The sequence below is a fragment of the Geobacillus sp. CCR genome (genome assembly GCF_052906625.1).
Map to the genome: position 1 here is coordinate 1 of NZ_JBREBQ010000011.1, position 97,068 is coordinate 97,068.

Below are 97,068 nucleotides of genomic sequence, written 5' to 3' on the forward strand. Positions count from 1 at the left end.
TTGATTTAGGATTAAACAATTTTGCCACTTGTGTCACATCAGACGGCAGATCATTCATCATTGATGGGCGGAGATTAAAAAGTATAAATCAATGGTTTAACAAAGAAAATGCCAGACTTCAAAGCATAAAAGATAAGCAAAAAATCAAAGGCACCACTCGTAAACAGGCTTTGCTTGCTATGAATCGCAATAATAAAGTGAATGATTATATCAACAAGACTTGCCGTTACATCATTAACTACTGTATTGAAAATCAAATTGGCAAACTTGTCATTGGCTATGCGGAAACATGGCAACGCAATATTAATCTAGGAAAAAAGACAAATCAAAACTTTGTCAATATTCCTCTCGGTAACATAAAAGAAAAACTAGAATATCTTTGTGAATTTTACGGCATTGAATTCTTGAAACAGGAAGAATCATATACGTCTCAAGCCAGCTTTTTTGACGGCGATGAGATTCCTGAATATAATGCCGACAATCCAAAAGAATATAAGTTCAGCGGCAAACGTATTAAGCGCGGCTTGTATCGAACAAAGTCTGGCAAACTAATTAATGCTGATGTCAATGGCGCATTAAACATCTTAAAGAAAAGTAAAGCTGTAGACCTGAGTGTCTTATGCTCTAGCGGCGAAGTGGACACGCCTCAAAGAATAAGGATTGCTTGAAGCAGTCAAACTTCTTTGGAAGCCCCCACTTCAAATTTTCGCTAGAAAATTAAGTGGGGGTAGTTCACCGAGAATAACGCCGGCTGGAATTTATGCGATGAGTCATGAAAATCAATGGGGCGGGAACTTATGGATGTCAAAAGAAGAGTTCGGCAAAAAGCGGCATTTCTTCTCAATCGCTGATTCTCGAAGATCGGGAAGGTCAAGCTGCATAAACCTTCTCCATTTGCGGAGCGTCGTTGTCTAGCTATATTTCCTCTGAAATCGAAAATGTAAAGAAAAGTGAAAAATGCTTGAATAGCGATGAGACAAGATGCTAAAATGAAAATATAGTTCCACTGATAGAAATTAAATTCCGTTTGTCGGAACAATGAAGAAAGGAGGGACAATGAACGAGTTGACGGAAGAAAAGAAACATGAGACGAGCTTGCGCACGGTGCAACGGGCCATTGACATCTTATATTGTTTCACCCTGGAGGAACAAGCGTTATCGCTCACCGAAATTGCGAAAAAAATTTCGCTGGCCAAATCAACGACAACGCGCCTGCTCGCTACGCTGGAGCAAAACCGCTTGGTCGTCAAAGATCCGGAGACGTTAAAGTACCGTCTTGGACAAGGATTGTACTATTTAGGATATATTGCCGGCAAATCGATTAAAGTGCGGGAAATCGCGCGGCCTGTGATGGAGCGGCTGCGCGACGAGACGCGGGAGACGGTGAACTTATACGTGCTGGAACAAGATGCCCGCGTTTGCGTCGAACAGTGCGAGGGGCTTCAGGCGCTGCGCCATATGGTGAGAATCGGCGAGCGGCTGCCGCTTTGGGCGGGCGCGGGGGGAAAAGTATTGTTGGCCTATCAATCGCCCGAAGTTCAAGAGCGGATTTTTGCGCAAGTGCCGACAAAGGAACGCTTGGCTCGTCTAGCGGCGGAGCTTGAGGCGATTCGCGAGCGCGGTGTGGCATCCAGCGTCGATGAACGGGAAGTCGGCTCTGCGGCCGTTGCGGCGCCCATTTTCGACATCCGCGGGGAAGTGGGCGCCTGCTTGTCCGTCTCTGGGCCGGCGCATCGATTTACACGGGAAGTGATGGAACAATTCAAGAGGCTCGTAAAAGAAGGAGCACAAGCCATTTCCGAAAAACTAGGTTATCGACCATAAGGGGGAGAGCATATGGCGATTGCAAAGCGTGCTGTCCGTGTGCGCAATGTCTTGATCGGGGGAGACGAACCGTGCATTTGCGCCCCGGTCGTCGGAGCGGATGCGGGGCAAGTGTTAGAGGAAACAAGGCAAATCAGCGCGAAAAAGCCGCATCTGATTGAATGGCGTGCGGACTTTTTCCAGGCGATTCGGGACGAACAGGAAGTGGCGGCAACGGCGAGAGAGATGCGGGCGATCGCCGGAGACATCCCGATTTTGTTTACGGTTCGTTCCGAACTGGAGGGCGGCCGACCGATTTCCTTGACAGAAGAGGAAAAGCTGCGGTTGTTTGAAACAGTGTGCCAAAGCGGGGCGATCGATTTGCTTGATTACGAGCTTGCCCATGAGCCCTATGTCCCCGCTGTCCGTCAGCTGACCCGCTGCTATGGAGTGCGTCTCGTTTTGTCCTATCATAATTTTGATTGTACGCCATCTAAGGAAGAACTTGTCGCCAAAATGCGCCAAGCTGAGCAACATGGTGCCGATATCGCCAAAGTGGCGGTCATGCCAACATCACGACAAGACGTTCTTGCCTTGTTGCAAGCGACCGAGGAGGCGCGGCAGGGGTTGGAGATCCCACTCATTACGATGTCGATGGGAGGATTGGGCGCCATCACTCGTTTGGTCGGGGGATTGTTCGGTTCGGCCGTCACGTTTGCCGTTGGCCAACAAAGCTCAGCTCCGGGGCAAATTCCCATTGAAGAAGTCAGAGATGTATTGTCGGTCATCATGAAATACAGCCAATAATTGGACTTTGGGGGAGGAGAGCATCATGGGTCGTTTGCCGTTGGAGGGTGTCAAAGTGCTCGATGTTTCAACGATGATCGCGGCGCCGTTCGGTGCGGTATTGCTCGGCGATTTTGGCGCCGATGTCATTAAAGTGGAGTTGCCGGGGAAAGGGGACACCTTGCGCCATGTCGGGCCGTTTAAGCATTAAAGACATTTTTGAGCATCCGCACTATCAAGCACGGGAAAACATCATTGAAGTCGCCCATCCGCGCCTTGGCAAAATTAAAGTGCCCGGCATCGTGCCGAAATTTGAAAAAACGCCGGGTGCGGTGCGCCGTATTGCGCCCGATTTAGGGGAGCATACGGAAGAGATTTTGCAGACAATGCTTGGCCTGTCCGAGGAGGACATTCAGAAGTTAAGAGAAAAAGAGATTATTTAACGTTCCGAAAGAAGTCTCCCACTTCGAAACAAAGTGAAAGTGGGAGATGAATTTCGGGGGGGACGATAGCCAACCAATATGATAAATAGATGGTTAGAACGGACACCTTCGGAACGCGGGGAAGCATAAAGGGTTTTTGTGTGGCTTGCCGTTCAGCGAACATGCACAAGTCGCTTGAAGCCCCCGCCTCTCAGCAAAGCGTAGGTGGCGGGTAGTTCATGCGGCGGGCAGTTGACTCTCGGCTTCTCGTTTGGAGATCGCCGGGCTTTTTTTGCGTTGTTTGGATAACGAACGATGAGGCGCCTTTTTCCTGCCCAGCCGGCGCTGTGCGTTGACACTGTTTGCAGCAACCGTTTATACTTTTAGTAGGTTAAAGCAACGGTAAAGCAGGTGATTCGAACCGTGTCGGATAAAAAGCGCTCCCGTGTGACGCTCGAACAAGTGGCCAAGCATGCCGGCGTGTCGCGGGCGACAGCCTCGCTTGTTGTTCGTGGGAGTTCGAATATTTCGAAAGAAACACGGGAAAAAGTGCTTCGATCGATGAAAGAATTAGGCTACGTGTATGACCGTGTAGCCGCCAATTTGCGCTCGCAGCGCTCTTCCACCGTCGGGTTGATTATTACGGAACTTGACAACCCGTTTTTTTCCGAACTGCTTGTCGGCGTCCACGAGGCGCTTGATCAGGAAGGATATACCGTCATTTTAGGCACGACGTTTGACCGGCCGGAAAAACAAGATGCATTACTATCGACGATGCTTGAGCATCGGGTTGGCGGCGTCATCATGAGCCCGGTTCCGGGGTGTTCGACCGAGATGGTTGAGCGGCTGCGGCAATGGGATATTCCAGTCGTGTTGTTTGCTCGTGATGAACTTCCGGCTGGACAGTTTGATTATATCGGAATCGATAATGTGGCCGGCGGGCGGATGGCGACTGAGCATTTGCTCGATCAGGGTCATCGCCGCATTGCCTTTATTGGCGGTTCTCCGCAGTCGTCCGTATGGAAGGCGCGCCAAAGGGGATACGGCGAGGCGTTGCGTGCCGCAGGCATCGAGGTGGATGACGCGCTGCTTGTGCCGTCGGCGACAACAAGGCAGGGCGGGCGGATGGCGGCGAAACGAGTTTTGCAACAACCGAACCCGCCGACAGCGCTCTTTTGTTATAACGATGTTGTCGCCTTCGTGGCGATGCTCGGCTTAAAAGAGGAAGGAATCGTTCCGGGACGCGATATCGCGGTCGTGGGATTTGACAACATTCAAGAGTCAGCGTTGTTTCAACCACCGTTAACGACGGTGGCCGCGTTCCCAGAAAAGATCGGTGCGTGCGCGGCGCGGCGGTTGCATGAACGCATGAAAGGGGATGACAGCGAGCCGAAACGGACGATTTTGCATCCAGAGCTCGTCATCCGGCAGTCATCTAGAAAGAGCGATTGAAAAGGGAGTGAGGGAACGTGGAGAGGCAAACCACCATCCCGCTCCGCGAGCGGAACATCATATTGATCGGCTTTATGGGGGCGGGAAAAACAACGATCGGGCAGCTGGTGGCGAAAAAGCTGTACCGCGATTTTATCGATGTCGACGCGGAAATCGAGCGGCGGCAAGGGATGTCGATTCCGGAGCTTTTCGCGCAAAAAGGAGAAGCGTATTTTCGAAAGGTGGAACGGGAACTCATCGTCGATTTATGCACAAATACAAGGTTGAAAATCCTTTCGCTTGGCGGCGGCGCGTATTTGCAGGAGGAGGTGCGGCGCGCATGCCTCGCTCATGGCATCGTCTTTTTCCTTGACTTGTCATGGGATTATTGGAAAGAGGAACGGCTGCCGCTCATTGTCGACAGCCGCCCGGTGCTGAAAAACAAAACGTTGGAAGAGGTGGAGCAGCTGTTTTTCCAGCGGCAGTCGGCTTACGCCCTCCATCATTCCCGCGTGGTGTTGAATGAGCTTGAAGCCGAACAGGCGGCCGAGCAAATTGTCGAGTCGATCAAATGGACGTGGGATGTATATGAACCAAATCGATAGATGGTCATGGCGAAAAGGCAGGCTCTTGTTGGGAGCTTGCCTTTTCGTGTTGGATGGCCGCGGCGAGAGCCGGTGGCGGAGCGGTAATCTGACGGTAATGATGCAGGCCGACTTCGTGCCCCGGTTGGATGGCCGCATCGAAAGCCGGTGATGGAGTGAGGGAATGCAACACCGTCATCGCGGTTTTTCCAATAGCGAGTTTTGCGGGCGCGGTCAAAGCGGTTCGGCGCTGGGGAGCCGGATCCGCTTGTCCTCACCTTGCGTTCAGTCTCACATCCTTGATCGGCAAGGGTGTGGATGTGAGTGATGGACGGACTCATGTTTTCGGAAGCCATCAGAGAGGCCTGTTTCGTGTCCGGGGATCGGACGTTGGGTCGCGTTCAGGGAGCGGAGGGAAGACGAACGACCCTGCGTTTCTTTTCTTTTTTGGGCAGAAATGCCTGTTTGTTCTTGCCGGACAAGCGCTCCTTTTGTTATAAGGAAGATACCGGGTGTGAGGGAGAGTGGGAAGATGGAGAAAAAGGTGTTACGCTGGCTTTATGTGTATATTGTCTTGGCGGTGCTGCTTCTGTCGGCGCCGTATTGGCTTTGGTGGTTGAAGCCGGAAACGGAGCTTGAGCTGCTCATTGTCGATGACACGGTGCCGGATCGGTCGTACCGCGAGCACCAAGGGCTTGTTTGGCTGCTCCGGGCGCAAAAGTACGTGCACCGGAATGGTGAGGCGTATGATGCGGCGCGCGATTATGTCGGATTTGTGCCAAAGGGCGGCGGGGCATACGAAGTGCGCCCGTTTCCGAACACGATGGATCGCTATGATGCCGTGTATGTCGCCGACACGTACGGCGTCTATGAAGAAGAATTTGTTCGCCAGCGGACGGACGGGGCGCGGTCGGCGAAAGTGCACGGCGGGCTGGACGGCGAGACGGTGAAGGCGCTTTGGCGGTTCGCCCGGGAAGGGGGAAACACGTTGATCGCCGAATTCAACTCGATGGCCCACCCGACAGCGCAGGAGGTGCGCGCGTCGTTTGAATCGCTGTTCGGCTTGCATTGGACGGGGTGGATCGGGCGCTATTTCCCCGATTTATCCAGCCGGGAAGTGCCGGCGTGGGTCAGGGAGAACTACGAACAACAATATGGAACGCCGTTTGCGTTCCGCGGTCCGGGAATTGTGCTTGTGGATGAACGCGATCGGTTGATGGTTTTGGACCGGCGCGATCTTGGCGGCGATGGCGTCGTGTTTTCGTATACGAAAGCGGGGAAAGCGCGGTGGGGCCAACACGAGCGCGTTCCTTATTCGTACTGGTTTGACATCGTCCAGCCGCTTGATCCGGACGATGTGTTGGCGACCTATACGTTGTCGCTTTCCAAACGCGGGAACGAGAAGCTGCGCGCCATCGGGGTTCCGGTTTCGTTTCCGGCCGTTGTCCGCTATGAGACGCGCACGTACCAGTCGTACTACTTTTGCGGCGATTACGCCGATCAAGGCAGTGTGCCATCGATTTACCAAACGGTTGGATTCGATCGATGGCGCAAGTGGACGGCGAGCAGCCGCCCGGATGATGAGACGGCGTTTTATTGGAAAGTGTACGTGCCGATGATGAAAGCCATTTTGCAAGAAATCAAAACGTATCAGGAGGAGAAGAAGCGGCCTGTCGCTACAGAAACGGCGGAGCAGGACGGCATCCGCTTGGCGGGGACGGTCGGGCGCGACGATCTGCAAGTATACCGCCGCGGGCGGTGGGAGCCATTGCTCATCAAAGGCGTCAACCTCGGCATCAGCAAACCCGGCGCGTTTCCGGGCGAGGCGAACATCACGAAGGAAGAATACTTCCGCTGGCTTCAGTATATCGGGGCGATGGGGGCGAACGCCGTCCGCGTCTATACGATCCATCCGCCGGCGTTTTACGAAGCGCTCTATGAATACAATCAAACCGCCAAGCAGCCGCTCTATTTGTTTCACGGCGTTTGGATCGATGAAGCGATGATGCTTCGGATCAAAGATGTTTGGTCCCCCGCGGTGGACGGGGCGTTTCGTGCCGAGATTCGCCGCACGATCGACATCATCCACGGCAACGCCAACATTCCAAAGCGGCCGGGCCACGCCGGGGGAGTGTACCGATATGACCTTTCCCCTTATGTCCTCGGGTGGATTTTCGGCGTCGAATGGGATCCGGACGTTGTTGCCGCCACGAACAAAGCCCATCGCGGATCAGGGGATTACCGCGGGACATATGTGTATACGAAGGGAGCAAGCCCGTTTGAAGCGTGGCTCGCGCGTGCGGTCGACGAAGCGGTCGGCTATGAGACGGAAACGTATGGGTGGCAGCGGCCCGTGAGTTTCACCAACTGGGTGACGACCGATTTCCTTCGTCATCCGGCCGAGCCGTTTGTCAAAGAAGATCTTGTTTCCGTCAATCCGAATGTCATGTACGCCACCGACAAGCTGCGCGCCGGATGGTTCGCTTCGTATCATATTTATCCGTATTATCCGGATTTTTTGAACAGAGAAGAAACATATATCCGCTATATTGACTCGCGCGGCGAGCATAACAGCTATGCCGGCTACTTGCATGAGATGAAGGCCGCTCACCGGATGCCGATTCTCGTCGCCGAGTTCGGTGTTCCTTCGTCGCGCGGCATGGCGCACCGAAACGTGCACGGCAAACACCAAGGGTTTCTGTCGGAACATGAACAAGGGATGATCGACCGGAAGTTGTTTGAAGATATCGTTCATGAGCGAATGGCCGGCGGGCTGTTGTTTTCGTGGCAAGATGAGTGGTTTAAACGAACGTGGAATACGATGGAGTATGACAATCCAGACCGCCGTCCATTTTGGCTGAACGCACAAACGAACGAACAACATTTCGGTCTTCTTCGCTTCGACCCGGGGCCAAGCGCAGCGGCGACGATCCAAGTCGATGGGCGGAAAGATGATTGGGCGTTCAATGGAATCGATCCCGTATGGTCGGACGGGGAGCGGGCGCTGTATGTCACGAGCGATGAAGGGGATTTGTACGTGCGGCTTGACGGTGCGCGCATCACCGATGAAACAACGACGTACATTGCGTTTGATACGATTCCAGGCCAAGGGCAATCGCGCCTCCCGGGCCTTTCCGGCATGCGTACGTCGGGGATTGACTTTGCTTTAGTCATCCATGGAAAACAGCGCGCCCGGCTGCTTGTCGACAGCTACTATGACACGTTTTCTTATCATTACGGCTATCAGCTGCACATGATGCCGGCGGCGCCGTACGCCCATCGCAAAGATAACGGAGTATACCACCCGATCCGGTTGACGCTGAATAAAAAGCTCGAAGAAGCAGATGGCAAGGCCGTGCCGTTTGACTCGTATGAAACCGGGGTGCTTCGCTTCGGCACCGCCAACCCGGCCGATGCGGCCTATGACTCGCTTGCCGATCTCAGCGTGAGCCGCCGCGGTGATATGTATGAAATTCGCCTGCCGTGGGCGCTGTTGAATGTCACCGATCCAAGCCGGCGCGAGGTGATGGGCGATATCTGGTCAAAAGAAGGTCTAAAAAGCCGAGAGATCATCCCCGGCATCCGCCTCGGCGTGTACGTCGCCAACGGGGAGCGCTCATTTTCGTTCCCGGCGATGGAAGGGAATGTGCTGCCGGTTCAGCGGTTTTACACGTACACGTGGCCGACATGGGAGACGCCGCGCTACCACGAGCGGCTGAAGCCGTCGTATGAAGCGATGAAAGCGGCGTTTTCCGGCGCGGACATCGCCAAGCAGCAAGGAAACGAATAAGAAGAACGCCCCGCAACATTGGCTGCTGTTCGACACAACGATGATCGGTCAAGGCGGTCGTCTGTCCAAAAAAGAATTCGGCAAACAGGAGACAAAAGTTCAACCGGCCCTCAAGCAAAAACATGCTGGCGGCCGGTTGGCTTGTTTCTTTTTCGTTTTTAGGAGATTTCGTTTTGTCCAGCCCGGGAACGGAGTTTTCGTTCATGTTGGAGGGTTTTGCGGGCGAGGAAGTCAACCGTTTCCTGCGTTTCCGACCATTCAAGGCGCCAATAGTTCATTTTCGTTTCCAAGCGCTCAAATCGAGCATCCGTGCGTTTTTCCAGATCTAAAAGCTTTTGGTGCAACCGGTCTTCCGTCTCGCGGATTTTGGCATACAGCCGATTTTCTGTATCCTGAATCTCGGCGCGCAATCGATTTTCTGTATCTTGGATTTCGGCACGCAATCGGTTTTCTGTATCTTGGATTTCGACGCGCAATCGATCTTCCATTTCCTTCATTTGTTGACGGAGTTGACCGGAATGCAGGTCAAGCGCCTTTAGAATTTGCTGCACGATCGTTTCTCCTTCCATGAGTTTCACCTCCTTTACTCTGATCATAGCACATGGCCGGCATCGGGAAAATGAAAATCTAGTCCGCTCGTTTCATTTTTTCACCAAACTTTCACCAACACTATGTAACGTAACCATAGAAGATGGGTGATGATAAGAAGCATGTTGTATCACCACCTTGTTTTTCAAATTGAAAAAAACTTGTGTGGTTTTGTTTCAACTGCCGCTTGCCGGGCAGGCGAGCTGGCTGTTGCCGTTTGCAGCCGTCGTAGCGATCGGCTTGGGAATGGACGTATGGCGACGCCGGCAGATGACCGCGTTTCATCAATTTTTGCTTTTTTGGTTCGCCTGGCTTGGTCCGATGCTCGTATTTTTTAGCATTGCCGGATTTTATCACCGCTATTATTTAAGTATGCTGGCGCCGGCTATAGCGGTATTAGTGGGAGCGGGCGGCGCGATGTTGGCCTTGTTGGCGTGCAGCGGACGGCGGACGATGTGGTTGTTCCCGGCCGCCTTGGTGGCGACGTATGCGTTTGAAGTATGGACAGCCTGTCAATACCGTGCTTCGTTCTCCCCGGTATGGCCGCTTGCTGTCGGATTTTACGGCCTTGGAATGGTTTGCCTTTGGTTCGCGATGGAAGGCCGCGAGCATGGGAGGCGGATCGTCTATCGAGCTGCGCTGATTGGCGTGCTGGCATTGCCGGCCTATTGGTCGCTGACGCCAGTGCTATATGGGACAAACAGCACCATTCCATACGCTGGACCAGATTTACAACGAGACAGAGGCGCGCCCATGCCGACAGCCGGGATGCCGGATGGACAAGAGGAGCGTTTGCTGAGAGGAGAGACGGGACAACCCGGCGATGGGGCAAGGCGGTGGCAAACTTCTCACTTGTTGACAGCGTTAGTGTCCTATTTGGAGCAGCATGTGGGTGAAGCCAAATATTTAGCGGCCACCATCCGTGCGACCGAAGCGGCGGAGTTGATGCTTCACACCGATCGAGCGGTGATGGCGATGGGCGGATTCGGAGGAACGGATCCCGTACTGACGCCGAAGAAGCTAGAGGAAATGGCTCGCAACGGTGAGGTGAAGTATTTTCTCCTTTCCGGTGAAGGGCGAGGAAATCATGAGCTTGTTCAATGGATTCAAACACATTGCAAAGAAGTTCCATTTTCAGAATGGAATGGCGGACAAAAGGCCCTCGACGGTGGAGCGGAGCGCAGAGAAATGACGCTCTACGTATACAACGGATAGAAGGTGCGAGAAAAACGGACGACATCCATCGCTGTTTTTCAAAACTAGGATATTCGTAGAAAAGCGTTTTTTATGGGATTCTCCATTAAAATAAATGAAGCTGATTCGAGCTGATCATTGGCGGTTGATCAGCTTCGTAGCCGAAGAAATCCATAGAAGCAAGGAGGGAAATCGATGGCGACCTATTCTGTCATTATTCCTGTCTATAATGAAGCGCTCGTGATCCGTGAGACGTACCGACGGCTGAAAACGGTGCTGGAGCAAACGGGTGAGCCGTATGAATTGTTGTTTGTTAATGACGGCAGCACCGATGGGACGCTCGATATCTTGAGGGAACTGGCCGTGAAAGATGAAACGGTGAAGTACATTGACTTCTCCCGCAATTTCGGCCATCAAATCGCGATTACAGCAGGAATGGATTACACCTCTGGCCAGGCTGTCATCATCATTGACGCCGACTTGCAAGATCCTCCTGAACTGATTTTGGACATGATTGCGCGTTGGAAAGAAGGGTATGATGTTGTCTATGCTCGGCGCGTCAAGCGGAAGGGGGAGACGTTGTTCAAGCGATGGACAGCGTATGTGTTCTATCGCTTGCTGCGGGCGGCGACCGAGATCGACATTCCCGCTGATGCCGGCGATTTTCGTCTCATTGACCGTAAAGTGTGTAATCAGTTACGCTATATGCGAGAGCGAAATCGTTTTGTCCGGGGGCTTGTCAGCTGGGTCGGTTTTCGGCACATAGCGGTGGAATACGAGCGAGAGCCGCGGCTGGCTGGGGAGACAAAGTATCCACTTAAGAAGATGATTCGTTTTTCGGTAGACGGCATTACGTCTTTTTCGCATAAGCCGCTCAAATTGGCGAGCTGGCTTGGGTTTGCTTTGTCGGCGGCAAGTGTGGTCGGCATGATGGCGGTATTGTACTTGAAATGGTTCACCCATTCGACCGTGGCCGGATGGGCATCGCTTTTGATAGTCATGCTGTTTTGCAACGGAGCGACGATGACGATGCTTGGAATTACCGGTGAATACATCGGCCGCATTTACGATGAAGTGAAAGAGCGGCCTCTATATATTATCAATGAAACATGGGGAGTCGGAATGAGACATGAACGAAAGCCTTCCTACCTTCCGTAAAGAAAAACAAGCCATATGGCGGTTTGCCGTCGTCGGGGTGGGCAATACGATGGTCGACTTCGCTGTCTTTTTTCTGCTCACCGCCGCGGGCGTTCCCACGGCCATCGCTCAGGTCGTGTCTTATGGCGCCGGGGTGGCGAACAGCTACGTTTGGAATCGGCGCTGGACGTTTCAAATGAAGCAAAGGGCGAATATTGGGGAATTGCTTCGGTTTCTTGCGGTCAACGGGCTGTCGCTTGGGGTGTCGCTTGTTGTCTTGTTGGCGGCCGAACGGCTTGGACCGCTTTGGCTCGCGAAAGGTGCGGCCACGATCATGGGCATGGCGGTGAATTTCATCGGCAGCCGCTGTTGGGTGTTTGCGGCACCGCGAAGCGAACGTTGACAGAAACAAATCTATAGGCGACGTCTTGCCCTCTACCTGGGGATGAAAACCATGGATTGCCGGCCAGGGATTTTCACAGAAAGGGCTCACGAGCAACGGTTTGCCCTCCACCCGGAGACGAACATCATCGCTTCCCGCATGGGATTTTCACGGAAAGGTCCATGAGCCGCGGTCCGCTCTCCACTCAGGGTGAAAATCATGGCTCGTCGGTGCGACATTTTCACAGAAACCCCGGGCGGCAATGCGTCAAGATGGCGACTTGATTTCCTTGCGTGCCGCTCGTGACGAACAAGGCGTCTTCTTTTCCAAGCATTTTGGCCGCCAACGCTTCTAAACGATTGAGGGTCGGATCTTCGCCGTATACGTCGTCGCCGACTTCGGCTTCCGACATCGCCCGGCGCATCTCTGGCGTCAGTTTGGTCACGGTATCGCTGCGAAAATCAATGAACGGCATCGTGGCCCCCCTTCTTTCCTAATCGTTGTATGCGTCAAAAGGACGGGAGCGCAGGGGCGGGGGTCCCGCTTCCCGCCCTTGGTTACACGGTTCGAATTTGCCCCGTCCCGTACACGAGCGATTTTGTCGTCGTGATGGCGACAAGCCCCATCGGCCCGCGGGCGTGCAGCTTTTGCGTGCTGATGCCGATTTCCGCTCCGTAGCCGAACTGTTCGCCGTCCGTGAAGCGGGTGGAGGCGTTATGGTACAAGACCGCCGCATCAACCGCCTGGAAAAAGCGGCGGACGTTCACCTCGTTTTCCGTGATGATCGCTTCCGAGTGCTTCGTCCCGTAGCGGCGGATGTGGCCAATCGCCTCGTCGACATCGGCGACCAGTTTGACCGCTAAAATCGGCGCCAAATATTCCGTATACCAGTCATCTTCTGTTGCCTCGCTGATAAACGGATAGGCGGAGGCAAGACGTTGGTCGCCGCGCAATTCGACGCCGCGGGCGTGAAGCGTCTCAAGCAAGTCGGCGGCATATGGCCAACGCTCATGGATGAGCACCGTTTCGACGGCATTGCAGACGGATGGGCGCTGCAGTTTGGCGTTTAGGACGATCTCGATGGCCATTTGCCGCTCGGCTGATTCGTCGATGAAAATATGACAGTTGCCGACGCTGGTCTCAAGCACCGGCACGGTGGCGTTTTCGACGACCGAGCGGATGAGCCCGGCTCCGCCGCGCGGGATGAGCACATCCAAGTAGTTGTTGAGACGGAACATACGCTGCGCCGTTTCCCGGCTCGTGTCTTCGAGCAGTTCAATCGCCGTTTCCGGAACGGTCGTCGTGCGGAGCGCCTCTTTCATGACGCGAACGAGCGCTTTGTTCGAATGAAGCGCTGATGTGCTGCCGCGAAGCAAAACCGCGTTGCCCGTTTTCAAGCAAAGGCTCGCCGCATCGACCGTCACGTTCGGGCGCGCTTCGTACACCATGCCAATGACCCCAAGCGGCACGCGCACCGTTTGGATGCGGAGCCCGTTCGGCCGCGTCCACTCTGCGATGATTTCTCCGACCGGGTCAGGCAGCGAGGCGACTTGGCGGACGCCGTCGATGATTTGGTCCAGGCGTTCATTGGTGAGTTGGAGCCGGTCAAGCAAAGCCGGCGACAGCCCTTGTTCGCGGCCTTGGGCCATATCTTTCTCGTTTTCTTGCAAAATGAAGGCGCGTTCGCGGTCAAGGGTTTGGGCGATCTGTTCCAACGCCTCATTTTTTTCCTCCGCTGACAGCATGGCGAGCGTTTGTGAGGCGGTTTTCAACCGTTCGGCTTTTTCGAGCAGTTCGCTCATTTCGATACACTCTCCTTTCGCAACGTGACCCAATTGTCGCGGTGGATGACTTCCGGGCGGTGAAGGTAAGAGTATTGCCGGGCCTCTTCGCTCGGCCGCCCTTTCACTTTTTTCAAATCGGCGGCGGCGTAATACACTTGGCCGCGTCCGATCGTGATCCCTTTTTCATTGACGACATCCACGACATCCATCGCATGGAAGTCGCCGGAAACCGCTGTTACGCCAGCAGGGAGCAAACTTTTCCCACGCATAAGCAACGCTTCTTCAGCCCCGCTGTCGACCGTGATCATGCCGGCGACAGGAGCATGATAGGCAATCCATTGTTTGCGCATTTGCATTTGTTTCGGAAACGGAACGCCGATGTACGTGCCGTCTCCTTTTCCAGCTAAAATATCAGCCAGTTTTTCTCGGCCGCTTCCCGTGCCGATGAACACGCTGACGCCAAACGAAAGTGCTTTTCGAGCCGCGAGAAGCTTCGAGCGCATCCCGCCGGTGCCGACGGCTGAACCGATGCCGCCGGCGGCTTCGATCATCTCATCGGTGATTTCCGGCAAAAAGGCGTATTTTTTCGCCTGCGGATTCGTTTTCGGATTGGCGTCATACAACCCGTTAATGTCCGTAAGCAAAATGAGCGCATCAGCGTGCAAAAAGCCGGCGACAAGCGCCGAAAGCATGTCATTGTCGCCAAATGTCAATTCTTCAATGGAAACGGAGTCGTTTTCATTAATGATCGGCACGGCGCCGTTCTCAAGCAGTGTGGTGATTGTGGCAAACAAGTTGCGGAACCGCTCGCGGCTGTAAAAGTCGCTGCGCGTCAACAACAGCTGAGCGGCCGTAAAGCCGAATTGGGCGAACGCCGAGCTGTACGCCTGCATGAGCAAACTTTGCCCGACGGCTGCGGCTGCCTGTTTCCCAGCGATTGTCGTCGGGCGCGCCGGGTAGCCTAAAGGTCCGAAACCAGCGGCGACAGCGCCGGACGTGATGAGAATGACGTCATGGCCGAGCTGTTTGAGATAAGCGATCGCCTCAACGTGATCGAACAGTTTGTCATGGCAAAGGCCGCCTTTCGGATCGGTGAGCGAGCTGCTGCCGATTTTGACCACCACGCGCTGCCGTTTCATCGCGTTCCTCCCTCCTTTGCGTGTTGAATGGCATGAGTTGGATCGCCTAGCCGCTCTGCGAAGCGGCCGGCCAATAAAAAACGCTTTTCCTCCTTTTTTGCAAAAGGACGGAAAAGCGTTCCGCGGTACCACCTTTTTTGGCGCACAAAGCGCCCACCTCTGGCCTGTAACGCAGGCGTGCGGCTTATGTTTGCATAAGCGGCCGTCTAGGGCAGGTTCAACCGGCTTCCCGCGAGGAACCTTCCAGCCTGTGGGTTCCACTCTCTGGCGCGTTCCCTCGGTTTACTAATCCCGTGCCGTTCTCGTTGTTTCATTGTCAAGGATAGACTTGCGATTTATAATTTGTAAGAAATTATGACGCCAAATGCTCCGGTTGTCAAGAGGAGCGGCTGATTTTTCTGACTCATTTTCGCAGAGTAGATCATGAAAACGCATTCAGAATAAAGATAATTGTCTTTTTATTAGAAAAAGTGGTACAATACTAGCAACCTAGCAATCTGCACGATGGAGGGACCAGAATATGAAAAAGCGGCGCAGCGACATGATCAAAAAAGGATTTGACCGCGCCCCGCACCGGAGTTTGCTGCGGGCGGCCGGGGTGAAAGATGAGGATTTTGACAAACCGTTCATCGCGGTTGTCAATTCGTACATCGACATTATTCCGGGGCACGTTCACTTGCAAGAGTTTGGGAGAATCGTGAAAGAAGCGATTCGCGAGGCAGGCGGCGTGCCGTTTGAAATGAACACGATCGGCGTTGATGACGGCATCGCCATGGGGCATATCGGGATGCGCTATTCGCTTCCGAGCCGGGAAATCATCGCTGATTCGATCGAAACGGTCATCTCGGCGCATTGGTTTGACGGCATGGTATGCATTCCGAACTGCGACAAAATTACGCCAGGGATGATGATGGCGGCGATGCGGCTCAACATCCCGACGATTTTTGTCAGCGGCGGGCCGATGAAAGCTGGTGTGACGAAAGACGGGCGGAAAATTTCGCTCTCGTCCGTGTTTGAAGGGGTCGGGGCGTATTTAGGCGGAACGCTCGATGAGAAAGGGCTCGAAGAACTCGAACGCTACGGCTGTCCGACGTGCGGATCGTGTTCGGGCATGTTTACGGCCAACTCCATGAACTGTCTCGCTGAAGCGCTCGGGCTCGCTTTGCCGGGCAACGGCACCATTTTGGCGGTTGACCCAGCGCGCAAAGAGCTTGTCCGCCAATCGGCAAAGCAGCTGATGTATTTGATCGAACATGACATCAAACCGCGCGACATCGTAACGGAAAAAGCGATCGACAACGCGTTCGCGCTCGATATGGCGCTTGGCGGCTCGACGAATACGGTACTGCATACGCTTGCGATCGCCAACGAAGCCGGCATTGACTATTCGCTCGAGCGGATTAACGAAGTGGCGTCACGCGTGCCGCATTTAGCGAAGCTCGCTCCGGCATCGGATGTCCATTATATTGAAGACTTGCACGAAGCCGGCGGCGTCTCGGCGGTGTTGAACGAGCTGGCGAAAAAAGAAGGCACGCTTCATTTAGATACGCTGACTGTCACCGGCAAAACACTCGGTGAAAACATCGCCGGCTGCCAAGTGAAAAACTACGATGTCATCCGCCCGATTGACAACCCGTATTCGGAAACGGGCGGGCTCGCCATTTTGTTCGGCAACTTAGCGCCGGACGGCGCCGTCATCAAAACCGGCGCGGTCCAAGGCGGCATCACGCGCCATGAAGGTCCGGCGATCGTGTTTGATTCGCAGGAAGAGGCGCTTGAAGGCATCGCCAGCGGCAAAATCAAGCCGGGTCATGTCGTCGTCATCCGCTACGAAGGACCAAAAGGCGGCCCAGGGATGCCGGAAATGCTTGCGCCAACGTCGCAAATCGTCGGCATGGGGCTCGGTACGAAGGTAGCGCTTGTCACCGACGGCCGCTTCTCCGGCGCCTCGCGCGGCTTGTCCGTCGGCCACGTTTCACCGGAAGCGGCGGAAGGCGGACCGATCGCTTTCATCCAAGACGGCGATATCATCGAGATCGATACGGTGAAACGAACGATCAACGTCAAGCTGTCCGATGAAGAGCTCGAACGCCGGAAAGCGAACTGGAAAGGCTTTGAACCAAAAGTGAAAACCGGGTATCTCGCCCGCTACTCGAAACACGTCACATCGGCGAGCACGGGGGGGATTATGAAGATTTAGCGGATTTCTGTAAGAGCGTTGTCCCCTTCCAAGCGCGCGAGGGACGCCATTAGACGATCAGGATCAAAAGAGGCGGTTTTTCCGCCTCTTTCATTTATTTTGGAAAGGAGCGTCCATCGCCTCCTTTTTTTACAGCTTTGTTGGTCTGAAAATATGTTGACATTTTCAAATATTTAGCCTATTTTAAAATTAGATATCATGATAAAACTATATAACGTTTGTATAACGTTATATAGTTTTGTATTTTCCATTTTTATGAAAGCGCTTTAAAAGAGGGGGCGGAAACGATGATTTTGCATGACATTGAGACGGCCGCACGCAGCGAACTGGAGGCGATCCAGCTTGTGAGACTGCGGGCGACGGCGGAGCGTGTGTATGAGCGGGTGCCGTTTTACCGGCAACGGTTTGATGAAAAGGGAGTGAAGCCGGAGGATATTCGCACGCTTGAGGATGTACGCAAACTCCCGTTTACGACAAAGCGGGATTTGCGGGACCATTATCCGTTTGGTTTGCTCGCGGTCGATCTTTCCCAATGCGTCCGTGTACACGCATCAAGCGGCACAAGCGGCAAACCGACGGTGGTCGCTTACACGAAACAGGACATTGACCATTGGGCCGACATTGTGGCGCGGGCGATTGTCATCGCTGGCGGGAAACCGGGGGATGTGATTCACAACGCCTATGGATACGGGCTGTTTACCGGCGGGCTCGGGCTGCATTATGGCAGCGAGCGGCTTGGGGCGGTGACGGTGCCGGTATCCGGAGGCAACACCGACCGGCAAGTGATGATCATTGAAGACTTTCAGCCGACCGTCATTTGCGCCACACCGTCCTATGTATTGAACATTGCCGAGCGGATGAAAGAACTGGGCAAAGATCCGCGGCAAACATCGCTGAAATACGGCATCTTCGGTGCGGAACCGTGGTCCGAGGAAATGCGGCGCACGCTTGAAGAGACGTTTGATATGAAGGCATGTGATATTTACGGACTGAGTGAAGTGATCGGCCCGGGGGTGGCGATGGAGTGCCATGAAGCGCAAAACGGCCTCCATATCGCCGAGGACCATTTCCTTGTCGAAGTGATCGACCCGAAAACGCTCGAGCCGGTGGCGGAAGGGGAAGAAGGAGAGCTTGTTTTTACGAGCTTGACGAAAGAGGCGTTCCCGGTCATCCGCTACCGGACAGGCGATATCGCTTCCGTGACGAGAGAGCGTTGTGCTTGCGGGCGGACGACGGCGCGCATGTCGCGGGTCAAGGGGCGGGTTGATGATATGATCATCATCCGCGGCGTCAATGTGTTCCCGTCGGAAATTGAGCACCATCTGCTTCGCGTCTCGGAACTGGCTCCGCACTATCAGCTGCATCGTCTCCGCCACGGCCATTTGGAAGCGCTCGAGCTGCATGCGGAAGTGACCGATCGTTTTTACAGCGAGGTCGGCGGAGATTTGCAAAGCGAGCAGGCCGCTCTGCTTGCCCGGCGCATTCAGTCATTGTTGAAAACGCACTGTCTCATTTCGATTGACGTCCGTCTCCATTCGCCGAAAACGCTCCCGCGCTCGGAAGGGAAAGCGGTTCGCATCGTTGACCGCCGCCATCTTGAAGAGCCGCAATCCATCTGATAGAGAAAAAAACGATTGCAAAATATATGACATTAAAATATAATAACGTTAAACAAACGTTATATATTTTAAACGAGAGGTGGATGGGGGATGGCGGCTATGATGACGTTCACCCGCCTGTCAGATGAGGAGAAATACGAACGATTTATGCAGCGCATCGAGGCGGGGGAAAAAATCGAAGCCGATGACTGGATGCCGGATGAGTATCGGGTGACGCTGATCAAGCTCATTGCGATGCATGCGGTGAGTGAAATTATGGGAGCGCTTCCGGAAAAAGAATGGGTGCCGAAAGCGCCGTCGCTGCGCCGCAAGCTTGGCATCATGGCGAAAGTGCAGGATGAGATGGGGCACGGCCAGCTGCTGCTTCGGGTGGCGGAAGATTTGATGGCCCCGCTCGGCAAAACGCGGGAAGATATTATCGAAGATTTATTGAACGAACGGTTGAAGTTTCATAACGTGTTTCATATGCCAGCGCCAACATGGGCGGACGCCGGGTTGATCGGCTGGCTCGTCGACGGAGCGGCGATTATGACGCAGACGAACATGCTGGATGCCTCATACGGACCGTACGCGCGGGCGCTGAAGCGCATTTGCGCCGAGGAAGTGTTTCACGCCCAGCACGGCGAGTCCATCATTTTGGCGCTTGCCGAAGGGACGAAGGAGCAGAAAGAGATGCTGCAAGAGGCGCTCAACCGTTGGTGGGAGGCGTTGCTCATGTTTTTTGGCCCGCCGACGGCCGATACGACGGGAACTTCGAAGCAAGACATCACGATCAAATACCGCATCCGCACGAAAACGAATGAACAACTGCGCCAAGACTTCTTTACGAAATATGTGCCGCGCATTTGGGCGCTCGGACTGAAGATTCCTGATGAGACAATGCATTTTGACAAAGAGAAGGGTCAATGGATTTACCGGCAGCCGGATTGGGAGCGGTTTAAAGAAATCATCCGCAACAACGGGCCGAAGTCGCAGGAGCGGCTTGAGCTTCGGCGGACGGCGTATAAGCAGAACGCGTGGGTGCGGGAGGCGCTCAGCGCCGTACGGACGGCCGGATGAGGAGGGATGGCCATGGCGGGGAAAGAACAAGGATTTTATCAAGTGTTTGAAGTGTTCAGCCGCAAAGCGCCGGATGCGCCGATGCAGCATCAATTCAGTCTGCTTGCCCCCAATGAGGAGATCGCGCTCGTGATGGCGCAGGAAAACTTTATGCGCCGCGAGCCGGTCGCGGACCTTTGGGTCGTGAAGCGGGACTATATCCGGCGAATGAGTGAGGAGGAAAAAGCAGCGCTCAAGCGGCTTGACAACAAAGATTACCGGTTGACGCGAGGATATGGGGATTTAAAGAAACGATGGCGCAAATATGAGCAAAACGTGCTTGATGAGAAGGAAATTTTGTCATGGAAAGGCGAGATTCGGCGATGAGCGAAAAACCGATTCACTTCCATCCAGACGGTCAAGAGGCGCTTGTCGAGCTATTGTTTCAGCTCGCGGATGATGATTTTTTGCTTGCCTACCGCGGCTCGGAATGGCTTGGGTTGGCGCCGCATATCGAGGAGGATATTGCGTTTTCTTCCATCAGCCAAGATACGATGGGGCATGCGGCCATGTATTATCAGCTGCTTGAAGATCTTGGCTGTGGATCAGCCGACGAACTGGCGCACGCACGTCCGGCTTCGGCCCGGCGCAATGCGGTTTTGCTCGAACGGGCGAACGGCCCGGGGCATTATTTGCGTGAGCCTCGCTATGATTGGGCGTTTACCGTTGTTCGCCAATATTTTTATACGCAGGCGAAGCGCGTCCGTCTCGAGTCGCTCACCAAAAGCAGCTATGCCCCGCTCGCGGAAGTGGCAGCGAAAATTCAAGTGGAGCTGCACTACCATTTGCTTCATTGGCATACGTGGTTTGTCCAGCTGACGAATGCCCCTTTGGAAGCGCGGACGCGAATGACCAAAGCCATTCAGGATGTGGCCGCTGATTTTGCCGGCGTATTGACGCTCGGGGCGAAAGGAACGGAAATGGTGCGGTGGGGGCTGATTGATGAGGAAAAGGTGCTGACGGAAAACACGATTGCCGCGCTGGCGCCGGCGTTTGCCGAAGTGGGGCTTGATTGGCCGATGCCGTTTGGCATGAAACATGGCAACGGCCGCAACGGCGAACATACGCCGGATTTGGACGAAGCGCTGGCGACGTTGTCAGAAGTATACCGCGCCGTCCCGCATGCGATATGGTAATGTCCGCGCCGCTGTTGGCCAACGTGCGGCGTTGGGCATGACGCCTCTTTGTGACGGCGAAGTGTTTGTTGAAGGAGCAAAACGGCGCAGCATTGGCGGCACTAGGCAGCCCAAGCGGGAAAACGGCAGCGGGTTGGAAAATGTGAGGGAGAACCATGACAAATGAAGAGGTTTGGAAAGCGTTAGAAACGGTGAAAGACCCAGAAATTCATTCGATTAGCATTGTCGATCTTGGGATGGTGGAACAGGTTGACGTTCGGGATGGAGCGGTCTCGGTCTGTCTGCTGCCGACGTTTCTCGGGTGTCCGGCGCTTGATATCATCCGCACGCGGGTTGAGGAAGCGGTGAAGCAAGCAGGGGCCTCGGCGGTGACGGTTGAGTTTCTCCGCCATCCGGCGTGGACGTCCGACCGGATCAGCGAAGCCGGACGGGAGCGGCTGAAGCAGTTTGGCATCGCTCCGCCGCCGCGGCAAATGCCGTCAGGGGCATGGCAAGTGGCGTGTCCATATTGCGGGGCGGAGCGGACCGTCATGGAAAATTTGTTTGGCCCGACCGCCTGCCGCAGCATTTTCTACTGCAAACAATGCAAAAATCCGTTTGAGGCGATGAAGCCCGTATTAATTTCAGGATAAGAAAAGGGAAAGGGGACGTTCGTGATGTTTAAAATGATCGCCTTGTACAAACAGCCGAAAGATAAGGAGCAGTTTGACGCCCATTATTATGGGACGCATGTGCCGTTGACGGAAAAAATTCCTGGCCTCCGAAAAATCAAGGTGACGAAAATTACGGGGACGCCGATGGGGACGGAAAGCGAGTATTATTTGTTGTGTGAAATGTATTACGATAGTCAAGAGGCGTTTCAAGAGGCGATGAAAACGAAAGAAGCGAAGGCATCGGCAAAAGATGTCATGTCATTTGCCGGCGACCTCGTCACCTTTATGGTCGGTGAGGAAGTGGAACATGAGTGAGTTTGTTTCCATTGCGGCGCGTCAAGAGGGAGCGGTCGGCATCATCGAGCTCGCCCGTCCTGATGTATTGAATGCGCTGAGCCGTCAAATGGTGGCGGAAATCGTTGCGGCAGTGGAAGCGTTTGATCGGAATGAGAAGGTGCGTGTCATTGTGTTGACCGGGCGTGGACGGGCGTTTGCGGCTGGGGCGGATATTCAAGAGATGGCAAAAGATGACCCCATTCGTCTTGAGTGGCTGAACCAGTTTGCCGATTGGGATCGCCTGTCCATCGTGAAAACGCCGATGATCGCCGCTGTGAACGGGTTGGCGCTAGGGGGAGGTTTTGAGCTGGCGCTTTCGTGCGACTTGATTGTCGCGTCGTCGGCGGCCGAATTTGGCTTTCCAGAAGTGAACCTTGGCGTCATGCCAGGTGCGGGAGGCACGCAGCGGCTGACAAAGCTCATCGGTCCGAAGCGGGCGCTCGAGTGGCTTTGGACTGGGGCGAGTATGTCGGCGAAAGAAGCCGAGCAGCTGGGGATTGTCAACCGCGTCGTCAGCCCGGAGCTTTTAATGGAAGAAACGATGAGGCTGGCCGGGCGTCTCGCTGAACAGCCGCCTTTGGCTCTCCGGCTGATCAAAGAGGCGGTGCAGAAAGCGGTCGACTATCCGCTGTATGAAGGCATGCAATTTGAGCGGAAAAACTTTTACCTATTGTTCGCCTCGGAAGACCAAAAAGAAGGAATGGCGGCATTCCTCGAAAAACGAAAGCCGCGCTTCCAAGGAAAATAAGGGGGGCGTTCGATGTACGAAACGATCCGTTATGAAGTGAAGGGACAAGTCGCCTGGCTGACGCTCAACCGCCCTGATCAGCTCAATGCGTTTACGGAGCAGATGAATGCGGAAGTGACAAAGGCGCTAAAACAAGCAGGGGCGGATCCAAACGTCCGCTGCGTGGTGATCACAGGCGCCGGCCGGGCGTTTTGTGCGGGGGAAGATTTGAGCGGCGTGACGGAAGAAATGGACCATGGCGACGTGTTGCGCTCCCGATACGCGCCGATGATGAAAGCGCTTCATCATCTTGAAAAACCGGTTGTCGCAGCGGTGAACGGGGCGGCGGCCGGCGCGGGCATGAGCTTGGCGCTGGCGTGTGATTTCCGGCTTCTCTCGGAAAAGGCGAGTTTCGCTCCCGCGTTTATTCACGTCGGTCTTGTGCCGGACGCGGGCCATCTCTACTATTTGCCGCGTCTTGTCGGGAGGGCGAAGGCGCTTGAGCTTGCGGTGCTCGGGGAAAAAGTGACCGCCGAGGAAGCAGCTGCGCTCGGACTGGCGACAAAGGTGATTCCTCTCTCTGATTGGGAGGAGGAAGTAAAGCAGTTTGCCGAGCGGCTCTCTGCCATGCCAACGAAGGCGATTGGACTCATCAAACGGCTGCTTCGCGAAAGCGAGGAAACGACGTTTGACCGCTACCTCGAACGGGAAGCGGAATGCCAGCGCATTGCGGGATTGACATCCGACCACCGCGAAGGCGTCAAGGCGTTCTTTGAAAAACGAAAACCACTATTCCAAGGAAACTAAGCAAGGGGGAAAAAACGATGGCGACTGTCAAACAAAAGAAAATGGAACCGATGCCGACCAAACGTGATTTCTATCATTTGATTGTGAACGGGGAGCGGGTCGAAAGCGCCTCGGGCGAAACATTTGTGGTGACCAATCCGGCCACTGGCGAACCGGTCGCCCGCGTCGCCAAAGGGACGCGCGAGGATGCCGAACGGGCGGTGCAGGCGGCAAGGCAAGCGTTTGACCGTGGGAAATGGCGTCATTTTCCGGTGCAAAAACGGGCGCGCATCTTGTACCAAATTGCGGCCATCATGCGCGAACGTTTTAATGAATTGGTGGAATTGGAAATTTTGAATACCGGCAAAGCGTTGTCGGCTGCTCAAGGGCAAGTGATGCAGGCGATTGAAGACTTTGAATTTTTCGCCGGGGCGATCATTGGGCACCGCGGGGCGGTCAACCCGATGCCGGGCGCGTTTCACAACTATACAGAAAAAGAGCCTGTCGGTGTGTGCGCCCAAATCATTCCTTGGAACTATCCGCTCATGATGGCGGCTTGGAAAATCGCGCCTGCCATTGCCGCTGGATGCTCGGTCGTCGTTAAACCGGCGTCGCTGACGCCGCTCACCTGCCTTGTGCTGGCGGAAATTTGCCATGAGGCCGGCGTGCCGGAAGGGGTCGTCAATGTGGTGACGGGCGCCGGAGCGGAAGTTGGGGACTATTTGGTCGAACATCCGCTCGTCGACAAAGTGGCGTTTACCGGATCGACGCCGGTGGGGAAGGAAATTATGGAGAAGGCGTCGAAAACATTAAAACGGGTGACGCTCGAGCTGGGGGGCAAATCGCCAAGCCTTGTGTTTGCGGACGCTGATTTAGAAGCCGCTGTCGCCGGCTCATTGTTCGGCATTTTCTACAACAGCGGCCAATCGTGCGAGGCGCGTTCCCGCTTGTATGTGCATGAAAGCATCTATGACGCGTTTATGGAAGCGTTCGTGGCCAAAACGAAGCAGCTGAAACTCGGCGACCCGTTTGATGCCGGCACGCATGTTGGGGCGATCATCAGCCGCGGGCAGCTGGAAGTGATTGACGAATACGTGCAATCGGCTGTCGCCGACGGAGCGACGGTCGCCGCCGGGGGAAAAGAGGCGGTTGTCGCTGGGTTTGAAAACGGTTACTGGTATGAGCCGACGATTTTGACGAACGTGAACCATCAAATGAAAGCGGTTCGTGAAGAAATTTTCGGACCGGTTGTCGTCGTGATGAAATTCCGCGATGAAGCCGAAGCCATTGAATTGGCGAACGACAGCGACTATGGACTGGCCGCCGCGATTTGGACGAAAGATCATGGCCGCGCCGTTCGCGTAGCGAAACAGCTGCGCTCCGGCATTGTCATGGTCAACAGCCCATTCTCCGCTTTCCCAGGCACGCCGTTTGGCGGCTACAAACAGTCCGGATTTGGGCGTGAGCTGTCTGTCGAGGCGCTTGATTTGTACACAGAAACGAAAAGCGTGCTGTCGTATTACGGTCCGCGTCCGCTTAATCCGTTTGGCGTCTAAGATTTTCTCCGTTTTGCGTTTGCTACTATACGAGAGCGGGTCGCGTCCTTGGAAGCAACGTTCAGTTTGCCGCCCTTGAAGGCAAGAGCCGGTTAGGGCAAGCGTGGAGAGACACGCCCGCTCGTTTGCCGAGCACCCCGTCGCTCGTGATGGGGTGCCCATTCATTTGACGGCGTCCGCTGCTTGGCGAAAGGCACGCCGGCTTGATGCATCAGCCGTCATATGCGAAAGCAGGAGAGGGGGAAGACGATGATCGAACGCCTTGTTGTCGTCGGCAGCGGCGTGATGGGGAGAGGCATTGCTTATGTCGGCGCTGTCGGCGGGTTCCAGACGACCTTAGTGGACATTAAGCAAGAACAATTGGAGAGCGCCCAGAAGGAGATTGCTTCGATTTTTGAACAAGCGGTCGCTCGAGGGAAATTGACCGACAGCGAGCGGCAAGAAGCCGAGGCGCGCCTGTCGTATTCACTTGATTTGGCGGCCGCTGTGCGCGATGCCGATTTGGTGATCGAGGCGGTGCCGGAAAAGCTTGAATTGAAAAAGCAAGTGTTCGAGACGATTGACGCCCATGCACCGGCGTCGTGCTATTTTGCGACGAATACATCCACCATGAGTCCGACCGAAATCGGTTCGTTCACGAAGCGGCCGGAGCGGGTGATCGCCATGCATTTTTTCAATCCGGTTCATAAAATGAAGCTTGTGGAAATCATCCGTGGCCTTGAGACGAGCGACGAAACGGCGCAAGTGGCCAAAGAAGCGGCCGAGCGAATGGGAAAAGAGACAGTGGTTGTCAATGAATTTCCTGGATTTGTCACGAGCCGGATCAGCGCCCTTGTCGGCAATGAAGCGTTTTACATGCTGCAAGAAGGGGTCGGGACGCCCGAAGAGATCGACAAGGCGATCAAGCTCGGCCTCAATTTCCCGATGGGGCCGTTTGAGCTCGCTGATTTAGTTGGGCTTGATACGAGATTGAACAACTTAAAATATTTGCACGAAAAACTCGGAGAAAAATACCGCCCGGCGCCGCTTTTGGAGCAATACGTCAAAGCGGGGCGGCTTGGCCGCAAAACCGGCCGCGGCGTCTATGACTATACGAATCGGGAAAACAGCTGATTCGCTGGAAAAGGAAGGGAGAGAACATGGGCAGAGAAGTCGTGATTGTGGATGCGGTGCGCACACCGATTGGCCGCTACAAGGGCGCGCTAAAAGAAGTCAGGCCGGATGATTTGGCGGCTGTTGTCATTCGAGCGCTCATCGAGCGAAATCCGAATGTGCCGGTCGAGCAAATTGATGACGTTGTCTTTGGAAACGCCAACCAAGCCGGCGAGGACAACCGAAACGTCGCCCGCATGGCGGCGCTGTTGGCCGGGCTGCCGATTGAGGTCGCAGGGGTGACGGTCAATCGGCTGTGCGGTTCAGGGCTTGATGCGGTCAATTATGCGGCGCGGGCGATTTTGGCCAATGAGGCCGATATCATGATCGCCGGCGGCGTGGAAAGCATGACGCGCGCCCCGTTTGTCATGGCCAAACCGTCAAGCGATTTTCCGCGCGGCAACATCGAGATGTATGACACAACGATCGGTTGGCGCTTTATCAATCCGAAAATGCACGAAATGTATGGCACCGACAGCATGCCGCAAACGGCGGAAAATGTGGCGAAGCGATTCGGCATTACGCGCGAGGCGCAAGATGAGTTTGCTTACGAAAGCCAAATGAAAGCGAAACAAGCGATCGAAACGAATCGGTTTGCCGATGAACTCGTGCCGGTCGTTTATCACGATCGAAAAGGCAACCGCGTTGTCGTCGATAAAGACGAGCATCCGCGTCCGGATACGACGCTTGAGAAACTGGCGAAGCTGCCCCCATTGTTTGAAAACGGCACGGTGACGGCCGGCAACTCTTCCGGCGTCAACGACGGGGCGGCGGCGCTGCTAGTCATGAGCGCAGAGAAGGCGAAGGAACTCGGCCTCAAGCCGCTGGCGGTTTATGTCACTTCGGCTGTCGCCGGCGTCGAACCGGCGGTGATGGGGATAGGCCCGATTTTTGCGACACGCAAAGCGTTGCGCCGCGCAGGGTTGTCGCTTGACGACATCGGACTTGTCGAGCTGAACGAGGCGTTTGCCTCGCAAGCGCTGGAATGCATCCGGCAGCTTGAGCTCGATCGGGCGAAAGTGAACGTCAACGGGGGAGCGATTGCCCTTGGCCATCCGCTTGGCGCGAGCGGCGCCCGCATTTTGACGACATTGATTTACGAAATGCGAAAACGCGGCGTCACCTATGGCTTGGCAACGATGTGCATCGGCGTCGGCCAAGGAATCGCGACGATTGTGAAAAACGCGGACGAACGGTGAGAGCGCCTTGTCTTCGTTCGGCGGAAAGGATGGTTATGTTCAGACGACGGCCCGTCATACAGCCGGTCTGGTTGAATGACGTCTGCCTAAGTTGATGAAGCTGCCGAAGCTGCGGCCGCATGTTTGCATGCCGTTGAGAGCCGCCTGCTTTTTTAGCGGTGCGGCTCTTTTTTATTCCTTTTGTTTTTTCGTCCGTCTTGCCAGCGTGATAAAAGTTTGTTACGATTATATTTCGAAAACAAGATAAAGGGAGCCCATTCACAATGAACACACGCTCAATGATCTTTACGATTTACGGCGACTACATCCGCCATTACGGCGGTGAAATTTGGATCGGGAGCCTAATCCGCCTCCTCCGCGAGTTCGGCCATAACGACCAGGCGGTGCGGGCGGCGGTGTCGCGCATGAGCAAACAAGGCTGGATTCGTTCGGAAAAACGCGGCAATAAAAGCTACTATTCGCTCACGGAGCGCGGCGTCAAGCGGATGGAAGAAGCGGCTCGGCGCATTTACAAAACGCGTCCCGAGCATTGGGACGGGAAATGGCGCATTCTCATCTATACGATTCCTGAGGATAAGCGGCATTTGCGCGATGAACTGCGAAAGGAGCTTGTTTGGAGCGGGTTCGGCACGATTTCCAACAGCTGCTGGATTTCACCGAATAATTTGGAGCAACAAGTATACGACTTGATCGACAAGTATGACATCCGCCCGTATGTCGACTTCTTTCTTGCCGAATACGATGGACCGCATACGAATAAGCAGCTTGTGGAAAAGTGCTGGAATTTAGAAGAGATCAACCAAAAATACGAGCAGTTTATTGCGGTCTACAGTCAAAAATATGTGATTGACAAACATAAAATCGAGCGTGGCGAGATGTCGGACGCGGAATGTTTTGTCGAGCGGACGAAGCTCGTCCATGAATACCGAAAATTTTTGTTCATCGACCCCGGCTTGCCGGAAGAGCTGTTGCCGAATGAGTGGATGGGAAGCCATGCCGCCGCCTTGTTCAACGACTATTACCAACAGCTCGCAGCACCGGCCAGCCGTTTCTTTGAAGCGGTGTTTCAGGAAGGGGCAGAGCTTGACAAAAAAGAAGAGGAAGAGATATCGGTGGAATGAACCGGGATGCACGGCGCAACGACAGCTGTGCATCCCGTTTGACGTTCATGGAACGTTTGGTATGGGACTGTGGCAGAGGAAAGTTGCCGCCGAATGAACATCGTCGGTTTGACCGTGCACCTATCGTTGCCCGTTTTTCATTGTGGGCGTCGTATTGAATGATCACGAAATGACAAAATGCCCGGTTATATTGGGAAGGAAACACTAAATTTATGTTACACTCAAATCATTCTCATCTTCTAAAAAATGTGGTATTATGTATAATATATAACGTATTTTTTACGGAGTGTGAATATAATGAATGATGTTTGTCGTTTGCTCGACCTTCGTTATCCGATCATTCAAGGGGGGATGGGCAACATCAGCAACGCCGAGCTGGCGAGCGCCGTATCGGAAGCAGGGGGGCTTGGAACGATCGGAGCCGGAACGATGACGCCCGATGAGGTGGAGGCGCTGATTATCGAAACGAAGCGGCGCACCAACCGTCCGTTTGCTGTGAACATCCCATTGCAGGTGACGCCGCACGCCGCGGAGATCGCCGAACTTGTCATCCGCCATCAAGTGCCGGTTGTTTCGCTTTCAGCTGGCAATCCGGCGCCGTGGATTCCACGTTTTGCGGAACATGGCATCAAGGTGATCGTCGTCGTCGCCTCGGTCAGCCAAGCGAAAAAAGCGGAAGCGGCTGGAGCGCATCTCGTCGTCGCTGAGGGGTATGAGGCGGCGGGAATCAACTCGCCGCTAGAGTTGACAACGATGACGCTCATTCCGCAAGTCGTCATCGCCGTCCGCATTCCTGTCATCGCTGCCGGCGGCATCGGCGATGGACGCGGCTTGCTTGCCGCGTTGGCTCTCGGCGCCCAAGGGGTGCAGCTCGGCACAAGGCTTGTGGCAACGAAGGAAGCTCCGTTTCATGAAGCGTATAAACGACGGCTTGTCGAGGCAAAGGAAAATGAAACGGTCATTGTCGGCCGTTCGGTCGGGCGCATCCGCCGCGTCATGCGCACGCCGTATGTCGAGAAGCTGCTGGAGTATGAACAGCAAGGCATGCCGATCGAGCAGTTTCAAGAATATACATCGGAGGATCGTCATCGCCGCGGCGCCCTCCTCGGCGATTTCCATGAAGGATTTATCAACGCGGGGCAAATCGCTGGCCTCATCGATGACGTGCCAACGGTGGCCGAGCTGTTTGAACAAATGATGACGGAAGCCAAAACGCAGTGGCAATCATTATCCACACTATTTCGCTGATCGAACGAAGACGCCTGTCAAACGGCGTCTTTTTTTGGCGATGAAAAATTGGTTGGCAGAGGGTTGACACTGACAACGAACATCGTTACTATAAAAATAGTATAACGTTATTTTAACGTAATAATATTTTTTGTTATATTAACTTGAAAACGCTTTCAAGCGGTGAAGCAAAGGAGAGGGGAAGCGATGAATGTCATGCTATCGCCAAACATGTCACAAAGATTGGATTTGTTTTTCCAAATGCGTGAACATGAACAGGTGGTGTTTTGTCTCGATGAAGCGACCGGCCTAAGGGCGATCATCGCCATTCATAGCACGGCTCTTGGGCCGGCGCTCGGCGGCTGTCGGATGCATCCGTATGCCACGACGGAAGAGGCGCTCGCCGATGCGCTTCGGCTGTCGAAAGGGATGACGTATAAATGCTTGGCCGCTGATGTCGATTTTGGCGGCGGCAAAGCGGTGATCATCGGCGACCCGCGCAAAGACAAATCGCCGGAATTGTTTCGTGCTTTCGGTCAGTTCGTGGAGTCATTAGGCGGCCGGTTTTACACGGGCACCGATATGGGGACGACGCCGGACGATTTCGTGCACGCGCTGAAAGAGACAAATTGCATCGTCGGCGTTCCGGAAGCGTATGGCGGAAGCGGCGACTCATCCGTGCCGACCGCTGAGGGCGTTGTTTACGGCATTCAGGCGACGAACGATGTTGTGTTCGGCAGCAAGCACTTGCATGGCAAAACGTATGCGGTGCAAGGGCTCGGAAAAGTCGGAAAAAAAGTGGCGCTTCGTTTGCTTGAAGAAGGGGCGGATCTGTATGTGTGCGATTTGAACGAAGCGGCAGTCAAAGAGGTCGTGGCGTATGGCAAACAAATCGGAGCGTCCGTCAAGCCGGTAAACGGAACGGATATTTATCGCGTCGAAGCCGATGTGTTCATCCCGTGCGCATTTGGCGGCGTCATCAACGATGAAACGATCGCTGAGCTGCGAGTGAAAGCGGTCGTCGGTTCGGCGAACAATCAGCTGGCTGACAAACGCCACGCCCGTATGTTGAAAGAAAAAGGCATCGTGTATGCCCCCGATTATATCGTCAACGCCGGCGGGCTCATTCAAGTGGCCGATGAACTGTACGGAGCGAATAAAGAGCGGGTGTTGGCGAAAACGAAAGCGATTTACGATACATTACTAGCCATTTATGCGCGGGCCGAATCGGAAGGAATGACGACGGTCGAGGCGGCCGACCAATTTTGCGAAGAGCGGCTCGAGAAACGCAAACGCCGCAATCATTTTTTCACGCACCAAAAGCGGCCGAAGTGGGATATTCGACGTTAATGCCGAGTCTATCCATATGAAAAAATGTCTGAAAATACGTAATATAATACCTTATTTTTTAATTCAGAGAAAAATCCTTTTGGAAAGCAGCGATCAAAGAGGCGAGGAGGAATCATTCATGAAACAAGCGATCAAACGATTCGCGATACCGGTCGTTTTCGGAGTTTTGGCACTCTCAGGCTGTGGGGGAGAAGAGAAGGCCGCGACGAACGGTGCGAAAGAAGATGGAAAGCAGAAAACGTTTACGATTGGCGTCACCCAAATCATTCAACATCCATCGTTAGATGCTGCCTTCAATGGATTTAAAAAGGCGCTCGAAGACGGGGGATTTAAAGAGGGGAAAAATGTTCGGTACAATATCCAAAATGCCCAAGGCGACATGAATAACAGCCAAACGATCGCCAATAACTTTGTATCGGATGGGGTTGACCTTATTTTTGCCAACTCGACTCCGAGCGCGCAAAGTGCGCTCAATGCGACGAAAGACATTCCCATTGTGTTTACATCCGTGACGGATCCGGTCGGCGCCGGTTTAGTTCCATCGATGGACAAGGCAGGGGAAAACATCACGGGAACAACGGACAGCCATCCCGATGCGATTCGCAAAACGATTCAATTCATCGATGAGCAAACGGATGCGAAAACCGTTGGGCTTATTTATAACGCGGGCGAACAAAACTCGTTGGCGCAAATTGAAAAAGTGAAGGAAGCGGCGAAACATACGGATTTGAAGTTGGTGGAAGCCTCCGTTTCGACCACAGCCGAGGTGAAACAGGCGGCAGAGTCGTTAGTTGGCAAGGCAGATGTGTTTTACATCGTGACGGACAACACCGTTGTATCTGCCATTGAATCGGTTGTCAGCGTTGCCAACGAGAAAAAAATCCCTGTTTTTACGGGAGAGCTCGATTCATTAAAACGAGGCTGTTTTGCGGCGTATGGGTTTGATTACTACGATATCGGCTATCAAGCGGGGCAAATGGCAGTCGCCATTTTAAAAGGAGAAGCCAAACCATCAGAGATCAAACCAGAATATCCGAAAAAATTAAAATTGGTGATCAATAAACAAGCAGCGGAAAAACAAGGAATCAAACTGAAGCCTGAATGGGATCAAATGGCGGAATACATCGAATGAAAGGATGAGTGCTGTTGCTGGCGTCCATCACGGGAGCAGTGGAATCGGGACTGATTTACGCCATTATGGCGCTGGGAGTGTATTTGTCGTTTCGTGTGTTGGATTTCCCTGATTTAACCGTGGACGGCAGCTTTGTGACAGGAGCTGCTGTGGCGGCGACGTTGATTGTCAACGGGATCAATCCGTTTGTGGCGACGTGTCTGGCGCTTTTCGTTGGATTCGCTGCCGGGTGTATGACCGGGCTTCTTCATACAGCAGGGAAGGTCAATCCGCTTTTGTCGGGCATTTTAATGATGATTGCGCTTTATTCGATCAATCTTCGCATCATGGGGCGTTCGAACGTGCCGCTTTTGAATGAGAAGACGGTTTTTACAACCATTCAAGAATGGGGGACGAAAATCGGACTTGACTCGGCCGCGGCGAAAACATGGGGAATTCTCCTGTCGATGACGTTGCTTGCTCTTTTGTTTAAATGGTTCACAGACTGGTTTTTACAGACGGAAATTGGGCTTGCGATTCGGGCGACGGGCGATAATCCGCGCATGATTCGCAGCCTGTCGGCGAACACCAATTTGCTCATTGTCTTAGGGTTGGGCCTTTCCAATGCCATGGTCGCGTTCTCGGGGGCGCTTGTTGCCCAGTACGGCGCGTTTGCCGATGTCGGGATGGGAATTGGCATGATCATTATCGGTCTGGCTTCTGTCATTATCGGCGAAGCGGTATTTGGAACGAAAACGATCGCGCGAGCCACGCTTGCCGTGATCGGTGGAGCGATCATTTACCGCATTGTTGTGAGTCTCGCTTTGCGCGTCCAATTTCTCGAAACAGGGGATGTGAAGCTCATTACGGCATGCATTGTCATTTTGGCGCTCGTTGTTCCGCAAATGGTTCGTCAACAAAAAGAGAAAAAACGCAAAGAAGAAAAAAGATGGAATCGAGCGCAGGTGATGGACGTTGCCGCAACGGGAAAGGGTGAGGCGGATGTTGCAGTTAAAAGGGATTTATAAAGTGTTTCATGAGGGAACGCCTGACGAAAAGATCGCGCTCCAAAACATTCATTTAACACTTCGAAAAGGAGATTTTGTCACTGTGATCGGCAGCAACGGAGCAGGAAAATCAACCTTGATGAATTTGATTTCAGGAGTGTTGTTTCCTGATGAAGGGACGATTTGGATTGACGGTCAAGATGTCACCATGATGCCGGAATACGTCCGCTCCCGCTATATCGGAAGGGTGTTTCAAGATCCGATGGCCGGAACGGCGCCAAACATGACGATTGAGGAGAATTTGGCGATGGCGTATACACGCAATCAAAAGCGCACGCTCCGCCGCGGAGTGACGAAAAAACGGCGCGATGATTTTCGCGAGTTGCTCTCCACCCTTCATCTCGGTTTAGAAAACCGTCTTCAGGCGAAAGTCGGCTTGCTCTCGGGCGGAGAGCGGCAGGCGTTGTCTTTGCTTATGGCGACCTTCACCGAACCTGCCATTTTGCTGCTCGATGAACATACAGCGGCTCTCGATCCAGCCAGAGCGGAGTTGATCACCAACTTAACAAAAGAGATTGTGGAGCGATATCGATTGACGACCTTGATGGTCACCCATAATATGCAGCAGGCCATCGATTTAGGAAACCGCCTCATCATGATGGATAAAGGGCAGATCATTTTCGAAGTGGATGAGAATGAAAAGAAAAGCTTAACGGTAGAAAAGTTGCTCGCAGAATTCCAACGCATTCGCGGGGAACAGCTCGCAAGCGATCGTGCGGTATTGAGCTGATCGATCAGCCATTCAAATACCATGGGGAGGAGGAATGGCATGGAACTCGATTTTCCGATTGTGCAAGTATTGAATGAAGAAGGAACGATTGTGCAGCCTGAATATCGTGAACAAATCACGAAAGAATTGACGATGACGATGTACCGCCATCTGATTCGCACGAGAATGGTTGACCGAAAATGTATCAGCCTGCAGCGGCAAGGGCGCATCGGGACGTATGTGCCGTACGAAGGGCAAGAGGCGTGTCAAGTCGGAAGCGCGCTTGCACTCAACGATGGTGATTGGATGTTTCCGACCTATCGCGATCATGGGGCGATGATGACATTCGGCCGTTCCTTAACGCAAACGCTTTTATACTGGAAAGGGCGGACGGAAGGGTGTGTTCCACCTGAGGGAAAAAAAATCGTTCCGCCGAGCGTTCCGATTGCCACGCAACTCCCTCATGCAGCGGGGGCGGCGTGCGCCGAAAAATGGAAGGGGACGAAAAATGCGGTGATTGTGTACTTCGGTGATGGGGCGACATCAGAAGGAGATTTCCATGAGGGATTGAATTTCGCGAGCGTTTTCAACGCGCCTGTCGTCTTTTTCAACCAAAACAACCAATATGCGATTTCTGTTCCGATCACCCGTCAGATGAAGACAAAAACGATCGCGCAAAAAGCGTTGGCGTACGATATTCCCGGCCTTCGCATCGATGGAAATGACGTGTTTGCCGTGTATTTCAAAACAACTGAGGCGCTCGAGCGGGCGAGAAACGGAGGGGGGCCGACGTTAATCGAAGCGGTGACATGGCGTTATGGCGCCCATACGACGTCCGATGACCCGTCCAGATATCGCGACCAGGAGGAAAGCCAAAAACGGCGCGAAACAACCGATCCGATTAAGCGGGTCGAGCGGTTGATGCAGCGGGAAGGCTGGTGGGATGAAAAGTGGGCGAATCAAGTGCAAGAGGAAGTGAACGCCGAAATCGAGCAGGCGGTTGTGGAAATGGAGAGCTATCCAAAAGCGAATGTATCTGACATGTTTGACTTTGTGTTCGCCCAACCGACATGGACGATTGCGGAGCAGAAAGAAGCGTATCTTCAGTGGAAGCGGGGGATGGCAAGATGATCACCGAGGTGGGGACGAAATCGCTGACCCTTGTGCAAGCGGTCAATGACGCGCTTCGCATCATGTTAAAAGAGCGTGAAGATGTCATCGTGCTCGGAGAAGACGTCGGGAAAAACGGCGGGGTGTTTCGCGCCACGGACGGATTGCTGGAGGAATTTGGCGAGGAGAGGGTGATGGACACGCCGTTAAGCGAGGCAGGATTTACTGGTGCAGCGATTGGAATGGCGCTTGGTGGATTTCGTCCTGTCGTAGAAATTCAGTTTTTAGGTTTTATCTATCCAGCCTATGAACAAATCATGACCCATGCGGCACGCATGCGTGCGCGGACGAGAGGGCATTTTACCGTGCCCTTGGTCATTCGCGCCCCGTACGGCGCGGGCGTGCGGGCCCCGGAAATTCATTCGGACAGCACGGAAGCGCTGTTTACCCATATGCCAGGCATCAAAGTCGTCTGTCCCGCGTCGCCGTATGACGCCAAAGGGTTGCTCATCGCCGCGATTGAAGACCCGGACCCTGTTCTCTTCTTAGAACCGATGCGCAGTTATCGTGCGTTTCGCGAAGACGTTCCGGAAGGAAAATATACGATTGAAATTGGCAAAGGGAAAAAACTACGTGAAGGGGACGACGTGACCGTCATCGCCTGGGGCGCTATGGTGCCGGTCGCCATGAAGGCGGCGGAAGAGGCGGCGAAAAAAGGGATTGATGCCGATGTCATCGACTTGCGCACCCTTTACCCGCTCGATAAAGATATGATTGCCGAGTCGGTGCAAAAGACAGGAAGAGCCGTCATTGTCCAAGAAGCGCATGCGACCGGTGGGTTAGCCAATGACATTCTCGCCGTCATCAATGACACATCGTTTTTCTATCAACATGCACCAGTCGAACGGGTGACGGGATTTGACGTTCCGGTTCCGTTTTTCGCCTATGAAGACGATTATTTGCCAACGCCGTCGCGCGTGCTGCACGCGATGGAAAAAGTGATGCGTTTCTAGTTGCATCCGACATGAATCGGAAGCGCAAAGAAAGAGCCATGCCTTTTCGGCTGGCTCTTTTTCTTTCTTCGATAAGCCGTATGACGGCCGCGTCGATCGTTTTTTGCGCAGCCATCTCGTTGATGGGATGGTGCTGATGTTACTCCCGATGATCGGCCAGCTGTTTTCGATACTCTTTTCCTTTTTGCACGTATGTATCAATCGACAGCTGGATGAGAGCAAGGTCTTTGTCCGTCAGTTCACGCACCACTTTTCCAGGCGAGCCGACAACGAGCGAGCGGGGCGGAATCTTTTTGCCGGACGGAATCAACGTGTTGGCGCCGATGATGCATTCTTCACCGATTTCGGCCCCATCCAAAATCGTCGACCCCATGCCGATGATCGACCGTTTGCGGATCGTGCAGCCATGAAGGATCACATTATGCCCGACCGTCACCTCATCTTCAACGACAAGCGGCGACCCTTCGTACAAATGGCAGGTCGTATTGTCTTGAATGCTCGTTCGGGCGCCGATTGTAATCGGCCCTTCATCTCCGCGCAGGACCGCGTTGAACCAAATCGTCGATTCCGGACCGACGGTGACGTCTCCGATCAAATAGGCTCCCGGGGCAATGAATGCGGTTTCATGAACATTCGGACGTTTTCCGTTATACGGGTATAGCATCCCCACATCCCCCTTCATTTGGTGAACTGTGTCATGATCAGTATAACACATTTTGCACGGGGACGGAAATAAGCGGAATGCACGATATCTTTTCCGCTGCCAAGAACCATCCATTCATGTACCAATGCCTTACGGGGCGAGCAAAAGCGGCAATGAGGCGGTCGTCATCCTTTGATGGCAAGGCGCAAATCTGCAATCGCCGTTTCGTGTTCAATCGATCGGCGGCATAACATATCGATGATCCGTTCTTGGCGCAGCCATAGCTGCATTTGTTGCTCTTGATTTTGTTCAAGCCGTTTGACGATCACATCGATTTCCTGAATGGCTTGATGAACAGCGGCAACTCCTTTTTGCCATTTCAGCTTTGACTTCATTCAGCTCTGCTTTTGTCGCCGCATTGGTTTTGATGTCCTCGAGCTCCTGCTTGGTCGCCAGATTGTTTCTCATCTCTGACATTTCTTGCTGTATGACCCAATCTTGTCCAAAACAAGACGCCACGGTTCGCTCATTGGCAACATCCGTTCTGAATTGGCAATGAAGATAAGGAATTTGCGGTGGGCGCAAAGATGCAGGTGAAATGGAAGAGAGGAAATGGTGCTGTTGCGGAAGCGACGATTCCCTGTCATTGATTATACATGAATCAACAAGACGCGGAAAAGGTTTTTTCTGTACGATGAAAAGATGTATTTTTTATTTGAATAATATTATTTTTCTTAATGTTTCTTTATTATAATGTGAAATTATGAATCATGCAAAATTTTTTTGACAATATAAACATAATGAATTATTATATTAAAAGAATTTAAAGGAGGTAAGTAGTGGTTATGTCATCCATTGACAAGCAACAAATCGCTGCCAGCGTTCCTCAGCGCGGCTTTTTCGGCCATCCGAAAGGGTTGTTTACGCTCTTTTTCACGGAATTTTGGGAACGCTTTTCGTATTACGGCATGCGCGCCATTTTAGTGTATTACATGTATTATGAAGTATCGAAAGGCGGGCTCGGGCTTGATGAGCATCTGGCGCTCGCGATTATGTCGATTTATGGGGCGCTGGTGTACATGTCCGGAATCATTGGCGGTTGGCTTGCTGACCGGGTGTTTGGCACGTCGCGCGCGGTCTTTTACGGCGGCCTTCTCATTATGGCCGGTCATATCGCCTTGGCGATTCCAGGCGGGGTGGCGGCGCTGTTTGTGTCCATGGCGCTCATTGTCTTGGGAACTGGGTTGTTAAAACCGAACGTTTCGAGCATTGTCGGCGATATGTACAAGCCTGGCGATGACCGCCGCGACGCCGGATTCAGCATTTTTTACATGGGGATTAACCTTGGCGCCTTTTTGGCTCCGCTTGTTGTCGGTACCGCGGGGATGAAGTATAACTTCCACCTCGGCTTCGGACTTGCGGCCGTCGGGATGTTTCTCGGATTGATTGTCTTCATCGCGACAAGAAAGAAAAACCTCGGGTTGGCCGGGACGTATGTGCCGAATCCATTGACGCCAGCGGAAAAGAAAAAAGCGGCTTCCATCATGGCCGTAGGGGCGGTCGTGATTGCCGTGCTGCTAGCCATCTTGATTCCAAACGGCTGGTTCACGGTGGAAACGTTTATTTCTCTTGTCGGCATCTTAGGCATCATCATCCCGATCATCTATTTTGTCGTCATGTACCGCAGCCCGAAAACGACGGCTGAAGAGCGGTCGCGCGTGATCGCGTACATTCCGTTGTTCATCGCTTCAGCGATGTTTTGGGCCATTCAAGAACAAGGATCGACCATTTTGGCGAACTATGCGGACAAGAGGACGCAGTTGCATGTAGCAGGCATCCACTTGTCGCCTGCATGGTTCCAGTCGCTGAACCCGTTATTTATTATCATTTTGGCTCCGGTGTTCGCGTGGATGTGGGTGAAGCTTGGCAAACGGCAGCCGACGATCCCGCAAAAATTCGCGCTCGGCTTGTTGTTCGCCGGCCTGTCGTTCATCGTTATCCTCGTGCCGGGGCATTTGAGCGGCGGAGGGCTTGTCCATCCGATTTGGCTCGTGTTAAGCTACTTCATCGTCGTGCTCGGGGAGCTTTGCCTGTCCCCGGTCGGCCTGTCGGCGACGACGAAACTTGCCCCTGCCGCTTTCTCAGCGCAAACGATGAGCCTTTGGTTTCTATCGAACGCCGCCGCGCAAGCGATCAACGCTCAGCTTGTGCGCTTCTATACGCCCGAAAACGAAACGGCCTATTTCGGCACGATCGGCGGGGCGGCGGTTGTGTTAAGCGTCATCTTGTTTTTGCTCGCCCCGAGCATTCAGCGGCTCATGAAGGGCGTTCGTTAATATCACGCTGATGTTTGTATCAACAGGGAAAACAGATGATCCAAAAGATTACAAATCTGTGACAGGATGCTCTGCGTTGGCAGAGCTTCTTTTTTTATTCAAAAAATATTTACATAAATCAAAAAATAAGTTCAGATGGTGTTTACAAAAATGGATTACGATGGAATAGAAAAAGAGGAAAGGGGAGAAAAGCGGATGGCGTTTCTTGAGCTGGTTGAGGTGACGAAATCGTATGGAGGCAAAAAGAGCGCGGTCGAGAATGTGAATGTCGCGATTGAATCAGGGGAGTTTTTTGTTCTTGTCGGCCCATCGGGATGCGGCAAAAGCACGATTTTGCGGCTGATCGCTGGCCTTGAGCCGCTGACATCAGGATATGTATTGATCGATGGACAAGTGGCGAATGATTGGCCCCCTCACGCCCGCCGGTTATCGATGGTCTTTCAAAATTATGCGCTATATCCCCATTTGACGGTGGAGCAAAATATGCGGATTGTCTTGCAGGCGCAAAAGGTGCCGAAAGAAGAACAAGTGAAACGTTGCATGGAAGCGGCGGAATTGCTTGGATTGACCGATGTGCTGCATAGGAAGCCGCGGGAATTGTCAGGGGGGCAGCGTCAACGCGTTGCCTTAGGGCGAGCGATTGTCGCGCAGACTCCGCTTTGTTTGATGGATGAACCGCTCTCCAATTTAGATGCCAAGCTGCGTGCGAAAATGAGGAGCGAGCTTCGACGTTTGCAACGTCAGCTCGGCATGACTGTGATTTATGTCACGCACGATCAGACGGAAGCGATGACCATGGCTGACCGGATGATGATTTTGCATGATGGCCGTCCGCAACAAATCGGCAGTCCGCTTGATGTATACAATAGCCCAGATAACACGTTTGTCGCTTCATTTATCGGAACACCGCCGATGAATTTGGCGGAAGCGCATGTGCTGAACCATTCCCTCTTATTGCAAAACGAGCGGCCCATCCGTCTTCGGCGTCGTTCTTTGCCGAAGGCTGAACGGGTGATCGTCGGACTGCGGCCGGAACATATTGAGCCGGCGGAATCAGGAGAAGAATCTATGGCCGTCAAAGTCAGCCATGTCGAGTGGCTCGGCAATGAAACGTTAGTGACGTTTGAGTTGGCAAAAAATCTTTATTGGACAGCACGATGGAATGGACAATGGCGCATCCGTTTGGGAGAAGTGGTGCCATTGACGTTTGATGAGCAGGATTTCCTGTTTTTCGATGCGTCTGGAAAGCGAATTGGAGCCCCGTCCATCAAGCGGGAGGAGGTGTGGGTTCACCAATGAATGAGCGTGTTTCAACGGTTCCCTCCCCAGCGCCATGGTCGGTCCGGACGAAGCGGGAGGCGCGGCAGGCCGCAATAAAATCGTGGTTGGAAGGGATGGTGTATCTTTGTCCTTCGCTCCTACTGTTTGGCGTGTTTCTCTTTTACCCGTTGGGGAGAACGATGTATTTAAGCGTGTTTCACACCGATTATCAAGGGCACCCGACGGAATTTGTCGGTTTGGCGCATTTTGTTGCTCTTCTTCAAGATGCATCGTTTTGGCATAGTTTGAAGGCGACGGTTCTATTTGCGGCGCTCACTGTCCCGACGACGGTCGCCGTTTCGTTCGGTTTAGCGTTGCTCGCTCATGAAACACGGAAAGGAATCGGGATCTTTCGGACGATTTTTGCCTCTACGATGGGGATGAGCGTGGGAGTCGCTTCGGTGATTTGGATGTTTATGTACAATCCGGCGATCGGGATCATCAATCGTTTGGTGTCCGCGATCGGCGGGACTCCTGTTTCATGGCTTCTTGACCAGGACACGGCATTGTATGCGGTGGCGGCGGCGACGATCTGGATGAATATCGGACTGACCTTTTTATTGTTGCTGGCCGGTCTGCAAAACATCGATCCATCCTTGTACGAAAGCGCCCGCATCGCTGGAATGAGCTATTGGCGGCAGCTGTGGACAGTGACTGTGCCGCTGTTGTCGCCAACGTTGTTTTTTGTCACGACGGTCTCGCTTATTCAAGCGCTGCAAACGTTTGGACAAATTGACTTTTTAACGAAAGGCGGGCCGGTGGAGGCTACGAATGTGTTCGTTTACGCGATTTACCGGGAAGCGTTCGTCAACTATCAGTTTGGTTCCGCGAGCGCGCAAGCCCTTGTCCTTTTTCTCATCATCGCCATCGTCACGTTTTTGCAGTTTCGGTTTGCTGAGAGGAAGGTGCACTACCAATGAAAATAGCGCGGGCAACGGCTCACTATGTGTTGTTATGCCTATGCTCGGTTGTAATCTTGTTTCCAGTGGCTTATGCTCTTCTGATGAGTTTGATGGATGGAGCCGCTATTTTGTCAGGACGCCTATGGCCTGAGAAGGGGACATTGGTCAATTATGAGGCCGCGTTTCAACAGGCTCCGCTTGGGAGATATTTATGGAACAGCTTTTTTGTGGCTTTCATGATTACAGTGGGGCGCCTCATCGTGTCAAGTCTCGCCGCTTTCGCTTTTGTGTTTCTCCGCTTTCCCGGTCGGGATCGGTGGTTTTACGTGTGCATTGCCACGATGCTCGTTCCGTGGGAAGCGACTGTGATCCCAAATTTTTTGACCATCCAAGCGCTTGGCTGGACAAACCATTACGCAGGACTCATCGTGCCGTTTTGGGCGATGGCGTTTGGCATCTTTTTATTGCGGCAACAGTTTAAGCAAATTCCGCACGAGCTGTATGAGGCGGCGCAGTTATCTGGGATGGGGAATTTCCGCTTTTTTTGCCGCGTCGTGCTGCCGCTTTCAAAAACGAGTTTGGTGACGCTGGCTGTTTATAGTTTTTTGGACGCTTGGAATATGTATTTATGGCCGCTGCTCGTTACAAACGATGACCGTGTCCGCACCGTGCAGATCGGGCTCAAGCAGCTGCAGACGCAAGAGATCGCCAGCAGCTGGGGCGTCGTTATGGCAGCGGCGGTTATCGCGATGCTTCCAACTTTGTTGCTGTTGTTTGCTGGACAGAAGCAATTGCGAAAAGGGCTTATGCAAGGAGCGATTCAATAGCGAGGAGGAGAAACAAGATGAGAAAGGTTTTAGCCAGTTTCTTAGCTTTAATGTTTATTGGATTTGCCGCGGGATGCTCAAGCGAAGATGCGGGCGAAGCGGCGGGAGGCAAAACAGAAGTGGTGTTTTGGCATTCGATGAGCGGGGATTTGGAGCCGGTCTTAAATGACATTGTCGCTGATTTTAACCAAACCCATCCAGAGATTGAGGTGAAGCCAGTATTTCAAGGCACCTATGAGGAGGCGCTGACGAAATGGAATGCGGCAGCAGGGACAAAAGACGCCCCGACGATCATGCAGACGTTTGAAGTCGGAACAAAGCATATGATCGACAGTGGAAAGATTGTTCCAGTGCAAACGTGGATCGATAAAGACAAGTATGATGTCTCACAATGGGAGAAAAACATTGTCAATTATTATACCGTGAACGGGCGGATTTACTCGATGCCATTTAACTCATCCACCCCTGTACTCATTTATAACAAAGATGCGTTCCGCGAAGCCGGGCTTGATCCGGAAAAACCGCCTCTCACCTATAGCGAGTTGAAGGAAGCGGCGAAAAAGCTGACAAAGAAAAAAGGAAAAGAAACCGAACGGTACGGATTCTCGATTTTGAACTACGGCTGGTTTTTTGAAGAAATGGTGGCCGTACAAGGCGGACTGTATGTGAACAACAACAATGGACGGAGCAGTGATGCGACAAAAGCGGTATTCAATGGAGATGAGGGGAAGCGCGTATTTGAGCTGATCAGCGACATGTACCGAGACGGCACGTTTTACAACGCCGGTCAAAACTGGGACGACATGCGCGCCGCCTTCCAAGCAGGAAAAATCGCCATGTATTTGGATTCGTCCGCTGGTGTAAAAACGTTGATCGATAACTCGCCATTTGACGTTGGCGTTTCGTATTTGCCTGTCCCGGATGGCGTGGAACGTCAAGGCGTCGTAATTGGCGGCGCTTCGCTCTGGATGATGGAAGGAAGCAGCGAAAAGGAGCAAAAAGCGGCGTGGGAGTTCATGAAATACTTGACAACCGCTCCTGTCCAAGCTGAGTGGCATGTGCGCACAGGGTATTTTGCCATTAACCCGGCTGCGTACGATGAGCCGCTCGTCAAAGAGGAGTGGGCGAAATACCCACAATTAAAAGTGACGGTGGATCAGCTGCATGAAACAAAATCAACCCCTGCTACCCAAGGGGCGCTCATCACCGTCTTCCCTGAATCTCGGCAACATGTCGTGAAAGCGATGGAACGGTTGTACGAAGGAATCGATCCGCAAAACGCGCTCGATCAGGCGGCGGAAGAGACAAATCGGGTGTTGCAGGAGGCCGGAAACTGACCTGACCAACCGGACAAGCGTCCAGGTGGAGCTGCCGGATAGGCAAATCCAATGCTCGTTCGGGAAACCGATCTCCTTAATCAGTGAAGGGTTCTGCAAGGACCAGGCATGGACAAGGGCATTTACGTGTAATGTCATACGGAACGATTAGCGATGGCAAAAAAGATTGCCATCGCTAATCGTGTTGATCGGAAAGTTATTCTAAAAAATCAAATAAATAATTTTTTCCAAACTGTAGGGTGCGAAATGTAAGTTGTATCGATTTTATTTTCTTAAATATTGCTTTTTTATTGAGTATGTTATAATCCAAAAAACACAAGGGGTATACACAAATAAAAATACATTATAGGCTATTTCAGGCTCCCCTATATATATTATTTTATCTACTCCAAAATTGATCACCCAATATATTATTACGATAATAAAATAGGCTATAGCATGCAGGAGAAATGATATAGGAGGATTCATTTGATTTATTCTTTGTAATACGTAGTCTATCAATAAGGAGATTGGTATACCGAACAAAATAACTAGCGGAAGTACACATATTATAGAGTAGAGTAAGGACTTGACAAGAACTTCTAATAGTCCCTCTAAAATATTTAATTCCTTTGATACAGTGACACCTTTGGATTCAATTAGATAATATAAAAAACCTGAATTAATTGAAGTTAGTATCCCTGATATCAATTTTATCTTTATATCCCTAAACAATGAAATCCTCCCTCTAGAAATGTTTCCTTGATGAAAAGTCGTTAACGTCGTCTTCTTTTATCGTATCAACAGTTTGCGACTATTGTAAAGATGTTTTGTCACGGATTTAGGGAAGATATTGAAGATATTAAAGCGCCAAAATCATAGAGTTTTCTTCGTGATACACCGGTGGCTATGTCGTTGACAATGGTGCTGTTATTTTTTGTCGTTGCTCCGTTTGCCGGAAAATCGTTTATCGAGAAGGAGTTAAGCGGCGGTGTCAATTTTCTTGTCTTCTCTCTTATGCAAGGAATCACGTTTGCTGCAGGAGTCTATGTCGTACTAGCAGGCGCACTGGTCACAGGTGCGCCGCCCATGGGGTACATCCTAACCCGATGGGACGGGGTGATGACACCCCCCTAAACTTGGGCGTTGTCCGAACCAGAAATGGATGAGGACGCAAACGATCCAAGAATCCCATGCCTTTAAGCGTGTGGAGTGTCAATCTACTTTCTTCAGCAAATGCATCTCCTCCTCCACTCTCGCGATGCGGCCAAGTTGATAATCAAGCCGCTGATGAATGAGGGAGATGTCTTCTTTTGTCGCCATTTGCTCGCGAATGCCGGCCATTTCTCCGCGGAGGCTGGCGATTTCATGGCGCATGCCGTCTTGAATGCTGCGCTGTTCGAGTTGATTGTCGCGGATCGCTTTGATCATTTCCGTGTTTTCTTTCATCTGCTCCTTCAGCCAGCGCAGCTCTTCTTCCTGTTTGTCCATCCGTTGCTCAAGTTTGTCCACCCGTTGTTCAAGTTGACCCAATTTTTGCTTCACCGTTTGCATGTCTTGCTTCAGGACGGACATGTCATCGACAAGTCCTTGAACAAGTGTGGTTAACTGCCGCAACAGCTCTTCCATGAAGAAACCTCCTTATCGAGATGGGATTCACTCGGGGCGTTTCAACCATGAAACGTGAGGAGTCCAAGATGTGGAAATAGGAGAGGAAACGCCTACAAGCTCATTATATCATGGCTTGGCTAGGTCATCACTCCTAAATTGAGGGAAAGAAAAGGGATAAATAGGGGGTGTGTTGAATACGTCATTAGCAGAAGTTGTGGTAGTTTGAAGAAAATAGATTGATAGGAGAGGGAATATGAACGCATGGATCAAGGGAAGAAATGCGGCGCTTATGTGTATGGCGTCCGTCTTTTTATTTTCCTGCAGCAATGCGGCTGATCGCGGCGTCGAGGAAGTGCTGGCAGCGCCAAACGAACTGGCGGGGCAAACAATCGAGCATCCACCGCTGCCGAGTCCGATCGATAAGATGGTGATAGCGTCAGCCTCTGCCAAACAAGCGGCGCCGAACCCGAACGAAGTGCGCATCACCATCAGCGCGGCGGGCGATGTGACGCTCGGGCGCGATGAAAATTATGGCTATGCGTATTCGTTTGATGAAGAAGCGAAGAAGCACGGCTTGCGCTATTTTACGAAATACATTGAGCCGATCTTCAAAAAGGACGATTTTACGACCGTCAATTTGGAAACGACGCTGACGACCTCGACGCGGAAGGCAAGCAAGAAATTTCGTTTTCGCGGCCACCCGAGTTATGCGAAAATCTTAACCTATGGCGGCATTGATGCTGTGAATCTGGCCAATAATCATACATACGATTACTTGCAACGAGGATACAATGACACGATTGCCTGTTTAAAAAAGGAAAACATCGGTTATTTCGGCCGCACGCTCCGGCTGTTGAAAACGGTCAAAGGCATTCAAGTTGGAGCGCTTGGCTATGAAGGCTGGAGCAACACCAGCACGTTGCGCAAGCAAATCGCCAACGATATTCGCACGCTTCGGAAACAAGGAGCCGACATCGTTTTCGTCCATTTCCATTGGGGAGTGGAACGAAGCTATGTGCCAAACAGCACGCAAAAGGCGCTCGGCCGCTTTGCGATTGACAGCGGCGCCGATTTGGTCGTCGGCCATCATCCGCATGTCATTCAAGGGATTGAGGAGTATAAAGGGAAGTTCATCGTCTACAGCCTCGGCAATTTTATGTTCGGCGGAAACAAAAATCCGAGCGACAAAGATACGTTTGTCTTCCAGCAAGTGTTCTCTTTTCAAAACGGCAAGCGGACGGCCAAAAAAGAAATCCGCGTCATCCCATTTCGCATTTCATCGGTGACGACAAGAAACAATTATCAGCCGATGCCGTTAGCGGGAGGGGAAGCAGCCCGAGTGAAACGGAAAATTGTCTCGCTGTCGGCGAAAATCAAAAAGCCGACTTGGACCGCGTACGAAGTGAAGTAAAAAAGGATGGCCCTTGTTTCGGCCATCCTTTCGCTTTTTGCAAGGTTAAGAGCGATCATTGATTAAGTTGGCGACGAGCACGTACCGCTGCGGAGCAGGGCCGACGTAGCGGAACGGATAGCACGTGGAAACGGTGAGTGTCGCTTTCGGCTTTGGAACGATGACCGTCCGGTCGTCGGCGTCGACGATGCGCACTTTGCGCACTTTATAGGTGAATGTGCCGGCGGACGTACGGACGATCAAGATATCGCCTTGGCCGACTTCGCCAAGACGGCGGAAGACCGTGTCACGATGGCCAGAAAGCACGCAGTTGTCCGCCTCTCCTGGCAGGACACTGCCGGCGTAATGGCCGACCCCTTTTTCCAACTCGTTTTCATCTGTACCGTGGTAAATCGCTAGGCTCATGTTGAGCTTCGGGATGATAAGCTCGCCGATTTGTTCACCGATTTTTGGCAGCTTTGGGTAGAGTGGATCCTGGATTTGAATCGGTGCGGCGTCCACTGATCGCTTTGTTTCAGCGGCCAGCGGCTTGACCGCTTCCAGGCCGCTTTTCCATTTCAGAGCACTAATGCCGACTGCGGCGATTCCTGCTGCGATCAAGCTTGCTCCAAAAAAGCGCACGAGCCGTTTCCGGTTCATTTATTTCGCCTCGGCTCCTTGGCGGAAGCGGACAAGGAATGCGCCGACACCGATTAAGGTCAAACCAAAAAGCATATAAGCGGCATACGGGGATGCCGTCTTCGGCAGTTTCGCTCCGGCTTCGGTCCGCTTCAGCGGTTTCGGCGGCGCCGGTTTCACCACTTTTTCGATTTTCGCTGCCTGGCCGCTCTGTTGCAAGTCTTTGCCGATTTCATCGAATATGTCGGAGGCAAACATCTCTTCGGTCACGACAAAATCAGCCAGTAGCTCGCCTTCGGTGCTGTAAATTTCAACAAGCAAATCGTAGCCGTTCGCTGATTCCATTGTCAGCAGCGTCGACAGGCTGAGCGGCTTTTTCTCGCCACCTTTTGTCAAATAAAACTTCGCTTCCAGCTGAAATGTGGAAAGCAGGTCGGTCCATACATTGGCGATCTCAGCGATTTGCGTTGGCGATAGCTCCGTCACGCTCGTAAAATCGTACGCACCGATCGCCTCAAGCCGTTGGCCGATTTCTTCCATTTTCTCGGCGAATTGCGGATCTTCCATATTCAGCGATTCAAAATGGTTATAGAGCTTTTCCAACTCTGCGTCCGTCAAACCAAGCTCGTCTAAATCCGGAAGCAAGTAGTCGATGACTGACTCCGACAGTTCCTCGACCGTCGCATAATTGTCAAGCGAATCGTCGTTTTTAGACAGCAGTTTTTCCAATTGCGTTTTCGTCATGCCAATTTCTTGTAAAAATTTGTTTAATGTTTCTTCGGTCAACGGCGTCAAATTTCGATAATAATCGACGATATCTTTCAGCTCGCCGATCGAGTGGTAATCGGCCAACGATTCGCCGTGCCGATCAAGAAGGGCGATGAGCTCTTCCTTTGTCATTCCGCGTTCGTTTAGAAAGGCGGCCAGCGTTTCATCAGTGATCGGAACGGAGTAATCTTTAAACAGTTCGATATATTCTTCCAGATCATTGTAAAATAAAAACACATCAGTAATGGCCTGTGACTCTTCCATTTCCCCATTGTCGATGAGCATTTGTCGAAGCTGTTGTTCGGTCAATCCGTGTTTGGCGAGCAACTGAGCTAAATTTTCTTCCGTGAGCGGCTCGCCGAACTCACGGCGCATTTCGTCCACGCTGTCAAACTCATCGAGCGAATAGCCTTCATAGTCCAAATAATTTTCCAGCTCTTCGACTGTGATCCCTGCTTCATTTAAATACTGCTCTAAAGCTGGATCGTTGCGTTCAATGGCGAACGCTGAAGCTGGCCATACAGTGGCTATGGATGCGGCCAAGGCAAAAGGAACGATGTTTTTCATGTCGTGACCTCCGTTTGTTTGTATATACGAATTCAGTATATAGGGACATGAAAGGGACGAAAATAGTGAAATATATGGAAATTTTTATATAGAACACCCTCCCTGTTTACATCTAATGTTTTCCACGTATGACTTTTTAGAGGCAACGTATGCTAACCGTTGAACGGGAGCTGTCGAGCAAAAGGAGGTGGAGGTACAATGGATCGCTTATTCCGTCTGTTCCGCGTTCAGCGCGGCCGCGGGTTGTGGAATCCATGGTTGGGGGTTGTTAGACGGCGAAGAAACCATAACGCCATTTGGACGCTCGTCAGCGTAAGCTTAGGAGCGGTGGCAGCCGCGATGTTGGGGGCGAGACAAGGGAGACGCATGGCGCCGATGACGCAAGGACCGATGCGAAACGTGATTCGCGGCCTCAACCGCTGGATGAGCCGGCGGATGGGAACGATGCAGCTTGTTGCAATGGATTTTCCTGCAAAATCATCCAAAAGTAATGAGATGTAGCCGCTTGTGATAGTATTGGATGACCGATGGGATCATGGAAAAGGGTGTTCCAAAATGATGGATGGGCACCCTTTTGTTTTGTCCTAATGATTTTGAAGGTTGAAAAAGATAGAAGATTGTAGCATAATATTTTTATTAACTAAATATTCAGAAATATAAAATAAAAGCGAAGCGTTCTTGGTACATGAAAAAAGATTTGATGCAAAAAAGGGGGGAGAATGGATGACGCAGATCGAAATGGAGTGGATAGGAGATGAAATGTACCGCGTTCCGATCCCAGTCCCATTTCCGATGAAGCATGTTTATTGTTATGTATGCCGAGAAACGGATGGATGGAGCATTGTCGACGTCGGCTTTCGCTATCCAGAGGCGATTAGCGCTTGGGAAGCAGTGTTTCGGCAGCTTGGAATCAAACCGCGGCATGTTCAGGCCATTTACATCACTCACTTTCATCCGGATCATTTTGGCTTGGCTGGGTGGATGCAACAGCAGACGGAGGCGCCTGTCTGGATCAGCGAGCCGGATTATGCGATGGCGGAACGAGTGTGGGGGGAAGAGAGCGTTCAGGCGAGCGAAGTGGGTGCCATGTTTCGCCGCCATGGTGTGCCGGATGAGTTGGTAACGGACATTGAGGAGAGCATGTGGAAGCTGTCGTTGCGCGTTAGCCCGTTTCCGGTGCTAACCGTTTTGGATCGTTCGGAAATTGTGCTGGGGCAGCGGCGATGGGCGGTCATCCCGGTCCCGGGGCACAGCGATGGATTGATCAGCTTTTATCAGCCGGAATCGCGCCAGTTGCTTGCATCAGATCATGTGCTTGATCGCATTACTCCGAACATTAGTGTATGGCCCGGCGCTTATCCAAATCCGCTCGAGCAATATTTTGCCTCGCTTCGCAAAGTGGAGGAACTGGAGGTGGATGTGGCTCTTCCTGCCCATGGCGCGGTCATTCGCCAATTTCGCGAGCGGATCAGCGACATTTTCCGCCACCACGAACAACGGTTGCAAAAAATGAAAACGCTAGCAACATCGGGGCGCACCGCCTATGAAGTGGCCCATCTTGTGTTCGGCCATAAGCCGCTGACCGCGCACCAATGGCGGTTTGCAGTGGCTGAGACATTGGCGCATTTGGAATATTTGGTGTCTGTCGGTGAATTGCAAAAAGAGGAGCATCGACATGCAATCGTTTATCGGCAATGACCGATGTCCAGCTGCTAGAGAGTTGGAATCTTTTTGTATTATTGTGTGGCGCATGGACGAACAAAGAAAGGCTTGAACGGATGGAAAAAGCAATGACTGGGCTGTATGATGTGAAGCGAGGCGATGTCGTTTTGTTGCTGAATGGTGAGGGGGAAAAGCAGCGAAATAGCCTAAGGAGCTGGCTGGTCAACCGTTGTCCATCGGTTTCATGAAAATTTGTCGCTCCAATGGGGCGATTACGGTGTATAATGGGGGAGGTGTAGGCATAGCAAAAGAGCCCTTGAATGGTGAGACAGGGAGATGAAACCGATGTGGCAATCGATCAACCGTCGGCTTGAGAAGGCGCTGCCGTTTCTTACGCCGGCGAGCGTGGCGGCCGGCATCTGGCTGGCGGACGAACTGCACGGCTATGCCGCGCTTGTGCCGTGGCTGTTTGCGTTGATGACGTTTAGCGGCAGTTTGCGCTTGCGTTTGGCCAATTTGAAAGAGGCGCTCATTCACCCTGGCCCGATCGCTGCGGCGCTATGTCTGCTCCATTTCATCATCCCGCTGTGGGCGTTTGGGCTTGGACATCTGTTTTTTGGCAGCGACCGTTGGACGGTGATCGGGTTTGTGTTGGCGGCCGCTATTCCGACCGGGGTGACAAGCTTTATCTGGGTGTCGCTCGGCCGCGGAAACTTGGCGCTTGCCCTTTCTGTCATTTTGATTGATACGTTTTTATCGCCCATCGTTGTGCCGCTGACGTTGCTTGTATTGGCCGGAAGCGTGGTCGAGCTCGACGTGGGCCAGATGATGCTCGGCTTGTTTTTTATGATTATTTTGCCGTCACTAGCCGGCATGTTCGTGGGCGAACGGCTGTCTGCTCAAGCGAACGAGCAGCTGGCGGTGGTGCTGTCCCCGTTTTCCAAGCTGGCGCTGGCGCTTGTCGTCATGATCAACAGCGCAGTCGTCGCCCCGTATTTTGGCCGTGTTGACGCCCGGCTGTTTTTCATGGCGCTGCTTGTCTTGGCGATCGCAAGCTCTGGCTATTTTCTTTCTTGGATGACCGCCCGTTGGCTCAGATTTGTCCCGGCGGACATCATCGCGTTGACGTTTACCGGGGGGATGCGCAACATCAGCGCCGGCGCGGTGCTCGCGATGACGTATTTTCCGCCGGCAGTCAGCGTGCCGGTCGTTCTCGGCATGCTGTTTCAACAAGTGCTCGCGTCCATATACCACCGCTTGTTGAACAAAACGTACCATTCACCAACGAGCGGCAGAGCGCCATACGTCGGAAGCGCCCGGTAGAGAGGCAGGCGGTATGCCGGCTGTCGGACAGCGCCTAGCGGGAGTAAAAAGGGAGCACACACCCGCCCTAGGTGGGACGGGGGCGGGAAAAAGCAGGCGAGGCGCTGCCGGTGTCACGGTGTTTCGCCGCTGAGGCGGTCTAGTGACCGCCTGGCTGAACGGTCTCGTATGGCGAACGGATGAGGTGGCGGCGAAGAGGAAGGTTGAGTTCGACAATTCCTTCCACGACGAGCCGGGCGATTTCCTTCGCCCCGCGCTGGTGAAAGTGGGTGTTGTCGCTGATGCCGTTCGGGTAATTGGGATGTTCGCCCGGTGCGAGCCATAAAAACCACCGTTTCGTCCGCTCCGGACCGAGCTGTTCAAACCGCTGTTTGCTTTTCGCCGTCAAATCGATAAACGGCACGTGCTCTTGTTTCGCCAGCGCTTTCATGGCGGCAGGATAAGGCCCGTGGGAATCGAGCGCTCGTCCGTCGGCGGAAAAGCGCCGCCGCTCGACCGGGGTGATGAGGACAGGAGTCGCCCCTTTGGCGCGGGCGCCGTCAATATACTGTTTCAAATATGCCTGATAGGTGGTGAACGGCTCGGTGTGGCGCGCCGGGTCGTTCACCTTTTCATCGTTATGGCCAAATTGGATGAACAAGTAATCCCCTTTTTTCATCTCATGCAACAGGCGAGCCAACCGCCCCTCCTCGACAAAACTTTTCGCGCTGCGGCCGGAAGCGGCCATATTTTTCACCATGACGTTGTCATCAAACCAATCATCGAGCATTTCACCCCATCCGGCCCGGGGAGCGCGGGAGCGGGGGGCGGCGGCGACGGTCGAATCGCCTGCCAAGTAGATCGTTATGACGGCCCGTCCGCCCGTTTTGGATGCTTTTCCATCCGTGTCCGGTTGGGCGATGAGGGCAACGCTGGCGGCGATGACAGCCAAGCAAAGGAATGCGGCTTTTTTTCTTCTCAATCGGATTCCTCCTATCCGGCAGCTGCTCGTCTTTTCGGTTTGTTCCCCGTTATCGTTGCTCGCTGCCATTGCCTTTATGCGCCATTTGGGCTAGTCCACCGTTTGGAATCGGCGGTAAAATTCCCATATTATTGAAAGAAAAAGACCGTAACCGGCAACTGAATACCAATGGCTCCATTCGGCCGTGTGGGTGAACAAACCGTACGTCTCGGCTTTGGCCTCCAATGCGGCCGCCAATGCCGACAATGCAGCGATGAGCCCCATGCGCCCAAGGCGGCTAAGCCGCTCCATGAGGGCAAGAAAGAAGACGGTGCCGAGCGGAAGAACGACGGCCGTAAAGAAAATATCGATCGAAAAGACAGAAGGAAAGGGCCGTTTCGGGAACGCATACAGCCCTTTTCCCACGAAATACAAATCCAAATACGTCCCCGTCCAAGACGCAAGCAGCGCGGAAGCCACGTAGGCGCGGCGGCTAGCGCGCATGAAAGAAGAATAGCCAACCATCCGTACGAGGCCGTGATGGAACGCTGCCATGCCAGAGTGCAGCCACCTTCCATTGTCGGCGGGAAACGAAATGCGCCGGCACAAACATGCGCTTTTCTCTTTCTCTCACAGAAAAACCCGACAATTGCCGGGATTGAATCAGTCGGTTGATATATATAGAATATTTAGGTAATTATGAACAAAAAGATTCCGTTTATGTGAGGGGAGGAGAAGGATAGGATGATGAAAGGCTGCCGGGTGATGGTTGTGTTGCTCGGATTATGGTTTGTGTTCGGCCTATCGGTCCCGGGAGGGCGGACGGAAGCGGCATCTCCACGCGCCAATGATGCACCCATCGTGCTTCTCCATGGGTTTACCGGATGGGGGCGAGAGGAAATGCTTGGATTCAAGTATTGGGGCGGCGTACGCGGCGATATCGAACAATGGCTGAACGACAACGGATATCGAACGTATACGCTGGCGGTCGGACCGCTCTCGAGCAACTGGGACCGGGCGTGTGAAGCGTATGCTCAGCTTGTCGGCGGAACGGTCGATTATGGCGCGGTCCATGCGGCGAAGCACGGCCATGCGCGGTTTGGCCGCACGTATCCGGGGTTGCTGCCGGAATTGAAAAGAGGAGGCCGCGTCCATATCATCGCCCACAGCCAAGGAGGGCAGACGGCCCGTATGCTTGTCTCGCTCCTGGAGAACGGAAGCCAAGAAGAGCGGGAGTACGCCAAGGAGCACAACGTGTCGTTGTCGCCGTTGTTTGAAGGCGGACATCGTTTTGTGTTGAGCGTGACGACCATCGCCACTCCTCATGACGGGACGACGCTTGTCAACATGGTTGATTTCACCGATCGCTTTTTTGACTTGCAAAAAGCGGTGCTGGAAGCGGCGGCTGTCGCCAGCAACGTGCCGTACACGAGTCAAGTATACGATTTTAAGCTCGACCAATGGGGGCTGCGCCGCGAGCCGGGTGAATCGTTCGACCATTATTTTGAACGGCTCAAGCGCTCCCCTGTCTGGACATCGACCGATACCGCCCGCTACGATTTATCCGTTCCCGGGGCTGAGACGTTGAATCGATGGGTGAAAGCCAGCCCGAATACGTATTATTTGAGCTTTTCTACCGAACGGGCGTATCGAGGAGCTCTGACAGGCAACTATTATCCCGAACTTGGAATGAACGCATTCAGCGCGATTGTCTGCGCCCCGTTTCTCGGCTCGTACCGCAATGCGGCGCTTGGCATTGACAGCCATTGGCTTGAGAACGACGGCATTGTCAATACCATTTCGATGAACGGTCCAAAGCGTGGATCAAGTGATCGGATCGTACCGTATGACGGGGCGTTGAAAAAAGGAGTTTGGAATGATATGGGGACGTACAACGTCGACCATTTGGAAATCATCGGCGTTGACCCGAATCCGTCATTTGATATTCGCGCCTTTTATTTGCGGCTTGCCGAGCAGTTGGCGAGCTTGCGGCCTTAAAACGAGTATTTTGCGAAAAAGCCATCTCGACCGGATGGCTCTTTTTTGAGGAGCAAGCTCTTGAGTTGTATGACGGCCGCGGATGTCCGATGGTATAATAGGGGCAAAGCAAGCGGATGGGGGAATGGACGTGAAGCCGCCTGAGCGGCAAAAGGAACGGTATACGTATCAAGATTATGTCAAGTGGGACGGACGGTGGGAGCTGATCAACGGCGTACCTTACAACATGGCACCGGCCCCTTCATTTGTCTACCAGTCGATCGTCGGTGAATGGTATGTCGCTTTGCGGGCATTTTGTCGTGAAAAAGGATGTGCGGTTGTCATGGCGCCGTTTGATGTGCGGTTCGATGAACAGGCCGACTATGAACAAGCCAAGCATGTCGTGCAGCCAGACATCTCCGTCATTTGCGATCAAAGCAAAATCGGCAGCCGAGGCTGCGATGGGCCGCCTGACTTGGTGGTGGAAGTGCTTTCACCGAGCACTGCGCTGAAAGATCGGAACGAAAAATATAAGCTGTACGAACAGTTTGGCGTCAAGGAATATTGGATCGTCGACCCGCTGCATCGGACGGTGGAAGTGTACGGCCGCGGTGAGAAAGGGTATGAGAAGCGGAGCGTCTTTGGCGAAGGCGATGTGCTCGTCTCGTTTTTGTTCGCTGATTTGACGGTTTCGCTGGCTGGCATATTTCAAAATATAGAGGGTGAGGGATAACGGTGCGGTTAACGGAAGAGGAAGTGCAAGCACTGCTTGAAAAAGCGGACGGCTGGAAGCTGGTCGATGAGCGGTGGATTGTGAAAAAATACCGTTTTCAAGACTACTTGCAAGGAATCGAGTTCGTTCGGCGAATCGCCGCGATTTCGGAAAACACAAACCACCACCCATTCATTTCGATCGACTACAAGCTCATCACCGTGAAACTGTCCTCATGGCGGGCGAAAGGGCTGACGAAGCTCGATTTTGACTTGGCGAAGCAGTATGATGAGGTGTATAACCAGATGAAGCAGGGGGAAGGGGGATGATGGCGCATCGCACAGCCCTCGTCACCGGAGCGGCGCGGGGGATCGGTTATGAAGTGGCGAAAACGTTGGCGGAACATGGTGCAAACGTGGTGCTCGTTGATTTGCGTCAGGAAGAAGTCGAGCAAGCTGCTCGTTCGCTTCGGGAGTTGGGCTATGAAGCGGTCGGCGTGAAATGTGATGTGACGGTTGAACAAGAGGTGAAGCAAGCGATCAACGAGGCCGTCAACCGTTGGGGGCGCCTTGATGTTGTCGTGAACAACGCTGGTTTGCAACATGTGGCGAACATCGAGGATTTCCCGACGGAAAAATTTGAACAGCTCATTCGCGTCATGCTTGTCGGCCCATTTTTGGCCATCAAGCATGCGTTTCCCGTTATGAAACAGCAGCGATATGGCCGCATCATCAACATGGCGTCGATTAACGGATTGATCGGGTTTGCCGGAAAAGCCGCCTACAACAGCGCAAAACACGGGGTGATCGGCTTAACGAAAGTGGCAGCGTTAGAAGGGGCGCCATACGGCATTACGGTGAACGCCCTTTGCCCGGGCTATGTGGACACCGAGCTCGTCCGCGGCCAGCTCGCGGACTTGGCGGCGACAAGAAACGTGCCGCTTGAGAAGGTGCTTGAGGAAGTGATTTACCCGCTTGTGCCGCAGCGGCGGCTGCTGTCAGTGGAAGAAGTCGCCCATTATGTCCTCTTTTTGGCGGGCGAACAAGCAAAAGGCATCACTGGCCAGGCGGTGGTGATCGATGGCGGGTATACGGCGCAGTAAACTCCCTCTCTTCGCCTTGCTTGAAGCGAGAGCCTTCCTTTCGGGATGATGATCAAACGCCCCCGGCATTTTTAGCGACGGGGGCGTTTCGCTTCGAACGCTCAGCTCAAGGCAAATTCGAAGCTGGCTAGGATTTTGACTTCTTTCCCGACGAGGAATCCGCCAGTTTCGAGCGCGACGTTCCATACCAACCCGTAGTCTTCGCGGTTGATCGTTCCTTCGACATCAAAACCGACCGAGATGCCGCCGGTGAGCGGGTTTTTCACTTGGCCGTTGTATTCGACTTTGAACGTTTCTGTTCTCGTCACGCCGCGGATCGTCAGCTTCCCGGTCACTTCATATTCCGTGTCGGACAGCTTGCGCACGGATTCACTGACAAACGTAATGGTTGGATAGTTCTCGACATCGAAAAAGTCGGCCGAGCGGAGATGATTGTCGCGGTCGGCGTTTTTCGTATCGATCGAGGCGGCGTCAATCGTCGCTTTCACTTTCAGCGACTCGAGTTCGTTGATGTCGCCTTCGACCTCAACGTCAAAGTTGGTGAATTCCCCTTTCGCTTTGGAGATCATCATATGTCTTACTTGGAAGGCGACAGAGCTGTGCGCTTTGTCGAGTTGAAAGATCGTCATCGTTCTCCTCCTCTTGTTCACGTAATGATCACACCATTATCATAGCAAACATATATCTCGAATTCAAATATTTTTTATTAAAGTTTTTATTGGCGTGGAGAACAGACGCCCATCCATGATAAGATGAAGATGAAACGGTGGACGGAAAGGGAGAAAAAGATGAATGAAATCGGCCTTTTAGCGAAAATCAAACAGCAAATGGAACGGTTTTCACCGGCGGAAAAAAAGGTAGCCGCCTACATTCTCGACCATGCCGAACTCGTGCCGAATATGACGACGAAGGATTTGGCCCAGGCGGCTGACACAAGCGAAGCGAGCGTCGTTCGTTTTTGCAAGGCAGTCGGCATCGGCAGTTTTCCTGGATTGAAACTGGCGCTTGTCCGCGAGTTAACAATGGCCGATATGAGCATTAACGATTTTTCAATTCTTGACAAACCGGTTTCCCCGTATGAATTGTTTACGAAAGTGACGTATGTCAATAAGGCCGCGATTGAAGCAGCGACCACGACGCTTGATAAGCGGGAGCTGGAGAAGGCGGCCGCGGCGATTGCCAACGCCGGCAAGCTGTTGTTTTATGGGGTTGGCGGCTCTGCGGCCGCCGCGATGGATGCCAGTTATAAGTTCACGAAACTTGGCTATATGGCGGTGATGTCGCCCGATTTCCATGTAATGCTTCCATTGGTTGCCCATTTGAACGAAGGAGATGTGTTGGTAGCGGTATCGACGTCGGGAAGGACAAAGGACGTATTGGAGATCGCCCGATTCGCGAAAAAGCAGAAGGCCACTGTCATCGCCATCACGAAGCTGGATTCAACGTCCCCGCTGTATAAAGAAGCGGATATTAAATTGGCGCTGCCGGATGTTGAGCAAGACCACCGCATCGGCAGCATGGCATCGAGAATGGTGCAGCTTAATGTGATTGATGCCTTGTATTTAATTACGTTCCATCGTGTGGGAAGCCGGGTGATCGAACGGTTTCACGAGACAAGAGAAGAAGTAGTGCGGTTGCGAAGATAAAGCGGGCTTGAGACGAGCCTGCTTTGCTTTTTGTGGGAATGTTTCAAATAAAAAAAGAATAGATTGATATTTTATTTCATAAATTTATAATATAGATATGAAATATAATTTCTAATTTCGGTAAAGAGGTGACGAGATTGTTCGAACGTCTAACTACGGAACAAGGCAATGAAAAAACGAAACATTTGGATGAAATGACGACGAGAGAAATTTTACAAGCGATGAATGAAGAAGATCAGACAGTGGCGGCCGCGGTGGCCAAACAACTGGATTCCATTGAGAAGCTCGTACATATTGTCATTGCCGCGTTTCAGAGAGGAGGAAGACTTATTTATGTTGGAGCAGGAACGAGCGGCCGGCTTGGTTTGCTTGATGCCGTTGAATGTCCGCCGACGTTCGGCGTTGATCCCAAGATGGTGCAAGCGGTGATCGCCGGGGGGCGAGAAGCGGTGGCCAATGCAGTTGAAGGAGCAGAAGATGATGAAGAAGCGGCCGTCCGCGATCTCGAGGCAGTGGGTTTGACGGCAAACGATGTAGTCGTTGGCATTGCGGCAAGCGGACGGACGCCGTATGTGGTGAGTGCGCTTCGCTACGCTAAGAAAAGAGGAGCAGCAACAGGAAGCATCGCCTGCAATCATGGGGCGGAAATGAGCCAATACGCCGATGCGGCAGTGGAGATTGAAACTGGTCCGGAAGTGCTGGCGGGTTCGACTCGCCTCAAGGCTGGAACAGCGCAAAAAATGGTGCTCAATATGATTTCGACCGCTTCTATGGTTGGTATTGGAAAAGTATACGGAAACTGGATGGTCGATGTGCAAGCGACAAACGAAAAGCTAAAAGAGCGAGCAAAGCGGATTTTGATGGAAGCGACGGGAGTGAGCGCCGACGAAGCGTCCCGTTATTATGAACAAGCAAATGGGGAGGTGAAGACAGCGATTGTGATGATTTTACGTGGGTGTCGTTATGAAGAGGCGAAAGAGCGGCTGCAAAAAGCCGGCGGTTTTGTGCGCAACGCGCTTAAATAACGCGGATAAGGGGGAGAGGAACGATGAACCGAGAACAACAAATGGCGGCAACGATGCTTTCGCATTTAGGGGGGAAAGAGAACATTGCCCGCATCGCTCACTGCATGACGCGGGTGCGCGTGTCGTTGCGTGATCCGGATCAAGCGGATATTGCCGCCCTGAAACGGGTTGAGGGAGTCATGGGGGTGATTGAAGACGAAACGCTGCAAATCGTCGTCGGTCCCGGCATTGTCAACAAAGTGGCGGCCGCGTTATGCGAGCTGACTGGTCTGGAGCTTGGGGAAGTGATCGAGGATGGGCTTGAGGACATCGCGGAGCGGACAAAAGCGAAGGTCAAAGCTCGCCAACAAACGCCGCTAAAGCGGTTGTTGCGCAAAATCGGCAGCATCTTCATCCCGCTCATCCCTGGTCTGGTCGCCTCAGGGATCATTAACGGAATCGCCAACTTTGCGAAAAACGCCGGCGTTGATCCACAGACGACGTGGCTGCAGCTGTTGCTTTTGATTGGCGGCGGCATTTTTGCTTCCCTTGGTGTGCTGGTCGGATACAATACTGCCAAAGAGTTCGGCGGTACTCCCGTATTAGGAGCGATTGCCGGCATTCTCGTCTTCAACCCGGCGCTGGCGGATGTTAAGCTATTTGGGGAAGCGCTTACACCAGGGAGGGGAGGGCTGTTTGCCGTCTTGTTAGCAGCATGGTTGATGGCGGTCATCGAAAAGCGTGTTCGCCAATTTGTCCCAAACGCGGTCGATATCATTGTGACACCGTTGATTACGGTGCTTATCGTCTGCCTATTTACCTTGATCGCTGTACAGCCGATTGCGGGGTGGCTGTCGATGGCGATTACAACTGGCTTGAAAGCAGTGCTCGATGTGGGTGGGGTGATTGCCGGCGCGGTGTTGGCCGGAACATTTTTGCCGCTTGTCATGGTTGGACTGCATCACGGTCTGACACCAATTCATATGGAATTGATTCAAAAACTTGGTTCCACCCCGCTGTTGCCTATTTTGGCGATGGCTGGAGCGGGGCAAGTCGGAGCGGCGATCGCTGTCTATGTGAAGACGAAAAATCAAAGACTCCGCAACATCATTAAAGGAGCGCTGCCAGTCGGGTTTTTAGGCATCGGGGAACCGCTGTTGTACGGGGTGACATTGCCGCTTGGGCGGCCGTTTGTCACCGCATGCCTCGGTGCGGCGGTCGGCGGTGCGTTTCAGGCGGTAATGAAGACTGCGGCGCTCGGCATCGGTGTGTCTGGGCTGTCATTGATTCCGCTCATTGCTGATGCGAAATATGTGACGTATTTCGTCGGATTGGTCATTTCCTATGCGTTTGGGTTCCTGTTTACCTATTGGTTCGGGTTTAAAGAGGAAATGGCAGAAAATATATAGAGAGGGATGGCGATGCTTTCCTTTTCCTTTTATCTTTTTCAACCGTTTGAACAAATCGAGGAAGCGTTTCGGAAAGCGGCGAGTTTTGGAGCGAGGGAACTGTTTACTTCGCTGAACCTTTTGAACGGAAAAGAACTAGGCGAGCAAGAGAAGCTGAAATGGATCGGCCGGCTCGCCCGCCACTACGGGGTGGGGGTGGTAGCAGACGCCACCCCCGCCGTGCTTTCGTACTTGCCAGCCGACCCTGACGTTGCCAAGGCACTCAGCGAGTGGGGGATGGTCGGGCTGCGGCTTGACGACGGCTTCTCGTGGGACGAAACGGTGCAGCTTTCGAAGCAGATGAAAGTCGTATTGAACGCCAGTACGATCACAGAAAACGAGATTCAGGAGTTGACATCGCGACAAATCGACTGGGCGGGTGTGGAAGCATGGCATAACTTTTACCCGCGCCCGGAAACTGGTCTTTCGGGCGACACGCTCATGAAACAAAACCGAATGTTGCGCCAATGCGGCATAGCATCAATCGGGGCCTTTGTCCCTGGCAACGCCCAAAAGCGCGGTCCGCTTTACAAAGGGATGCCGACGTTAGAGGATCATCGGGAAGCGGATCCGGTTTCTGCCTATATCGAGCTGCGCGAAACGTATAAGGTGGAAAAAGTGTTCGTCGGGGACTTATCGGTGTCAGACGATGTGCTCGAGCGAATGGCGTGGGTGCGGAAGGGAATCATTCCTATTCGCTACCGGCCGATCGTATCAGCCCCCTGGCTGTCTCTTGTCGAAACGGTGCACACGAATCGGCGTGACGCGGCCCGTGATGTGATTCGCTCAGTTGAATCGCGCCGCACCTTTGCATGGCCGCAGGAGGCGTTGCATCCCATCGAACCGGTGCCGCGGCCGATCGGGAGCGTGACGATCGACAATGAATGCTACGGTCGTTACGCTGGGGAACTGCAAATCACTTTAACGGATCTTCCTGCTGATGACAACGTCAATGTTATCGGCAGGGTGATCAAGGAAGATGTACCGTTGCTTCAGCACATCCACGGAGGTCGGCCATTTTGTCTCATTCGTTGTTAACAAGGAGAGAAACGGCTGGCCGTTTGTATGGCGAAGGAAAATGATGGTGCCGTTCTCAAGGCGGCGCCATCATGTTTTAGACGCGCTTCAGCTCGAGAAAAAAAGCCGTTAAAAACTTCCGCACATTCATCCGGCATTCCGTCTCAGCTTGGCCGCGTTCGAGCTCTTTCATCCGTCGACGGATGTCACCGAAATCAAACAGCCTAGGTGCGAAATGCTCAAACGTCGGGTTCGTGTAGTCAGTCAGGCCGAGGGAAGCGAGATGGGTGAACGCCTGCAAGACGAGCCGACGGATGCGCTGTTCCATCGCCCGCGCTTCCTTGGCAGTTTCGCCAGGGGGGAGGCCGTATTCCCGCTCGACGAGTCCTGCATACAGTTCTTTCAGCGGCGGCAGTTCGCGCACGGGCTGGCCTTTTGCTTCCTGTTCTGCCAACCAGCGCACCACAAGAAGCACATCCGCGCTGCCCGCCTCGCCGGCGACCCCGAGAAGAAGGAGAAGCTGTTCGGCCTGCTGTTCCATGACGGACGGCTTGGAGACGGCGGCATCGGCCGTTTGCGTCTCAAACCCTTTGAGCACCTGGCGGATCGACTCGAGCGAGCGGACGGCGGACATGTGATCGGCGACGCGTTTCAGCACGGACAGCACTTCATAGCGGTTGATCGGTTTTTGAATGTACGTGTCAATGCCATGCAAATAGGCTTGGCCGATCATTTCTTTGTTTTCAACTTGAGAAATCATGATAAAGGTTCCGGCAAATCCTTCTTCCCGCAACGCCTTGATCGTCTGAATGCCATCACGCCCCGGCATTAACAAGTCAATGAGCACCACATCCACGTGAAGCAAGTCGGCCGCGCGAACGTGCAGTCCATCTTCGGCACAGCCGACCACCTCGCCAAGTTCGGATTCATCAATTAATTTTTCCAACATCTTCCTTACGGCGGGATCGTCTTCGATGAGAAAAAAGCGAAGCCCCATGTCCTTTGTTCTCTCCTTTCTTTGGAAGTTCCAGAATGGGTGCCATTGCCTACATCACGGCATTTTCTTGCTGGTCAGCCTCGTGATCGGACATTTCGGCTGTGATCGGCGTGCTTTGCAGGAGGCGGACTGTCGGCACCGCAAGGCGAAACACCGTCTGCCCCGGCTCGCTTTTGACGAGCTGGAGATGTCCGCCAAGCGCTTGGGCGATATCACGTGCATGGGTGAGACCGATGCCAGTCGACGGGTTGCCGCGCCGATCGTATTTCGTTGTAAATCCAGGTTGGAAAATCCAGGCGATGTCATCGGCCGCAATGCCGGGGCCGGTGTCTTCCACTTCGATGATCAGTTCGCTTCCGTGAAGACGCGCATGCAAGGTGACAGCCCCCATTTTCTCAATCGCCTCGACGGCATTCGATACCAAGTTGTTCAACACGGAAAGAAGCGGATACAGTTGGTCGGTCATGAGATCGATATGGCCGTTGTACAAAAATGTGATCGTTTTTCCGGATAAGTTGGCGTATTTTTCATTGGCGCGAATGACCATGGCGCACAGCTCGGCAATCGAAATGCGCCCGCGCACCGATTGGCGGCCGATAAGCTTAGAAAGGCCGGCGAAAATGCGCTGCATATCTTTTTTCGTCTCGTGAATATGTTCGGCAAGCTCTAGGGCGACGCGCGGTTCAACGTGCTTTCGTTCGATCAACTGCGAGTAAAGGTCATAGCTTTTGCGCGTCATGTCTTCCATGAGAGCCATGGATTTTTGCAAGTAAAACATTTCTTCATATAATCCGCTGCTCACCATCATGAGCCGCTCGAGTTCTTGCTTTCTCGCTTCGGCGAGCGAGCGGACATGTTTTGTCACCCACATGTTGTAAACGCCGATGACGCAGAAACTGCGCAAAATGGCGAACAACCATAAGACGATGATCGTTTGGCCGCTGAAGGAAAACGGTTCGCCCATCCCATATCGGATCCCTAGTTCACAGGCGTTCGCCAAAAAATCAAGCGCCGCTCCAACCGTTCCAGCCCGAATCGGTGCGGCCATTCGCTGGCGAAACCGAACAGCAGCCGCCATCATGGAAAGGCTGATATAATACCCGGCTGCCGGGAGATGGGTCAGCAGACTCTCAGAAGTCGACATTTCTCCGGTCAACGAGTCCAGAAAGACGCGAAATCCAACGACTGCTGCTCCCGTGCTGGCGCCGATGACAAACGGCGAAAGGGAGCGAAAGGCGACAAGCCCGAGAAAAAAGACGGCGCTGCCGAGCGAGACGCGAAACGGGCTGTCAAACGGGTTCATTTTCATTTCGCCTAGAAACGCGGCAGCCGAAAGCAAAAGCAACAAGAGCCAAAGCGGTTCTTTTTTTGCTGGTGTCAGTGGACGTCACCGCCTTTGTGAAAGTCGTGAACGAATCTCCAATTCTATTATATAACAGGAAAGCGGAAACAACGGGTGATTTTCGTGAAAAATATTCATTCCCCTTTTGACGCCTCAACGAGCGATGGAAATGGACGCTCAAGGAGCCAGCGGTGCCGCGAATGGCAAGAAAAAACCGTATGCCCCAGCTGAAAAAAGGGGATACGGTTTCCTTATCGCTGGCGGTATTCCAACCGGCGCGAAACGAGCGACAGCGAATAGTTGACGATAAAGTACATGAACGCCACAAGAATGAAAATCGGGATGACAAAATTGACGTTGCGGCCGTTAATGATTTGTGCATGGTTCATCAATTCCGGCAATGAAATGACAATGGCGAGCGACGTATCTTTCAATAAGGAAATAAACTGGCTGACGATCGGCGGCACCATGCGCCGCAATGCTTGCGGCAAAATGATGTACCATAGCGTCTGCCCATACGTAAGCCCCGATGAGCGCGCCGCTTCGATTTGCCCTTTGTCGATTGACTGCAGGCCGCTGCGGACGATTTCCGACAACATGGCCGATTCAAAAATGACCAAGGCCGAAATGGCGGCATATAGTTTATCCAGCTTTAATCCGACTTCCGGAAGGGCGAAATACGTAAAGAAAATGATCAAGAGCAGCGGCAAGTTCCGGATCGTTTCGACCAGTACGGCGAGCAGCTGGGAAAACACTGGGATTTTCGTATAGCGAATGACCCCGATGACAATGCCGAAGATAAAACTCAAAACAATGGAAATGAACGCCACTTCCAATGTGACGAGAAACCCTTGAAGCAAAAACTTCAAATGGGCGGGCGCATAAGCACCGGCAAAATCCATCATTTGGCCTCCTTTCCTACCGCGCCTTGAGCAGCCGGCGCTCTAAGTAGCCGACGCCAAGGCTGAGCGGGATCGTTAAGACGAGGTAAAACAAGGCGACGAAAATATAAACGTCAAAGGTGACGAACGTTTTCGAGGAAATCAAGTCGCCGTAATACATTAAATCCAATCCGGCGATGACGCCAAGCACCGAAGAGTTTTTCACCAAGTTGATGAACTGGTTGCCAAGCGGCGGAATGACGATTTTCACCGCCTGCGGCAAGATGACGTAACGCATCGCCTGTAAGTAGGTCAACCCGGAGGAACGGGCCGCTTCCATTTGTCCTTTCGGAACGGCTTGAATGCCCGAGCGGATCGCTTCGGCGATAAAAGCAGCGGTATACACCATCAGTCCGAGCGTTCCGGCGGTAAACGAGTCAAACCGGATGCCGACGGCGGGCAAGCCCATAAAAAAAACAAAGACGATCAACACAAGCGGGATGTTGCGGATAAATTCCACGTACGCCGTTCCGATCCAATTGAGCGGGCGAATCGGCGCGATGCGGAAAATGGCGATGATAGTCCCCAGGGCCAAGCTGCCGATCAGCGCCAGCACGCTGGCCTTGATCGTATGGCCAAACCCTTGCATGTACAAATCCCAATGTTCAACTAAAATAGAATAGCGCAACAAGGCTAAACGCCTCCTTTCCTCGCTGACTCATGGCCTGTCCTTTGGGCAAACAGGTGGGCGGATATTGTTCCGCCCACCGTTTCGCCTGTTATTGTTGCGGCTTTTTGCCGATCCATTTTTCGTAGATCTTATCGTATTCGCCGTTTTCTTTAATTTCTTTCAAGTATTCGTTGATAACTTGCAGCAGTTCTTTGTCTCCTTTGCGGACGGCGATGCCGTACGGTTCTTCGGTGAACGTTTCATCAAGGACGCGATAGTTCGGATCTTGTTTGGCCATCCCCCAAAGCAGCGCGTTGTCGGTCGTAAGCGCATCGCCTTGGCCGGCTTTCAATGCGGTAAACGCTTCCGCGTAGTTTTCAAATTCAAGCACGTTGACTTGCGGCGCGACTTTGCGGATGTTTTCCGCCGATGTCGATCCTTTCGCTGTCAGAACGGTCATGCCTTTTTTCAAGTCTTTCACGCTGTTGATCGGGCTGTCTTTTTTGACGAGCAGCGATTGCCCGGCCATAAAGTACACATCCGAGAAATCCACTTCTTTTTTCCGTTCCTCGGTGATCGTCATGGTGGCGATAATGGCGTCAATTTCCCCGTTGTTCAGCATCGGGATGCGCGTTTTTGACGTCACTTCTTTCAATTCAATTTTGTTTTCATCGCCGAGAATTTTTTTCGCCAACCCTTTGGCAATATCAATGTCAAATCCTTCGACTTTTCCGGTTTCCGGGTTTTTCAACCCGAATAAGTTCAAATCATATTTGACGCCAACGATGAGTTTGCCGCGTTGTTTAATTTTTTCAAGCGTATTGGTCGCTTTGGCGGTTTCCGACGATGTTCCGCCTTCTCCTTTGTCCGTTGTGCTGCAGCCCGTTAAAGCAACAGCGCTCAATAAGGCCGTCAAGGCGACGGCGATCCACCATTTCCATGCTTTCTTTCTCATGAACAAAACCCCCTTTGATTGACCGGAATTAATGGTTTAAAATGCGGCTTAAAAAGACGCGCGCCCGTTCTTCTTTCGGGGCCGCGAAAAACTCCTCAGGCGGCGCTTCCTCTAAAATGCGCCCTTGATCCATAAAGACGATGCGATCGGCCACCTCGCGGGCAAACCCCATCTCGTGGGTGACGACAACCATCGTCATCCCTTCTTTCGCCAGCTGCTTCATGACATCGAGCACTTCGCCGATCGTTTCCGGGTCAAGTGCTGATGTCGGCTCGTCAAACAGCATGATTTTCGGTTTCATCGCCAATCCGCGGGCGATGGCGACGCGCTGCTGCTGGCCGCCGGACAGCGCGGATGGATAGGCGTTCGCTTTGTCTGGGATTCCGACTTTTTCCAAGTAATACATAGCGATCTCGTTCGCTTCTTTTTCGGACATGCCGAGCACTTTGCGCGGCGCCAACGTGATGTTTTGCAAGACGGTCATGTGCGGGTATAAGTTGAAATGTTGAAACACCATGCCGATATTGCGCCGTAGTTCGTTAATGTTGATGTGTTTGTCGTTCACTTTGACGCCGTCCACGATCAATTCGCCGCTTGAAATCGTCTCAAGCCGGTTGATGCAACGCACAAGCGTGCTCTTGCCCGAGCCGGATGGCCCGATAATGACGACGACTTCCCCTTGGTTGATCGTCAAGTTAATGTCTTTCAACACATGAAAATCGCCGTAGTATTTGTTGACTTGGTGGAAATAAATCAATAGCCCCCCTCCTTTGTGACAAATTTGTGAATGTTTTTCGAATTCATTGTAAATACACACCTACGAAAATCTACGGAAATCTACAAAAATTTTGTGAACCGGAGAAAAATCGATGATGGAGGCAAAGAGACGGAAGCCGTTTTTTGAATAGTAAGGCAAATGTCTTTGCAAATCCGCAGTCGAGGATTATAATGGGACATGAAGAATTTGGCATTGATGGCCGCTGAAAGGAGAGGAAAACGCAAATGAAGTATCGAAAACTCGGCCGCACGGGGCTGAAAGTCAGTGAGATTAGTTTAGGCAGCTGGCTTACATATGGAAATTCGGTGGAAAAAGAAACCGCGATCCGCGTCATTGACAAGGCGTACGAACTTGGCATCAACTCGTTTGACACAGCGAACGTCTACGCGCGCGGGGAAGCGGAAAAAATCGTCGGCGAGGCGCTGCGCAAATATCCGCGCGAATCGTATGTTATCGCGACGAAAGTGTTTTGGCCGATGGGCGACGGACCGAACGACCGCGGCCTGTCGCGCAAGCATGTGTTTGAACAGCTCCATGCGAGCTTAAAGCGGCTGCAACTGGATTATGTCGATATCTACTATTGCCACCGCTATGACAAAGAAACGCCGGTCGAGGAGACGTTGCGTACGATCGACGACCTCGTCCGCCAAGGAAAAGTGCTGTATGTCGGCGTGAGCGAATGGACGGCCCAGCAAATTCAAGAGGCGCTTGGCGTGGCCGACCGCTACTTGCTCGATCGGATCGTTGTCAATCAGCCGCAATACAACATGTTCCACCGCTATATTGAAAAGGAAGTCATCCCGGTGTGCGAACAAAACGGCATCAGTCAAATCGTCTTCTCGCCGCTCGCGCAAGGGGTGCTGACCGGCAAATACAAGCGCGGCCAACAACCGCCAGCGGACAGCCGCGCCGCTGATCCAAGAGCGAATACGTTTATCCAAGGATTGCTCAATGACGAAGTGTTAACGAAAGTGGAACAACTCGAAAAAATCGCGGCTGAGCTTGGCATTACGTTGTCCCAGCTTGCCCTCGCTTGGGTGCTGCGCCAGCCGAACGTCGCCAGCGCCTTAATCGGCGCCAGCCGCCCGGAACAAGTCGAAGAGAACGTCAAAGCGGTCGATGTCGTGCTCAGCGAAGATGTGCTCGAGAAAATTGAGGGGATTTTGGCGTAAAAGAGGTGAGGGTGTCCCAAAAGGATCGGGACACCCTTTCTTATTACCGTATATAGACAATATGTTGTGTTTTGTTAAGGAAAATTACCCTTTTGGGTCAGTCCCCTTTTTATCACCTCGAACCGAGAAGGCCTCAACTTCCAAGCATGAGCGTAAGTGGGGGATGAACCGGCGTCTTCCACCAACGATCTTCCCCTTGCACCAAAAGAACAAAGGAAGGGCTTCGATTGCGATCTTTTTGAGGAAGCTTAACGGTGGGATGCACACGGATGGCTTAGCTGACCGCTTACCGTATGTTAGGGTGTTCCCGAGAATCCCCTACTTCTCTACGTGAGCGCGGGTGAGGAGTGTTCAATTGAGTCGGTTTCATTTCTATCGTGTTGAGCGTGTAGTAAAAAATTTGGAAATGCTATTCGTTCCGTGACAGCATCCAAAAGGCGCGAAGTGTGATAGAATAAAATAAAAAAGGGTGTGAGTTCAATGGCCATGGACTACTTTCAGGTGAACTTGCCGAAAGAGTTTTTGCCCGCCATTAATGAATTGGAAGGCAACACCGTTGAGGCAAAAATAAAGCTTTCATTGGCGATTGGTTTGTTTGTTGGAAAACAGGTGACGCTGGCGAAAGCGGCTGAATTGGCAGGAAAATCCTTAGGGGAATTTATCGATGTATTGCGTTCGAAGGCGATTCCTTGGATGGAATATACGGAGGAACACATCAAAGATGATTGGGACACGGTGCAAAAATTGAGCAAAGAAAATAGGGATCACAATGAGTAGGGTTACGGTTAATTCTACACCGATTATAGGTCTGTCGATCGTTGGTCAATTGACTCTTTTGTCTGAACTATTTGATGAAGTATATGTTCCGGAAGCTGTCTATCAAGAAATTGTTCATCACCATGCCCCACGCCATTATGGAAAAGAGGAGCTCAAACGATTGGTCAGCGAGGGGGTGTTTCGACTATACCATGTAAAAAATCGCAGCCTTGTTGAAAGTTTATATGGAAAATTCCATGCCGGGGAGTTAGAAGTTATTATTGGAGCGAAAGAACTTGGTGCTCAAGTCGTTGTGATGGATGAGCATGCTGCCAGATCATTGTCGAAACAATTCCTTTTACGGCCTATCGGTACAATCGGAGTTTTGATTCTGGGAAAGAAAAACAGGAAAATAGCGGAAGTCAAGCCGCTGTTAGACACTTTGCTTGAAAATGGATTTTATCTCTCCCAACGTCTCTATCGAGAGGCATTGCCTCCAATCGTGCAAAAATCCCGGGGGATCGACGACAATGTTTTTTTTGCGTCAAAATCCTACAACCAACACGGCTCAACAATATTGACAGAATTTTTGAAACGTGATATTCTGAAAACAGCCAAAAGGGGAAAAGCTTGATTTTATGCGCATTCTTTGGGGTTTTTATCGTACCTATGAGGGATTGAAACCAACAAGTCTTCGTTTGTTATACAGCCGTCGAGAGTTTTTATCGTACCTATGAGGGATTGAAACATTTGTTGGCTATAAAAGTCTAGAACGTACTGTGAAAGTTTTTATCGTACCTATGAGGGATTGAAACAAGCATGGGCTGTGCGAACGGTGTCAACGACCAGGGAGTTTTTATCGTACCTATGAGGGATTGAAACCATAAGTAGTTAAATAAAACCCATAGCCGGCTTTTGTTTTTATCGTACCTGCGTGGGACTAAAGCACTATACAGTACAGCACAACTTTTTCTGTTCCCCATGCAGGATTTTCACCCCCTGTTTGCGAATGGATAGAATCGAACACGTTCAAAGAGGGGTGATCGAATGGCCATTGACCATGACCGATTGTTCAAAGAGCTGATTCAAACGTTCTTCGAAGAGTTTCTTCTCCTCTTTTTCCCCGACATCCACGAGCATATCGATTTCCGCCATTTGTCCTTTTTGTCCGAAGAACTGTTTACCGATGTCACGGAAGGCGAAAAATACCGCGTCGATCTATTGGTCGAGACGAAGCTGAAAGGGGAAGACGGGCTGATCATTGTTCATGTGGAGAATCAAAGCTACGTGCAACCATCGTTTCCAGAGCGCATGTTTATCTATTTCAGCCGTTTGTTTGAAAAATACCGCACCCGCATCGTTCCGATCGCTGTCTTCAGCTATGAGGCCCTTCGCGAGGAACCGTCCGTGTTCTCAATCGAGTTTCCCTTTGGCGACGTGCTGCAGTTTCGCTTTTTCCCGGTGGAGCTGCGCAAGAAACATTGGCGGGACTACATCCGGCATGACAATCCGATCGCGGCTGCCCTCCTTGGCAAAATGGGGTATACTGAAAGTGAGAAAGTCGAGTTGAAAAAAGAGTTTTTGCGCATGTTGGTGCGATTGGAGCTGGATGAAGCGAGGCAGCGGCTGCTCTTGGGCTTTTTTGAAACATATGTGAAGTTGTCGGAGGAGGAAGAGCAACAACTGCAAAGAGAGGTGAAGGCGATGGAAACGAAAGAAAAAGAGCAAGTGTTGGAGCTGATCATTTCCTATGAGCAAAAGGGAAGGAAACAGGGGATAAAACAGGGAATGAAACAGCTGATCCGCAACATGGCGCGCAAAGGAATGAAGGTGGAAGATATTGCTCGGTTGGTGGATCTTCCAGAGCAAGATGTTCGGGAATTGCTTGAAGAGTAGGGGAATCAAATACAAGTGGCGGCCATCTAACGAGGACAGTTGGTGGCGGCAAAAGAGGTAGAGGAAATCACTGATTCGTAAGTGATCGATTGTAGAAAACGGATGATCGTCCGGTCACATGAAAGAGGAGGAACGAACGTCAGAAAGTATGCACTGTACCAACGTTTTATGTACCGTCGGCCTTGAAGGCTGGCGGTCTTTTTTTGTTATGGGGCTCCGGCGTTCCGCTAGGCGTCTTGGCCATATGAGATCATGTCGGCTATATGTCCATGAACAAAATGCACAAAATTCATTTTATTTTCAAAAACTTCACGTTCACCCTGGGGCATGGTAAGGTTGAGTTTGAAAACGTTATCAAAAAACAAGGGGGCAAGGGAGAAATGAAGAAAACGAAATGGTGGGGATTGCTCGCTGCAGGGATGATGACACTGGCTTTGGCGGCCTGTGGGGGCAATGAATCGGCGGGGTCGAAACCGTCCGGTTCCAACTCCGGTTCGTCTGCTTCCAACTATCCGACGAAGCCGATTACGATTGTTGCTCCGTCTGGGGCGGGCGGCGGTTGGGATTTAACGGCCCGCGCCATTACGAAAGTGCTCGATGAGACGGGGCTCGTCAAACAAACGATGACGGTCGAAAACAAACCGGGCGGCGGCGGGGCGGTCTTTATGGCTGAGTACGCCACCCAGGATGTCAAAAACGATTACAAACTGTTTGTCAACTCGCCGCCGATTATCATCAACAACCTGAAAAAAGAAGGGAACAGCCCGTTCGGCTACAAAGACACAACCCCGCTCGCCCAGTTGACAAAAGACTTTGGCGCGATTGTCGTGAAAGCAGATTCCAAATTTCAGTCGTTGACCCAATTGCTCGATGCCATTAAACAGGACCCGAAATCGGTCACTGTCGCTGGAGGGTCGGCGCCAGGGTCGATGGACCACTTAGTGGCGATTTTGCCGATCTATAAGTCGGGCATCGATCCAAAATCAGTCAAGTATGTTTCGTACGATGGCGGCGGAGAAGCGATGGCGGCGCTGCTTGGCGGCAATGCGGATGTGATTGCGACGGATGCGTCTTCGGTTGGCGAATATTTGAAAGCCGGCAAAGTGCGGGTGTTGGCGGTTTCGGCTCCAGAACGCCTCGGCGGAGTGCTGAAAGACGTGCCGACGATGAAAGAGCTTGGCGTTGATGCCGAGTTTACGATTTGGCGCGGCGTGTTCGGGCCGAAGGAAATGTCTTCGGAAGCAAAAGCGTTTTGGGAAGAGACATTGAAAAAACTGTCTGAGCATGAAAAATGGAAAGAAGAGCTGCAAAAACAAGGTTGGGAAGCAGAGTACCGCAATTCGGAAGAGTTTACGAAATTTTTGCAAGAGCAAGAGCAGCAAGTCGGCGACCTGCTGAAGTCGCTTGGGATGCATAAATAACTCGAGGGGGAAGAGCATTCTTCCCCTTTTTCCAAAAGCGGGAGGGAAAGCGATGAACAAAACGGCTGACCGGATCGCGGCGGTGGCGTTTTTGGCTGTGGGTGCTTTGTTTATGGTGGAAAGTTTGCGCATATCGAAAAGCGCCTACGGCAGCGCTGTCGGGCCGAATGTGTTTCCGTTTTTGCTTGGACTTGTGTTGGTTTTATTAAGCATAAAACTGCTGTTTGAGACAAGAAATTATTCAGGCGCAACAGGGGAGAAACTGCCGCGGCAATATAAAAAGTTTCTTGTCATTTTCATCGCCGCCATTTTCTATGCGGCGTTGCTTGAAACGGTTGGATATGTGATCACGACATTTCTCTTTCTTGTCATCGGCTTTCAAACGATGGAAAAAGGGGCGCTGTGGAAATCGATCGCCATTGCGGCTGGTTTTTCGTTAGGCGTATATGGCCTTTATGTGAAACTGTTGCAAGGAACATTGCCGAGCTGGCCGATTTGGTTCCAATGAAAGGAGGGGCATCATGGACACACTATCGTTTTTGTTTGACGGATTTCAGACGGCGCTTCAGCCGCATAACTTGCTGTTTGCGTTTATCGGGGTGTTGATCGGCACGGCGGTCGGCGTGCTTCCTGGGATCGGACCGATGAGCGGGGTGGCGCTGCTCATTCCGGTGACGGCGTCGATGACATCGGGTTTGAGTCCCGAGCAGGCGGCCGCCAGTTCGATCATTTTGTTGGCCGGCGTCTATTACGGGGCAATGTACGGCGGTTCTACGACATCGATCTTGCTCAATACGCCCGGGGAATCATCGTCTGTTGTCACGACGCTGGACGGCTACCAAATGGCGCGGCAAGGCCGGGCCGGGGCGGCGCTGGCGATTGCGGCGATCGGTTCGTTTGTGGCGGGGATTGTGTCGCTCATCGGTCTTGTATTATTAGCGGAGCCGCTGTCCAATGTCGCCTTGAAGTTCGGCCCGGCGGAGTATTTTTCGCTTATGCTGCTGGGGCTCGCCGCGGTGAGCGGCCTTGCCGGCAAGTCGATGACGAAAGCATGGATCATGACCATCTTTGGCCTGCTTCTTTCCACGATCGGGCTGGACAATGTCTCTGGCGTCGCACGCTTCACGTACAATATTTCCTATTTGTATGGGGGGCTGGAGTTTTTAACCGTAGCGGTCGGGCTGTTTGCGTTGGGGGAAGTATTCAAGTCCATTCTCCACAACGAAATGAACAGCGGGGAAATTGCGAAAATTGGCCGCGTGTTGCCGACGAAAGCGGACTTGAAAGAAAGTGCCGGCCCGATCGCCCGCGGGTCGCTGCTCGGATTTTTCATCGGCGTGCTGCCGGGAGCCGGAGCGACGTTGGCCTCATTTTTCTCTTATATTCTTGAAAAGAAAATCAGCAAACATCCAGAAAAATTCGGCCAAGGGACGATCGCCGGCGTCGCGGCGCCCGAGTCGGCGAACAACGGTGCGTCTGGAGGCGCGATGATTCCGCTGTTGACGCTCGGGATTCCGGGGTCCGGGACGACGGCGATTTTGATGGGAGCGCTCATTATGTACAACGTCCAGCCAGGTCCGCTGTTGTTTGATGAACATCCGGCTGTTGCCTGGGGATTGATTGCGAGCATGTTTATCGGAAATGTGATGTTGTTAATTCTCAACATGCCGCTTGTGAAACTATTTGCGAAAATCATCCAAACACCGACGAAGTATTTGTTGCCGCTCATTATCGCCATCTCTGTATTCGGCGTGTATGCGGTGCAAGTGACGACGTTTGATGTGTTTCTGTTGTTGGCATTTGGCTTGCTCGGCTATTGGCTCGCGGAACACGATTACCCGCTCGCGCCTCTTGTATTGGGGCTTGTGCTGGGGCCAATGATTGAAAACAACATGCGCCGGGCGTTGACGGCATCCAACGGGGACTATCTCGTGTTCGTTGAAAAGCCGATTTCGCTCGTCTTGTTGGTCATCGCCTTATTGTGGATTGCCGTGCCGTTTTTCATGAAATTACGAGGAAAAACCGTCATTGTCAATGAAGATATGTAATAATAGAAAGAAAGGCTTTCTTCCTTTAGTGGAGGATGGTCTTTCTTTTCATTTTTCCGTTTGGAGGACAGCACGATGAAACTGCAAACACGGTTGATGATGATCATTTGTTCGCTGCTTTTGTTTGTCATCGTGTTTCTTACGTTTTTATTCCAACATATGTTCGCGGAGACTATCAAACAACAAATCGGCATGCGGGCGCTGAACGTGGCGGAAACCGTCGCGTCCACCCCGCTTGTGCGCGAGGCGTTCCGCGACCCCGATCCGTCCGTGCGCTTGCAGCCGTTTGCCGAATATATTCGCCGAAAGACAGGGGCGGAATACGTCGTCATCGGCAACCGCCAAGGAATCCGCTATGCTCACCCGCTGCCGGACCGGATCGGCAAACCGATGGTCGGGGGCGACAACGGTGAGGTGCTCAAAGGCAAGGCCATTATTTCGGAGGCGGTCGGTTCACTCGGTCCGGCAATCCGCGGAAAAGCGCCGGTTTTGGATGAAAACGGACAGGTGATCGGCATTGTTTCGGTCGGTTTTTTGCTGGAAGATATTCAGCGCACGGTGTGGTCGTATCGTATAAAGATTTTTCTTTTCTCCGTTCTTGCTCTCTTTCTTGGAGCGGTGGGCGCCGTGGCGATCGCCAGGGCGGTGAAAAAATCGATTCATGGCCTTGAACCGGAAGAAATCGGTTTGCTCTACCAAGAAAAGCAGGCGATTTTAGAGGCAATTCGCGAAGGAATGGTGGCCATCAATCAAGAGGGAACGATTACAATGGTCAACCAAACGGCGCTGAAGCTGCTTGGGTATGAGAACGAACGCGATGTGTTGGGAATGCCGATCTTGCAGCTTATTCCCCACTCGAGGCTGCCTGAAGTCATTCGGACGGGGCAGGCAGAATTTGACGATGAAATGGTGTTAGGGGAAGAAACCGTCATTGCCAACCGCATTCCGATCAAAGACAAGCAAGGGCGTGTGATCGGAGCGGTATCGACGTTTCGAAACAAATCGGAATTGTATCGCTTGACCAAAGAGTTATCGCAGCTTCGCAGTTATGCCGATGCCTTGCGCGCGCAAACGCACGAATTTTCCAACAAGCTGTATTTGATCTCTGGCCTGATTCAACTGGAATCGTATGAGGAAGCGCTTGAACTGATCGCAAAAGAGACCGACTTGCAACAAAACATCGTCCGGTTTGTCATGAAAGAAATTCCCGATCCGATCATCGGCGGTCTGCTGATCGGCAAGTTCAATCGCGCCAACGAGCTGAAAATTGTGTTTGAGATCGATCGGGAAAGCAGTTTCCGTGATGTGCCGCCATGGATGGACCGGGACCATCTAGTAACCATTATTGGAAATGTAGTAGATAACGCCATGGAAGCGGTCCTTCATAACGGAAAGGAAGAGAAACGAGTGGCCGTTTTTTTGACTGACCTTGGCGATGATTTGATTATTGAGGTTGAGGATAACGGATTAGGCATTGACCCAGCTGTAGCGGAACGGATCTACGAGCGCGGCTTTTCAACGAAGGCTGCCGGAGGGCGGGGGTATGGGCTTGATCTAGTGAACCGGGCGTTGACAATGCTCGGGGGGCAAATGACGTATCGATCTGAGCAAGGAGCAGGCACGGTATTTACCATCATGATCCCAAAGCGGCCAGCCCATGTCGGGCGGCAGGACCGCCAAGGCTAGAAGGAGGGAACCGATGTTGCCGATTCGTGTACTGATTATTGAAGACGACCGCCGCATTGCGGAAATCAATCGGCGCTTTGTCGAGAAAGTGAACGGTTATGAAGTGGTCGGCATCGCCACGAACGCTGAAGAGGCAAGGGAATTGACGGAGGTGTTGCGGCCAGACATGTTGTTGCTTGACGTCTATTTTCCCGATATGAACGGCCTTTCGTTTTTGAAATGGGTGCGAGAGCGTTTTTCCGATATCGATATTATTATGATCACCGCAGCACGAGAAGTGGAGGCGCTGAAGCAAGCGCTGCATGGCGGAGTGTTTGATTACATTATCAAGCCGATTATGTTTGACCGATTCGCCGACACATTGCATCGATATAAAGAGTACTATGACAAAATGCAGCGGTGGGTGAAAGAGAAAGAGTGGATTGGCCAAGAAGAGGTTGATGCCTTAATGGGAAGAGAAGTGTCCGTTAAGGAACAGCCTATGTTGCCTAAAGGCATTCAGCCGTTGACCTTAGAAAAAGTGTTGGGGGTTGTGAGACAGTGCGCAGAAGGCATCACCGCTGAAGAAGTGGGGCGGCAAATCGGAACCAGCCGGACGACGGCCCGCCGTTACTTGGAGTATCTCGTCTCCGTCGGCCAGGTGACGGCCGATATTGCCTATGGATCCGTTGGGCGGCCGGAACGAGTTTACAAGAAGAAAATGTAGGTATAGAAGGCCGGTGATTTCGTGAAAAATCACAGAAAATGGACTTTTTTCAAATAGAGAAGTCTTGCAAAATCAATGCTTCTCTTTCGGCCGAAAACAATGGATTCAGCGAAATCAGTTGTTTTTCACCAGCCTTATAGATTTTCAAAAATGAAACATCTATTATATGGAGAAAGAAAGAGAGGAGAGCGTCTTGGCTGTTTTTAGCGGCATTTTATTGCAAGTGATGGTTCCGATGTTATTGATTGTCGGCTTGGGGGCAGGGCTTCACCGCTTCTTTCATCTTGACCTCAATACGTTATCCAAATTGAACATGTACGTCCTGTTGCCGGCAGTCGCATTCATCAACGTGTACGACAGTGAGTTGAATGGAAAGGTGTTAGCGGCTATCTTAGGGTTTCTTCTGTTGCAAAACAGCGGACTGATCGTTTTGAGTATGATGATGGCCAAGTTATTCAAATTAGAACGGAGTTTGTCAGCCGTATTTCAAAACACCATTGTGTTGAACAACTCAGGTAATTTCGGCATCCCGGTCAGTCAGCTTGTATTTCATCAACATCCGCTCGGGGCGACGATTCAAATTATGGTGACGATCTTTCAAAATTTCTTGACGAATACATATGGGGTATATCAGTTCGTATCCGGGAATGGAAAAAGGGAGAAATGGACTGCGGAGATATGGAAAAATCCCGTCCTTCACGCGCTGTTGCTTGGCGTGGTCTGCCGATGGCTCCACGTCCCGATCCCATCATTTTTATGGACGCCGCTTCAGCGGGTCGCCGATGCGTTTTTAGCCATCGCCCTCTTTACGTTGGGAGCGCAAATCGCCTACGCTCGGTTTACTGCCTTGCCGCCGCTTGTGTATGTGAGTGTGTTCGGGCGCTTGATATTGTCGCCGCTGTTGGCTGGGTCTTTGATCTTTCTATTAGGAATGGATGGCGTGACGGCTCAGGCATTGCTCATTGCCAGTTCGTATCCATGTTCACGCAATACGGCGCTGTATGCGCTCGAGTATGACTGCCACCCCGATTACGCCGCCCAGGCAGTGCTGGTGTCGACCTTGTTGAGCGCCATTACCGTGACAGGCACAGTATATGCGGCCCGTCTGCTGTTTCCGATTGGCGGATGAAAACGGGGGCAAGTTGTCGTCGACCTCCAATCGTGCAAAAATCCCGGGGGATCGACGACAATGTTTTTTTGCGTCAAACTCCTACAGCCAACGCGGCTAGACCGTATTGACAGAATTTTTGAAACGTGCTATTCTTGAAAACAGCCAAAAGGGGAAAAGCTTGATTTTATGCGCATGGTTTTGGGTTTTTATCGTACCTATGAGGGATTGAAACAAGAAATTGAGCATATTAATCTCCTCCTTAGATGTTGTTTTTATCGTACCTATGAGGGATTGAAACCTAACGTTATATGCGAATGGTTGGCAGATAAACGCGTTTTTATCGTACCTATGAGGGATTGAAACACGAACGCTACAGAAAACAAAAGCCAATCGTGTTCGTTTTTATCGTACCTATGAGGGATTGAAACAGCTTGAGAATATGGAACTTTCCCCTTTGGATCGTGGTTTTTATCGTACCTATGAGGGATTGAAACAGCTTGAGAATATGGAACTTTCCCCTTTGGATCGTGGTTTTTATCGTACCTATGAGGGATTGAAACCTCAAAACCAAGCGGTGGACATCGTGACCTTAGCGACCGTTTTTATCGTACCTATGAGGGATTGAAACCCCTTCGAGAGCCAGTCGATAATGTCCTCCAAAGCGTTTTTATCGTACCTATGAGGGATTGAAACGAAAGTAGTCCTCGATAAGTGTTAATGTGTCGCGTTGGTTTTTATCGTACCTATGAGGGATTGAAACATGTGCTCGATGACCTCGTACTCACTTGTCACACGTTTTTATCGTACCTATGAGGGATTGAAACGTGTTTGAATGGACACTGGCGATCATCACGCTGGCGTTTTTATCGTACCTATGAGGGATTGAAACTATTCCGAAAGCAACGTCTGTTTCGATGGACGTTTACGAGTTTTTATCGTACCTATGAGGGATTGAAACTTGCATTTGTCAACAGTTTTCGTCAACTACCACCACTGTTTTTATCGTACCTATGAGGGATTGAAACAAAATCGTGTACCGATGGAATCCGTCAACGATGATGAACGTTTTTATCGTACCCATGAGGAACTGAAACTGTCTCCTGCCACAGCTGAACCACCGCTGAGTTCAGCTTGTTTTACCGCTCGACATAGGAAAAGGACAAATGCGAAATGGCACATGCCAAAAAAACGCGGGGGGAAACAAGAAGGAATTTGGCCGCGAAGAGCGAATACAGTACGGTGAATCCGACAATTGCAGGGAGGGAAAACGTGGCCAAACAGCGCATCGATCATGACCGGTTGTTCAAAGAGTTGCTGTCGACATTTTTTGAGGAGTTTTTGCTTCTTTTCTTTCCCGACGTGTACGAGTACATTGACGTTCACCATCTCTCTTTCCTCTCCGAGGAACTGTTCACCGATGTGACGGCCGGAGAGAAGCACCGCGTCGACTTGTTGGTCGAAACAAAGGTGAAAGGGGAAGACGGGCTCGTCATTGTCCATGTCGAGCATCAAAGCTACACCCAGCGGACCTTCCCCGAGCGAATGTTCCTCTACTTCAGCCGCTTGTTTCAAAAATACCGCCGCCGCATTCTCCCGATCGCCATCTTCAGCTATGACGAACAATACGACGAACCTTCCTCATTGGTCATGCAGTTTCCGTTTTTGACCGTTCTTGACTTCCGCTTTTTGACGGTGGAGCTATGCAAACTGCCGTGGCGCGCGTACATCCGCCATGCCAACCCTGTCGCCGCTGCCTTGCTAAGCAAAATGGGGTATAATGAAGATGAGAAAGTCGACGTGAAAAAGGAATTTTTGCGCATGCTCGTCCGCCTTGAGCTGGATGAAGCGAAACAGCGGCTGTTGTTCGGTTTTTTCGAGACGTATTTGCGGTTATCCGAAGAGGAGGAAATCCAACTGCGACACGAGGTGAGCCAAATGGAGACGAAGGAAGCAAAGCGTGTGATGGAACTCATCGTCTCATACGAACAGCGGGGGATGGAAAAGGGAATCCAACAAGGAATCGAACAGGGGATGAAGCAAGGACGCCAACAAGGGATCGAGGAAGGGAAGCTCGACGTGGTGAAGAGAATGCTGGCGAAAGGGTACGATGTCGACACGATTCACGAACTGACTGGGCTGCCGGTCGAGATGATTGAAAAGGTGAGGCAGTAAGTCGGATGCCCCCTGGCTAGAGCGAACGTCGCCGCCCGCAATGGCGTCAAATCCCTCATAAAGGGCGGCGGCCGTCTTGTTAGAGCCTTCGGACGTTTCGTTCCCAGGGGAGGTTTTTGGAAACGCCGTGTTTTGGGAACTTTTTCGATTTATGAACGGCGTTTTTCTTTTATGATCAGTCTTCTAATTTTTTACCGTTTTCTCACGAAAAACCATAAAAACAGCTAAAATAACGACACCTATAAAAAGGTAGCCTAAATAGACGTCATGGTAGTCAGCATGTCCCATTCTCCTTTTTGTTAATTGGTATCGGTATACAATTGTGCTTGTGAAGCTCTAATAAACTCATTATGTTCTTCTGCGGCTTTCACAGATGTTTCAGAAACGCCAAACGATAATGTAGAAAATACTAAAACAAACGACAGGTAAAAATAGGTATTTGTTCATAAAAATGAATCAATGCATTGCTTAGTGCAAAATGAAAGTACAATCTATGAAGCCGTTTGGCGCGATCCATTCGGGCGGAATGACATCACTCGATCGGCAAGCTGTCACGGCCGTATACCATTCATTGATTTTTAGATTTCAAACAAAAACTATTGTAAACCGCTTTCACTTGGTTTATAATAAAGCTAAACCGGTTTATGAAAACGCTTTTGAACTAAATCGATTTAGTACGAGAGAGGGATCCCTTTTGAAAAAAGTAACGATGGCCGATGTCGCGAAATTGGCCAACGTTTCGAAAAGCACCGTGTCACAATACTTAAATAAGCGCTATGAGTATATGAGCGAGGAGACGAGAAAACGCATCGCCGAGGCGATTGAAGAGCTTGGGTATCAGCCGAACATCATCGCCCGCAGTTTGAAGCAAAAGACGACAGCGACCATTGGCGTGATTGTTTTTAATATGCTTCATATGATGACAACGCAAGTGCTGCACGCCATTGAAGAGGAATGCCAAAAGCGCGGGTTTCAAGTCATTGTCTGCAATTCCGGCGATGATCCGGATAAGGAAAAAACATATGTTGATACGCTGCTGGCGAAGCAAGTGGACGGGTTGATCGTGTTTCCAACAGGGAAGAACGAGGACGTCTACCTCCGTCTTGTCGAGGAACGGTTTCCGCTTGTGTTTGTCGACCGGATGGTGCCGGGAGTGGAGGCGGACAGCGTGCTGCTTGATAATGCAGGTGCAGCGGAAATGGCGGTTCAGTATTTCGCTTCCCAGGGCCGCGATCGGATTGCGATTGTCACCCCTCCGCTTGTCCCTTACAACGTGCCGCGGATGGAGCGGTTGGAAGGGTTTCGGGCGGCCATGGAGAAAAGGGGATTTGAAGTCGGCGATCAAAACGTCATCGCCGCTGAACCTGCCGCGCTGCCTAGGGAGCTGAAGAAGCGGTTCGTGGAACCGAAGCGGCCTAATGCCTTGTTTGCGATCAACGACTTGACGTTGATGGGGGTTTTGCGGTTTGTGAAAGACGCAGGGGTTCGTGTGCCGGATGAGGTGGCGATCATCAACATCGATGATGTACCGTTTGCCGACATTTACACGCCGGCGCTGACAACCATCGCCCAGCCGACGTTTGCGATGGGGAAAAAAGCAGCTGAGCGCGTGTTTGAACAAATGAAAGCGAAAAAAGCCGACGGTCCGCGCGTATTTCGTTTCTCCCCGACATTGATGGAACGGACATCGATCAGGCGGGGGAAGGAATGAAGAAGGGAGGAGAAACGATGGCGATTCATGAGGACGTCGTCATTGGAATTGATATTGGAACGACAAGCACAAAAGCGGTTGTGTTTGACGGGCGGGGGAAGGTGCTGGCTTCTCACGCTGTCGACTATCCGATCATCCAGCCGCATCCGGGGTTTGCCGAGCAGGATCCCGATGAACTGTTCGCGGCGGTCGTTCAAGCGGTCGGGGCGGTGACGATCCGCCATGGCATCTGCCCAGAACAGGTGAAAGCGATGGGTTTGAGTGCGGCGATGCACTCGATTATGGCGCTTGACGAGTCGGGCCGGCCGCTCACCCGCCTCCTCATCTGGGCGGACAACCGAAGCGTGGCTCAAACGGAGCGGCTGTGGAAAGAGCAAAACGGGCTTGCCATTTACCGGCGGACGGGGACGCCGATCCATCCGATGTCGCCGCTATCGAAATTGCTTTGGCTCAAGGAGGAGCAGCCAGACGTATTTCAGCAAGCACGGCGGTTTGTGTCGGTGAAAGATTACGTGTTGCACCGTCTGTATGGCGACTATGTCGCTGACCATTCCATGGCATCGGCGACCGGTTTATTCCGATTGGAAACGCTCGATTGGGACGAGGAGGCGCTCGCCCTTGTCGGCATCCGCCGCGACCAGCTGCCGCGGCTCGTTCCCGCCACGCATATTATGACTGGCATGAAAAGAGAATGGGCGGAAAAAATGGGAGTCGCTCCGGATGTGCCTGTTGTCATTGGGGCGAGCGACGGCGTGCTCGCCAATGTCGGTGTCGGGGCGGTGCTTCCGGGGGAAGCAGCGATTACAATCGGGACGAGCGGGGCGGTGCGGACGATTGCGGCAAAACCGACGACCGACGAAAAAGGGCGGACGTTTTGTTATGCGTTGACGCCTGGCTATTGGGTCGTTGGCGGGCCGACGAACAACGGCGGCATTTTGCTTCGCTGGCTGCGCGACGAGTTCGGCGCCCACGAGCGGGAAGTGGCGAAAAAGCTCGGCATCGATCCATATGAGTTGTTGACGAAATACGCGGAACGCGTCCCGCCGGGGGCGGAAGGGCTTGTGTTTTTGCCGTTTTTGTCGGGTGAGCGGGCGCCGTACTGGAATGCGAACGCGCGCGGAACGTTTTTTGGCCTTGGCCTTCATCATAAGCGCGAGCATTTCATCCGTGCTGTCATGGAAGGCGTCTGCTTCAGCATTCTCTCGGTCGCTTTAGCCATTCGCGATGTCACGGGGCCGATGTCGGAAATCCGCGTCTCGGGCGGATTCGCCAAGTCGCCGTTTTGGCGGCAAATGCTTTCTGATATGCTCGGCAAACCGCTCATCGTGCCGCAGACGCACGAGGCGTCGGCGCTGGGGGCGGCTGCGGTGGCGCTTTACGCGTTAGGCGAGCTGCCGTCGCTGGAAACGGTGAAAACGTGGATCGACACAACGGCCCGCCATGAGCCGAAGGAAGAACATACGCTCATTTACGCTGAACTGTTTGATTTGTATGCCCGCTTGTATGAGCGATTGAAAGAGGAATTTGACATCATCGCTGCGTTTCAGCGGCGGAGTGGGTAAAGGGAGGAAGACTAAATCGATTTAGCTGGCTATGATCGGGCGCTAAATCGATTTAGCCCTTTCCTTCAAAGAACTGAAAACGTTTGCTTTGTTCACTAAATCGATTTATCTCAAAGATAAAGGGGGAGCTTGTGATGGAAATCGCCATTGTTGTTGCTGCTATTATCGTGTTATTATTGCTCATTAGCTTGTGCAGCATAAAGAAGCACGTGAGCTTCCTGGCTTTGGCAATACGCTGTTTACAATTTTGCTTCCGGTCATTTTGATGTTGATTGCCTCTGTGGCAAACGTGACGCTTGATCAAAAGTCAGAAGCGGCGAAAGTGTTGCGCTTTATCGGCGACCCGATTGTTGCGCTCTTGATCGCGACGGTTTATTCGTTCTTCAGCTTAGGCTACGCCCGCGGCTTCAACCGCGACGCTGTCTTGAAATTTGCCAACGACTGCCTCGGCCCGGTCGCGAACATCCTGCTTGTCATCGGGGCGGGCGGCGCATTCAACAAAGTGCTGCTTGATTCCGGCATCGGCGAACAAATCGCGGAAGTGGCGAAACACTCGCACTTCTCTCCGCTCCTGTTAGGCTGGGGCATTGCGGCGCTCATTCGCGTTGCGACGGGATCGGCGACCGTCTCGATGATGACCGCTGCCGGCATCGTTGCCCCCATCGCGGCTACCATGCCGGGAACGAATATGGAACTGCTTGTCTTGGCGACCGGCGCGGGTTCGTTGATCTTGTCGCACGTCAATGACTCCGGCTTCTGGATGATCAAAGAATATTTCGGCATGACGGTGAAAGAAACGCTCATGACATGGACAGTCATGGAAACGATTATTTCGGTGGTGGCGTTTGTCTTCATTTTGTTATTGAATATGGTTCTCTAGCCTTTTCCAGGCAAGACGCTCGTTTTTAGAAGAACGGGCGTCTTATTTTTATATGTTCTTTTGTTATATCTTATATTATAATTATGTAATAAAAAATGACATAAGGAGTGACGCCTGTTGATTTTTGCGAGACGTGCGGAACGAAAAATAAAGCGCGAACTGGATCAGCCTCGACGTGAGGAAACGCAGGGAGGACCGCAACAAATTGCAAGGCAAATTGTTGTGGCGGTTGATCAGCTCAAAGCAGCGATGGAACAGATGAAGATGGCGGCACTTTCGCTGAATGACATTTCCGATTCAAGCCGGAATAGTGCGGCAGAGCTGATGGACCATAGCGAGAAAACGGTGGAGTATACGGAAAAAGTGGCGAACAAAATGCGAACAATCGAGGAGGCGGCTAGGGAAATCGCTGCATCTTCACGTGATATGTATGCGAGCAGCCAGCTGTTTTCCGAACATTGGCTGCATTCATGGAATTCATTGGAGACGTTGCAAAAAGAAATTCGAACACTGCGCTCCCACCATGAAACGTTATTGGAACAAATGGACCATCTCGTTCATCATTCGCGACGCATCAATGAAATTATATCAGCGATCGGCGAGATTTCGCAGAAAACGAAAATTTTGTCGCTCAATGCCAATATTGAGGCGGCTCGTGCGGGAGAACATGGGCGCGGGTTTGCGGTCGTCGCGCGGGAAATCGGCATGTTGGCGAATCAAACGTCGGAAGCTGTCCAGCAAACACAGGATATTTTGTCCCTTATTCAACGTGAAATCGCAGCGACAACCGATATCGTTCACGAAGAAACAAAGCAAATCGATGTCGAAGAGAAAGAAATGGAAGCGATTATGTCGTTCCTTCATTTGCTGCAGCGACAGCTGAATGATATGACGGACCTCGTCTCCTCTTCTGTCCGGTCAGCGTCTGGGCAGTCGGACAGCGTGAAAGAAATCGCCGTTCTCCTAGAAGAAATCGTGCAATTGAGCCGGGAAAATCAACGGTTTGTCGAGCGAGTGACGGCGGATATGAACGAACAGCATGAAAGCGTCGAACAGATTTTACGCATTAATGAAGCGCTGCAAAAGACAGCGGAGGAGCTGCAGCAAACGGTCGGACGTGATTGGATGAGAGAAACGATTTCTGTCGATGATGCGGTCGTGAAAAACACGATTCAGAAACTATCGGCTTTGCTTCAGTCAGCTCCGTTGGAACAAATGGATGAGGCCATGCATCAACGCGTGCTGGATCGATTTTTATCTGAGAATGGAGAGATTGAGGCTGTCTGGTCGAATCGTCTTGATGGGGCGTTTGTCTATTCGAATCCGCCGGCGGGCTTGGTCAACGCCAAAGTCCGGTCGTGGTTTCAGGAAGCTTGTAGAGGAACAGTGTATGTTTCCGATCCGTATGTATCGGCATTGACGAAACATCTTTGCGTCACGGTGTCCGCTCCCATTAGGGATCATAACGGTCAAATTGTCGGGGTCATTGGAGTGGATTTGTCGCTTGTGAAATGAACGCTGCCCCAAAAAGGTGCATGTGTGCCTTTTTGGGGCATGTTTTGTTTTTCGAGCTGGCTGATTGGTCGAAAGATGATTGATAATAAATATAACAAAAATATGTAATAAAATATGACAAATATGTTGAGTCCGTGAAACGTGGGCCTTATACTGCTAATCAAGAACAAATCCTCAACGTGGAGAACATGCATCGCTTTTGAGGAACAAGGGAGGGATGCGCTCTTTTAGATGAACGAGGGGCAGGAATTCATCGATGTTTCAAATGAATAGGGGGAAGGGTGTGCGAATGAAACCAGCATTCATGTGGAAATTATGGCTGCTTTTATGCGTCAGTGTTTTTGCTCTTGGGGGATGTGCGGCGTCATCAGCAGTGGATCAAGCCAAAAACGAGAATCAAAATGATTCATCTTCGGCTGGCAAAGAAGGGGATGTGGTCAAAGTAGGAATCCTTCACTCGTTAAGCGGGACGATGGCCATCAGTGAAGTGTCGCTGCGCGATGCCGAGTTAATGGCCATTGAGGAAATCAATGCATCGGGCGGGCTGCTCGGCAAGAAGATTGAACCGGTTGTGGAAGATGGGGCGTCGGACTGGCCGACGTTTGCCGAAAAGGCGAAAAAATTGCTGCAAAAAGATCAAGTGGCCGCCATTTTTGGCGGTTGGACATCGGCGAGCCGCAAGGCGATGCTTCCGGTTGTGGAGCAAAACAACGGGCTGCTTTGGTATCCGGTGCAATATGAAGGGATGGAGTCGTCTCCGAACATCTTTTACACTGGAGCGACGACGAATCAACAAATCGTTCCAGCGGTCAGCTGGCTCTTGAAAAACCGCGGCAAGACGTTTTTCTTGCTTGGATCGGATTACGTCTTTCCGCGGACAGCGAACAAAATCATCAAGGCCCAGTTGAAGGCCGAAGGTGGGCAAGTGGTCGGGGAAGAATATACGCCGCTCGGCCATACCGATTATAGCACCATTATCAGCAAAATCAAACAAGTGAAACCGGCTGTCGTCTTCAATACGCTCAACGGCGATAGCAATGTCGCCTTTTTTAAACAGTTGAAAGACGCTGGCATCACACCGAAAGACGTGACGGTGATGTCCGTCAGTATCGCGGAAGAAGAAATACGCGGGATCGGGCCGGATGTGTTGGCTGGTCACTTGGCTGTGTGGAACTATTTTCAGACGACCGATACACCGGAAAATAAGGCGTTTGTACAAAAGTATAAAGAAAAGTACGGGCAAGACCGCGTGACCGATGATCCGATTGAAGCGGCGTATACAGCCGTTCATTTATGGGCCGAAGCAGTGAAAAAAGCCGGCTCCTTTGATGTGGATCAAGTGAAAAAAGCGGCGGCCGGCCTTGAATACAAGGCGCCGGAAGGAACGGTGAAAATTGACGGGGAAACGCAGCATTTATGGAAAACGGTGCGCATTGGTGAAATCCAAGCGGACGGACAATTCAAAGAGTTATGGAATTCCGGTCAGCCGGTGAAGCCGGATCCGTATTTAAAAAGCTACCCATGGGGGAAAGGATTAAGTGAATAGTTGCATGGGGAGGAAGGCATGTCCTTCCTTCTCGCCCAGCGGACATGAGAGGGGGGACGGCGATGTTTATTGACCAATTATTCAACGGGCTGAGCGTCGGTTCGATTTTGCTTTTGATCGCCATTGGGTTGGCGATCACCTTTGGATTGATGGGCGTCATCAATATGGCGCACGGTGAACTGATGATGGTCGGAGCGTATACGACCTATGTCATCCAGCAATGGTTCACTAGCCATATGCCGCACTCGGCAGGGCTGTATTTTGTCGCCGCCATTCCATTGTCATTTTTGGCAGCCGCTCTGCTTGGATGGGGGCTGGAAAAAAGTTTGATCCGCCATTTGTATCGCCGTCCGTTGGACAGTTTGTTGGCTACATGGGGGATCAGTTTGATTTTGCAACAGACCGCCCGTCTCATCTTTGGGGCGCCCAACGTGGCGGTTGTGCCGCCAAGCTGGCTGGATGGCGGAATCCGCTTGTTTGGGGCAGTGTTTCCGTATAAACGGTTGTTTATTCTTTGCCTTGTGTTGGCGATCGTTTTCTTTCTCTATATGTATTTAATGAAAACACGAGCTGGCCGACGCATTCAGGCTGTCACCATGAACCGGTCGATGGCAGCCTGCCTCGGCATTGCCACGCAGAAAGTTGATGCATACTCGTTTGCGATCGGTTCAGGATTGGCGGGGGTGGCGGGATGTGCGTTGACCTTGCTTGGGCCGATTGGGCCGACGATCGGCACGTACTATATTGTCGATGCGTTTATGGTCGTCATTTTAGGGGGAGTGGGAAAACTGGCTGGGACGATGCTGGGAGCGTTTGGCATTGGTTTGATTTCGACGTTCGTCGAATATTCCACAAGCGCCACCATCGCCAAAGTCATTGTGTTCGTTCTCATTATTGCGTTCTTGCAATGGAAACCGTCCGGTCTTCTTAGCGTGAGAACGCGGTCGCTCGATTGAGGGGAGGGAGCATCGTGAACAAACGTTGGGGATACTGGCTGTTTTTCGCCGCTTTGTTTTTGGCGCCATTTTATTTAACGGAGTTTCGCCTGTCTTTGCTTGGCAAATTTCTTTGCTTTGCCATCGTGGCGGTCGGCATTTCTCTCATTTGGGGCTATACCGGCATTTTGAGCCTCGGCCATGGGGTGTATTTTGGATTGGGTGCTTATTGCATGGCGATGTATTTGAAGCTCGAAGCTTCGCAAGGGCATTTGCCTGATTTTATGGAATGGAGCGGCGTGCGCGAACTGCCGTGGTTTTGGAAGCCGTTTGCGCATCCGATGGTGGCCATCGCCGCCGCGATCGCTCTTCCTACGTTGCTCGCTGCGCTATTAAGCTATTTCACGTTTAAAAATCGGATTCAAGGCGTCTATTTTTCTCTCCTTTCCCAGGCGGTTGTTGTCGTGTTTGTTACGTTGTTTATCGGCAAGCAAGAATGGACGGGTGGAACGAACGGCTTGACCAATTTTTCGACCGTGTTTGGTTTTTCGCTGTCATCGCCGCTCACCCAAATCGTTTTGTATTGGCTGACAACGGCCTGTCTCGCTCTCATTTTCGTCGCGGCGCGCCGCTTGACGTCCGGACGGTTGGGGAAGGTGCTCATCGCGATTCGCGACGCGGAAAACCGAGTTCGTTTTTTAGGATTCAATCCGACCGTCTATAAAGTGTTTGTGTATAGTTTGTCAGCCGCCTTTGCCGGAGTGGCTGGGGCGTTGTTTGTCCTGCAAGTCGGGCTCATTTCCCCGGAGATGATGGGGATTATTCCTTCGATCGAAATGGTGTTATGGGCCGCTGTCGGCGGACGCCAATCGCTCATGGGCGCGATTATGGGCGCGATTGTCATGAACACGGCGAAAAGCTTTTTAAGCGAAAATTATCCGGATCTATGGCTGCTTTTGTTAGGCGCCTTGTTTGTCGTTGTTGTGCTGTTTGTTCCGAAAGGATTGGCGGGCATTTATGAATCGCTCGCTGCCGTTCGCATCAAAGCAAAAAGGGGGCATGAACGTGAAGCCCGTGTTGATGTGTCGTGACGTCGTCGTTGACTTCGATGGATTTCGTGCTTTGCAAGGTGTTGATCTCGCGGTTTACCCTCATGAAGTGCGGTTTTTGATCGGCCCGAACGGAGCGGGAAAAACGACGCTGCTCGATGTCATTTGCGGGCGGACGAGAGCGACGGACGGCCGAGTGCTGTTTTTCTCCCATGACATCACGCAACGGCCGGAATACGAGATCGTGCAAATAGGCATCGCCCGGAAGTTTCAAAGCCCTTCCATTTTTCCGTTTTTGACGGTATGGGAAAATATGGAGTTAGCCATGCGACAAGATCGGCGTCTGCGTTCCGTTTTGCGGGCGAAGTTGACCGGAGAAGAGAAAGAAATGATGGCAGCACAGCTAGAGAAAATTGGATTGCTCGATGAACGTCATCGCTTAGCGGGCTCACTGTCTCATGGCCAAAAGCAGTGGTTGGAAATCGGCATGCAGCTCATTCAGCGTCCGCAGCTCCTCCTATTGGATGAGCCGATCGCCGGCATGAGTGCGGCGGAGCGGGAGCGCACGGGGGAATGGCTCCATGAAATGGCCGAACATTGTGCGGTCATTATTGTCGAGCATGATATGGACTTTGTCCGCCGCTATTCCAAACAAGTGACAGTCATGCATGAAGGAAAAGTATTGTGCGAAGGCTCGATGGATGAAGTGCAGCAAAACGAACAAGTGATCGATGTGTACCTTGGAAGGGGGAAAAACGCGTGCTGCGCCTCCGGGATGTAACGGCTGGCTATGACGGAAGTGTGGTGCTCGATCATGTTGACATGGATGTTCCTCTTGGCCGGGTGACGGCGGTGTTGGGCAGAAACGGAGTCGGCAAAACGACGTTGATGAAAACGATCATCGGGTTGATTCGCCCGATGTCAGGCGTCGTCGAATGGGAGGGGGAAGATATCACGCGATGGCCGCCGGAGCGGCGGGCGCGAGCGGGGATCGGCTATGTGCCGCAAGGGAGGGAAATTTTCTCCGCGCTGACAGTGGAAGAAAATATCCTTCTCGGGTTGGAAGCGCAGGCCGAGAACGTCCGTCCTCAGCCGATCCTTGAGGAAATGTATGCATTATTTCCAGTCCTAAAAGAGATGCGCCAGCGAAAAGGAGGGGATTTAAGCGGTGGACAGCAGCAACAGCTGGCCATCGCCCGCGCGTTGGCCGGCCGGCCGAAACTGCTCTTGCTTGATGAACCGATGGAAGGCATTCAGCCATCGATCGTTGAGTTGATTCATGATGTGATTATGAAAATCGCCGAAGAAAAACAGGTTGGCATCGTATTGGTCGAACATAACGTGGAGCTGGCGTTTTCTTGTGCCGATCGTTTCTATATTTTGGATCGCGGCACTGTCGTGGCGAAGGGGGATGTCGATGGGGCTGATTTGACTTATATTCAATCATTTCTTGCTGTTTAAGCCACAGGCCGCGGGTTAGCGATGAGAGATTTCTTGAACCTGCGAGTATAGGTGGGAGCATTCAAGAGGGGGAGAGATGAGTGAAACTGACTCCGCGCGAACAGGAAAAGCTGTTGATCGTCGTGGCCGCCGATTTGGCGCGCCGCCGGAAAGAACGAGGATTGAAACTGAATTATCCGGAAGCGGTGGCGCTCATTACGTATGAGCTGTTGGAAGGCGCCCGCGACGGGCGGACGGTGGCGGAGTTGATGCAATACGGCGCGACGATTTTGACACGCGATGATGTGATGGAAGGCGTCGCTGACATGATCGACGAGATTCAAGTCGAGGCGACGTTTCCGGACGGCACGAAACTCGTCACTGTCCACCAGCCGATCCGGTCGTAACGGCGCTGGACGATTTCATGACTGCGGACAGAGGAGTGATGATATGATCCCAGGAGAATACCGATTGCGTGAGGAACCGATTGTGTGCAATCGACAAAAATCGGCCACGAAACTGACGGTTGTAAACCGCGGCGACCGCCCGGTGCAGGTTGGTTCCCATTTTCACTTTTTTGAAGTCAACGCATTTCTTGAATTTGACCGGCAGGCGGCGTACGGAAAACATTTGAACATTCCAGCCGGGACAGCGGTTCGTTTTGAGCCCGGAGATGCGAAGCAAGTAGAGCTTGTTCCGTTCTCCGGCGAGCGCCGGGTGTACGGATTAAACAATATGGTCAACGGTCCGCTTGATGGCAGCAAGAAGGGAGAGTAAGAGAATGAGTTTTTCCATGTCAAGACGGCAATACGCGGATATGTTTGGGCCGACGACTGGGGACTGCATCCGGTTGGCGGATACGGACTTATGGGTTGAAATTGAGCATGACTATACGGTTTACGGCGATGAAGTGAAATTCGGCGGTGGGAAGGTGATTCGCGACGGGATGGGGCAACATCCGCTCGCAACCCGCGACGAAGCGGTCGATTTAGTGCTGACGAATGCCGTCATCGTTGATTACACCGGCATTTACAAAGCCGATATCGGGATCAAAGATGGAAACATCGCCGCCATCGGCAAGGCTGGGAATCCGCTGTTAATGGATGGCGTCAATATTGTCATCGGCGCCTCAACGGAAGTGATCGCGGCGGAAGGAAAAATCGTGACAGCCGGCGGGGTCGACGCCCATATCCATTTCATTTGCCCGCAGCAAATCGAAACTGCTCTATCATCGGGCATTACGACGATGATCGGCGGCGGGACCGGGCCGGCGACCGGAACGAATGCCACGACGTGCACGCCGGGAGAGTGGAACATTTACCGGATGCTTGAAGCCGCCGAAGCGTTCCCGATGAATATCGGTTTTTTAGGAAAAGGCAACGCATCGGCGAAAGAGCCGATCGCTGAGCAAGTCCGCGCCGGAGCGATTGGACTCAAACTTCATGAAGACTGGGGAACGACGGCGGCGGCGATTGATGCGTGCTTGCGAGTGGCGGATGAGTACGATGTGCAAGTCGCCATTCATACCGATACATTGAATGAAGGCGGGTTTGTCGAGCATACACTGAAGGCCATTAACGGGCGCGTCATTCATACATACCATACGGAAGGAGCCGGAGGGGGGCATGCGCCCGATATTATGAAAGTCGCCAGCTTCCCGAACATTTTGCCTTCTTCCACGAATCCGACGCGGCCGTATACGAAAAACACGCTTGATGAGCATTTAGATATGTTAATGGTGTGCCATCATTTAGATCCGTCCGTTCCGGAAGACATTGCCTTTGCCGATTCGCGCATCCGCAAAGAAACGATTGCTGCTGAAGATATTTTGCACGACATCGGCGCGTTCAGCATGATCAGTTCCGACTCGCAAGCGATGGGGCGCGTCGGTGAAGTCATTTTACGCACGTGGCAAACGGCCGACAAAATGAAAAAACAGTTTGGCCGCTTGCCGGAGGAAACGGGGCGGGGCGATAATGTTCGCGTCAAACGGTATGTAGCCAAATACACGATCAATCCAGCCATTACGCATGGGATTGCCGAATATGTCGGCTCGGTGGAAGTCGGAAAATTCGCGGATTTGGTCGTTTGGCATCCCGCTTTTTTCGGGGTCAAGCCTGAGCTCGTCATCAAAGGCGGGATGATCGCCTACAGCGTGATGGGCGACCCGAACGCCAGCATTCCGACGCCGCAACCCGCGCTGTACCGCCCGATGTTCGCCAGCTATGGCGCCGCCATCGCGAAAACGTCCATCACCTTTTTATCCAAAGCGGCGTTCGAGCGCGGCATTCCGGACAAGCTGGGGCTGCACAAAATCGTCAAGCCGGTTGGAAACATTCGCTCTTTGACTAAACACGATATGGTATTCAACAACGCCATGCCCCAAATCGATGTCGATCCGCAGACGTATGAAGTGAAGGTCGACGGGCGGCTCATTACGTGCGAGCCGGCCGAAGTGGTGGCCATGGCGCAACGATATTTTCTTTTTTGAGGTGATGATGATGATTATTGAAACGATTATCGGCAATATTCAAACCCTCCCTTCTCTCCCCCCGCACATCGAACGGGTGTACATGGCAAGCGACGATTTAGTGAAACGAATCCAGCGGGTCGTGACCGATCACGGGCGGGAACTTGGCATTCGCCTAAAGGAAGCTAAAGAATTGGCGGATGGAGATGTATTGTGGATGGATGACCATAACGCGATCGTTGTTTCCGTTCTTCCCGAGGATTTGCTTGTTATAAAGCCGGTTTCGTTGAAACAAATGGGGGAGATCGCTCATCAGCTCGGCAACCGCCATTTGCCCGCCCAATTCGAGGAAGGGGAAATGCTCGTCCAATATGACTATTTAGTCGAAGAGCTGCTTCAGCAGCTCGCCATCCCGTACAAGCGGGAAAAACGGAAAGTAAAACAAGCGTTTCGCCATATCGGCCACCGCCATGACTGACCAACAGCTGTTGTGGCTGCTGCAGCTCTCAGATTCGAATTTTCCGTCTGGAGCATTTTCCCATTCCTTTGGGTTTGAAACATACATGTACAATGAACAAATTTGCGATGCCAAAACGTTTCGTGAAGCGCTTGTCGTTTATATCCAGACCCAGCTGACGTATACGGATGGATTAGCGTGCCGGATCGCCTATGAGCAGTTGGAAGCCAACAGCATGGAAGGACTGCAGCGGCTGAACGAAACGCTGTTTGCCCTCTGCCTGGCGAAGGAAACGCGAGAAGGAACGAGAATGATCGGGGAGCGCTTATGGAAACTGTGCCGCCACATTTATTCGGTCGATGAACTCGATGAGATCGTGCAAACGAAGCAGTCCATTCATCCGGCCATCGTGTTTGCGGCGGTTGGCCGCAAAATCGAAGCGTCGAAGCGAACGACCGTGTTGACATATTTATTTACCGCCGTGCAAACGATGGTGCAAAACGCGGTCCGAGGCATTCCCCTCGGCCAAACGGACGGGCAAAAGCTGCTCGTCATGGTGCAGCCATATTTGATTCATGCCGCAAGCATCATCGAGGCGCTCGACGAAGAGGAGCTTGGGACGGCAGCCGTTGGTCTGGAAATCGCGCAAATGCAACATGAACGCCTTCCCGTCCGGTTGTTTATGTCGTAATGTTGGACAAACAAAACAGCGCCTATTTGGGTTTGAATGGAAAACGAAGAAGGGGGAATATCATGATGGAACCCGTACGAATCGGCATTGGCGGCCCGGTCGGCGCCGGCAAAACGATGCTTGTCGAGAAGCTGACGCGGGCGATGCATCGCCGTTTTAGCATTGCGGTCATCACGAACGATATTTATACAAAAGAAGACGCTCAGTTTTTAATCAAACATAGCGTCTTGCCGGAAGATCGGATTATCGGCGTCGAAACGGGCGGATGCCCGCATACGGCCATTCGCGAAGATGCATCAATGAATTTTGCCGCCATCGACGAATTGAAGCGGTGCCATCCAGATGTGGAACTCATTTTTATCGAGAGCGGCGGCGATAACTTGGCGGCGACCTTCAGCCCGGAGTTGGTTGATTTCTCCATTTACGTCATCGACGTCGCCCAAGGGGAGAAAATTCCGCGCAAAGGCGGGCAAGGGATGATTAAGTCGGATTTGCTCGTGATTAATAAGATTGATTTGGCTCCTTACGTCGGCGCCAGCCTGGAAGTGATGGAGCGGGACGCCAAAGCGGCGCGAGGGGCGAAACCGGTCATTTTTACGAATTTAAAAGAAGAGATCGGGCTTTTTGACGTTGTGGATTGGATCGAAAAACAGGTGCTGCTGGCAGGGCTGGAAGAATGAGCTGGACCGGGCGTTTGCAATGTACAGCGTCCTTCAGAAACGGCCGCACCGTCATTTTGGACAGCTATAATGAAGGAGCGCTGAAACTGATGCGCCCTGTTTATCTCGATCCTGCTCATCCGACGTTATATCTTGTCCACGTTGGGGGAGGGTACGTCGATGGAGACCGCTACGAGATCAATATGAAGCTGGAGCCTCACGCTAGACTGATGATGACGACGCAAGCGGCGACAAAAGTGTACAAAACTCCGCATGCGCCTGTTTGGCAATATACGCAATTTTCCTTGGGGGACGAAAGTGTTCTCGAATATTTTCCCGATCCTCTCATTGCCTACGAGCAAGCCCGTTTTATCCAGGAGACGGTCGTCTATATAACAAACCGTTCGACGTTTATGTACGGGGAGATCATCACGCCAGGTTGGGCGGAGAGCGGACAGCTGTTCCGCTACGATTGGATTCGTTCGAAACTGAAGGTGTATCAAGACGAAGTGCTCGTTCTGTTTGATCATCTGTACTTGGATTCGCGGCAGCACTTAATGAGCATGCTGCAGCTTGGCGGCTATACGCATGTCGGATCATTGGTGGCTCTTTCTCCGTTCATCACAAAGGAAGTGTTAGAACAGTTCAACCAATTAATGGAAGAGATGCCGCAAGAGGTTCGCTGCGGTTTTTCAGCGGCGGCCGTTCCAGGCTTTTCTGTACGTATATTGGCGTATGAAACATCGGTCATCGAAGCGATATTCCAACGCGTCCAACAGTTCATTCGCCAACAATGCGGTGAGAAAGCGCCAGTCTGCTGGAGGAAATATTGAGAAGGGAAAGGATGAAGACAATGGGATCGATATGGCCTGTGCTCTTGTTTGGATTGTTGCTAGGAATGAAGCATGCGACGGAACCGGATCACGTCATTGCCGTTTCGACCATTGCCAGCCGGACGAAAAAACTGTCCCTTTCATCGCTGGCCGGCATGTTTTGGGGAATCGGCCATACGTTGACGCTGCTTGTCGTCGGGATGGCGATGATCGCCTTTGAGCGGCAAATTCCTGAACAGATTGCTTCTTATCTTGAAATGGGCGTCGGCATCATGATCGTTATTCTAGGAATTGCTAGTTTCCGTTCGACAATGAGGCTGGATCATCGTCACCAAGGCGATATTCATCATTTGCATGTGAAATCGACATTGATCGGCATCGTCCACGGTTTAGCCGGCAGCGCAGGAATGGTGTTGTTGACGATGACGACGGTCAAAGGAACTTGGATGGCTCTTGCTTTTATTTTGATTTTTGGCCTAGGAACGGTCATCAGCATGATGCTGTTCACGACGTTTCTCGGGATTCCGTTTGTTTGGATGAAAGCGAAACAGCAAGTCATGAATCAATGGATCGTGAAAACCGTCTCCCTCATCAGCATCGCCTATGGGGTCTATTACATGTATCATATCGCCGCCGAAATTTGACGCTCCTCGCGGCTGGCGTCATAGGTGGAGGGTTGTTCAAAACAAAGAAGCACCGGTCTTGGGAGAAGGCCGGTGCTTCTTTTTCGATGCGGCGTCATCATCACCTCGTGTCACACCAGTGGTTTGACCAGCAACAACTCATCTCGAATAGGAATGCCGTCAGGACTTGTTTTCGGAATGCTTGGCTTGATTCGCCGCGCCTTGTCGACAGCGTTGGGAAAGACGTTCACAATTTGATAGCCGCGCTTTTGATAGAAACGAAGGGCATGCAAGTTGTCGTTGGTAGTGATCAGTTGAACAGCCGTGCACCTTTGTTGTCTCGCCCATGCCTCTGCCTCATGCAAAAGGGCGCTGCCGATGCCGCGGTTTTCCATTATGCTGTCTAGCGAGATGATCTCGCATTCGTTTCCGCGAATCACAAACGTAATGAGCCCGATGATCCGCTGTCCATTCTCGACAGCCGCAAATCCATCCAGTTCGCTGCAGTTATAGATGCCGGTCGAGACAACCATTTGCGGACTTCCCCAATGGTTGGTGAAAAACTGGTTGACCATGGCGCGGTTCAATTGTTTGATTGGAACGATGTTCAAAGCATTCCTCCTCCCTCTAGAAATGTTGATTTATCAAGGCTTTTCGGCCCCTCAGGGGTGTCCAAAAAATATTTTTCGACAAAATCCCTTACATCCTTTTTCAGTTTTGTGGATATCTTACAGACCTAGGGTGCG

General features: G+C 52.2%; 92 protein-coding genes, 4 pseudogenes and 2 CRISPR repeat arrays. Of the genes and pseudogenes, 77 read left to right on the forward strand and 19 right to left on the reverse strand.

What is annotated here, in order from left to right:
* The 8 genes and pseudogenes from ACVBDQ_RS07430 to ACVBDQ_RS07465 form a co-directional block, all read left to right on the forward strand.
* Positions 1-668: RNA-guided endonuclease TnpB family protein (locus ACVBDQ_RS07430; RefSeq protein WP_446663125.1), on the forward strand; the 668-nt coding region annotated here is incomplete at its 5' end.
* A 388-nt stretch (positions 669-1,056) separates the two neighbouring features.
* A complete protein-coding gene (locus ACVBDQ_RS07435) occupies positions 1,057-1,824 on the forward strand; it encodes an IclR family transcriptional regulator (protein ID WP_446663126.1) in 768 nt (255 codons plus the stop codon).
* A gap of 12 nt (positions 1,825-1,836) precedes the next feature.
* Positions 1,837-2,610: a type I 3-dehydroquinate dehydratase gene (gene aroD, locus ACVBDQ_RS07440; protein WP_446663127.1), complete on the forward strand. Its 774-nt coding sequence runs from the start codon at positions 1,837-1,839 to the stop codon at positions 2,608-2,610.
* Positions 2,611-2,683: 73 nt separating this feature from the next.
* The gene (locus tag ACVBDQ_RS07445) at positions 2,684-2,800 is read left to right on the forward strand and encodes a CoA transferase (RefSeq protein ID WP_232722178.1); all 117 of its coding nucleotides are present in this window, start codon (positions 2,684-2,686) and stop codon (positions 2,798-2,800) included.
* Positions 2,790-3,032 (forward strand): annotated as a pseudogene (locus tag ACVBDQ_RS07450) (CoA transferase); the annotation flags it as partial. The gene ACVBDQ_RS07445 and the pseudogene ACVBDQ_RS07450, both read left to right, overlap by 11 nt.
* A 402-nt stretch (positions 3,033-3,434) precedes the next feature.
* The gene (locus ACVBDQ_RS07455) at positions 3,435-4,463 is read left to right on the forward strand and encodes a LacI family DNA-binding transcriptional regulator (RefSeq protein WP_446663128.1); all 1,029 of its coding nucleotides are present in this window, start codon (positions 3,435-3,437) and stop codon (positions 4,461-4,463) included.
* A 17-nt stretch (positions 4,464-4,480) separates the two neighbouring features.
* The gene (locus ACVBDQ_RS07460; RefSeq protein ID WP_020278602.1) at positions 4,481-5,047 is read left to right on the forward strand and encodes a shikimate kinase; all 567 of its coding nucleotides are present in this window, start codon (positions 4,481-4,483) and stop codon (positions 5,045-5,047) included.
* A 511-nt stretch (positions 5,048-5,558) separates the two neighbouring features.
* Positions 5,559-8,816 carry a hypothetical protein gene (locus ACVBDQ_RS07465; RefSeq protein ID WP_446663129.1) on the forward strand — a complete coding sequence of 1,086 codons (3,258 nt, stop codon included), beginning with the start codon at positions 5,559-5,561 and terminating at the stop codon, positions 8,814-8,816.
* Positions 8,817-8,974: 158 nt separating this feature from the next.
* On the opposite strand, the gene ACVBDQ_RS07470 is transcribed toward ACVBDQ_RS07465, so the two are convergent.
* A complete protein-coding gene (locus ACVBDQ_RS07470) occupies positions 8,975-9,385 on the reverse strand; it encodes a hypothetical protein (RefSeq protein WP_020278605.1) in 411 nt (136 codons plus the stop codon).
* A gap of 184 nt (positions 9,386-9,569) precedes the next feature.
* On the opposite strand from ACVBDQ_RS07470, the gene ACVBDQ_RS07475 reads away from it, so the two are divergent.
* From ACVBDQ_RS07475 to ACVBDQ_RS07485, 3 genes are all read left to right on the forward strand, one after another.
* On the forward strand, positions 9,570-10,619 hold the full coding sequence (locus ACVBDQ_RS07475; protein ID WP_240730307.1) for a DUF3488 domain-containing protein: 1,050 nt from the start codon (positions 9,570-9,572) through the stop codon (positions 10,617-10,619).
* Positions 10,620-10,793: 174 nt separating this feature from the next.
* Positions 10,794-11,756: a glycosyltransferase family 2 protein gene (locus ACVBDQ_RS07480; protein ID WP_144329766.1), complete on the forward strand. Its 963-nt coding sequence runs from the start codon at positions 10,794-10,796 to the stop codon at positions 11,754-11,756.
* Positions 11,728-12,138: a GtrA family protein gene (locus tag ACVBDQ_RS07485; RefSeq protein WP_011231537.1), complete on the forward strand. Its 411-nt coding sequence runs from the start codon at positions 11,728-11,730 to the stop codon at positions 12,136-12,138. Before ACVBDQ_RS07480 ends, ACVBDQ_RS07485 begins: the two co-directional genes overlap by 29 nt.
* Before the next feature lie 229 nt (positions 12,139-12,367).
* Here the strand turns inward: ACVBDQ_RS07485 and ACVBDQ_RS07490 are convergent.
* The 3 genes and pseudogenes from ACVBDQ_RS07490 to proB all read right to left on the reverse strand — a co-directional run.
* Positions 12,368-12,592 (reverse strand): annotated as a pseudogene (locus ACVBDQ_RS07490) (beta-eliminating lyase-related protein); the annotation flags it as partial.
* An 82-nt stretch (positions 12,593-12,674) separates the two neighbouring features.
* Positions 12,675-13,919 carry a glutamate-5-semialdehyde dehydrogenase gene (locus tag ACVBDQ_RS07495; RefSeq protein ID WP_446663130.1) on the reverse strand — a complete coding sequence of 415 codons (1,245 nt, stop codon included), beginning with the start codon at positions 13,917-13,919 and terminating at the stop codon, positions 12,675-12,677.
* On the reverse strand, positions 13,916-15,040 hold the full coding sequence (gene proB / locus ACVBDQ_RS07500) for a glutamate 5-kinase (protein WP_011231534.1): 1,125 nt from the start codon (positions 15,038-15,040) through the stop codon (positions 13,916-13,918). Before proB ends, ACVBDQ_RS07495 begins: the two co-directional genes overlap by 4 nt.
* Positions 15,041-15,560: 520 nt before the next feature.
* Between proB and ilvD the strand changes: the two genes are divergently transcribed.
* From ilvD to ACVBDQ_RS07600, 20 genes are all read left to right on the forward strand, one after another.
* Positions 15,561-17,240 (forward strand): dihydroxy-acid dehydratase, encoded by a 1,680-nt coding sequence (gene ilvD, locus ACVBDQ_RS07505; protein ID WP_021321738.1) that lies wholly within the window; start codon positions 15,561-15,563, stop codon positions 17,238-17,240.
* A gap of 287 nt (positions 17,241-17,527) precedes the next feature.
* On the forward strand, positions 17,528-18,859 hold the full coding sequence (gene paaK, locus ACVBDQ_RS07510) for a phenylacetate--CoA ligase PaaK (protein ID WP_011231531.1): 1,332 nt from the start codon (positions 17,528-17,530) through the stop codon (positions 18,857-18,859).
* A 90-nt stretch (positions 18,860-18,949) separates the two neighbouring features.
* Positions 18,950-19,918 carry a 1,2-phenylacetyl-CoA epoxidase subunit PaaA gene (paaA, locus tag ACVBDQ_RS07515; protein ID WP_011231530.1) on the forward strand — a complete coding sequence of 323 codons (969 nt, stop codon included), beginning with the start codon at positions 18,950-18,952 and terminating at the stop codon, positions 19,916-19,918.
* 12 nt (positions 19,919-19,930) lie between these two features.
* Positions 19,931-20,284 (forward strand): 1,2-phenylacetyl-CoA epoxidase subunit PaaB, encoded by a 354-nt coding sequence (paaB, locus tag ACVBDQ_RS07520; protein ID WP_011231529.1) that lies wholly within the window; start codon positions 19,931-19,933, stop codon positions 20,282-20,284.
* Positions 20,260-21,093: a 1,2-phenylacetyl-CoA epoxidase subunit PaaC gene (paaC, locus tag ACVBDQ_RS07525; RefSeq protein WP_011231528.1), complete on the forward strand. Its 834-nt coding sequence runs from the start codon at positions 20,260-20,262 to the stop codon at positions 21,091-21,093. The genes paaB and paaC overlap by 25 nt, the downstream gene beginning before the upstream one ends.
* A 155-nt stretch (positions 21,094-21,248) precedes the next feature.
* Entirely contained in the window at positions 21,249-21,725 is a 477-nt protein-coding gene (gene paaD / locus ACVBDQ_RS07530; protein ID WP_446663131.1) for a 1,2-phenylacetyl-CoA epoxidase subunit PaaD, read from the forward strand.
* Between the two features lie 24 nt (positions 21,726-21,749).
* The gene (locus ACVBDQ_RS07535) at positions 21,750-22,061 is read left to right on the forward strand and encodes an EthD family reductase (protein ID WP_011231526.1); all 312 of its coding nucleotides are present in this window, start codon (positions 21,750-21,752) and stop codon (positions 22,059-22,061) included.
* Positions 22,054-22,830 carry an enoyl-CoA hydratase/isomerase family protein gene (locus ACVBDQ_RS07540; RefSeq protein WP_021321740.1) on the forward strand — a complete coding sequence of 259 codons (777 nt, stop codon included), beginning with the start codon at positions 22,054-22,056 and terminating at the stop codon, positions 22,828-22,830. The genes ACVBDQ_RS07535 and ACVBDQ_RS07540 overlap by 8 nt, the downstream gene beginning before the upstream one ends.
* A gap of 12 nt (positions 22,831-22,842) precedes the next feature.
* A complete protein-coding gene (locus ACVBDQ_RS07545) occupies positions 22,843-23,616 on the forward strand; it encodes an enoyl-CoA hydratase-related protein (protein WP_011231524.1) in 774 nt (257 codons plus the stop codon).
* 17 nt (positions 23,617-23,633) lie between these two features.
* Positions 23,634-25,151: an aldehyde dehydrogenase family protein gene (locus ACVBDQ_RS07550; RefSeq protein WP_011231523.1), complete on the forward strand. Its 1,518-nt coding sequence runs from the start codon at positions 23,634-23,636 to the stop codon at positions 25,149-25,151.
* A gap of 249 nt (positions 25,152-25,400) precedes the next feature.
* Complete coding sequence (locus ACVBDQ_RS07555) at positions 25,401-26,264, forward strand: 3-hydroxyacyl-CoA dehydrogenase (protein WP_021321741.1); 864 nt, start codon at positions 25,401-25,403, stop codon at positions 26,262-26,264.
* Between the two features lie 26 nt (positions 26,265-26,290).
* Positions 26,291-27,502: an acetyl-CoA C-acyltransferase gene (locus ACVBDQ_RS07560; protein ID WP_011231521.1), complete on the forward strand. Its 1,212-nt coding sequence runs from the start codon at positions 26,291-26,293 to the stop codon at positions 27,500-27,502.
* 263 nt (positions 27,503-27,765) lie between these two features.
* Positions 27,766-28,623 (forward strand): phenylacetic acid degradation operon negative regulatory protein PaaX, encoded by an 858-nt coding sequence (gene paaX / locus ACVBDQ_RS07565; RefSeq protein ID WP_074043188.1) that lies wholly within the window; start codon positions 27,766-27,768, stop codon positions 28,621-28,623.
* 297 nt (positions 28,624-28,920) lie between these two features.
* Positions 28,921-29,871, forward strand: coding sequence for an NAD(P)H-dependent flavin oxidoreductase (locus tag ACVBDQ_RS07570; protein WP_446663132.1), 951 nt, complete (start codon positions 28,921-28,923; stop codon positions 29,869-29,871).
* A gap of 186 nt (positions 29,872-30,057) precedes the next feature.
* The gene (locus ACVBDQ_RS07575; RefSeq protein ID WP_446663133.1) at positions 30,058-31,200 is read left to right on the forward strand and encodes a Leu/Phe/Val dehydrogenase; all 1,143 of its coding nucleotides are present in this window, start codon (positions 30,058-30,060) and stop codon (positions 31,198-31,200) included.
* 118 nt (positions 31,201-31,318) lie between these two features.
* Positions 31,319-32,332 (forward strand): ABC transporter substrate-binding protein, encoded by a 1,014-nt coding sequence (locus ACVBDQ_RS07580; protein WP_014196076.1) that lies wholly within the window; start codon positions 31,319-31,321, stop codon positions 32,330-32,332.
* 14 nt (positions 32,333-32,346) lie between these two features.
* Entirely contained in the window at positions 32,347-33,339 is a 993-nt protein-coding gene (locus ACVBDQ_RS07585; RefSeq protein WP_023633546.1) for an ABC transporter permease, read from the forward strand.
* The gene (locus ACVBDQ_RS07590) at positions 33,314-34,108 is read left to right on the forward strand and encodes an ABC transporter ATP-binding protein (RefSeq protein ID WP_020278618.1); all 795 of its coding nucleotides are present in this window, start codon (positions 33,314-33,316) and stop codon (positions 34,106-34,108) included. Before ACVBDQ_RS07585 ends, ACVBDQ_RS07590 begins: the two co-directional genes overlap by 26 nt.
* A 39-nt stretch (positions 34,109-34,147) precedes the next feature.
* The gene (gene pdhA, locus ACVBDQ_RS07595; RefSeq protein ID WP_446663134.1) at positions 34,148-35,218 is read left to right on the forward strand and encodes a pyruvate dehydrogenase (acetyl-transferring) E1 component subunit alpha; all 1,071 of its coding nucleotides are present in this window, start codon (positions 34,148-34,150) and stop codon (positions 35,216-35,218) included.
* Entirely contained in the window at positions 35,215-36,210 is a 996-nt protein-coding gene (locus ACVBDQ_RS07600; protein WP_446663135.1) for an alpha-ketoacid dehydrogenase subunit beta, read from the forward strand. Before pdhA ends, ACVBDQ_RS07600 begins: the two co-directional genes overlap by 4 nt.
* 139 nt (positions 36,211-36,349) lie before the next feature.
* Here the strand turns inward: ACVBDQ_RS07600 and ACVBDQ_RS07605 are convergent, their stop codons facing one another.
* Together ACVBDQ_RS07605 and ACVBDQ_RS07610 are read right to left on the reverse strand one after the other, a co-directional pair.
* Positions 36,350-36,874 carry a gamma carbonic anhydrase family protein gene (locus ACVBDQ_RS07605; RefSeq protein WP_434410311.1) on the reverse strand — a complete coding sequence of 175 codons (525 nt, stop codon included), beginning with the start codon at positions 36,872-36,874 and terminating at the stop codon, positions 36,350-36,352.
* Positions 36,875-37,038: 164 nt separating this feature from the next.
* Complete coding sequence (locus ACVBDQ_RS07610) at positions 37,039-37,248, reverse strand: hypothetical protein (RefSeq protein ID WP_015375091.1); 210 nt, start codon at positions 37,246-37,248, stop codon at positions 37,039-37,041.
* A 450-nt stretch (positions 37,249-37,698) separates the two neighbouring features.
* Between ACVBDQ_RS07610 and ACVBDQ_RS07615 the strand changes: the two genes are divergently transcribed.
* The 6 genes and pseudogenes from ACVBDQ_RS07615 to ACVBDQ_RS07640 form a co-directional block, all read left to right on the forward strand.
* Complete coding sequence (locus ACVBDQ_RS07615; protein ID WP_138187247.1) at positions 37,699-39,189, forward strand: peptide MFS transporter; 1,491 nt, start codon at positions 37,699-37,701, stop codon at positions 39,187-39,189.
* 195 nt (positions 39,190-39,384) lie between these two features.
* The gene (locus ACVBDQ_RS07620) at positions 39,385-40,488 is read left to right on the forward strand and encodes an ABC transporter ATP-binding protein (protein ID WP_033012400.1); all 1,104 of its coding nucleotides are present in this window, start codon (positions 39,385-39,387) and stop codon (positions 40,486-40,488) included.
* Complete coding sequence (locus tag ACVBDQ_RS07625) at positions 40,485-41,429, forward strand: carbohydrate ABC transporter permease (RefSeq protein ID WP_021322413.1); 945 nt, start codon at positions 40,485-40,487, stop codon at positions 41,427-41,429. The genes ACVBDQ_RS07620 and ACVBDQ_RS07625 overlap by 4 nt, the downstream gene beginning before the upstream one ends.
* Positions 41,426-42,238, forward strand: coding sequence for a carbohydrate ABC transporter permease (locus ACVBDQ_RS07630; RefSeq protein WP_025039051.1), 813 nt, complete (start codon positions 41,426-41,428; stop codon positions 42,236-42,238). The genes ACVBDQ_RS07625 and ACVBDQ_RS07630 overlap by 4 nt, the downstream gene beginning before the upstream one ends.
* Before the next feature lie 17 nt (positions 42,239-42,255).
* The gene (locus ACVBDQ_RS07635) at positions 42,256-43,575 is read left to right on the forward strand and encodes an ABC transporter substrate-binding protein (RefSeq protein WP_042380872.1); all 1,320 of its coding nucleotides are present in this window, start codon (positions 42,256-42,258) and stop codon (positions 43,573-43,575) included.
* Positions 43,576-44,409: 834 nt separating this feature from the next.
* Positions 44,410-44,619, forward strand: a pseudogene (locus ACVBDQ_RS07640) (PTS transporter subunit IIC); the annotation flags it as partial.
* A gap of 150 nt (positions 44,620-44,769) precedes the next feature.
* On the opposite strand, the gene ACVBDQ_RS07645 reads toward ACVBDQ_RS07640, so the two are convergent.
* Positions 44,770-45,183, reverse strand: a complete 414-nt coding sequence (locus ACVBDQ_RS07645) for a hypothetical protein (RefSeq protein WP_446663136.1) — start codon at positions 45,181-45,183, stop codon at positions 44,770-44,772.
* A gap of 235 nt (positions 45,184-45,418) precedes the next feature.
* Between ACVBDQ_RS07645 and ACVBDQ_RS07650 the strand changes: the two genes are divergently transcribed.
* Positions 45,419-46,576, forward strand: a complete 1,158-nt coding sequence (locus tag ACVBDQ_RS07650) for a CapA family protein (protein ID WP_023633568.1) — start codon at positions 45,419-45,421, stop codon at positions 46,574-46,576.
* 45 nt (positions 46,577-46,621) lie between these two features.
* Here ACVBDQ_RS07650 and ACVBDQ_RS07655 read toward each other — a convergent pair whose 3' ends face one another.
* Positions 46,622-47,215 carry a class D sortase gene (locus tag ACVBDQ_RS07655; RefSeq protein WP_079935877.1) on the reverse strand — a complete coding sequence of 198 codons (594 nt, stop codon included), beginning with the start codon at positions 47,213-47,215 and terminating at the stop codon, positions 46,622-46,624.
* Positions 47,216-48,529: a processed acidic surface protein gene (locus ACVBDQ_RS07660; protein WP_079935878.1), complete on the reverse strand. Its 1,314-nt coding sequence runs from the start codon at positions 48,527-48,529 to the stop codon at positions 47,216-47,218.
* Between the two features lie 198 nt (positions 48,530-48,727).
* On the opposite strand from ACVBDQ_RS07660, the gene ACVBDQ_RS07665 reads away from it, so the two are divergent.
* The 3 genes from ACVBDQ_RS07665 to ACVBDQ_RS07675 all read left to right on the forward strand — a co-directional run bounded on the left by ACVBDQ_RS07665 (position 48,728) and on the right by ACVBDQ_RS07675 (position 51,514).
* Positions 48,728-49,030 carry a hypothetical protein gene (locus tag ACVBDQ_RS07665; protein WP_446663137.1) on the forward strand — a complete coding sequence of 101 codons (303 nt, stop codon included), beginning with the start codon at positions 48,728-48,730 and terminating at the stop codon, positions 49,028-49,030.
* 222 nt (positions 49,031-49,252) lie between these two features.
* On the forward strand, positions 49,253-50,227 hold the full coding sequence (locus ACVBDQ_RS07670) for an MBL fold metallo-hydrolase (protein ID WP_446663138.1): 975 nt from the start codon (positions 49,253-49,255) through the stop codon (positions 50,225-50,227).
* 309 nt (positions 50,228-50,536) lie between these two features.
* Positions 50,537-51,514, forward strand: a complete 978-nt coding sequence (locus ACVBDQ_RS07675) for a bile acid:sodium symporter family protein (RefSeq protein WP_446663139.1) — start codon at positions 50,537-50,539, stop codon at positions 51,512-51,514.
* Between the two features lie 139 nt (positions 51,515-51,653).
* Here ACVBDQ_RS07675 and ACVBDQ_RS07680 read toward each other — a convergent pair whose 3' ends face one another.
* Entirely contained in the window at positions 51,654-52,475 is an 822-nt protein-coding gene (locus tag ACVBDQ_RS07680; protein WP_095859483.1) for a rhamnogalacturonan acetylesterase, read from the reverse strand.
* A gap of 90 nt (positions 52,476-52,565) precedes the next feature.
* Positions 52,566-53,009, reverse strand: a complete 444-nt coding sequence (locus ACVBDQ_RS07685; RefSeq protein ID WP_193442285.1) for a CBO0543 family protein — start codon at positions 53,007-53,009, stop codon at positions 52,566-52,568.
* A 192-nt stretch (positions 53,010-53,201) separates the two neighbouring features.
* Between ACVBDQ_RS07685 and ACVBDQ_RS07690 the strand changes: the two genes are divergently transcribed.
* The 4 genes from ACVBDQ_RS07690 (at position 53,202) to ACVBDQ_RS07705 (ending at position 56,245) form a co-directional block, all read left to right on the forward strand.
* Positions 53,202-54,452 carry an esterase/lipase family protein gene (locus ACVBDQ_RS07690; RefSeq protein WP_446663155.1) on the forward strand — a complete coding sequence of 417 codons (1,251 nt, stop codon included), beginning with the start codon at positions 53,202-53,204 and terminating at the stop codon, positions 54,450-54,452.
* Between the two features lie 124 nt (positions 54,453-54,576).
* Positions 54,577-55,164 (forward strand): Uma2 family endonuclease, encoded by a 588-nt coding sequence (locus ACVBDQ_RS07695; protein ID WP_446663140.1) that lies wholly within the window; start codon positions 54,577-54,579, stop codon positions 55,162-55,164.
* Positions 55,165-55,166: 2 nt separating this feature from the next.
* A complete protein-coding gene (locus ACVBDQ_RS07700) occupies positions 55,167-55,472 on the forward strand; it encodes a 4a-hydroxytetrahydrobiopterin dehydratase (RefSeq protein WP_446663141.1) in 306 nt (101 codons plus the stop codon).
* On the forward strand, positions 55,469-56,245 hold the full coding sequence (locus ACVBDQ_RS07705) for a 3-hydroxybutyrate dehydrogenase (protein WP_446663142.1): 777 nt from the start codon (positions 55,469-55,471) through the stop codon (positions 56,243-56,245). Before ACVBDQ_RS07700 ends, ACVBDQ_RS07705 begins: the two co-directional genes overlap by 4 nt.
* A gap of 101 nt (positions 56,246-56,346) precedes the next feature.
* Here ACVBDQ_RS07705 and ACVBDQ_RS07710 read toward each other — a convergent pair whose 3' ends face one another.
* Positions 56,347-56,874 (reverse strand): YceI family protein, encoded by a 528-nt coding sequence (locus tag ACVBDQ_RS07710; protein WP_446663143.1) that lies wholly within the window; start codon positions 56,872-56,874, stop codon positions 56,347-56,349.
* A gap of 159 nt (positions 56,875-57,033) precedes the next feature.
* On the opposite strand from ACVBDQ_RS07710, the gene ACVBDQ_RS07715 reads away from it, so the two are divergent.
* The 4 genes from ACVBDQ_RS07715 (at position 57,034) to ACVBDQ_RS07730 (ending at position 61,381) form a co-directional block, all read left to right on the forward strand.
* The gene (locus ACVBDQ_RS07715; protein ID WP_050367370.1) at positions 57,034-57,891 is read left to right on the forward strand and encodes a MurR/RpiR family transcriptional regulator; all 858 of its coding nucleotides are present in this window, start codon (positions 57,034-57,036) and stop codon (positions 57,889-57,891) included.
* Positions 57,892-58,028: 137 nt separating this feature from the next.
* Positions 58,029-58,916: an N-acetylmuramic acid 6-phosphate etherase gene (gene murQ / locus ACVBDQ_RS07720; RefSeq protein WP_033009755.1), complete on the forward strand. Its 888-nt coding sequence runs from the start codon at positions 58,029-58,031 to the stop codon at positions 58,914-58,916.
* Positions 58,917-58,939: 23 nt separating this feature from the next.
* On the forward strand, positions 58,940-60,304 hold the full coding sequence (locus tag ACVBDQ_RS07725; RefSeq protein ID WP_050367369.1) for a PTS transporter subunit EIIC: 1,365 nt from the start codon (positions 58,940-58,942) through the stop codon (positions 60,302-60,304).
* A gap of 12 nt (positions 60,305-60,316) precedes the next feature.
* Positions 60,317-61,381 (forward strand): MupG family TIM beta-alpha barrel fold protein, encoded by a 1,065-nt coding sequence (locus tag ACVBDQ_RS07730; RefSeq protein WP_446663144.1) that lies wholly within the window; start codon positions 60,317-60,319, stop codon positions 61,379-61,381.
* 76 nt (positions 61,382-61,457) lie between these two features.
* Here the strand turns inward: ACVBDQ_RS07730 and ACVBDQ_RS07735 are convergent, their stop codons facing one another.
* The 6 genes from ACVBDQ_RS07735 to ACVBDQ_RS07760 all read right to left on the reverse strand — a co-directional run bounded on the left by ACVBDQ_RS07735 (position 61,458) and on the right by ACVBDQ_RS07760 (position 66,962).
* On the reverse strand, positions 61,458-62,357 hold the full coding sequence (locus ACVBDQ_RS07735; protein ID WP_446663145.1) for a response regulator: 900 nt from the start codon (positions 62,355-62,357) through the stop codon (positions 61,458-61,460).
* Positions 62,358-62,406: 49 nt separating this feature from the next.
* Positions 62,407-63,660, reverse strand: coding sequence for a sensor histidine kinase (locus ACVBDQ_RS07740; protein WP_446663146.1), 1,254 nt, complete (start codon positions 63,658-63,660; stop codon positions 62,407-62,409).
* Between the two features lie 290 nt (positions 63,661-63,950).
* Complete coding sequence (locus tag ACVBDQ_RS07745) at positions 63,951-64,601, reverse strand: amino acid ABC transporter permease (RefSeq protein ID WP_063210813.1); 651 nt, start codon at positions 64,599-64,601, stop codon at positions 63,951-63,953.
* Between the two features lie 16 nt (positions 64,602-64,617).
* A complete protein-coding gene (locus tag ACVBDQ_RS07750) occupies positions 64,618-65,271 on the reverse strand; it encodes an amino acid ABC transporter permease (protein WP_014196037.1) in 654 nt (217 codons plus the stop codon).
* 88 nt (positions 65,272-65,359) lie between these two features.
* A complete protein-coding gene (locus tag ACVBDQ_RS07755; RefSeq protein WP_011231463.1) occupies positions 65,360-66,205 on the reverse strand; it encodes a glutamate ABC transporter substrate-binding protein in 846 nt (281 codons plus the stop codon).
* A gap of 28 nt (positions 66,206-66,233) precedes the next feature.
* Positions 66,234-66,962, reverse strand: a complete 729-nt coding sequence (locus ACVBDQ_RS07760; RefSeq protein ID WP_011231462.1) for an amino acid ABC transporter ATP-binding protein — start codon at positions 66,960-66,962, stop codon at positions 66,234-66,236.
* Positions 66,963-67,207: 245 nt separating this feature from the next.
* Between ACVBDQ_RS07760 and ACVBDQ_RS07765 the strand changes: the two genes are divergently transcribed.
* The 28 genes and pseudogenes from ACVBDQ_RS07765 (at position 67,208) to ACVBDQ_RS07900 (ending at position 96,343) form a co-directional block, all read left to right on the forward strand.
* Positions 67,208-68,155, forward strand: a complete 948-nt coding sequence (locus ACVBDQ_RS07765) for an aldo/keto reductase family protein (RefSeq protein ID WP_429878623.1) — start codon at positions 67,208-67,210, stop codon at positions 68,153-68,155.
* A 501-nt stretch (positions 68,156-68,656) separates the two neighbouring features.
* Positions 68,657-68,932 carry a UPF0175 family protein gene (locus ACVBDQ_RS07770; protein ID WP_223813678.1) on the forward strand — a complete coding sequence of 92 codons (276 nt, stop codon included), beginning with the start codon at positions 68,657-68,659 and terminating at the stop codon, positions 68,930-68,932.
* Positions 68,925-69,545, forward strand: coding sequence for a DUF3368 domain-containing protein (locus ACVBDQ_RS07775; RefSeq protein ID WP_446663147.1), 621 nt, complete (start codon positions 68,925-68,927; stop codon positions 69,543-69,545). Before ACVBDQ_RS07770 ends, ACVBDQ_RS07775 begins: the two co-directional genes overlap by 8 nt.
* A gap of 20 nt (positions 69,546-69,565) precedes the next feature.
* Positions 69,566-69,858: direct repeats of the CRISPR family, unit length 30 nt; unit sequence GTTTTTATCGTACCTATGAGGGATTGAAAC.
* Between the two features lie 100 nt (positions 69,859-69,958).
* Positions 69,959-70,807, forward strand: coding sequence for an Rpn family recombination-promoting nuclease/putative transposase (locus ACVBDQ_RS07780; protein ID WP_446663148.1), 849 nt, complete (start codon positions 69,959-69,961; stop codon positions 70,805-70,807).
* A gap of 380 nt (positions 70,808-71,187) precedes the next feature.
* A complete protein-coding gene (locus tag ACVBDQ_RS07785) occupies positions 71,188-72,228 on the forward strand; it encodes a Bug family tripartite tricarboxylate transporter substrate binding protein (RefSeq protein WP_446663149.1) in 1,041 nt (346 codons plus the stop codon).
* Positions 72,229-72,280: 52 nt separating this feature from the next.
* Entirely contained in the window at positions 72,281-72,736 is a 456-nt protein-coding gene (locus ACVBDQ_RS07790) for a tripartite tricarboxylate transporter TctB family protein (RefSeq protein ID WP_015375035.1), read from the forward strand.
* 13 nt (positions 72,737-72,749) lie between these two features.
* Entirely contained in the window at positions 72,750-74,276 is a 1,527-nt protein-coding gene (locus ACVBDQ_RS07795) for a tripartite tricarboxylate transporter permease (protein WP_095859466.1), read from the forward strand.
* Positions 74,277-74,351: 75 nt separating this feature from the next.
* Positions 74,352-75,962, forward strand: a complete 1,611-nt coding sequence (locus ACVBDQ_RS07800) for an ATP-binding protein (RefSeq protein ID WP_446663150.1) — start codon at positions 74,352-74,354, stop codon at positions 75,960-75,962.
* A 13-nt stretch (positions 75,963-75,975) separates the two neighbouring features.
* Positions 75,976-76,668, forward strand: a complete 693-nt coding sequence (locus ACVBDQ_RS07805) for a response regulator (RefSeq protein ID WP_044743595.1) — start codon at positions 75,976-75,978, stop codon at positions 76,666-76,668.
* Between the two features lie 193 nt (positions 76,669-76,861).
* Positions 76,862-77,797, forward strand: a complete 936-nt coding sequence (locus tag ACVBDQ_RS07810; RefSeq protein WP_429878615.1) for an AEC family transporter — start codon at positions 76,862-76,864, stop codon at positions 77,795-77,797.
* A gap of 184 nt (positions 77,798-77,981) precedes the next feature.
* Positions 77,982-78,873: direct repeats of the CRISPR family, unit length 30 nt; unit sequence GTTTTTATCGTACCTATGAGGGATTGAAAC.
* A gap of 175 nt (positions 78,874-79,048) precedes the next feature.
* Positions 79,049-79,951 carry an Rpn family recombination-promoting nuclease/putative transposase gene (locus tag ACVBDQ_RS07815; RefSeq protein WP_047819315.1) on the forward strand — a complete coding sequence of 301 codons (903 nt, stop codon included), beginning with the start codon at positions 79,049-79,051 and terminating at the stop codon, positions 79,949-79,951.
* Between the two features lie 694 nt (positions 79,952-80,645).
* Complete coding sequence (locus ACVBDQ_RS07820; protein WP_446663151.1) at positions 80,646-81,662, forward strand: LacI family DNA-binding transcriptional regulator; 1,017 nt, start codon at positions 80,646-80,648, stop codon at positions 81,660-81,662.
* A 17-nt stretch (positions 81,663-81,679) separates the two neighbouring features.
* Entirely contained in the window at positions 81,680-83,224 is a 1,545-nt protein-coding gene (gene gntK / locus ACVBDQ_RS07825) for a gluconokinase (RefSeq protein ID WP_446663152.1), read from the forward strand.
* 208 nt (positions 83,225-83,432) lie between these two features.
* Positions 83,433-84,104: pseudogene (locus ACVBDQ_RS07830) on the forward strand (GntT/GntP/DsdX family permease); the annotation flags it as partial.
* Positions 84,105-84,221: 117 nt separating this feature from the next.
* The gene (locus ACVBDQ_RS07835; RefSeq protein WP_446663153.1) at positions 84,222-85,619 is read left to right on the forward strand and encodes a methyl-accepting chemotaxis protein; all 1,398 of its coding nucleotides are present in this window, start codon (positions 84,222-84,224) and stop codon (positions 85,617-85,619) included.
* A 289-nt stretch (positions 85,620-85,908) separates the two neighbouring features.
* Complete coding sequence (gene urtA / locus ACVBDQ_RS07840) at positions 85,909-87,165, forward strand: urea ABC transporter substrate-binding protein (RefSeq protein ID WP_025039014.1); 1,257 nt, start codon at positions 85,909-85,911, stop codon at positions 87,163-87,165.
* A gap of 62 nt (positions 87,166-87,227) precedes the next feature.
* On the forward strand, positions 87,228-88,121 hold the full coding sequence (urtB, locus tag ACVBDQ_RS07845) for an urea ABC transporter permease subunit UrtB (RefSeq protein WP_318549970.1): 894 nt from the start codon (positions 87,228-87,230) through the stop codon (positions 88,119-88,121).
* 11 nt (positions 88,122-88,132) lie between these two features.
* Entirely contained in the window at positions 88,133-89,191 is a 1,059-nt protein-coding gene (gene urtC / locus ACVBDQ_RS07850) for an urea ABC transporter permease subunit UrtC (protein WP_025039016.1), read from the forward strand.
* Positions 89,166-89,930, forward strand: coding sequence for an urea ABC transporter ATP-binding protein UrtD (gene urtD / locus ACVBDQ_RS07855; protein WP_015375021.1), 765 nt, complete (start codon positions 89,166-89,168; stop codon positions 89,928-89,930). The genes urtC and urtD overlap by 26 nt, the downstream gene beginning before the upstream one ends.
* A complete protein-coding gene (urtE, locus tag ACVBDQ_RS07860; RefSeq protein ID WP_025039017.1) occupies positions 89,909-90,610 on the forward strand; it encodes an urea ABC transporter ATP-binding subunit UrtE in 702 nt (233 codons plus the stop codon). The genes urtD and urtE overlap by 22 nt, the downstream gene beginning before the upstream one ends.
* 80 nt (positions 90,611-90,690) lie before the next feature.
* Positions 90,691-90,996 carry an urease subunit gamma gene (locus ACVBDQ_RS07865; RefSeq protein ID WP_011231418.1) on the forward strand — a complete coding sequence of 102 codons (306 nt, stop codon included), beginning with the start codon at positions 90,691-90,693 and terminating at the stop codon, positions 90,994-90,996.
* Between the two features lie 43 nt (positions 90,997-91,039).
* Positions 91,040-91,366, forward strand: coding sequence for an urease subunit beta (locus ACVBDQ_RS07870; protein ID WP_021321540.1), 327 nt, complete (start codon positions 91,040-91,042; stop codon positions 91,364-91,366).
* 4 nt (positions 91,367-91,370) lie between these two features.
* Complete coding sequence (gene ureC / locus ACVBDQ_RS07875; protein WP_023633743.1) at positions 91,371-93,080, forward strand: urease subunit alpha; 1,710 nt, start codon at positions 91,371-91,373, stop codon at positions 93,078-93,080.
* A gap of 10 nt (positions 93,081-93,090) precedes the next feature.
* Entirely contained in the window at positions 93,091-93,537 is a 447-nt protein-coding gene (gene ureE, locus ACVBDQ_RS07880) for an urease accessory protein UreE (protein WP_021321542.1), read from the forward strand.
* On the forward strand, positions 93,530-94,207 hold the full coding sequence (locus ACVBDQ_RS07885) for an urease accessory protein UreF (RefSeq protein WP_021321543.1): 678 nt from the start codon (positions 93,530-93,532) through the stop codon (positions 94,205-94,207). Before ureE ends, ACVBDQ_RS07885 begins: the two co-directional genes overlap by 8 nt.
* Before the next feature lie 65 nt (positions 94,208-94,272).
* On the forward strand, positions 94,273-94,887 hold the full coding sequence (gene ureG / locus ACVBDQ_RS07890) for an urease accessory protein UreG (protein ID WP_025039018.1): 615 nt from the start codon (positions 94,273-94,275) through the stop codon (positions 94,885-94,887).
* Complete coding sequence (locus ACVBDQ_RS07895; RefSeq protein WP_446663154.1) at positions 94,884-95,699, forward strand: urease accessory protein UreD; 816 nt, start codon at positions 94,884-94,886, stop codon at positions 95,697-95,699. Before ureG ends, ACVBDQ_RS07895 begins: the two co-directional genes overlap by 4 nt.
* A 20-nt stretch (positions 95,700-95,719) precedes the next feature.
* Positions 95,720-96,343: an urease accessory protein UreH gene (locus tag ACVBDQ_RS07900; RefSeq protein ID WP_081133155.1), complete on the forward strand. Its 624-nt coding sequence runs from the start codon at positions 95,720-95,722 to the stop codon at positions 96,341-96,343.
* A 110-nt stretch (positions 96,344-96,453) separates the two neighbouring features.
* Here the strand turns inward: ACVBDQ_RS07900 and ACVBDQ_RS07905 are convergent, their stop codons facing one another.
* The gene (locus ACVBDQ_RS07905) at positions 96,454-96,933 is read right to left on the reverse strand and encodes a GNAT family N-acetyltransferase (RefSeq protein ID WP_318549961.1); all 480 of its coding nucleotides are present in this window, start codon (positions 96,931-96,933) and stop codon (positions 96,454-96,456) included.
* Positions 96,934-97,068: the final 135 nt, after the last annotated feature.

Excerpts from the sequence above, each read along its gene's own strand:
- ACVBDQ_RS07870 (WP_021321540.1), top strand. The coding sequence starts at position 91,040 with ATGATCCCAGGAGAATACCGATTGCGTGAGGAACCGATTGTGTGCAAT.
- aroD (WP_446663127.1), top strand. The coding sequence starts at position 1,837 with ATGGCGATTGCAAAGCGTGCTGTCCGTGTGCGCAATGTCTTGATCGGG.
- paaC (WP_011231528.1), top strand. The coding sequence starts at position 20,260 with ATGGAAAGGCGAGATTCGGCGATGAGCGAAAAACCGATTCACTTCCAT.
- paaK (WP_011231531.1), top strand. The coding sequence starts at position 17,528 with ATGATTTTGCATGACATTGAGACGGCCGCACGCAGCGAACTGGAGGCG.
- ACVBDQ_RS07540 (WP_021321740.1), top strand. The coding sequence starts at position 22,054 with ATGAGTGAGTTTGTTTCCATTGCGGCGCGTCAAGAGGGAGCGGTCGGC.
- ACVBDQ_RS07465 (WP_446663129.1), top strand. The coding sequence starts at position 5,559 with ATGGAGAAAAAGGTGTTACGCTGGCTTTATGTGTATATTGTCTTGGCG.
- ACVBDQ_RS07735 (WP_446663145.1), bottom strand. The coding sequence starts at position 62,357 with ATGGGGCTTCGCTTTTTTCTCATCGAAGACGATCCCGCCGTAAGGAAG.
- paaX (WP_074043188.1), top strand. The coding sequence starts at position 27,766 with ATGAACACACGCTCAATGATCTTTACGATTTACGGCGACTACATCCGC.
- gntK (WP_446663152.1), top strand. The coding sequence starts at position 81,680 with ATGGCGATTCATGAGGACGTCGTCATTGGAATTGATATTGGAACGACA.
- ACVBDQ_RS07685 (WP_193442285.1), bottom strand. The coding sequence starts at position 53,009 with ATGGCAGCGTTCCATCACGGCCTCGTACGGATGGTTGGCTATTCTTCT.
- ACVBDQ_RS07535 (WP_011231526.1), top strand. The coding sequence starts at position 21,750 with ATGTTTAAAATGATCGCCTTGTACAAACAGCCGAAAGATAAGGAGCAG.
- ACVBDQ_RS07715 (WP_050367370.1), top strand. The coding sequence starts at position 57,034 with ATGAATGAAATCGGCCTTTTAGCGAAAATCAAACAGCAAATGGAACGG.
- ACVBDQ_RS07675 (WP_446663139.1), top strand. The coding sequence starts at position 50,537 with ATGTGGCAATCGATCAACCGTCGGCTTGAGAAGGCGCTGCCGTTTCTT.
- ACVBDQ_RS07580 (WP_014196076.1), top strand. The coding sequence starts at position 31,319 with ATGAAACAAGCGATCAAACGATTCGCGATACCGGTCGTTTTCGGAGTT.
- ACVBDQ_RS07555 (WP_021321741.1), top strand. The coding sequence starts at position 25,401 with ATGATCGAACGCCTTGTTGTCGTCGGCAGCGGCGTGATGGGGAGAGGC.
- ACVBDQ_RS07615 (WP_138187247.1), top strand. The coding sequence starts at position 37,699 with ATGTCATCCATTGACAAGCAACAAATCGCTGCCAGCGTTCCTCAGCGC.
- ureC (WP_023633743.1), top strand. The coding sequence starts at position 91,371 with ATGAGTTTTTCCATGTCAAGACGGCAATACGCGGATATGTTTGGGCCG.
- ACVBDQ_RS07590 (WP_020278618.1), top strand. The coding sequence starts at position 33,314 with ATGTTGCAGTTAAAAGGGATTTATAAAGTGTTTCATGAGGGAACGCCT.
- ACVBDQ_RS07740 (WP_446663146.1), bottom strand. The coding sequence starts at position 63,660 with ATGAACCCGTTTGACAGCCCGTTTCGCGTCTCGCTCGGCAGCGCCGTC.
- ACVBDQ_RS07795 (WP_095859466.1), top strand. The coding sequence starts at position 72,750 with ATGGACACACTATCGTTTTTGTTTGACGGATTTCAGACGGCGCTTCAG.
- ACVBDQ_RS07575 (WP_446663133.1), top strand. The coding sequence starts at position 30,058 with ATGAATGTCATGCTATCGCCAAACATGTCACAAAGATTGGATTTGTTT.
- ACVBDQ_RS07805 (WP_044743595.1), top strand. The coding sequence starts at position 75,976 with ATGTTGCCGATTCGTGTACTGATTATTGAAGACGACCGCCGCATTGCG.
- ACVBDQ_RS07710 (WP_446663143.1), bottom strand. The coding sequence starts at position 56,874 with ATGACGATCTTTCAACTCGACAAAGCGCACAGCTCTGTCGCCTTCCAA.
- ACVBDQ_RS07495 (WP_446663130.1), bottom strand. The coding sequence starts at position 13,919 with ATGAGCGAACTGCTCGAAAAAGCCGAACGGTTGAAAACCGCCTCACAA.
- ACVBDQ_RS07800 (WP_446663150.1), top strand. The coding sequence starts at position 74,352 with ATGAAACTGCAAACACGGTTGATGATGATCATTTGTTCGCTGCTTTTG.
- ACVBDQ_RS07650 (WP_023633568.1), top strand. The coding sequence starts at position 45,419 with ATGAACGCATGGATCAAGGGAAGAAATGCGGCGCTTATGTGTATGGCG.
- ACVBDQ_RS07570 (WP_446663132.1), top strand. The coding sequence starts at position 28,921 with ATGAATGATGTTTGTCGTTTGCTCGACCTTCGTTATCCGATCATTCAA.
- ACVBDQ_RS07645 (WP_446663136.1), bottom strand. The coding sequence starts at position 45,183 with ATGGAAGAGCTGTTGCGGCAGTTAACCACACTTGTTCAAGGACTTGTC.
- ACVBDQ_RS07635 (WP_042380872.1), top strand. The coding sequence starts at position 42,256 with ATGAGAAAGGTTTTAGCCAGTTTCTTAGCTTTAATGTTTATTGGATTT.
- urtB (WP_318549970.1), top strand. The coding sequence starts at position 87,228 with ATGTTTATTGACCAATTATTCAACGGGCTGAGCGTCGGTTCGATTTTG.
- ACVBDQ_RS07775 (WP_446663147.1), top strand. The coding sequence starts at position 68,925 with ATGAGTAGGGTTACGGTTAATTCTACACCGATTATAGGTCTGTCGATC.
- ACVBDQ_RS07780 (WP_446663148.1), top strand. The coding sequence starts at position 69,959 with ATGGCCATTGACCATGACCGATTGTTCAAAGAGCTGATTCAAACGTTC.
- ACVBDQ_RS07445 (WP_232722178.1), top strand. The coding sequence starts at position 2,684 with ATGATCGCGGCGCCGTTCGGTGCGGTATTGCTCGGCGATTTTGGCGCC.
- ureE (WP_021321542.1), top strand. The coding sequence starts at position 93,091 with ATGATTATTGAAACGATTATCGGCAATATTCAAACCCTCCCTTCTCTC.
- ACVBDQ_RS07470 (WP_020278605.1), bottom strand. The coding sequence starts at position 9,385 with ATGGAAGGAGAAACGATCGTGCAGCAAATTCTAAAGGCGCTTGACCTG.
- ACVBDQ_RS07660 (WP_079935878.1), bottom strand. The coding sequence starts at position 48,529 with ATGAAAAACATCGTTCCTTTTGCCTTGGCCGCATCCATAGCCACTGTA.
- ACVBDQ_RS07620 (WP_033012400.1), top strand. The coding sequence starts at position 39,385 with ATGGCGTTTCTTGAGCTGGTTGAGGTGACGAAATCGTATGGAGGCAAA.
- ACVBDQ_RS07690 (WP_446663155.1), top strand. The coding sequence starts at position 53,202 with ATGAAAGGCTGCCGGGTGATGGTTGTGTTGCTCGGATTATGGTTTGTG.
- ACVBDQ_RS07895 (WP_446663154.1), top strand. The coding sequence starts at position 94,884 with ATGAGCTGGACCGGGCGTTTGCAATGTACAGCGTCCTTCAGAAACGGC.
- ACVBDQ_RS07745 (WP_063210813.1), bottom strand. The coding sequence starts at position 64,601 with ATGGATTTTGCCGGTGCTTATGCGCCCGCCCATTTGAAGTTTTTGCTT.
- ureG (WP_025039018.1), top strand. The coding sequence starts at position 94,273 with ATGGAACCCGTACGAATCGGCATTGGCGGCCCGGTCGGCGCCGGCAAA.
- ACVBDQ_RS07900 (WP_081133155.1), top strand. The coding sequence starts at position 95,720 with ATGGGATCGATATGGCCTGTGCTCTTGTTTGGATTGTTGCTAGGAATG.
- ACVBDQ_RS07670 (WP_446663138.1), top strand. The coding sequence starts at position 49,253 with ATGACGCAGATCGAAATGGAGTGGATAGGAGATGAAATGTACCGCGTT.
- ACVBDQ_RS07885 (WP_021321543.1), top strand. The coding sequence starts at position 93,530 with ATGACTGACCAACAGCTGTTGTGGCTGCTGCAGCTCTCAGATTCGAAT.
- ACVBDQ_RS07560 (WP_011231521.1), top strand. The coding sequence starts at position 26,291 with ATGGGCAGAGAAGTCGTGATTGTGGATGCGGTGCGCACACCGATTGGC.
- paaD (WP_446663131.1), top strand. The coding sequence starts at position 21,249 with ATGACAAATGAAGAGGTTTGGAAAGCGTTAGAAACGGTGAAAGACCCA.
- ACVBDQ_RS07695 (WP_446663140.1), top strand. The coding sequence starts at position 54,577 with ATGGACGTGAAGCCGCCTGAGCGGCAAAAGGAACGGTATACGTATCAA.
- ACVBDQ_RS07485 (WP_011231537.1), top strand. The coding sequence starts at position 11,728 with ATGAACGAAAGCCTTCCTACCTTCCGTAAAGAAAAACAAGCCATATGG.
- ACVBDQ_RS07550 (WP_011231523.1), top strand. The coding sequence starts at position 23,634 with ATGGCGACTGTCAAACAAAAGAAAATGGAACCGATGCCGACCAAACGT.
- pdhA (WP_446663134.1), top strand. The coding sequence starts at position 34,148 with ATGGAACTCGATTTTCCGATTGTGCAAGTATTGAATGAAGAAGGAACG.
- ACVBDQ_RS07600 (WP_446663135.1), top strand. The coding sequence starts at position 35,215 with ATGATCACCGAGGTGGGGACGAAATCGCTGACCCTTGTGCAAGCGGTC.
- ACVBDQ_RS07765 (WP_429878623.1), top strand. The coding sequence starts at position 67,208 with ATGAAGTATCGAAAACTCGGCCGCACGGGGCTGAAAGTCAGTGAGATT.
- ACVBDQ_RS07605 (WP_434410311.1), bottom strand. The coding sequence starts at position 36,874 with ATGCTATACCCGTATAACGGAAAACGTCCGAATGTTCATGAAACCGCA.
- ACVBDQ_RS07435 (WP_446663126.1), top strand. The coding sequence starts at position 1,057 with ATGAACGAGTTGACGGAAGAAAAGAAACATGAGACGAGCTTGCGCACG.
- ACVBDQ_RS07730 (WP_446663144.1), top strand. The coding sequence starts at position 60,317 with ATGCTTTCCTTTTCCTTTTATCTTTTTCAACCGTTTGAACAAATCGAG.
- paaB (WP_011231529.1), top strand. The coding sequence starts at position 19,931 with ATGGCGGGGAAAGAACAAGGATTTTATCAAGTGTTTGAAGTGTTCAGC.
- ACVBDQ_RS07480 (WP_144329766.1), top strand. The coding sequence starts at position 10,794 with ATGGCGACCTATTCTGTCATTATTCCTGTCTATAATGAAGCGCTCGTG.
- proB (WP_011231534.1), bottom strand. The coding sequence starts at position 15,040 with ATGAAACGGCAGCGCGTGGTGGTCAAAATCGGCAGCAGCTCGCTCACC.
- paaA (WP_011231530.1), top strand. The coding sequence starts at position 18,950 with ATGGCGGCTATGATGACGTTCACCCGCCTGTCAGATGAGGAGAAATAC.
- ACVBDQ_RS07630 (WP_025039051.1), top strand. The coding sequence starts at position 41,426 with ATGAAAATAGCGCGGGCAACGGCTCACTATGTGTTGTTATGCCTATGC.
- ACVBDQ_RS07785 (WP_446663149.1), top strand. The coding sequence starts at position 71,188 with ATGAAGAAAACGAAATGGTGGGGATTGCTCGCTGCAGGGATGATGACA.
- ilvD (WP_021321738.1), top strand. The coding sequence starts at position 15,561 with ATGAAAAAGCGGCGCAGCGACATGATCAAAAAAGGATTTGACCGCGCC.
- ACVBDQ_RS07545 (WP_011231524.1), top strand. The coding sequence starts at position 22,843 with ATGTACGAAACGATCCGTTATGAAGTGAAGGGACAAGTCGCCTGGCTG.
- ACVBDQ_RS07755 (WP_011231463.1), bottom strand. The coding sequence starts at position 66,205 with ATGAGAAAGAAAGCATGGAAATGGTGGATCGCCGTCGCCTTGACGGCC.
- ACVBDQ_RS07655 (WP_079935877.1), bottom strand. The coding sequence starts at position 47,215 with ATGAACCGGAAACGGCTCGTGCGCTTTTTTGGAGCAAGCTTGATCGCA.
- ACVBDQ_RS07705 (WP_446663142.1), top strand. The coding sequence starts at position 55,469 with ATGATGGCGCATCGCACAGCCCTCGTCACCGGAGCGGCGCGGGGGATC.
- ACVBDQ_RS07665 (WP_446663137.1), top strand. The coding sequence starts at position 48,728 with ATGGATCGCTTATTCCGTCTGTTCCGCGTTCAGCGCGGCCGCGGGTTG.
- ACVBDQ_RS07625 (WP_021322413.1), top strand. The coding sequence starts at position 40,485 with ATGAATGAGCGTGTTTCAACGGTTCCCTCCCCAGCGCCATGGTCGGTC.
- urtA (WP_025039014.1), top strand. The coding sequence starts at position 85,909 with ATGAAACCAGCATTCATGTGGAAATTATGGCTGCTTTTATGCGTCAGT.
- ACVBDQ_RS07610 (WP_015375091.1), bottom strand. The coding sequence starts at position 37,248 with ATGAAGTCAAAGCTGAAATGGCAAAAAGGAGTTGCCGCTGTTCATCAA.
- ACVBDQ_RS07790 (WP_015375035.1), top strand. The coding sequence starts at position 72,281 with ATGAACAAAACGGCTGACCGGATCGCGGCGGTGGCGTTTTTGGCTGTG.
- ACVBDQ_RS07725 (WP_050367369.1), top strand. The coding sequence starts at position 58,940 with ATGAACCGAGAACAACAAATGGCGGCAACGATGCTTTCGCATTTAGGG.